Below are 113959 nucleotides of genomic sequence, written 5' to 3' on the forward strand. Positions count from 1 at the left end.
GATGTGTATAAGAGACAGCGACACACCCTCCCACATCGTCGGGCCGGCGATGCATCTGAGCCAGCCGGAGATCGCCGAACTGTTCACCGAGCGCTTCGATCCCGACGAGCCGTTCGAGACGGCCGAAGAACTCACCCAGTTCGCCCGCGACTATCTGGGCGAGCGCATCCGCGAGGCCGATGTCGGAATCACGGGCGCGAACTTCGTCGTCGCCGAAACGGGGACGATGGCGCTCGTCACGAACGAGGGCAACGCCCGCAAGTGTGCCGTCACGCCAGATACACACGTCGCCATCGCTGGCGTCGAAAAACTGATCCCATCGGTTCGGGACCTCAAGCCGTTCGTCGATCTGATCGCCAAGAGCGCGACGGGCCAGCCCATTTCTCAGTACGTGACGATGCTGACGCCGCCGACCGCGTCGCCAACATTGGCGTTCGACGACCCCGACAGCCCCGTCGCGGGCGCGGACGCGAGTGCGTCGTCCGCAGGCGCTGAACCCGACCGCGACTTTCACCTCGTCTTGCTCGACAACGGCCGCATGGACATGCGCGAGGACGACCAGCTCCGCGAGACGCTGTACTGTATTCGGTGTGGGGCCTGTTCAAACTCGTGTGCGAACTTTCAGGCCGTCGGCGGCCACGCCTTCGGTGGCGAGACGTATTCGGGCGGCATCGCCACCGGCTGGGAGGCCGGCGTCCACGGCCAAGACAGCGCCGCCGAGTTCAACGACCTCTGTACGGGCTGTTCACAGTGTGTCAACGCCTGTCCAGTGAAAATCGACATCCCATGGATCAACACCGTCGTCAGGGACCGCGTCAACCACAGCGACGACCCTGCGTCGTATGACTTCCTCGTCGATGGGCTGACGCCCGACGCCGAGGCCGATGCCGGCGGTCTCGACCCCGGCAAGCGGTTCTTCGGCAACATCGACACGGTCGCGAAACTCGGCTCCGCGACGGCACCCGTCTCGAACTGGCTCGCCGAGACTGGCCCTGTCCGTACGCTGCTCGAGTCCGCCCTCGGTATCGACCGGCGGCGCGAGTTGCCGACCTTCCAGCGCGAGTCGCTCGTCGACTGGTTCGAGGCTCGAGGCGGCGTGGCGGCCTCGAGACGCCGCGCAGAACGCGCCGCGGCCGAAGCCAGTGAAGCCGACAGCGACCGCGAAGCCGTCCTCTACCCCGACGTCTACACGAACTACGTCGACACCGACCGTGGGAAAGCCGCGGTCAGGACGCTCGAGGCACTCGGCGTCCCGGTCAGCGTTCCCGATCTCCCCGAAAGCGGCCGCGCGCCACTGTCACAGGGGATGGTCGCCACGGCGGACCGACAGGCCAGCCGCCTCTACGGGGCCGTCGTCGAGGACCTCGATGCCGGCCGCGACCTCGTCGTCATCGAACCCTCCGATCTGGCAGCGTTTCACCGCGAATACGAGCGGTTGTTGCCGGAGCGGTCGTTCGAGCGCCTCCGGGACAACAGCTACGAGGTCTGTCACTACGTCTACGGCCTCCTCGAGCACGGGGCCGACGTGGATGTGCTTGCAACCGCCGAGGGTGGTGGTGACGCCACCGACGGCCGTGGAGAGCCGATCGCCTACCACTCCCACTGCCAACAGCGCACGCTCGGTCTCGAGGCCCCGACGACGGCGCTGCTCGAGCGCTGTGGCTACGACCCGCAGACCTCGAGCGTGGAGTGCTGTGGCATGGCCGGCAGCTTCGGCTACAAACAGGAGTACTACGAACTGAGTATGGACGTCGGCGATCGACTGGCTCAGGAGTTCGAGACGGCGGCGACCGTCGTCGCTTCGGGCACCTCGTGTGGCGACCAACTCGAGACACTACTCGAGCGCGACGTTCCCCACCCGATCGAGCTACTGGCGCCACGCTGAGTGGACACCGTACTCGCCGACCCCGGCTGGAGCACGGTTCGACCGGCCGGTCGAACTGGCGAGCGGCGCGCTCATGGATCGTGGCGTCACGAAAATGAAACGGACGGCCGTCGGTCGGCCGGACCGCTTACTCGCCGAAGAGGTCGTCGACTGCGTTTCGCGCAGCGAGCGCGGCGTCGTCGGCGACCTGCTCGGCGTCGGGCGTTTCCTCGCTGCCGGGCGCGTTGAGATAGACGTCGACCTCGAGGACGCCGTCTTCGAACGTTACGGTAACGTCGAGATCGCGAACCGCCGACTGTTTGTACTGCGAGAAGACGTAGCCTTCCGCAGCATCCGACGCCGTCTGGACGACGTCGTCGGCCGTCGGCTCGTCAGTCGACATTTATGCGCCGCCAGCGCCGGGGCCGCCTGCCGGGCTTGGGCCGCCGCCCATGCCGCCACCGAGGAGCTCTTCGAGCTCGCCCTGCAGGCTCTCGAACTGCTCCTGCACGCGCTCTTCCTGTTTCTCGAGCGTCTCGACGCGGATCTCGAGGGAGTCGACCTTGTCCTCGAGGTCGTCTTCGGCCTCGTCGTACTCGGTCTCGACGAGCAGTTCGCCGACCTTGCGGTACATCGGCGTCTCCTCGTCGATGTTCTCGAGTTCGTCGAGCGCGTTTTTGGCGTCGGTGAGGCTCGATTCGGCTTCCTGTTTCTGGACGGCGACCGTCTGAGCCGTCTCCTGAAGGTCCTGCAGCTGTTCGATTTTCTCCTGTGCTTCCGGCGGTAGATTACCTTGCATATCTCGACCGTCGCCCTCCGGACGGATAAAGCCAAGCTTTGTCGTCGATCAGCGACCCCCAACGACGACGGGGATAGAGAGGGGGCCGGGCCAACCCGAGATGCTGGCGACGCATACGGATTGCTGTCCCTGTGTCCCGCCGATCGCCAGCATGGGTCAGCGATCGGCGGGAATCGACTCCAGTAAACCGTATCAGTCGTGACTCGCCGATGACTCGAGGATGCGCTCGCCGATGGTAGCCGTTCGTTCGGCGACATCGACGAGTGTGAACCAGGTGTTGATCGCCGCTCGAAGGGCGATCACGTCCGCGGCCGCGATGTCGATGCAGACGACCGTCTGTCGGTGTTCGATCGTCGTCTGGGAGCGGTCGTCGTCGATCTCGCCGATCTCGCGGCGGACGCTGTCGGCGATGAGTCGTGCACGAGACGGCGTCTCGTACTCGAACTCGAGGGTCGCGTCGTGAGAAAACACGCGCGGTTACTGAACGTCGACTTCCTTGACGTCGCGGCTGCGCTCTTTTAAGAGCACGCGGTGACCACAGTACGGACAGCGAACGCCGCCGTACTCGTCGATCTGGACGTCGCGTTTACAGCGGGAGCATTTGTAACTCATACTGAATCAGTGTCTGTGGTCGTTATTCGTCTTCTGCCAGTGCAGCGCGGATCGAGCGCTTGACGGTGCGGCCGGCGGGCGTCTCCGGGCGGTAGGCACCGCCGGTGAAGACTTCGCCGGTCTCTTCGTTCTTCCAGATACCGGTACCGACGCGGGTGACGGAGTCCCCGTCGACTTCGGCGTTTTGCATGTCGTCTTCGATCTCACTGACGCGACGTCGGGCGACGCGACCGTATCGTGCGCCAAAGCGGCCCGCGCTACCGACTGTTCCTTTCTCGGCCATAGTAGGACTAGCTATCCCCAGCGGATTCTTAAACCTGTTGAGTCGCGCCGGCGTGGGTGGCGAGTGCGTCTCGGGGACAGTCGCATGGATCACGTCTCGGCAGTTGCCCTCGCCACCGGCCCGACGAGCAACTCGCGGAAGACGAATCCGAGGGCGGCGAGGTAGCCAGCCGGCGCAAGCGGCGCGGCAAGCAGCCCGGTTGCGACGCCCGTTACCGCGATGACTGATCGAACGACGAGTCCACTCACCGCAAGCAGCGGAATCGCAGCCAAGACAGCGTCCGGTCGCTCGAGCATGGCTAATCATATCTCATTACTGCCGCTCGGATAAGGGTCTGACAACCAGCAGACAGTGTCACTTCCATCGGGTACTGACAGTATTTGGACACGGTCCGTGTTTGTGGTGGTTCGATACGCACTGTGGGTCGACTGGCTGCCCGTCGGTTTCGCCGCGATCGTATGACGAATACTGATTGTCTGGTAAACAGTGACAATGTATTATGCGTTTTGTCGTGGGAATTCTACACATGCGGCGACGACGCTATCTCGCCGCCGGGGGCGGTCTGGCGGCAACGCTTGCGGGGAGTGTGGAAGCGATCGAACGGGGACTCACGGGAGGAAGGCGTGCCATCCAAGACGGTCTCATCGAGGTCCGTATCCTCGAGACGAACGCACCCGTCGAGGGTGGGTCGCTGCTCGAGGTAACCGTCGAAGTGGAGAACACAGACACTACGCCGGTGAATGCGGCCGTCGAGAGTATTTATGAGGGAGATCATCGATCAACCACCGAACTGACGGTCGGTCCCGGCGAGACCGAGACGCTCGACTACATCAGTTACCGAACCGCTCCAGTCGACCAAGACGACACGGTCACGATTCGGTTCGAGACCGCCGACGATGCGGCCGAACGGACGGTCGACGTGCTCGCTGTCGAGGAACTGGACAGCTCACAGCGGTCTCCGGCCCCGGAGCTGACGGTGCAGCCAGGGACGACGGTGCTGTTCGAGGTCGAATCCGATGCGCTGGGTGAGTACGGCGGCCAAACACAGTGGTTCATCGACGGGGAGTACGTCGGCTGGTCGATGGGGCCCTGGTTCAGCACGTATTATGACCATCAGGGGGCCGACTACTGGCAGACGACGTTCGACGATGCTGGCACCTACGAGGTCGCTGCCGCCGTCGGCGACGACGACCACACTCGAGCGATGTGGACGGTCACCGTGGCGGAAACCGGCACCGCAGCGCCGACCATCGAGGGGCAACGGCCGGCCGACGACTCGCTCGCGGTCGACCCCGACGACCCAATCGACCTCGAACTGGATGTCGCTCACCCCGACGGCGCGCTCGAGCGCGTCGTCTGGTGGCTCGGGCACGCAGACGTCATTCTCGGCGAAACGGCGGTAAGCGGCAGCGAAGACACCGCGACGCTCACCCTCGAGAGCAGCTGTCACGGCTGTCCGATCATTGTCTGGGTGATCGACGAACATGGGTCCAACACGTCCGAGAGCCCGTGGGTGATCGACGATGTCGGTGACCCCGACGCGGAGCTGGCCGTGACGATCACCGAGACGAACGATCCCGTCGACGCTGGCGATGTTCTCGAGGTCACGGCGACACTCGAGAACACGACCGGCTCCGAACTGACACAGGATGTCGAACTCATCGTCGGCCACGACCCCGAACTCGTCGACAGCCAGTCGGTGACTGTCGGCGCTGGCGAGACCGAAACGATCGATCTCGAGTTCGAAACGGCGGCCGTCAGACGAACCCAGTCGTTCCCTGTGCGGGTCGAAACCGAAGATAGCACCGACGAGCGAACCGTCGAGGTGATCGGCACCGACGACGTCGGGCTGGACGTGACGATCACCGAGACGAACGCGCCGGTCCGGACGGGCGAGTTTCTCGAGGTGACTGCCGAGGTCGAGAACACGCACGGCACAGGGCTAACCCGAGAGGTACAGCTGACTGTCGGCCACGACCCGACGGTGGTCGAGACGGTCGACGTCTCACTCGAGCCGGGCGACAGCGAGACGATCACGATGGGCTACGAGACCGCCGTCGTCGAGACCGCCCAGCGGTTTCCAGTTCGAATCGAAACCGAGGGCGATTCGGACGAGGTCCCGGTCTTCGTCTACGTCGACGAGCCGCCGCTTGCGGTGACGGGCCTCGAGACGAACGATCCGGTTGCGACCGGCGACGTTCTCGAGGTGACGGCCACGCTCGAGAACACCGCCGAGTCGGAGACGACCCAAGAGATCGAACTGATCGTTGGCCACGACCCCGAACTCGTCGATTCTCAGTCGGTGACGGTCGCCGGTGGCGACACCGAGACGGTCGATCTCGAGTTCGAAACGGCACTCGTTCGGCGGACCCAAACGTTCCCCATCCGGGTCGAAAGCGACGACGACGCAGCCGTCCGTGACGTCGAGGTGATCGGCACGGACGACGTCGAGGTGAGCATAACGATCACCGAGACGAACGATCCCGTTGACGCCGGTGACGTCCTCGAAGTGACCGCCGAGATCGAAAACGCGAGCGCGGTCGCCGTCACGCAGGATCTCGAGTTCGTCGTCGGCCACGATCCGACCGTTGTGGACACCGCCTCGGTGCAACTCGAGCCAGGCGACAGCGAGACGGTTACGATGTCGTTCGAGACGGCGCTCGTCGAGGACGACCAGGAGTTCCCGGTTCGCGTCGAGAGCCCCGTCGCCGCGGACGAGCGCACGGTTCTCGTCTACGGCACCGATGACGAAGATGACGACGAACTCGAGATCGAGTTCGCCGACTGTACACAGGCCACCGTCTCCGGCGCGTTCGACGACGGCGACGATCTGACCGTCGAAACGCTGTTCATCGACTCGGCGGGTGTCGGGAACGCTCATCACGGGATCACGGTCGGCGACGAAATCGACGCCCCGTTTTCGGGAACGATCCGATTCGAGATCGGTGAGGGTGACGGAGTCGTCGACGAAACCAACGACGAAGTCGTCGTCGGACTCCCGGATGACGGCTTCGGGTCGACCATCGGAACGATCATCGTCAACTGGTTTGGCCCGGACGAAATCCGCGAGAGCAACCCGAACGACTGCGTCGACGAACGACGGCCCGAGCAGCCGACGATCGACCTCGAGGACGTCACGCCCGAGGAAGACGACAGCCTGGTGGTGACGTTCGGCTACGAGAACCCAAACGACCTCGACCTCTTCGGCGGCGCGTTCGTCGCCGGGACGACCCCGGACGAACCGCCCACGCTCGAGCCTGGGTCCCACACGTTCACCGTTGAGTGGACGCCCGAGACCGACGACGAGCGACTCGTCTGGGAAGTCGACCTCTCGTCGTATCTCTACGACGAGACGCTTCGGGCCGAAACGGAGCCCGCCGGGGACTATCTCGATCTGGAGCCGGAATTTTCGGTCTCCATCCTCGAGGCAACCGACCCCGTAACGGCAGGTGAGATGCTCGAGGTAACGGTCACCGTCGACAACGTCGGCGGTGCGGCGGGGTCTCAGGAACTCTCACTCGAGATCGGTGGGCAAGTCGTGGACACGACACAGGTCGACCTCGAGAGTGGCGCGAGTGAAACCGTGACGCTGTCGTACCAGACTCAGCCCGAAGACGTCGGCGACCTCGAGGTGACGGTCCGCAGCGAGGACGACGAGGCGACGACACAGGTGACCGTCGAGGAACCCCTCGAGCCGGCGACGATCGAGATATCGAGCGTCAGCGCACCCGACTCGGTCGAAGCTGGGGACACACTCGAGGTAGCTGCCGAACTGACGAACGTCGGCGACGAAGCTGGCGAGACGGGTGTGGAGTTGGATCTCGACCAGCAACAGAGTGTTGACAGCCAGCCGGTGTCGATCGGTCCGGACGAAACAGGGTCGGTTTCGCTGACCTATCAGACGACCCCGGCGGATGTCGGCGACCGAACCGCGACCGTGCGAACCGACGACGACACGGCATCGGTTCAGGTCACGGTGACCGAACCCGAAGTGGATACCGAACCGCCTGAGGACCCACCCGAAGAACCAGGGCCGCCTGAAGACACACCAGGAGAGCCACCAGAAGAGCCAGGGCCGCCTGAAGACACGCCAGGAGAGCCACCAGAAGAGCCAGGGCCGCCTGAAGACACGCCCGAGGAGCCACCTGAGGAACCACCGGCTGATCCCCCAGCAGAGCCGCCCACAGAACCACCTGCCGAACCAGCCGACGAACCACCAGACCAAGATCCTGACGAAGCTCCCGACGACGAGTCGCCGTAACCGACGACACTTCCTCGAGCGAGTGGGCCGTTCTCGAGACGGCCGTCAACTACTGAAACTCAGCGTCGGTCAGGACCTCGTTCAAATCGTCCCGAATCATCTCGCCCATCTCCCGGTCGCGGGCGGTCGTCACGACGCGGTTTTCCTGCACGCTCGAGCCATCTCGTAAAAGCATCCGAACGTTGCCGCCGTCGTCGGCGCGGGTTACCTTCGCTCGAAGCCCTGATTGGGACCCCTTCCCACCGGCGTCGATCGGCCCCGGAATGACCTTCTTGACGTGGGGGTGGTCCGCGACGGTGTGGATCGCCCGCATCCCCGTGCGGCCGCCGATAAGGGTGGTGTGGCTGCCGCCGATTTTTTCGGCTGGCGGCGTCTGGACGACATCGAGGGCGCGATTGCCACGGCGCTCGAGGACCGCCTCGACTGGGTTGGCGTCGTCGACGCGATAGCACGGGAAGTGGATGTCCTCACGGACGGCCCGGATCACGTCTCGTTCGCCGCCCGCGTACACCTCTTCGGGTCGTTTACGCCGGATTTCGTCACCGATTCGGCCCGCGAAGTTCCGCAGTTCAACGATCTCGTTCTCGCCGTCTTCGGGCGTCGTCGTGATCGTCGTCTCACCAAGCACCGGATCGTCGAGTGTGGCCGTCGTCGGATCGTCGTCATCGTCGCCCGCGAGCATCGTCATCGTCGCCCGCTCGCGCCCCGCCTCGAGGACGACCGCCTCGGTGTTTTGCTCCCGACAGACCAGACAGTAGTCGCCGGGTTTCTCGAGCGGCGAGGCACAGTGGCGACACTCCATACCGCCAGTTCGGGCGGGGCGTGTAAAATTGACGTGTTTTCGATCGTCTCTGGACGGGTGTTAGAGTACGCGCTCGAGGATGGTCCGGACTGCATCGGTCTTGACGACCTCGTAGGGGACTCGCATCGGGGAGACGGATACCGCACCCGCAAGCAGCGCGTGGCGGTCGGTGTCCTCGGGATCGGGGATGTCCCGGTTTGCCATCTGCTGCCAGAGCCGGTTGGTCAACTGGAAGCCACCCTCTTCGAACGTGGCGTCCATCTCGTAGACCTCCGTGGGGCGTGTCAACTCGAACTCACCCGTGTCTAGATCCGGCCGTGGCACGTTGACGTTCAGGTAGTCGATCCGGTCGAACAGGCCCGTCTCGTGTGTGTCCCGCGCCAGCGTTGCGGCAGTCTCACCAGCTCGTTCGAAATCCGCGGGCTCGAGGTCGCTTTCCATGCCGAGTGTGTCCATCGAAACCGCGATCGACGGGGTGCCGAGAAACGCGGCCTCCATCGCGGCGCTAACCGTCCCTGACCGCGAGAAGACGTAGGTCCCGAGGTTCGCCCCGGCGTTACAGCCCGAAACGACGAGATCGGGATCGGACTCGAGGGCGTTGACACCCACGATGGCACAGTCACAGGGGGTGCCGTTGACGGCGTAGCCCAGTTCGTGGTCGGTGTGGGGAACTGGCGAGGTAAAGGAACTCTCCTCGAGATCGAGCGTGAACCCGTCCGGATCGTCGGTTTCGTCGCTCGTGCGGCCGTAGGATAACGACCGGCCGACGGCGCTTTGGTTTCGGTCCGGGGCGACGACGGTGACTGAGCCGACCTCGGTGAGCGCGTCATACAGCGCGCGAATGCCCGGCGCGTCGATCCCGTCGTCGTTCGTCAGGAGAATGTCCGGCTGCTCGTCCATACAGTCCGTGTTAGGGATGGGGCTGGATACGAGTATCTATTCAATACTGATGACGCCAGCCGACACCCCAGTTTAATTCCCTGTGGCGAGTTGTCGGAAACGATGATCGCACTCGTACAGGCTGCGGTGACAACGCTACTGGTCGCACAGGCCGATCCCGGTATCGATATCAACATCGGAACGGCCGACAACCTCGCCGGGGGTGCCGTCGGCGCGTTCCTCACGACGCTGATCGTCGGCGTGATCATGATCGCGGTCGTCCCCGAGTACACCGAGCGGATGATGGGTGACGTGCTTGACGAACCCGTCGGCTCGTTCATCTACGGCATTATCGCGCTGGTGGCCGTGCTGATTCTGGCGTTCGTCTTCTTTATCACCATCATCGGGATCCTCGTGGCCCTCCCGCTGTTGCTCGTCGTGTACCTGTTGTGGGCGGTCGGATCAGTCATTGCGTATCTCGCCATCGCCGAGCGACTTATCGGCCGCGGCGACAGTTGGCTGAAACCCCTGCTCGTCGCTGCGGGACTCAACGGCGTGCTCACGCTGACGGGGATTGGCGGCCTCATCGCGTTCTGTATCGGGGCTGCCGGCTTCGGTACCGTGCTCCGATCAGTGCTGCGCTGAATCCGGCATCGACTGGCCCCGTTCGACGGAGCCGCTCACGCTCGAGTCCACCACGGAAGCGCTCGCCGGAGTCGGGCCAGCAGTGACGGCTCTTCGAGCCGAATCCGCAGTGTGGTTCCCTCGGCTTCGAACGTCACGTCGGTCGCGGGAATCCGCTCGCCGTCGGGCAACTGCACGGACTGCTCGGCAGCCGGGACCGTGCCACCGCTGGTGGCCCCGAACAGCGTCCGCGGGCGGCCCGTCGGTTCCGAGACGGGCGCACTGTACTCGAGTTCGTACACCGTCGTTCCGTCGACCGTCGTTTTCCGCCAGTCGACGAGGTCGGTTTCCTGATCCGTTCCAATCATGATCTGTTGTCGGCGTTAGTGTGCATCCGTCCGTTCTGTTCCATTCGATCCCGTCTCGAGCGATCAGCCCAGATCGACCGGGTCGACCTTCAGGTACTCTCGCAGGACGACCGTCGCGTACGATCCCTTCGGCAGCGAAAACTCGAGTGTCAACGGATCGGACTCGTACTCGAGCGGTGTCCGGACGAGGATCGCTCGACGGGTGCCACTCGAGTAGAACTCGCCGGGGAGGTCGAAATCGGAGGGCTCGAGGCCGAGATCATCGAGCACGGCGCGTTCGATCTCGCCCTGTTCGCCGTCTGCGAGGTCGGTGTCGGTGCCCACGAGCGGCGCGGTGACGAACGCGCGACCGCGCTCACAGTGGCGGGTTACGGACCGGACACGACGCTCGTCGACGCGCTGGAGGCGGTCCGTGTCGGGTAACTCGAGCCCGTCGGGTGCGTCGGTGTCGGCGAAACAGGCGACGTCACCCTCGACTGGCTCGTCGAACGGCAGCCCGCGCTCGAGGCGCTTTGAGAGCATCAGATTGAACGCGTACGACTGGGCGGCGTGGACGAACAGCCGCTGGAGATTCGAGGGGACGCGCTCAAGGGCAGCGCGGAAGTCTTCGGGACCCGGCTCGCCGTCGCACTCGGTGATCCCGTGGAGCATCGAACGCTCGTATCGCAGCCGGTTGGGAAAGCGCTCGAGGGCTTCCTGCCAGTCGCGGGTTTCTTGCACGAACGCGCGGGCGTCTTGGGTCCCTTCCGGCTCCGCGTCGGTTGGGTTGCCGAGATACGCCATCACCGCCCCCTCCCAGTCACCACGAGCGATCTCGAGGCCGACTTTGTGGGTGACCGGGCGACGGCTGCCAAAGCGCTGCTGGCCGAAGAAGTTGGGGACGCCGACGACGGTGCCCTCAGTGTCCGCGTCCTCGAGGCCGCCGAAGGCGTGGAGTTCGTCCGTGATTTGGGCCACGTTTGCGGGCTGATCGGGGTCGCTGACGACGAGTTCGAAGGCGTTACCCGCCAGATCACCGAACTCGAGCGAGCGGCCGGCCCGGCCGAGGATGTCGATTTCGGCCCCGTCGACATCGGGGAGGTCGTCAGGATCGGCTCCGTACACCGAAAAGAGCTGGGTCGTCACCGCGTACTTGTCTTTCGTCCCGGCCCAATCAACTCGCTCTCGAGAGATGCCGAGCGCGTCCGACAGCCGGCTCGCGAAGTCGTTGGTGTCCCATCCCGACAGCGTCACCCGGAAGACGAGATGCGGGTAGGCGTCGAGGCTCGCGTCGACCGGCTCGGTGGAAAAGCGCTCGAGTTCGCGCACGCGGAAGTGCTCGTCGTCCTCGCGCAGGTGACCACCGACGCCGTCGGTGTCGCTGACGTAGTGCTCCATACCGACGGCCTGCTCTGTGGGATGTGCCGGGCGCATATGCTTGGCGGCGCTTTGGCCGCCGGGGATAAATCGGTTCGTTCTCGAGACGGCGCTACTCGAGTCCCACCCCCCCCCACATGAACGAGTCGGTCCGAAATTAGGCTTCGCTGCTGAGGTCTGCGTCGACGCGAATCTCCGAGTCGGTGATCGTCTCGATGTTTTCGGCAGGGATCTCGAGGTCGTCCTCGCCGGCATCGCCGTGGCCGAGACTCTGAAGCCACGCGTTCGTGAGACTCGGATCAGGATCGACGTAGGCGACCTGTTCAATGGGGTCGATTTCGGTGACGATGCCGATCTGTTCGCCGCGAACGTCCATCAGGAACTTGCCTTCATCTTCTGTCGAGAGGACTGACATTGTGACCATAAATTGTTGTGTCGATGAGAAGTATCTGGTGGTTGTGACAGCGTGTTAACACGCGATAGCGTCGTCCGGCAGCGCCGTCACCTCCGTTCAGAACAGCGAGAGGTTGCCGGTGACGCTGTCGACACGGCCGTCAGCCGCCGGGCCGACGGCCAGCGTGGTGACGGTACCGGGCTCGAGTTGGGTGTGGCCGGCGTCTCTGACGATGGCGTGTGGAATCCCGTTGCTGTCGGCGATTGCGGCGAGTTCGTGCAGTTGGCGCTCACTCTCGCCTTTCAACACGACCTTCTTCTGGCCGCCGCTTTTCCACTGGCTCTGGAGTTGGCTGTCTGCTTTCTCGTAGGCCGACAGCGACGCGTGGGCGACCTGTGCGGCGAGCTTTCCCTGTCCCATGCCGATGTCGGTGCGAGCGACGATGGCCTGTTTCATACCGAATCGGAGAACGTCGTCCCCTATAGCCACAGCGAAAGCGATAGCGCAGCCCAAATATAGTTTACTACTGCTCTGTTAGATATGAATATAGAAGGTACGCCGCTCGTCGATCCTGACGCGTACGTCGCTCGAGGCAGAGACCGAGTGGCTATCAGTGACGCTATCGACGCGGTCGGTCACCAGTCGCTGACCGGACGATAACCGAGTGGATGGCGGTACGTATTTCTACGCCGAATCGATAGTTTGGGACATGAAACTCACGCGACGGACGGTTCTCGGCACGGCTGCGGCTGTCAGCGTCGGAACCGGAATTGCGGGCTGTCTCGGTAGTGAAGACCCGCCGGAGCCACCCGTGCTTGGCGATCCGGACGCCGACGTGACAGTGACCGTCTACGAGGATTTCTCCTGTCCGAGCTGTCAGTACTTCAAAGAAGAGGTCTTCCCGGACATAGAGGAGGCCTACATCGAACCAGAACAAATCAGATACGAACACCGGAACTACCCAATCCCGGTCGACGACACCTGGTCGTGGGCGATCGCCTGCGCGGCACGCGAGGTCTACGAGACCGAGGGCAACGACGCGTTCTGGGCGTTCGCAACCGATATCTACGACCACTTGGGCTCGTACTCCTACGATGCGATCGAAACGGTCGCCAACGACCTGGATCTTGACGGTTCCACGGCCCGCGAGGCAGCCGAGGAGGAGACCCACCGATCGCTGATCGAAGACGACAAGTCCTACGGCAGTTCCAACGGCGTCGAGGGAACACCAGCCGTCTTCATCGACGGCGACCAGATCGACCTCACCGAGACGAACCCGATGGCCGAGATCAACGCCGCACTCGAGTAAGCTGGATCGAACGGTTTACACGCCCACCGTTCGACTCGTCGGATATGATCCTCTCCGATGCAGACATCCTGCGACGGCTCGAGGAGGGCGACCTCGTCGTCGACCCTCTCGACGATCCCGAACTCCAGATCCAGCCCGCAAGCGTCGACCTCCGGCTTGGCCGGGAGTTCCTCGAGTTCCAGCGGACGAACATCCCCTGTATCCACCCTACCTCCGAGCGCGAGGTCGGCGAGTACGTGACCGAGACGATCGTCGAAGACGGCGACGACTTCATTCTCCACCCCGGCGATTTCGTACTGGGGACAACCCACGAACGCGTCGAGATCCCGGCGGATCTGATCGCCCACGTCGAAGGACGCTCGTCGCTTGGCCGACTCGCCATCGTCGTCCACGCCACGGCCGGCCTCTGTGATCCGGGCTATCGTGGCCAGATCACGCTCGAACTCTCGAATCTCGGCAGCGCCCCCGTCGCACTCACGCCCGGTATGCGCATCTCCCAGCTGACGTTCACCGAGCTGAAGACTGAAGCCGAACGCCCGTACGGGAGCGACCGCGGCTCGAAGTATCAGGATCAAGATGGCCCGCAGGCCTCCCGTATCCAGAGCGACGACGAGTTCGGCGGCGACCAACTCGAGCGAAACGGGTAATACTGTCGGACAGAACTATTCGACGATCGATCGCGCTACTGCGACCGTCACCCTCGGAGACGTCCGCAGAACGGATGCGTTCTGCTGGGCATCGCAACCCACGGGGTTGCTCAACGGCCGCGAATTCGCGACCGACGTCTCACTGACTGCTGTCCGATAGTATAAGCGCCGACCACTGTCAGCGCGAACGAATTAGTAGCTCTGCTGACGTACAGCCGGTATGGGTACTTCGAATCAGCAACTCGAACAGCCTCGAGGGCGGCACGAATCCGTCTCCGTTCGTGCACTCGGGGCGTTTTTCCTTCTGACGTTTGCGTTCTCGTGGCTGCTGTGGCTCCCGAAGGTCGCGATCGCATCCGACATCGCTCTCGGCGGCGGAACGATGGAGACCGTGCTCCGTTCCGTGAGCGCGCTCCCGGAGGTGGGGGCGTTCGGGCCCTCCGTCGCAGCGTTCGTGCTCGTCTACGCCACCCACGGCCGCGCTGGCGTCAGCCGACTGGTGGGACGGGCACTCGACCGATCGTTCGACCGGCGGTGGCTTGTCCCGATGCTGTTCCTCTTTCCGCTGCTTGCGGCCGTCGCGCTCGGTGTCGCCGTTGCGACCGGATTCGAACCGTCGCTCCCGTGGGCTGGACAGCCGGTCGCGCTGCCGGTTGCGTTCGTCTGGATTCTGCTGCTCGGTGGCCCGCTCCAGGAAGAGTTCGGCTGGCGTGGCTACGCCCTCGAGCCGCTGCAGGCGCGGCTGGGCTCGCTCGGAGCAGGCCTCGGGCTCGGTCTCGTCTGGGGCGTCTGGCATCTGCCGTGGTTCTACATGCCCTCGATGACGATGTACTACAATCGCCCGATCTGGGGGTTTCTCGTCACGATCACGCTGCTGTCGGTCGTGATGACGTGGCTGTTCGACAACACCGGCGGGAGTCTCCTCGGGATGGTCCTAGTCCACACGACGTTCAACTGGTCACAGTGGGCGTTTCCGGCGATCGACTCGGATACCGGCGGCCTCGTCGTGATCGGACTCATGGCCGCGCTGGTGGTCGCGATCGTCGCCCGCCACGGAACGCAGACGTTCGCGTCACGGCCCCGCAGCTAACGCCGGGACGCGGTTCGTGTGTAACGAACGATTCCGAACGGCACACAGCAGCCGCTGATCGGCAACGAGGGCCACAGTTATCCGGTGGGCGACCATACCGACACCAAACAGATGCAATTCGTCGAAGAAATCGTCGTCGACGAGTTCCTGCCGACGGTTCGGTCGCTGCTGGCAGGAGCCCTCCGCGAGCGTGGCCTGACCCAGAGTGAAGTCGCCGGAATGCTTGGAATCAGTCAGAGCGCCGTCTCGAAGTACGCCCACGGCGACGTCACCACGAACGACCGCATCGCCGACGACGAGCGTGTCAAAGCCCTCGTCACGGAACTCGCCGATGGGCTCGCAGACGGCGATATCACCCCTGTGCAGGCACTGATCGAGATCGAAGTCCTGATTCGGGACCTCGAGGCCGGCGGGGACCTGCTGGCACAACTCCACGAAGAGGCCGTCCCGGAACTCGCCGAGTACGGCTCGAGTTTCCGCGTCCACGATCCCGAAAGCGATCTGCGAACCAGCGAGCGCGTGCTTTCGTCGCTCCGGCGGGGACTGCGCGTCCTCGAGAACGCGAGTGGCTTTACGCGGCTGATTCCCGCGGTCGGCTCGAATCTGGTCGCCTGCACGCCCGACGCCGACGACGTCGACGACGTTGCCGGCGTGCCGGGCCGGATCTTCGACGTGAAAGGTCAGGCGACGGTGCCGTCCAGCCCCGAGTTCGGGGTCTCCGAACACGTTGCGACGGTGTTACTCGCCGCCCGCCGCCACGGTGCAGATGCGTCGGCAGCGATCAACATCACGTACGATCCCGAACTGCTCGACCGACTCGCCGAACGCGGCCACGTCACCGCGGAGTTCGACGAGGACGGCGATGTCGCCTCGAGCGTCGGGGCGGCGATCGAAGACGAACCGGACGCGACCGTGCTCTACCAGACCGGCGGGATGGGGATCGAGCCCCTGATCTACGTGCTCGGGCCGGATGCGGAGTCGGTCGCGGAGACGATTCGTGCGCTGATCTGAGATGGATTCGATTCGCTCGACACTCGAGGCACGCATGGAGCCCGAGGACGCACAGGCGTTTTACGGCCGCTGGGCGCGCCTCTACGACGTCATTGCGCGTCGAACGCCCGGTATTCCGGCGCTGCGGCGGCGAGCGGCAGCCGCCTGCCGGCTCGAGGCCGGCGACACCGTCGTCGAGATGGGCTGTGGAACGGGCGCGAACCTGCCCTATTTACGCGAGCAGGTCGGCCCCGAGGGGACCGTCATCGGGATCGATTTCACAGGACCAGTGCTCGAGCGAGCGCACGAGTTGACGAGCGAGTACGACAACGTCCACGTCGTCCGGGGTGACGCCACGCGACCGCCGCTTGCTCGTCTCGACGACGAGACAGCCGTCGACGCCGTTCTCGCGACGTTCGTCGTCGGGATGCTCGCCGATTCCGCGGGGGCGGTCGACGACTGGTGTGATCTCGTCGGGCCCGGTGGGCACGTCGTCCTCGCCAACGCCGCTCGCAGCGAAGAATGGTACGCGCCGCCGGTCAACGCCGTCTTCCGAGCAATCGTCGTCCTTTCGACGCCACCGACGACGAAACTCCGATACGAGAACGACCCGCATGTGCGACTCGACGAGAAGATCGACGCTGCTCATACGCGTCTCCGCGAGCGATCTGTGGCCATTGCCGATGAAACACACGTCTTCGGCGTCGTTCGGTTGACAGGTGGCCGACTCGAGACGTCGTAATCGACAACCAACCGTTCAGGACTGTGTCGACGCCTGCTCCTCGAGGCCCTCGTACTCACAGACCGGCGCTCGAACCTCGGGCGGAAGCGACGACGGCCGTTTGGTTTCGGGGTCGATGTGCACCATCGTCGTCTCGGCCGTCGCGGCAACGTCGCCGTCGACACGGATCTCGTATGTCATCGTGCAACTCGAGTCGCCGAGTCCGGACACCCAGAGCGCGACGGTGGGGTCGTCACCCGCGACGATCGGCCGTTCGTACTCGATCTCGAGATTTGCGACGACGAACGAGAAGTCATCGTCGGGTATGCCGACGACGTCCTCGAGGTAGTCGACGCGGGCGGTCTCGAGGTAGCTCGCGTAAACGGCGTGATTGACGTGGTTCAGAGGGTCGAGGTCGCGAAACCGGACGGGAACGTCGACGGTAAACGGTTCACTCATTGTGTGTTGTTTCACTCGAGTCGACGAAAAGAGGGCTCCGGTTTCGATTTCGAACGGCCGCGTTCAGACCACCACAATCACGAGTCACCGTACAGACGCGCGTGGGCCGCACAGAACGGCGGGTCGCGCAACTGGGCCTCGATCAGGTCCTCGTGGTAGTGGGCGTTAAAGAGGCGACACCCCGCTTGGTCACAAAACGCCTCGCCCGTCTCGAGGTAGTGGACGGCCTGCAACGCGTAGCCCTTCAGCGCGTCCGTCGATCGGGGGTCGTTCTCGACGAGGAAGTCGCCTTCGACCTGATTCTCGAGCACTTCCCGCGGCGGCGCATCGCCGGATAGCAGGGCGTGGCGCTGCTTTGCTTTGTAGTAGGCCTCGGGCTTGGCGGGTGCTTCGTACAGTCCCGGTACCGAGACGAGCGCGGGCTGGCCGAGGACGATCACGCGCTTGTGCCAGCGGCCGTCGTGGTCGCCCCACGTGCCGAGCGCCCGGTCGAGGATCGGGACGTGCAGCGTCTCGAGGCCGCGCTCTGTGGCGGGGAGAGCGCTGTTCAACGCTCGCTGAATCTGCATACCGTCGTAGAGCACTCCGCCCTCGCGCTCGGGCTGTTCGAGGGCGCGTTCCTCATAGCGGATCGTCCCGAGCATCGTGTTGCCGGTCTCGCGCTCGTACGGCGAGGTGACCCGCGCCTCGGCGAACCGTTCGGCGAGGTCGTCGGTGCGATGGCTCTCGAGGAATCGGTCTCGGACCGTGACTGAGGCATCGATCCGGGCCTCGAGCCACGCGCCGAGTTCGTCGACGTCGACGACGTTTGTCGGGGCGCGATACAGGACGACGCTGTCGACCATTGGCTTCTAGTCGTCAGCGGGCGCTGCACGCGAGGTTAGTTCGACCGGGTCGGCGTCGACCTCGAGTTCGTCCAGCGCAACCTGCGCGGCACGCTTTCCGGAGACGAGCATGGCACCGAACGTCGGCCCCATCCGCGGCAGCCCGTAGGTCGTCGCGGTGGCCATCCCGGTCGCGATCAGGCCCTCGTGGACGAGGCCGGTGTGTTCGACGACGGCGTCTTCGCTTTTGCCGACCCACATCGAGTCGTGGCCGGGGGAATCGTGGCCGGGTGCGCCGTAGGTGTCGTCTTCGGTCTGATCCATTACTTGGCCGCGCTCGCGGGCGTCCTGAATGCCGGGGGCGTCGAGGACGCCGCGCTCGTCGAGTTTCGTGACTGCCATCGCGTCGTGGCCCGTCGCGTCGATCACCAGATCCGCCTCGACGGCGATCGGGTCGACGCAGGTGATCTCGCGGGGCAGCGCGTGGACCGGCGTCCAGTTCATCACGATCCCCGAGACCTTGTGGTCCTCGCGGATGACGATGTCAGTGAACTCCGTCATGTTCTGCATTTTCGCACCGGCGTCACAGGCTGCCTTAATCAGTCCCGAACAGGCCTCCGGGCCATTGGCGACGTACAATCCCTCACTGTCTTGGGCCTGCTTGTAATCCACCTCGAGGTCCTCGAGGATCTGCTGGGCGGGGTCGCGTACCGTCACCTTGTTCATCAGAAAGCCGCCGAGCCAGAAGCCACCGCCGAGATAGTTGTTCTTCTCGACGACCATCGTCTGGACGCCGCGTTCTGCGAGTTCTTTCGCCGCCGTCAGCCCCGACGGGCCGCCGCCGACGATGATCACGTCCGAGTCCGAGAAGTCCATGAACTCCTCGGTCCACTCCTGTCCGATTGCGCGCGTTACATCCGCTTCACCGACCTGACTGAACTGTTCGAAGTCGCTCATACAACTAGGTGGTACGACTGGGTAGTGAAAAGTCTGTCGAGGCGATGGGCTGATATGAACGCGGCCTCGACGACGGGCGAGCACGGCGAGCCGACAGACGACGTGGGAGCCACGACGACCCGAACGCTGAAGGCTTGTCCTCGTCTACAGTAGCCAGATGCATCGTCGTGCGTTTCTCGCGTGTGCCGCCCTCGCCCCGGTCTCCGGCTGTCTCGACTTCCTCGAGAACAATGGCGAGGAGATCACCGAACCGGGCGATGTCGAAATCGTCTGGGACGACCTCACGCGAGAGGACCCCGGAACCGAGGACGAACGCGTCGTCGTCTGGGGTGTCGTCAGGAACGTCGGCGAGCGAACGCTGTCATACATCGAGATTCGGGCGACGTTTTTCGACGCCGATGGCGAGGAACTCGAGAGCGTTATCGAGAGCGTCGATGTCGACGACGACGCACGCGAGGAGTGGGCCTTCGCCGTCGAGTTCCCTCGCTTTGGTGAGGACGCAGCCGCCGTCGTAACCTACGAACTCGAGCCGGTAACGGGGGTCTAATGGCGGCGATTATGGCCACGAACAGGAGCGAACGATGACTGATCCGGACTCGACCGCCACTGGCGGCACCCAGCCTGAATCCGGTCCCGATTCGGACCCGGATCACGACGAAGGCGTGTCGACGCTCGCAAAACAGGGGAGCATCACGTTCGTTGGGAACGTCGTCAAAGGGGTGCTCGGGTTTGCGATCGTCATGTTGATGACCCGGTTTGTCAGCCCGTCGGTGTACGGCCTGTTCGTGCTGGCGACGTCTGTGATCCTGTTCATGCAGGTGTTTGCGAACCTCGGCCTGCCGCTGGCGATCGACTACTTCGTCCCACAGTATCTGGCCGACGACGAGCGCGGGAAGGCAAAGGGCGTCATCGTGCAGGTGACGGCGACCGTGTTGATCACGTCGTCGCTGGTTGCGTTCGTACTCGCACTCAGTGCGGCGTCGATCGGCGAGTTCTTTCAGGAGCCGTCGATGCGTGTCGCACTGCTGTTTCTCTCGGTCACGATCCCGATGCTCGCGATCTACAACGTCCTGTTGACATCCTACTACAGCATCAAGAAACTCCAGTACCGGGTGCTGATGCGCGATCTGGTTCGACCGATCGTCCGGTTTGCCGTCACCGCAGGGCTGCTGTTGGTCGGCTTCGGGCTGCTCGGTCTGATCGGCGGTTACGTCGTCGGCCTGTTCGTTGCGATTACGGTCGGTGCAGCCGTCTTCACCTACAAGGCGTGGGACCTGCTATCGGCCGAACTCGAACTCGTTGCCCCGGGGCCGCTGGTCAGATACTCGCTCCCGCTGGCGATGACCAGCGTCGTCTTCGTGTTGATGGGCCACGTCGACTACTTCATTCTCGGCTTTTTCCTCGAGTCAGATAACGTCGGTATCTACCGCGTCGGCTACATGCTCGGCTCAGGGCTGATGATCATCTTCAACTCGCTGTCGCCCGTGTTCAAGCCGTTGATCGCCGAAACGAGAGACGATATCGACCTCGTCGAACAGCGCTTCCGGATCATGGCCCGCTGGATCGCCGCGATTACACTCCCAGTTGCGATTTTCCTCTCGCTCGGTGCGAGTTCCTACCTCGCCGTCCTCTATACGCCCCAGTACGCCGAAGCGAGCGCCGTCGTCGTCCTGCTTGCGGGAGCGTTCCTCTTCAACGTCACCTTCGGCGGCCCCGACGGCTCGCTGTTACAGGGGATGGGCTACTCGCGGATCGTCTTCGCCAACACGCTGGTGCTCTTCGGCTCGAATCTCGTCGTCTCGTTCGCACTCGTCCCGATCATCGGTATCGAGGGCGCTGCGATCGGCTCGGCGACGGCGCTCTTTCTCGTTGGCGGCCTGACCCTCGTCGAGATCTACTATCTCGACGGCATCCATCCGTTTACACGGGATTTCGCCAAAGTCGTCGGTGCCGGCGTCCCGGCGACCATCGCCGGCGTGCCCGTTGTCTACTTCCTCGAGTCGGATACGATCACGGCCGGCGTGCTTCCGGTCGTCGTCGTCGGCACCTACCTGCTGACGCTGATCGCGACGGACGCCTTCACCGACGCCGACGCGCAGATGGCCGCAGAGTTCAGCCCGACGCTTCGAAAGTGGCTCCCCAGTCGCTGATCAGTCGTCGATCGGTTCCACGTCGCCGTCGTCCGTCGCCTGCTCGTCTCGAGGGCGAGGTGGCGACCCGTCCTTCGACTCGCGGTCCTCGTCGATGACGCCCTCCGTCCACGTCCCCAGCCGGAACCAGCCGACGGCGACGAGAAAAGAAGCCGCCATTCCGAACGCGTAGGCCCACCAGATCCCCTCGATGCCCCAGTCGAGACCCCCAACCTCGAGGCCGATGATCGGGACCGTCACCGTCCAGGCAAACGCGAGCACGAGCGCGACGGGAACGCGGAAGATCCACCGCGAGAGAAACGAGAGGACCATCGCCTCTTTCGTGTTGCCAGCGCCGCGAAACGCCCCCTGAATAACCATCACACCGGCAAACAGCGCCCAGAAGGGGGCCATAATTCGAAGGAAGACGACGCCCTCGGCAATCACGTCGGGATCGTCGACGAAGATTCGAATCGCCTGTGCGGGAAACGCGAGGAGCACGACGACGACGGCACCGATCAGGACCATCGTCCCCGCAGTCGCCGTTCGCGTGACGGCAGCGGCACGGTCGGGCGTCTTCGCGCCGAGGTTCTGGCCGACGCCGGTCGCCGTCGCGTTTCCGACGGCACCCGAGACGGCCCACGTGACCGACATCAGGCGAACGCCGATCCCGTACGCCGCTGTGGGTGCCGCACCGAACCGAGCCACAAAGCCGGCCATCGCGACCGACGCGAAACTGCGCGCCCAGCCGTCGATCGTCGAGGGGTAGCCGACGTCCACCAGCCGTCTCAGAATCGCGACATCGGGCGCGAGGTCCTCGAGTCGCAGGCGAACGCCGAAGCGGCCGTCGAGCAGGATGTAGATTCCGGCGACGGTGGCGAACGCGCGGGCGACGAACGTCGCGACGGCGGCGCCGCGAGTCCCCATCTCGGGGAACGGCCCCCAGCCGAGGATGAAGAAGGGGTCGAGGACGACGTTGATGCCCGCGGAGACGAAGACGAGCCACATCGCCGTCTTCGTGTCGCCGGCGCCCTGCAGCGACGAGCGGAAGGCGAAGAAGAGAAAGGTCAGCGGCAGGGCGAGAAAGATGACCTCGATGTAGGCGAGCGCCTCGACGAACACCTGATCGCGCGCGCCGATCAGGGTGAGAAGCGGCCGTCGAAAGGCGAGCCCGACCGCTGCGAGGACCGTTGAGACGGCGAGCGTGAGCAGAACGGTCTGTGCGACGACCCTGTCGGCCATTCGGTCGTCGCCCGAACCGACGTACTGGGAGACCAGCGCGATGGTCGCCGCGGTGATCCCCATCGCCGTCGAGACGAACATCCACGAGAGCGGAAACATCAAGGAGACGGCAGCGACAGCCTCGCTGCTCACGCGACCGACCCAGAACATATCCGCGAGGTTGTAGAACGTCTGGAGCAGGTTCCCGAGCACCAGCGGCCACGCGAGATGCAACAGCTTCGGGGGGATCGCCCCCGTCGTCATATCGACGCGCTTGCGGTCCGTCTCTGCCACGTTGTGTCTGCTACGAGTGAGTCCCGGTTCCGTCAAAAGCGCTTGGCTCCCCGGGTCCGTTGCCGGCACTCCGACGCCCACAGCTACACCCACCTCGCACACGCGCGACCGCTTGAGTACGCGCATACCCGCGCTGTCGGCGGGTTTTGGCGAAAGCGTTATCAGATTCTCAGGCGTAGCGCCCGACGATGCAGACCACTCGCCCGCAACTGGGGGGACCGATCGCTCGAGGAGGTGACCCGCCGTGGAACTGATTATCACGGAGAAAGACAACGCCGCACGGCGGATCGCTGACATTTTGAGCGGCGGCACGTACGACTCGAGTCGCGAGAACGGCGTCAACGTCTACGAGTGGGGTGGCAAGCGCTGCGTGGGGCTGTCGGGCCACGTCGTCGGCGTCGACTTCCCCTCGGAGTACTCCGACTGGCGAGACGTCGAACCCGCCGAACTCATCGACGCGGACGTCGAGAAGACGGCGACGAAAGAGAACATCGTCGCAACGTTGCGAATCCTCGCGCGGAAGGCCACACAAGTCACGATCGCGACGGACTACGACCGCGAGGGTGAACTCATCGGCAAGGAGGCCTACGAGATCGTCCGCGACGTCAACGAGGACGTCCCGATCCAGCGCGTTCGGTTCTCCTCGATTACGGAAAACGAGGTCAAAAGCGCCTTCGACGAACCAGACGAACTCGACTTCGACCTCGCGGCCGCGGGCGAGGCACGCCAGATCATCGACCTCATCTGGGGGGCATCGCTCACGCGATTCCTCTCGCTGTCTGCCGGCCAGCTCGGTAACGACTTCATCTCCGTCGGTCGCGTCCAGTCGCCGACGCTCAAGCTGATCGTCGACCGCGAACGCGAGATCGAGGCGTTCGATCCCGAATCCTACTGGGAGCTGTTTGCCGACCTCGAGAAAGACGACGACACTGACGCCTTCGAAGCCCAGTACTTCTACCGCGACGAGGACGACAACGAGGCCGAGCGCGTCTGGGAGGAAGCCGTCGCCGACGAGGTCTACGAGACGCTCTCGAGTCGCGACAGCGCGACGGTCGTCGACGTCACCCGCCGAACTCGAACCGACACGCCGCCGACGCCGTTCAACACGACCCAGTTCATCCGCGCGGCGAGTGCCATCGGCTACACGGCAAAACGGGCGATGTCGATCGCCGAGGAGCTCTACACCGCCGGCTACATCACGTATCCGCGGACGGACAACACTGTCTATCCCGACGATCTCGACCCCGAAGACCTGCTCGACGACTTCGTCGGCCACTCGACGCTTGGCGAGTCAGCCGAGTCGCTGCTCGAGGCCGACGAGATCAGCCCCACCGAGGGCGACGAGGAGACGACCGACCACCCGCCGATCCATCCGACCGGCGAGATTCCGACCCGCGGCGACGTTTCAGACGACGAGTGGGAGATCTTCGAACTCGTCGTCCGGCGCTTTTTCGCGACGGTCGCCGACGCGGCTGTCTGGGAACACCTCAAAGTCGTCGCCGAGGTCGCCGACTACCGGCTCAAGGCAAACGGCAAGCGCCTCGTCGAACCGGGCTATCACGACGTCTACCCCTACTTCAGTACGACCGAGAACTTCGTGCCCGACGTCGACGAGGGCGAGAAACTGTCACTGTCGGACGTCGAACTCGAGGAGAAAGAGACCCAGCCACCCCGAAGATATGGCCAGTCGCGGCTCATCGAGACGATGGAGGATCTCGGCGTGGGGACGAAGTCGACCCGCCACGACATCCTCGAGAAACTGTACGACCGTGGCTACGTCGAGAGCGATCCACCACGGCCCACCCGGCTGGCGATGGCCGTCGTCGAGGCCGCCGAGGAGTACGCCGACCGGGTCGTCAGCGAGGGGATGACCGCCCAACTCGAGGCCGACATGGACGCCATCGCACACGGCGACGCGACCCTCGAGGACGTTACCGACGAGTCCCGTGAGATGCTCGAGGAGATCTTCGCCAACCTCGCGGACTCCCGGGAGGATATCGGCGACCACCTCCGCAAGTCGCTCAAAGACGACAAGCGACTGGGGCCGTGTCCCGAGTGTGGCGAGGACCTGCTGGTCAGACGCAGCCGCCACGGCTCCCACTTCATCGGCTGTGATGGCTACCCCGACTGTGAGTACACGCTCCCGCTGCCGTCGACGGGCAAGCCGTTGATTATGGAATCGGCGTGTGACGACCACGGCTTAAACGAGATCAAAATGCTCGCCGGCCGGCAGACGTTCGTCCACGGCTGTCCGCTCTGTAAGGCCGAAGACGCCGGCGAGGGGCCGATTCTCGGTGACTGTCCCGAGTGCAACGACGAACACGGCGGCGAACTCGCCGTCAAGACCCTCCAGAGCGGGTCGCGACTCGTCGGCTGTACGCGCTACCCCGACTGTGAGTACTCGCTACCGCTGCCACGGCGTGGCGACATCGAGGTCACCGACGAGTACTGCGAGGACCACGACCTGCCCGAACTCGTCATCCACAGCGGCGACGAGCCGTGGGAGCTGGGCTGTCCGGTCTGTAACTATCAGGAGTTTCAGGCCCGCGAATCGGAGAGCGGCTCCGAACTCGAGGCCCTCGAGGGAATCGGGGCCAAAACGGTCGAGAAACTCGCCGACGTGGGCATCGAGAGCATCGACGACCTGACCGAGGCCGACCCCGACGCCGTCGCTGACGATGTCGACGGCGTCAGCGCCGACCGGGTTCGGACGTGGCAGGCGAAGGCCTGATCGAGCGCCGTCGATTCCCACTCCCGTTTTCTCAGGATAACAGCCACAAAGCCCACCCTATGGGCGGTAAGGGCCGCATACAGGAGGTAGAGTTAACTGCGTGTCACAGGTGCCTCGAGTATCTACACGACCGCGCGTGACTCGAGCGCGTCGTGCGACTCGCTATGACGCACCCGGACACCAAAGCAACCGACCACCAGTTCGACGAACAGGACGACGGAATCGAAGTCACCGTCGGGAGTACGGAACTCGAGACTTTCCTGATGGCCGACGATCCCGAGATCCGAGCGTACGCGGCCAGTACGCTCGCGAACGAGGCGGCCCGGCGGCCGGGCGACGTTCGGTCCACTGTTGACGCGTTGACCGACCGGCTTGCCGACGAACCGGCCGTCAGCGCACACGCCGCGACCGCGCTCGCGGCCGTCGCGACCGAACACCCCGACGCAGTACGGGCGTCGATCCCCGACCTGCTCGACTGTCTCGAGGGACCAACGGCGGTGCGGACGGCTGCGGCCGATGCGGTTGCAGCCGTTGCAGTCGCCGAGCCGGACACCGTTCGCGGCGCAGTCGGCTCACTCCGGCTGTACGTAACGGACGAAAACGAACGCGTTCGCCGCCAGACGACTGCGGCACTCATGGCCCTCGCTGACGCCGATGCCGAGGCGGCCATCACCGTCGTCGACGAAGTGGTCAGCGCCGCCGACGACGAGTCGGCCGCCGTCCGCGAGAACGCAACTGCGATCCTCGAGGCGGTCGCGATGGTCTGCCCCGACGACGTCCTCGAGCACGTGTCGCTGTTCGTCGATCGGCTGGATGACGAGCCAGCCGTCACCGCACCTGCGATGGGCGCGCTCAGAGCGCTCGCACTCGAGGAGCCGTCTGCGCTCGAATCAGCGGTCGCCCCCATCGCAGACAAGCTCACGGCCGGCGGCGAGGGAGTCCGGCGGGACGCCGCTGTCGCGCTCGCCGCCATCGCGGCGGCTCGACCCGAGGCGGTCCACGGGGTCGTCGAGCCGCTCGCTGCTCGACTCGATGACGTCGCCGACGTTCGCCGCGAGAGCGTTCGGGCGCTGCGTGCCGTCGCCGACAGTGAGCTGGCGGCCGTCGTCCCGGCTGTCTCCCCGCTCGTCGACCGCCTCGACGACCCGTTCGAGGAGGTTCGGACGGACGCTGCCCGCGTGCTGTCGGCCGTTGCGGCGGACCGTCCGGTCGATGTTGTCGACGCCGTGTCGTCGGTGGCCAACCGGCTCGACGAGAGCGAGCCGACGTTTCGATACTACGGCGGGTCGATCATCGCCGCCGTCGCGGACGCGCGGCCGGCGGCCGTTGCACCCGTCGTGGAAGCCCTTGCCAGCGTGTTCGCCGTCGATGACGAGCGCGTCCGTCTCGATGCCGTCCGCGCCACTGCTGCCGTCGCGGACTCGTCACCCGAGTCGGTCCAGCCGGTCGTTCCCGACCTCGCCGACCGGCTCGACGATCCACACGAGCCGGTTCGTCACCACGCCGCCGATGCACTTGCTGCTGTCGCGCTCGAGGCCGCCGGGGACGAATCCGCCGTCCCTGCCCTCGTCGACCGGCTCGCCGACGGCGACGAGTGGGAACAGGGGTACGCCGCCCACGCGCTCGCCGATGTCGCCGAGTCACGGCTCGCCGCCACCCATCCGTCGGTTCTGGCGGCGTGTCGTCGCCTCGAGGCCGACGCAGTCGCCGTTCGACGAGCAGCGACACGCAATCTCGTGACCGTCGCGAGCGAACAGCCACGGGACGCTCGAGACGCAGCCACCCCGCTCGGAAGGCGACTGGCCGACGAGGATGCGACTGTGCGGAACAACGCAGCGATTGCCCTCTCGCGGCTCGCCGACGCCTCTCCAGCGGTCGTCCGCGACGACGACGTGCTGGTGGCGCTGTTGCGGGCGCTCGACGATTCCGATCGGACCGTCCGGGCGACCGTCCGCCGAACGCTCGCGGCGGTCGCCTCGGACACCGACGACTGCCGTCCCGCGCTGTCGGTCGCGCTCGAGGCGACGACGACGTCCGACGAACGGGTCCGTGTCGCTGCCTGTGAGGCGCTTGCCGTGCTCGGTCCTGAGACCGGGGCGGAAACGAACGCCGTCCTCGAGGCCGTCTGTGACCTCCTGATCGACCCGACGCCGGCGGTCCGGGTTGCGGCGCTGAACACGCTCGAGGCCGTACTCGACGCCGAGACGGAGCCAACGCCGATCGCAGCCATGATCGACGGTCTGTCGGCCGATGACGCGCGCGGGCCCGCGATCGCGTCGGCGCTTGCGGACATCGCTCGCAGCGAGCCAGCCCGTCTCGCGGACGCTGTGTCGACACTCCTCGAGTGCCTCGAGTCGGCAGCCGGCGTCGAACGACGGGCGATCCTGCGCGGGCTGGTGTCGGTCGTCGATGCAACCGGCCGAGAGGCGGTGACGACATCGCTGCTCGAGCGACTCGACGACGAGCCGCGGCCGGTCGCCCGCGACATCGCACGGCTTGCGGTCATCGCGCCCGACGACGTCGCGGCCGAACGGGATCGACTGGTCGCGTTGCTCGGCGAGGAGACGAGCGACCGGTTCCACGCCGCCGACGAGGCCGTTCGTGGCTACGTTACGCTCGCGCTTGCGGCGCTTGGGGCAACTGGCCGCGGCGGGCGGTCACTGGAGAGAGCACTCGAGCAGGTCGACGAGCGGCTGTCAGAAGCGGCCATGCTCGCGACCGGCCTCGACACGCCGACACACACCGACGAAATCACCACCCAGCTATCGGCAATGGATCGGCTGCTGGACGACGACGCCGACCCCTGGACGGCGGGGCTTGCCGCACTGGCCCTTGCCACGCTGGCCGACGACACCGAGACGCTTCGCTCGTCGGGGCTTTCGAAACTCGCCCCCGGCATCGGCGGTGACAGCGGCCTCGGTCGACTCGTCGCGGCCGACGCCCTCGAGCGGCTTGCAACGACGGACCCGGAGGGGTTCGAGGACGTGATTCCGGCGCTGCTCACTGCGCTTGCCGATCCCGACGCCGACGTCCGGGCGAGCGCCGCGAGCGTGCTGGCAACGTGTGCCCAACGCGACGCCGGCCCGTCCGTCGCCGACACCGAACAGGACCACGTCGCGGCGCTACAGGCGTGTCTCGCCGATCCCGACGCTCGTGTTCGTGCTCGAGTGAGTCGAACGCTCGCCGCACTCGAGGCGACGGACGCGCTGGCGTCGATCCGGCCGCTGACCGATGATCCCGTCTCGACCGTCTCGACGGCAGCGTCGACCGCGACGAGTCGGCTCGAGTACACACGAACCGACGCCGAGCAGCCGGGCAAAGCGGCCACTTGGGCGATGGCTCGTGCAGGACCGACACGCGCCGGGGCCGTCTCAGACGGCGACACACCCACTGGTCGGCCCAGCGAGCGCTGGCGGATCGACCCGCAGGGTGATACCACACTCGAGGCCGCGCCAGCGATCGTCGACGGAACGATGTATCTCGGCCGCGGTGACGGGAGCGTCGTTGCACTGGCGCTCGAGGACGGCAGCAAGCGCTGGCGAGCCGAACTCGACGGCGCGATCGAGACGACGCCAGCGGTTCACGACGGCGTCGTCTCCGTCACCACTCGTGACGGCGACGTCTACGCCCTCGAGACCGATACCGGCGAGCGTGTCTGGCGGCATCAGACGGCTGGCTGCGATCCAACGGCACCGGTCGTCGTCGATGGCACGGTGTACGTCGGTGGTGACACGCTGTCCGCGATCGACGCCGGGACCGGGCAGGCCGTGTGGACGGCGGACCTCGGTGCCGAGACGACGGCCCCCGCAGTCGCCGACGGGATGGTGTACGTTGCTGCCGACGAGCGACTGATCGGCGTCGAGTCGACGGACGGGAGCCAGCGCTGGGTCACCGATCTCGAGGGTGCGGTCGGTGCGCCACCGACGGTCGCTGACGGGACGGTGTACGTCGGCGTCGACGAGACGCTGCTGGCATACTCGAGTGTGGATGGCGCTCGAGACGGCCGGTTCGAGACCGGCGGGCTGATCGAACTGTCGCCCGCGGTCGCCGACGGGACGGTGTACGTCGCCAGCTCGGACGAAAGCGTGTATGCCCTCGAGACTGCGACGTGGACCGAGCGCTGGCGCGCCGTCGTCGGAGCGCCGGCGGCGGCGCCGGTGCTCGTCGGTGGGCAACTTTGTCTCGCGAACACCGACGGCTGCGTCCACGCGATAGCCACCGCCGACGGGGCGAAACGGTGGCGAGACGAGCGTACAGCCCCCATCACGACACTCGCCGCTGCCAGTGGCCACCTCTCTCTCGTCGGCGACGGCCTCACCGTGCTCGGTGACGAGCACTCGTCGGTGACGGACTCGATTTCAGGACTGCTCACTCGAATCGGCGACTGATCGGTTCCTGTCGTCACTGATCGCCGGCCCGTGCTGGCGATCGACGGGACATCGGGACAGCACCCCGTATGAACGTAACCGAGCTACGCCTCCTGCTCGGGACTCGAGGTGTCGTCGGCTGCGTCGTCGAACGTCTCCGTTTCGAGGACGGATTCGACGGCCCCGACGATCCGGTCGGCGCTCTGGACGCCGGTTTCCTCCCAGTGTTTCTCGCCGTCGGTGTCGACGACGATCGTCACGGGAAAGCCAACGACGCTGTAGGTGCTGGCAAGCCCCGAGTCGTAGCCGACGTGCCAGTTTCCGCTGTGGGTGGTCCACCACTCGTGCAGGTCGGCTTCGGGCAACGTTTCCGGGGTCTGGTACGTGGCGGAGAGAAACTGCACCCGGTCGCCATGGTCGTCGACGAGTTCCTCGCGAGCGTCCGCCAGCCGTGGCATCTGCGCCTGACAGTTGCCACAGCCGGTGGTGAAAAACATGATGGTCGTCACGCCGTCGGTCGGCACGGTGAACGTGCCGTCCTCGCTGCCCTCGGCATCGATCGTCTCGACCTCGAGCGGATTCCGATCGCTCTCGTCGTGTTCTGTCTCCGGCCCTCCGTCGCCGAACGACGGGAGTCCGCCAGTGAGGACGGCCCCAGCACCGCCGAGGACGCCAACGCTGGCGATGCCGGCGATGAGTTCGCGTCGGTTCATGGGAGACGCACCGCTGCCCACTGACAGCCAGTGTCCGACAACGGAGACGAGCGACACTGCATACGCGATACTATGGCCTGAACGATCAAGAGACCACTGGTTCAATCGTGGAATCGAACGCACACGGTGGCCCAACGGTCGATGCGTACGCTCGAGGGAGCCAACGATCAAATGGGTCTCGCCCGTCTGTTGGATCATGACCGACGAGCGTGACCGATGGAACGAGAAGTACAACGGCGTTGACTTTACCCTCCCCGACGATCCCATCCCGGAACTCGAGCGTCGACTCTCGACGCTGCCGGACGGCCGCGCCTTGGACATCGCAACCGGCACCGGGCGCAACGCCCTCTTTCTCGCCACCGCAGGTTACGACGTCGACGCGATCGATATCTCCGACGTCGCCCTCGAGGAGGCTCGCCGCCGCGCCGACGACCACGGCGTCGACGTCACCTGGACGCGCGCAGATCTGGCCGCGTTCGACTGGCCCGTCGGCGAGTACGACGTAATTACGGTGAGCTTTTTCGCCGCCCTCGAGCATCTGCCCGCGATCAAGGAGGCGCTCGCGCCGGGTGGCGTGCTCGTCTACGAACACCACCTCCGCTCGAGCGACACCCTCGAGATCGGTCCCTCGAACGAGCGTTATCGGTACCGATCGAACGACCTCCTCCGGGCGTGTCTCGATCTGACGATTCTCTCCTACGAGGAGTGTCGTCGGCCGGTCGTCGGCGGGACCGCGGCGGTCGCAACGCTCGTCGCGCGCAACTCGAGTGGCGGCACGCAGTCGTATCCGAAGTTGGCGGCGCGGACGCGACCACCATCGCAGGAGTAGGCGTAGGCCACGGCTGTGGCTCACTCGGCCCGTGACTGGGCCTCGAGCGCCGCCTCGACGCCGGCGACGATGTTGTGTGCCGTCGTCGAGCCATCCTTTCGCCAGTGAGTCTCGCCGGTGCCGTCGATCGCGATGGCGACCGGGAAGCCGCTGATGCCGTAGTGGTCGTTGAGAAGCCCGTTTTCGTCCATCCCGATCGGCCAGTTGCCGTCGTGTTCGCGCCACCAGTCGGCCAGTTCGTCCGGCGACGGCTGTGGGCCGGAACTCCGGTCGATAACGGAGAGAACGCCGACATCTCGCCGGCGAAGGCGCACGACCGCCTCACCGACCTCGGAGAGAAACCCCTGACTGGTCGGACAGAACAGACGGGTGAAGTTGATGAGCATCACTCGCCCCGCCTGTGGAACCCGAACCGTTCCCGCGTCGCTTCCTGGCGCATCGACGGTCCGGATGTCGAACGGCGGGGAACTGTCGACGGCGTCGATGCGCTCTTCGGTTGCATCCGTGTCGTCGTCCGATCCCATGTCGTCCAGACAGCCGACCACCGTCAGCGTCGTCACTGCCGTCGTCGCAGCGAGCAGCGCACGCCGGTTCATCTCGCCCTCGCGCGTCGGTCCCGCCCCATGATAACCATGAGTGTTGAGCACATATGACATGGTAGCTGGTCCAGCGTCACCTCACGCGTTTCCATATCAAGTCCGTCGTGTGGGCCACCGAAAAGCCTATGGTAAATATTGTCGTGTTAAATCCTACCACGATGACCCGCTGCTCGAGCCGAGGACTCCTGTCTCTGCTCGACGAGCGTGGGCCGGCCGCAGCGACGTCGCTGGCGGCGGCGCTCGATGCTCACCCGATGACGGTGCGAACGAAATGCCACGACCTCCAGTCTGCCGGCCACGTCCACCAGATTTCGGGGGATGTCTACACCATCACTGAGGCCGGCAGAGACCATCTTTCGACGCTCACAGAGTAGCTGACCCTCCGAGTTTCGTCTCATCGGGATTGCTGTCGGCAGTGACCGCCGACGCCGATCCGTGGCTGGCGATCGGTCCAACAGTTCGTCTCAGTCTGTCGGACCGTGCCGTCGTCCCCGTTCGATCGTCGTCGCATAAATCCCCGCGAGAACGACGAGGCCGCCGACCACCGTCACCGTATCGGGCACCTCCGCGAGCAAGACGAACGCGAGCACCGTTGCGCCGACGGGTTCGCCCAGCCAGGCGACGCTAACCACGACCGACTCGAGGTGTTTCAACACCCAGTTGACGACGGTGTGGCCGAAGACGCCCGGGCCGACGGCCATCCCGAGAAAGAGCAGCCACTCTCGAGTCGGGTAGTCGACGTACGCGTGGCCCTGCGCGCCGACGAGGACGAACAACGTCAGCGCACAGGCAGTGTAGACGACGGTGACGTACGGAAACAGCGGGACACGCTGGCGAATCGAGCGACCGGCGAGCACGTAGCCCGCGACGGTGACCGCCCCGAGCAGGGCCAGCGCGTTGCCGTAGACGGTCGCATCCGAGAGCGGTGCGTGCCCGGCATCACCGAACGACATCACTGTCGCGCCGACGACTGCGACGGCGATGCCACTCACCGTCCCGCGGCGAATCCGCTCATCGAGAAGGAGTCCGGCACCGAAAGCGACGAAGATGGGCTGGGTCTGGACGATGGTGACACTCGCCGCGACACTGGTGTGATTCAAACTCTCGAACCACGCTGCGAAGTGAACCGCCAGCGCAACGCCGGCGACGGCTGCGAGACCGAAATCGCGACTCGAGAGGCGACGAAACGCCCCGAGATGGCGCACCACCGTGATGGGGGCGACGATCGCCGTCGTGAACAGCACCCGGTAGAAGGCCGCGACCGAACTCGGGGCCTGACTCCAGCGGACCAAGATTGCGCTGGTGCTCGCCGCGAACACCGCGAACGCGAGGGCGACGGCCGGCGTTACCTCGAGGTCGGACGCGTTCACGTCGCCAGCAAACGAAGGAGGAGGCCAAACCGATTGCGAAACGGCGGGGGTCCGACTGGTCGGCTCAAAGCCGATTGCCGCGATAGATCGACGCAACTTCGAAATCGACGTCCTCGAGGCCGATGATGTCGTCCTCAGTGAGGTCCTCTGGGTCCCACTCCTCGAGGTAGGCGACGGCGTCGTCGTGGTCGGCGAACACGCGCGGGTTGATATCCATCGGGTCGTCAGCCGCGTCCGCGTCGGTGATGAGCACGAAGTGTGCCTCGGTGGCGTCGACGAGCGAGGTCGTTCCGTACTCCATCGACCACGCGCCGACGACCGGCGATTCAGAGGACGTGGCGACGAGATAGGCAAAGAGACAGCCGGGTGTATCGAAGACGGCACCCGTCCCGTCCTCGTGGGCGAGTTGGCTCTGCCACTGGGGGTAGTCTGTCGGTGTCATGTTGCAGACGGCACAGGCCTGTGTGTCCGAAAACTCGATCGGGTCGTCGCCCGGATGCTCCTCGACGTTCGGGTCGTAGGCGGTGCCGGCGCGGTCGTCGTCACCGTCCGCTCCATCGGCTCCGTTGCCACCCAAACAGCCCGCGACGCTGGCCGCCGCCCCTGTTCCGAGCAGGCCGAGAAGCCGCCGCCGTCCGATCAAGCGCCCGCCGCGTTCGGTCATGGTCGTCCGTACTGGGCCGAACGGCAAAACGACCGCGGTTCATACTGCCGCACACCAGTGAGTACACGCCCGATCGCGCCTCACGGCCCGTCGACGACTTACTCGAGGCGTGCTTTCGTCAGCCGGTGGCGGGTCCGGAACATGGTGTCGAAGCCGACCTGTGAGGCGGCCGTGATTCCAGTTCCGAGTGCAACGACGCCCTCGAGGCCGCCACAGGGAAGCGTGTAGTCGACGCGGTCGTGGACGACCGTCCGCTCGCCGTCGGCGTAAAACGAGTGCGTGTGTTCCCAGCGCTCGAAGGGGCCGTGGACCATCTCGTCGCGAAAGTACGCGCTCCCGTCGGTGCGCTCGCGCTCCGTGATCAGCGAGGTCCAGTGCTGGCGCGGCCCCACGCCGAACGGGCGCATCGACAGCGAGAGCTCCGAGCCCGGCTCGAGGACGTCCGGGTCCGGCTCGCCGTCAGGGCCGATCACGCGCTCGACCCGTAGCCTCATCCAGTCGGGCGTCACCGCCTCGAGCCCGCCGACTCGCGAGTGAAACTGCCAAACGTCCTCGAGGGGCGCATCGATCGTCGTGCGGCGTTCGTACGATGGCATCGCCCGTCTCTACGGGGGCCACCGTCAAAACGGGACAGCCATACGAGGGCTCCGGAGAGACCGCCTGCCCGACTGGGCACGAAGTTGGTTACTTCAACCGTTCCTGCAGGAACGACGGATGGGCTGCGGTGACGCCGTCGATCTCGAGCAGCGTTTCCGAGATGATCTCGCCCAGTTCGTCGCCGTCTTCGGCACGCACTTCCGCCATCAGCATATGGTCGCCGCTGGAACTGTACAGCGCCTCGACCTCGTCGAGCGCTTTGAGCGCTTTCGTCGCCTCGACGTAGCGTTCGCTCGCGACGTCGAAGCCGACCAGCGCGATCGTCTTGCTCGAGAGCTTTTTCGGGTCGATATCTGCCGAGTAGCCCACGATCACGCCTTCTTCTTCGAGTTGGTTGATATATTTTCGAACCGTCGGTTTCGAGACGTCCGCCCGATCGGCGATCTCGGCGTAGGACGCTTGGGCATCCTCCTCGAGAACCTCGAGGATGCGATCTTCCGTCGCCTGTGTACTCATGCTACTCTGTTTTGCTCCGACGGAAAAATATCTTTTGTATACGAAAACGACCGATAACCCGACGGAAGCGGCGGGATCGCCGGGGATCGAGCGGTCTGTGCATCTGCTCGAGGCCGCGCTTGCGAGACCGTCGGACTTATTCGCTCACTGGCCCCAGTTTCGGGGAACGACATGGTCGATGCGAACATCATCAGCGGGACCGTCTGGTTGCTCTGTGGCCTTGCGATCTTGTATCTCGGCTATCTGATCGCCATCCGTGGGCGAGCCGATCTGCACGCCAACTACGACGAGTCGGTCGATCCGGCGTACGTCTCTCGGTGGGCTGGCGGCACTGCCCTGTTCATGGGCCTGCTCGTCGTGGCGTATGCGATCCGCGAGATGATCTACGGCTTTCAGCCCTACGCCCTCGGTGGGCTGCTCGTTGCGCTGCTCGTCTTGAGCTATCTGACGAAGCTGTTCGCCCGCGGCGTCGGGTATCGCGGCGAGTACGACGGCTGAGCCGCTGGTCGGTGTGGTCGACCCGCCGACCTCGAGCCGGTGAAATAATGGGGTTTGACTGTGCTTGTTACTGATATGCGCGTTTCCGATCTCGATCACATTCCTCTCCGCCTCACCGCTGTCCTGTTCCTCACCGTGGTGCTCGCCGGCTGTGTCGCCGTTCCGGACGCCGGTCCGTCACAGGCCCACCTCGAGGACCGCCTCGCAGAAACCGAGCCACCCGAGGAAATGACGGCAACCGTCGAGATCAGTGAAACGATCGACGGAGAGACGACCCAGCGCACCGAGACCGTCTGGCTCCGTGCGGACGGCACCAGTCGGATCGAAACCACCGCAAACGGCAGCGAGTTGGTCATCGTCAGCGACGGCACCGACCGATACGTCCACGACCTCGAGCGAGACACCATCCACAGCTACGAACGCGACCCGGACGCCTCGTTGCTCGAGGGCCGTTTCGCCCAGCCCGAACGATACCTCGACGCCTACGACGTGACTGCACTCGAGGAGACGCAGTTCGACGGTCAGGACGCCTATCGCGTCGCGTTCGAACCGCCGGCGAACGAGACGATCGAGCGCTCAGCGAGCGTCTTAATCGGCCAGACGGAGTACGTCTTCCCGCTCGAGACCGCCGACGCCGACCCCGACGAGCGCAGCGCCGACCGAGTCGAACTCTGGCTCGAGCAGGAGACGCTGTTCCCCGTCAAACACACCATCGCCGGCGACGGCATCGAACTGACGACGACCTATCGAAATCTCTCGATCGACGGAGGCCTCGAGGACGACTTGTTCGAGCCACCGACGGCCGCGGACGACGACACCGACGAAACCGAGTTCGTCTTCCCCACGATCGACCAGTATGACACGGTCGCCGACGCCGAGGCGGCCGTGCCGGTCGCGGTCGCCGAGCCGTCAGCCGACGCGCTGCCGGACGCCGTTTCCTTCGACGGCGCGAGCAGCTACGAGTTCCACGACGAGGACCGAACGCAGGTGTCGCTCTTTTATCGCAACGAGGCTGGCGAGTCAGTGACGGTCACCACGAGCGACGGCCCTCGAGCGTTCGCGACCGACGGCGACTCGGTCAGCGTCGGTGAGGCGACGGGCACGCTCGAGACCACCGAACAGGGCACGGAACTGCAGTGGTCGTGTGATGGGCTGTACTACTCGGTGTTCGTCAGCGACGCTGTCGGTGACGCGGAGGGTGCGGTTGCAGTTGGTGAATCGTTCGATCTCGAGTGTTGACTGTCGCGGTGGGTTGTTGCCCACAGTATAGTAACAACTGAAACGAGTGACACACAGATCGCAGAGCTGTCATTCGATCTGGTGTGCAGTGACGGTCAGTGGCGACGATAGTTCTCTTGCACCCAGTGATAGAGTCGGATGAGACCGAACGCGCCGGCGACAATCCATGCGAGAGTAGTTAGCGCGGCGATAAGCAGTACACCGAACTCCCGCCCGTGGGACATCCAGCCGACCGAGGGAATCCAGCCAAACAGGTCGATCCAGCGAAAGAGCACGATAAGGACGGCGAACACTCCCAGCAACAACAGCCGATTTCGGATGTATGTCTTGATACGTCGTGGGGAGGACCGCTCCGTCATGGTTCGCTTTGCAACGAGGAGTTACATAAGCAACACCGATCCGTACCGTCGCCTGCATCTGTCGCCGCGGGAAGCACCCGATCAAGGGTGCTGGACACGACTGTCCCAGTTGTCACTCTCTGCTCGCTCGAGCAGTCCACGATCACACAAAAATAAAATCCGTCTAGTGAGGCGATCGACGGCGCTTACTTGTGACGGTCGAGCAGGTCGTAGCTGCGCTCCCACTCGGCGTCGTCGTCGAAGTAGCGCTCGGCCAGCGGCTCGTCGGGCAGTTCGCCGACGGCCTTCTTCTCCTCGGTGTAGGACGGGCGGTCCTCGTCGACGTAGTAGCGACCGGTCAGGACGGTGCCCTCGTTGAGGACGTCCTCGGTCTCGTGCATCATCTCGGCGGCCTCACGACGGTCCGTGACGTCGAAGTCGTAGTCGTCGGACTCCTGAACGTCGATGTAGGGGACGTACTGTCGGGCGTCCTTGTTCCAGGTTGGACACTGGGTCAGGAAGTCGACGTGGGCGAAGCCGTCGTGTTCGATGGCTTCCTTGATGATCTCTTTGGCCTGATTCGGGTTGACCGCGGCGGTGCGGGCGACGTAGCTCGCACCGGCGTTCAGCGACATCGACAGCGGACGCAGTGGCGTCTTCGCGCTGCCGGATGGCTGGGTCTTCGATTTGTGGCCTTTGGGACTCGTCGGCGAGGTCTGGCCTTTCGTCAGGCCGAAGATCTCGTTGTTGAAGACGATGTAGGTGATGTCGTGGTTCTCCCGGGCCGTGTGGATCCAGTGGTTGCCACCGATGCCGTACCCGTCACCGTCACCGCCAGCGGCGATGACCTCGAGTTCGGGGTTGGCGAGTTTGGCGGCACGGGCCACGGGCAGCGATCGGCCGTGGATCGTGTGGAAGCCGTACGTGTCGAGGTAGCTGTTCAGCTTGCCCGAACAGCCGATCCCGGTCACCGTCAGCACTTCCTCTGGCGTCTTGCCGACTTCCGGGAGGGCCTGCTTCAGCGACTTCAGGACGCCGAAGTCACCACAGCCCGGACACCAGGTCGGCTGTGGTTCGACACCGGGGGTGAACTCGTCCCGGTCGATCTCTCGCTCCTCTCCGATTGCGTTGAATGCACTCATGGTTAGTCACCTGCTGCGGGTTCGATTCGGACCTGTGCAGTCGGTTCACGCTCCTCTTCGGCGACGTTGACCTCGTAGCCCTCGACGACCTCGGCAGGTTCGAACGGGTTGCCGTTGTACTTGAGGAGGCTGGTCAGTTTCTCACCGAAGCGGCCGAGTTCCTTCTGGATGAGGCCGCGGAACTGGGCCGTGGCGTTCATCTCGACGACCATGGCCTCGTCGACGCTCTCTATGAACTCGGTCATCTCTTTCTCGGGGAACGGCATCATGTCGGAGACGGTGATGCCTTTGACCGAGTGGCCGTCATCGTTCAGGCGCTCGACAGCCTCGGCGACGGCACCGTGGCTCGAGCCCCACGTGATGATGCCGTAGTCGGCCGTCTCGTCGCCGTAGTAGGTCTGGTTCGAGGGGTGTTCCTCGTCGAGTTCCTCGCGGATGGAGTCGAGTTTCTCGATACGGCGCGTCATCTGGTAGACCCGGTTGTCCGCATCTTCGCTGATGTGGCCAACGGGCGAGTGTTCGTTCCCGGTCGCGAGGTAGCGCCCGCCCTTCTGGCCGGGCAGCGACCGTTTGCTCACGTTCTTCTCGTTGTCGTCGTAGCCGAAGCGTTCGAACTTGCCCGAAGCGTCGTGGGCGGCCTCGAGGAGTTCGTCCTCGGTCAGCGTCGTGCCCAGTCCGGGTTCGGGCTCGCGGTCGAAGAACTCGACGTCGACGTTCGTGTTCTCGCCGGAGAGCTTCTGGTCGTAGATGATGATCGTCGGGATCTGGTACTCCCAGGCGATGTCGAAGGCGAGTCGCGTCTGCTCGTAGGCTTCCTCGATGGTGCCCGGCGCGAAGACGACGCGCGAGGAGTCGCCCTGACTCGTGTAGAGCACGAACTCGAGGTCGCCCTGTTCGGGCTTGGTCGGCATCCCGGTCGAGGGACCGGCACGCATCGACTCAACGAGCACGAGCGGCGTCTCGGTCATCTCGGCGAGGCCGAGCGGCTCGGACATCAGCGCGAAGCCACCGCCGGAGGAGCCGGACATGGCCTTGACACCAGCGTGGCTGGCACCGACGGCCAGTGCGGCGGCCGCGATCTCGTCTTCGACCTGTTCGGAGATTCCTCCCATGTCGGGGAAGTTCTGACTGAGGATGGTGAAGACGTCCGTCCACGGCGTCATCGGGTAGCCGGAGATGAACCGACAGCCACCGTCGATCGCACCGTAGGCGATCGCGTTCGAGCCCGACAGCAGCGCCTGTTCGGTCTCGTGGGAGCCTTCGGGGGCACGCAGCTCGTGCTCGAAGTCGTACTCCTCGATGGTCATCTCGTAGGCCTCGTGGAGGATCTCGAGATTCGACTCGAGGATGTCCTCGCTCATCGCATCGGACATCAGGTTCTCGATGTGCTCGAGTTCCATGTCGAGCAGCGCGGCCGTGACACCGACACCGGCGGTGTTTCGCATGACCTCGCGGCCGTGTTCTTTAGCGAGGCTTCGAAGGTCGATCGGGAAGACGTGCCAGTTGTTTTCCTCGGCACGCTCCTCTAAGTTGATCGCCTCGACGTCGTCCTCACTGATGAGGCCCTCGTCGTAGACGATGATCCCGCCCTCTCGGAGTTCGTCGAGGTTCTCCGAGAGCGGCTTGATCTCTTCGTTGCCGTAGAAGGCCTCTTCCTGCGGGTTGCGGGCGAAGGAGTCGCCCAGCGAGAGCAGGAAGTTGTAGCCGTCCCCGCGTGACTGTACCTCGTGGTCTGCGGCCCGAATCTCGACGTAGGTGTGGCCGCCGCGGATCCGTGACGGATAGTGGCGGTGGGTAAAGATGTCGAGCCCCGAGCGCATCAGCGCTTTCGCGAAGTTCTGGCTCGTCGAGTCGATTCCGTCTCCGGAACCGCCTGCGATTCGCCAGATGAGTTCGTCGTCGCTCATAGGTAAATCAGTGGCCTGTGGGCCAACCGTACCGGGATTTTGCCCTACTGAACCTAAAGCCTTTGCTATACATTGCCATACATCTATCGTGAAGAATGAACAACCATCCAAATATGATGTCTGCCGATGCACGTACTGCACATTGATAATGGATAACAATGAACGATCCAACATCTCCGCTCGTCTCTCCCGACTGTGACGGTGGCTATCCGATTCGCCGACGGTTCGGTTCGTTGACTCCGTCGCGTCGGCGGTGAGCTGTCGGTCCGGCGTGACGCCGAACCGACCGCCCCTCACGAGCGCAAAGCCACCAGCACACTTTATGTGATTGTTATGGTATGGTCTCCCATGGGTTATATCGTCAGGATGCCGAAGCTGGGATTAGAGATGGAACGCGGCGAACTGCTCGAGTGGCGGATCGACGCGGGTGCGACCGTCGAGGAGGGCGAGGTGATCGCGGAGGTCGAGTCCGAAAAAAGCATCGCCGAAGTCGACGCTCGAGAGGATGGCGTCCTCAGAGAGACGTACCTCGAGGAAGGCGGGACGGTTCCGCCGGGCACACCGATCGGAATCGTCGCGCCCGAAGACGCCGACATCGGCGACCTCGAGGCCGAGGCGTCGGCCGACATCGAGGAGGCGACGGGCGAGACGGCGGCTGAAGAGCCAGCAGCCGAGGAGTCGGCGGCTGCAAGCGCCGACAGCGGCGCGACGAGCGACACGGCAGCCGCGACGGACACGACCGACGACGAGGTCAGAGCCTCGCCGCGGGCTCGCGAGCGCGCCGCCGACCTCGAGGTCGACCTCTCGAGCGTCGAGGGGACGGGGTATCAGGGCTCGATCACCGAAGACGACGTCGAAGCGGCCGCCGAATCGGGCGGGGCCGCCGAAGCGGACGTCAACGCCTCGCCACGCGCACGCAAACGCGCCGAAGAGCTCGGCGTGGACCTCACAACCGTTGAGGGGACGGGCTATCAGGGGTCGATCACCGAAGACGACGTGGAAGATGCGGCCGGCAGCGGCGGGCGAACGCCAGTCGAGACGCGGCCGTTCAGCGGGATGCGCCAGACCATCGCCGCCCGCCTCGGTGAGAGCTACCGGGAAGCCGTGCACGTCACAGTCCACCGCAAGGCCGACGCCGAGGCGCTGTTCGACGCCACCGACGCCGCGGACGACGCCCTCGAGACCGATGTCTCGATTCAGGATCTGCTCGTGCTCGCCATCTCGGCGACGCTCGAGGACCATCCCGAATTCAACGCGACGTTCGAGGACGAGGTCCACACGCTCTGGGCGGAACACAACGTCGGTCTCGCCGTCGACGTCGAACACGGGCTGATCGCACCCGTGTTGCGTGACGTGGGGAGCAAGTCACTCGCAACGATCGCCGACGAACGGCGCGACCTCGTTGGATCGGCCCTCGAGGGCGAGTACACGATGGACGACCTCCAGGGTGGGACGTTTACCGTGACGAACCTCGGCGTCCTCGGCGTCGAGTCGTTCGACCCGGTCATCAACCCGCCGCAGGTCGCCATCCTCGGTGTCAACGCGATTTCGGAGGCCCCCACACGCGGCCCGAACGACGAGGTGGAGTGGCGACGGCAGCTCCCGCTCGATCTCTCTTTCGACCACCGCATCGTCGACGGGGCCGACGCCGCTCGCTTCCTCGAGACGCTCGTCGACCACCTCGAGGAGCCGTGGGCGCTGCTGCCCGATGAAATCAGCGCCGGAGCCGGCGCGGGAGCGGGCGCGCCGACGGAGATGCCCGAGCGCACGGTCACGGCACACAACCCCGACGGCATGGCCGGCACGATCGAAGCCGGCTCGTTCGAGTGGGGCTACGACGAGCCCGAGGAGGCCGGCGGCACCGAAACGGGGCCGACGCCGGTCGACGTCTTCCTCGGCTCACTCGCCGCCTGTCTCTCACTGAGCATCCGCTTCCAGGCTGGCAAGCGCGACACCCCAGTCGACGGGATCGACGTCACGACCACGGCCGAACCCGAACACGGTTCGGTCGAACAGCTCGAGGCGACGGTCAAACTCGAATCCGACACCGACGACGACACGCTCGAGCGACTCGTCGATATCGGCGAACGGGGCTGTCACGTCTCACAGCTGGTCCGAGACGACCTCGAGGTCGAAATCAGCTGGGAACGGGTCTGACGCCGTCGTCCGCTCACTCGGGATAGGTCATCTCCGGTTCGGGAATCGAGTCGACGTTCGCCGCCGTCTCGAAGATCGTCCCGTTGAGTTCGTCGGCGGTGTCGAAGTACCAGTACTCGACGCCGTCGAAGTTTCCGCTCTGGATCACGGGCATCCCGGCCTCCTCGAAGGATTCGATGACCGCGTGTGGATCGTCGAACGCGAAACAGGCGACGTGATGCAGGCCTTCGCCATGCTCATCGAGGTGTTCGGTGTAGATGCTCGGCCCCTCGAGCGGCTCAATTAGCTCGAACATCGTCTCGCCGAGCTGGGCCAGCGCCAACCGCATCGAGTACTCGTGGGATTCCCCGCGGAAGGTGCGGTCGGTCAACGCCGGGGGCTCGAACCGATACACCTGCCACGGCCCGACTCCGAGCAGCCCCTCGAAGCGATCCATCCCGTCCTCGAGATCTTCGACGACAAACGCGACCTGTGAGAGCTCCGGGATCTCGACGTCTAACTGTGGTATGGAATTGCCAACCATAGTCTGCTGTCCACACCGGGTAAAATAGTGTTTTCAGTACTCTCGAGCGAGTGAACCGTTCGCTCAGCGATCAGTCCTCGGTCGACTGTAGCCGGCCGGCGTGCTCGAGCGCGCCTGCCTCGACACCGGCCGAAAGCGTTGCGTCGATGTCGACGAGTCGGGGCCCGTCAGGAACGGGCGTGAGTTCGACCGTCGTTTCGGTGAGCTCGAGTTCGCGCTCGCCGTCGGCTCCGACGACGCCGTCGGGCACGTCGAATTCGGCGGGTTCGTTCCACTCGAGGCGCTCGAGCGACTCGATGCCGACGGTCGCGGTGACGCCCGGAGCGAGCACTGCACGGACGGTCCGCGCGGCGTCGTCCGCCTCAGTTAATCGAACGGCGACGCCGCCGGGCTCGGTCGGCTCGAGACACTCGACGGCCCCCGCGATGGCGGCGAGCCCGATATCGCCCGGGTGGGCCCGCGAGACGACGCCACCGCGGAGATCACTGGGATCGAGCAGCGCCCGCGTCCCGATGAACGACTGCGCAGAGACCTCGGCGGCCGCGAGCGCCGAGAGCCGTTGTGTGCCGCCTGCGGTCTCCGCGCGGGCTTCGATCATCCCGTGGCGCGTGGTCGCGTCGGCCGCCGGAACCGCACCCGTCGCGAGGAGCGCCGCAGCGACGCCCGCGACGGTGCCATCGACGGCCGTCGGCACGACGTTGTTCGTCCCGGTCGAGACGGCGACGACAGGCACGTCACCGATCTCGCAGGCGACATCGCGGGTCGTCCCGTCACCCCCGAGGGCGACGACGACGTCGACATCGTCCTCGCGAGACCGGCTCGCCGCCCGGCGCGTGTCGGCCGCGGTGCTCTCGACCGTCATCTCGAGTGTCTCGACAGTGAGGTCGTCGGGAGCCTCCTCGAGGACGTGATCGGAGATGCCCCGTCTGTCGGGCATGACTGCCACGTTCGGGGGCTCGGAAACCGCCGTCAGCCCGTCTAAGACGCAGGTCGCAACCCGACGCTTCGCGTAGTTGTCGACGACGCTCGCGCCACCCGTGAGCCGCCGGATATCGCGGCCCGCAGCGGGGTTGACGATCAGTCCGACGCGGCTCACGATGGCTATGTCACCCGCTGGATCGCTTCACGGACGTCGTCGCCGCTGGGCAGGACTTCCTGCTCGAGTGGTGGACTGAACGGGATGTGCGTGTCGGGCGTGCCGACGCGCTGAATCGGCGCATCGAGGCTGAAGAAGGCCTCCTCCTGGACGCGGGCGACGATTTCGGCGTGAGTGCCGTAGGACAGCGGGCTCTCGTCGGCAACGATGAGCCGGCCGGTCTTCTTGACGCTCTCGACGATGGTGTCGATATCGAGCGGGTACAGCGATCGCGGGTCGATCACTTCGACGCTCGTGTCGTCGGCCATGTTTTCGGCCGTCTCGAGCGACTCGCCGACGAGCCGTTGGGTCGCGACGACGGTGACGTCCTCACCCTCGCGTTCGACGGCAGCCTCGCCGATCGGGATGGTGAAGTCCTCGTCGGTCGGCACCGCGCCTCGTTGCTCGTAGATCATCTTGTTCTCGAAGACGAAGACGGGATCGTTCGAGCGGATAGCCGCTTTTGTCAGCCCCTTCGCCGACGCTGCGGTGCCGGGGGCGACGGCTTTCAGCCCGGGGAAGTGAGCGATCCAGGAGTGGACCGTCCCCGAGTGCTGGCTCGCCGCACCCATGCCGCCGCCTTCGGTGGTGCGGACGGTGACCGGCATCTCCGCTTTGCCGCCGAACATATACCGCATCTTCGCCATCTGGTTCATAATCTGTTCCATCGCGACGCCGGTGAAATCGGAGAACATGAGTTCGACGACCGGCCGCGTGCCGGTTGCCGCCGCGCCCGTCGCTGCGCCCATGAACCCGGCTTCGCTGATCGGCGTGTCCTTGATCCGCTCCGGGCCGAAATCCTCGTAGAGATCGCCCGTTACCTCGAGGACGCCGCCGAAGACGCCGATGTCCTCGCCGATGAGGAAGACGTCCTCGTCGCGCTCGAGTTCCTCGCGCATCGCCTGTCGGATCGCTTCTCTGACGGTCAGTTCCTCGGTTTCGGTCTCGAGTTCGGATTCTACCTGTGCAGTCATTATCGGTCACCTCCCGGGCGGCCGCCGTCGGTGCGAGCGGCGCTGGCGAAGCGTTCGATCTCCGGTGGCATCTCCGCGAACATGTCCTCGTAGGCCTCGTGGGCGTCCGGCGCTGGGGCGTCTTGAGCGTACTCGACCGCCGCATCGATGTCGGCCTCGATGTCGGCCTGTAACTCGTCGAACTCCTCGACGGTGAGTTCGCCGCGGTCGATCAGCCGATCTCTGAACGACTCGATCGGGTCGCGCTCCTGCCAGCGCTCGATCTCCGCGTCGTCGCGGTACGGTTCCTCGTCGCCCTCGTAGTGGCCGCGGTAGCGGTAGGTCTCGGCCTCGACGATCGTCGGCCCGTCGCCGGCTCTGGCACGGTCTCGAGCCTCCGAGACGGCTTCGGCGACGGCAGTAATATCCATCCCGTCGATGGTCAGGCCGGGGATGTCGTAGGCCTGTGCCGTGTCGCTCAGGTTGTCGAGGTTGTGCTGGTTTTCGACCGGCGTCCCCTCGCCGTAGTGGTTGTTCTCGATGACGAAGACGGCGGGCAGGTCCCACGTCGCCGCGATATTGATCGCCTCGTGGACCTGTCCCTGGGCGACGGCCCCGTCGCCGAGGAAGCCGACCGCGATCTGGTCGCGGTCCTGATAATCGATCGACAGCGCCGCGCCGGTCGCCATCGGCGGCCCCGCACCGACGATGCCGTTCGCGCCGAGCATTCCGGCGTCGACGTCCGCGATGTGCATCGAGCCCCCCTTCCCGTTACAGTAGCCGTCGGCCTTGCCGTAGAGTTCGGCCATCATGTACTTCGGGTCGAGTCCTTTCGCGATACAGTGGCCGTGGCCGCGATGGGTGCTCGCGATGTAGTCGTCCGGCTTGAGCGCGGCGCAGGTGCCGACCCCGACCGCCTCCTCCCCGATATAGAGGTGGACGAACCCCGGTATCTCGCCGTCTGCGAATCGATCCCCCGCCTCCTCGTCGAACGCCCGGATGGTTACCATCCGACGCAGCGCCTCGAGACGTCCGTCTTGACTCTCTAAGTCGAAATCAGCCATGGTGCATAATACCGTACCACAATCCCTAATATAAATGCTAGCGATTAACACACCGTGGTACAACGGGATTGTATCTCTGCCCGAAACGTTCGGCGTGAAAATGAGCGACCGGGTGAGAAGAACTGAAACACGTCGTCGCTCGAGAAGCCCACTAGCGCCGCGACACGGATGCGATACGACTGCTGTCAGGTCATCGACCCGTGCTGTGTGTCGTGTTGGTGCGGCCGTTTACTCGTTTCGCGGGTTGCTCGGGTGGTAGTCCGTGTCGTACTTCCCGGGCTGGCCGTCGACGCGGTCGGGGTTGAGCCGACCCGACAGGAGCATGAAGTCGACGAGAGTGAGCGCGAGCATCGCCTCGACGACGGGGACGCCACGTGGCGGGAGGACAGGATCGTGGCGACCGATGACTTTCTCCTCTTTGAGTTCGCCCGTCTCCCAGTCTGCCGTCTGCTGGGATTTGGGGATCGACGTGGGGGCATGGAGCGTCACTTCGCCGTAGATCGGCTCGCCGCTCGAGATGCCGCCCTGGATGCCGCCGTGGTCGTTCTCGACAGGGGTCGGATTGCCCTCGTCGTCGAACGCCCAATCGTCGTTTCGTTCCTTGCCGGTCCACTCGGCGGCCTCGGTGCCGAGGCCGAACTCGAACGCCGTCGTCGCCGGCACCGCCATCATGGCCTGTCCGAGTCGCGCGGAAAGCGAGTCGAAACGCGGCGCGCCGAGTCCCACAGGAACGCCTCGAGCCTCGAACTCGATGCTGCCGCCGATGGAGTCGCCTTCCTCCTGATAGTCGGCGATCAGGTTCTGCATCTTCTCGGCCGATTCGGGATGGCCACACCGGACGTCGTTTTCTTCGCTGTGCTCGAGCATCTCCTCGAAGCTCACGTCGGGGGCCTCGACGTCGCCGATCTGGTTGACGTGGGCCTTGAGTTCGATCCCCTCTCGCTCGAGGAGCTTCTTCGCGATCGCGCCCGCGGCGACCCAGTTTACGGTCTCACGCGCCGACGAGCGGCCGCCGCCACCCCAGTTTCGCGTGCCGAACTTCGCCGAGTAGGTAAAGTCGCCGTGGCTCGGTCGTGGTGCGGTGATGAAAGGCTCGTACTTGCCCGAGCGGGCGTCTTTGTTCTGGATGACCAGTCCGATCGGCGTCCCCGTCGTGTAGCCGTCCTGAACGCCCGATTTGATCGAGACGTCGTCGGGTTCGCCACGGCTGGTCGTGATCATCGACTGGCCCGGCTTGCGCCGATCTAAGTCTTTCTGGATGTCTTCTTCAGTCAGCTCGAGGCCGGCAGGACAGCCCGAGATGGTACAGCCCATCGCCTCCCCGTGGCTCTCGCCGAACGTGGTCACCTGAAAGAGGCGACCGAAGCGGTTGCCGTTCATTACGACCCCCTCAGTGACGGGGACACTTAGCGGTGCATGATTCATACTGTCGGACACCACGACACACTCGAGCGCCCACGGACACTTCCCATACCGGCACTGGCCTGCCCAACGTCCTTTAGGCTGACTCCTGTCTGAGGTGACACATCATGAACCGTCGATCGTTGCTCGCCACCGTCGGTGTCTCGAGTGTCGCTGTCGGGTTCGCTGGTTGTGTCTCCCTCGACGAGTCGTCGGACGAACAGGACGCCGAGAACGACGCCGACGGAGCGGGTGACGATCGAACCGACGACGAACAGGACGCCGAGACCACTGGTGGCGAAACCGACGAAACGACCGTCGAACCGCCCGCCGACCCGGACGACCCGGTCGGGCGCTCGGTCATCGGCTCGCAGTCGAGCGACGACCCACCCTATCGCGTCCGACTCTGGAACCTCGACGACGAACGCCACGCCGTCAGCCTCGAGATCGACTCCACTGACGGCTCGATCTCCTCGAGTGGCTCGTATGACCTCGATCCCGAAGCCCACGTCGCCGTCTTCCTCCATGGGCGACACGACTTCGACGTGTCCGTCACCGTCGACGGCGAACCGGTCGACGCGCCCGGTATCGAGGCCGAATCGTTCGATGACCCCTGTCCGGCGATGGATCTGTTCGTCCTCGAGGACGCCTTTGAGGCGACGACCGAGTCCGAGGCTGACCACTGTTAACGGCCGTTGGTAATACGGTTTCTTTATTCAGATTGGAGAATGAAACTCACGGTGAGTACAGATATGAGATGAATCAGGTGGAAGAATTATACCAGACCAATAAATTCGAGTGACTCAAAAGCTATCAAAACGATAAGTACATAATTCAGAATTGTTGAAGAGAGCGCATACAAAACTGTCTGAAAAATTGAATATGAAGTCATTCCGGCAGGAATCATGATGAAGGACCCGACAAACGGGACGAGATTTGTAACGAAGATACCGATACCGCTATATCGTTGAAACAGGTTTTCAGCCCGTATTACCTGCTCATTCGAAACAGAGACAGCAGGAAGGGAGTCAACGGCGCTAATTCCATAATTGCTCGATATCCAGTAGATTAGTAACTGACCTGTAACATATCCAAATGAAGCAACGGTAATACCGATAACAACCTGTTCTGAGGACGCTTTGATAGCAAGAAGATAGCCTGGCAAAAAAAGNACATATCCAAATGAAGCAACGGTAATACCGATAACAACCTGTTCTGAGGACGCTTTGATAGCAAGAAGATAGCCTGGCAAAAAAAGAGAGGTTGGGAATACTTTTCCGATTATTGCCCCTTTTAAGAGGAATAGGAGAAATAACGCTGGCTCGTCAAAAACCAATAAAAGCGAAAAGATTTCCTCAATTAACTGTTCAGTTACGGACACGCGCTGTAAGTGATTATATGAAATCAAACGTATTGTCTTTTACTATCTATGTGTCAACCGATCTTCATACGTTTGACTGAATCCGAAATCGAGCTGCTATCTACTGTGGGGATTCGCCGTTTACATCACAAAAATCGAACTGCGACTCGAGCGAACGGACAGGTTAGGACTGGCGTTCAAGCGAACACCCGAGTTCCTCGAGCAGGCCGAAGAAGCCGGGGAACGAGACGTCGACGTGGTCGGTCCCTTCGACGGTCGTCTCGCCGTCGGCGACCAGCCCCGCGAGCGCGAGCGCCATGATGATCCGGTGGTCGGCTCGACCGGAGACGGTCGCGCCCTCGAGGGTCGACTCGCTGCCGTGGATCGTCAGCGAGTCGTGTTCCTCCGTACTCTCGACGCCCATCGTGCCCAACTCCTCGGCCATCGCGCTCACGCGGTCGGTCTCCTTGTAGCGGACGTGCTCGGCGTTCGTGATGTGGGTGTCGCCGTCGGCGACGGCCCCGAGGGTTGCGATCGTCGGCAGCAAGTCCGGCGTGTCCTCCACCGAAACTTCGATCCCCGACAGTGGGGCGCTCGAGACGTCGATCGTCCCCGCCTCGCGGTCCCAGTCGACGTCGGCCCCCATCCGGTCGACGATGTCGACGATGGCCGTGTCGCCCTGCGCGCTCGGGTTGGCTCCCTCGATACGGACGCCGTCCTCGCTGGCGATCGCCCCCGCGGCGAGCGGGTAGGAAATCGACGAGAAGTCACCGGGGACGGCGTACTCGCCACCGACGGGATCGTATGACTGGCCGCCCTCGACCGAGAACCCGTCGGCCGTCTGGCGCGCCTCGACGCCGAAGTCCTCGAGCACCTCGAGCGTGATATCGACGTACGGTGCAGACTTGAGTTCGGTCTCGAGGACGACGTCGATCCCTTCGTCGGTGACGGCACCGGCCATCAACAGGGCAGTGATGTACTGCGAGGAGACGTCGCCTGGAATCGCGACCTCGCCGCCGGCGATAGGGCCGGTGACGACCAGCGGGGCCTGGCCGTTCCCGCGCGTGCTTTTCGCCTCGCCAGCGAGGTCGGCGATCGCCCCGAGCAGCGGGCCCTGTGGCCGCGAGCGCAGCGACTCATCGCCCGTGAGGACGCTGGTGCCGTCGGCGAGGGCGGCGGCAGCCGTGACCAGTCGCATCGTCGTCCCGCTGTTGTCACAGTTGATGACATCCGCGGGGACGTCGGGTCGGCCGTCGAAGCCGTCGATCTCGAGTGTGCCGTCGTCGGCCCGCGAAACGGCCCCACCGAAGCAATCGACGGCCCGCGCGGTCGCCTGCGTGTCGGCGCTCCAGAGCGCGTCGCGGACCGTCGTCTGGCTCGCGTACCCCGCAGCAAGGATCGCTCGATGGGTGTAGCTCTTCGACGGCGGTGCCTGTGCCGTGCCCTGCAGGCTCGAGGGCGTGATCGTGACGTTCATGCTCTGTCTGTGGGATGGGCCTGCCTTACCGGTACCGATCCGCACACTCGTTGGGGCCGATAGAGTGCTTACGGACAGCCGATCGAGGCCGCGATCTCGAGCAACGGTGTGTCGTCGGTCAGACTCGAGACCTCGTAATTGAGGTCCTCGCAGGTCCAGAAGACGCTCTGGATGCGGCCGTCGCGACGGTAGGCCGTCCGACCGTCGATCGTAATTTCCTCGAGGGCATCGGGATTGAACCGCTGGACGTTGCGGACGACGACGAACAGTTCGCGGGCGATCACGGTCGGATCGTTGTACCACAGCGTCGTAGTCGTCCCGAACCCCTCGCCTTTCTCGACGACGGTGATGCGATCGAGGACGTACGTGTTCGGGACGGGGGGCTCCGGTAGGCGATAGGGAAGGATCTCCTCGGCAGCCGCGCGGGTCTCGAAGACGCCCTCGGGTTCGGGGCCGTCGGTGACGACGGTTGCGTCCGCCGGCGGCTCGAAGGAGAACGTTTCCGGCTCGAGTCCCGTATCGATCTCGAGATCCTCGTAGGTGACGGCGACGCGGTGGCGCGTCTCGCCGTCGTCGCTGATCGTGTTTTCCTCCTTGATCGGATATCGGTACTCGTCGTCGATCCAGACGGTTCGAGAGACGTCCAGTTTCTCGAGGTCGCCCGTCGCTCGCAGCGGGACGACGAATGTCGTGTCTCCAACGACGAGGTCGATCGTCGGCCCGATGTCGTCGACCGGCGGTTTCGTCTCGATGACGTGGGCCTCGCGGCCGTCGACGGTCGTCGTCCCCTCGTAGCGCAGTCGGTGCTCGTCGAGCAAACGCTCGAGGACGCGTCGTGTCCGATCGGCGTCGACCTTGTTCGGGTGGGACTGCTTGTCGACGATCTCCGTCCGGGGGTTGTACTCCCACGTGGTCGCACGGTTCGTCACCGTGATCGAGCCGACCGGGACGCTCGAGTCGGTCGACTCGAGCACCTCGATCCGTTGGCTGGCCGGCGGGCGTCGAACGACGGCTTCGGTTCGCTCGCGGGTGTCGGTGTCGGTTTCGACCGCCATCGTCCGGCGAGCCGTGAGGTCGGTCATCCCGCGGCGTGTCTCGATCGCATCCCGGACGAGACTCTCGGCAGTGGGCGACTCCTCGTCGTCGGCGGTGTAGCTCACACAGCCGGCGAGTGCGGCTACTGCCCCCGCCGCCAGAAGCCGTCGACGGTTCATACACGCCAGATACTCGCGTTTATTGATAAGAATGTGGATTTGAAATAGAGTCACAGACAGCGGGGAAACGGGTCTCGTTCATAGAGATGGGCTGTGGTCCCGACCACGGGTGGCAGCGTCGGTGATCGGCGGGCCGTGCCGACAGCAGCCCGTCTGACCTGTCCGACAGTATATATGTGATCGTCTGCTACGTCTCCGGCATGAACGTAGACGTCGACCTGTCGCCACTGCGCGAGTCTCTCGAGGCCGAAGGCATCGACGGGTACTGCATCGACGCCGACGGATCGGATTCAGACCAGCGATACGTCTCCGGCTTCACCGCGCCGGACCCCTACCAGACACTCGTGACGGCTGACGGCGTTCACCTGCTCGTCTCCGGCCTCGAGTACGGCCGCGCGAAGGCGGAGTCGAGCGCCGACTCGGTGACGCGCCGATCCGCGTACGACTATCGGGACCTCGTCGCCGAACACGGCCCCTACGAGGCCAAGCATCGACTGCTCGCGGCGTTTCTCGAGGATCACGGCGTCGACTCGGTCGCCGTCCCGCGGAGCTTCCCGACGGGAACGGCGGACGGGCTGCGAGCTCGGGGCCTCGAGATCACGGTCGAACCCGAGGGGATCATCGAGGGGATTCGAGCGACGAAAACCGAGTGGGAAATCGAGCAGATCCGAGCGAGCCAGCGCGCCAACGAGGCCGCGATGGCGACCGCCGAGTCGCTGCTCGCGACCGCCGACGTCGAAGACGGCGTGCTCGTCTCCGACGGCGAACCGCTCACCAGTGAGCGCGTCAAGACCGAAATCGAAATCACGCTCTTGCGACACGGCTGCGGCCTCGACGACACCATCGTCGCCTGCGGGGCCGACGGCGCGGACCCGCACGATCGGGGGAGTGGGCCGCTCGAGGCCGACGAACTGATCGTGATCGACATCTTCCCGCGGGACAAGGAGACGGGCTACTTCGCGGACATGACTCGCACCTTCGCCCGCGGCGAGCCGAGCGAAGAGGCTCGACGGCGCTACGAGGTGACCAGAGAGGCGTACGAAGCCGCCCTCGAGGCCGTCGAGGCGGGCGTCACTGGCGCGGACGTCCACGACGCGGCCTGCGATGTACTCGAGACGGCCGGCTACGAGACCCTACGGAGCGATCCCAGTACGGAAACCGGCTTCATCCACAGCACGGGCCACGGCGTCGGCCTCGACATCCACGAGGCACCGAGCGTCTCGCCCTCCGGCGGCGAGCTCGAGGCCGGCCACGTCATCTCGATCGAACCCGGTCTCTACGACCCCGCGGTCGGCGGCGTTCGGATCGAGGATCTGATCGTCGTCACCGAGGACGGCTACGAGAACCTGACCGATTATCGAGTCGGACTCGAGCCAACTACCGAGTAGCACGGGCCTCGAGCTGACTGCCGAGTACGAAGCGAATTCGACGTCGACTGCTGCGGTGGCGCGCGCTGGACCACGATGAGCGACAAGCGAATCGTGGTCCGATACTGCGCGAGGGATGAGCGAGCGACAGCGGCGCGAGCGAATCGGCTGGGGAGGACGTGGGAATCAGTGGTGGCAGTGTGAGCGGATCAGTGGCTCGTCGTCACCCAACGTGACAGTCCACGTTCGACTCCTCACTCACAACGCGATCGCCGACCTCGAGTCCGTTCCGTACCGCAGCGTGCACCCGCGCCTCGCCGGCGACCCAGTCGCCGAGACAGTACAGCCCCTCGGCTTCGGCTTGCCGGAGCGGCTCCCGATCGACTGCAGCCTCGGGCTGAGCGTAGCGCCAGCCCTGATGATCCGTCCAGTCGGGCTCGAGCAGGCGCTCGTCGCCCAGTACGTCCGCCGTCAGCGAGGCCAGTTCCTCGAGGTTCGCGTCGGGGTCGGCGTCGTAGTGGTCGACCGACCACTCGTGGTTGGCCTGCACGATCAGTAGCGACTCACCGTCGGGGACGTGGCCCGGCTTGCACTCCTCGCGGGAGATCCAGCCGATCTCGTGGGCTTTGTCCGTGTTGACCAGCCCGTAGTAGGGCACCTCGAGGTCGAACGGGTAGTGCAAGACGCCGGTCCAGATCGTCCGATAGGGAACGGCGTCGACGGCCTCGAGCAGCGGCTCGCGCCGGTCGCTGTCCCACTCGGCCGTCCGTACCAACTCGGCGGTCTGTGGCGCTGGCGGGTTCAGGAGAACGACGTCGAAGGGACCCCATACTGTGCCAGCAGTATCCTCGAGATGCCACGTCTCGCCATCCCGTCGAAGCGTCTGGACGCGCGTCTCGCGGTGGATCGTCGCGTCGGTGCGGGCGAAGAGGCGTTTGGCGAGTTGGGTCAGCCCGTCGCGGTAGGTCATCTTCTGTTCGTCCGTCTTCCGGCCCTCGGAGACGGTGCCCTCGCCGTCGAACGTCCAGATCGGCTCCGTGATGTCGACGAGGCCGTCGGTCTCGAGCGTCTCCGTGAGCAACTCCACGACGCGGTCGTCGGCGTCTTTGACGTAGTTCGCGCCGTAGTCGTACCTGCTGCCGTCACGGCGTCGGGTTGCGGCCCGCCCACAGAGTCCGCGGGATTTCTCGAGGACCGTCACCGAGATGTCTTCGTGTGCAGTGTCGATCCGAGAGGCCGCGGCTGCGGCTGCAGCGCCGGCACCGACGATGGCGATCCGTGTCATGGCTGATACTCCGGGGTGCTCGCAGAAATAGTCCGAGCCAACCAGTGTCAGTTGCCGGTGACGATACTGGCGGCAAACTGCGAGTCCACGGCGCTACAGCTCGCGGGCCATCATCACCTCGTCGACGAGGTCGCCGTCGATCGCGTAGTGGTCCCGGCGGATCGCCTCGGTGTCCCAGCCGTGGTTCGTCAAGAACTCGAGGGCGTGATCGTTGGTGATCGGCACGCTGTTGTACAGCTTTCGGTAGCCGTTGGCTTCGGCCCACTCGATGCCGCGCTCGAGGAGTTTGCTCCCGATGCCGTGGCCGCGGAAGTCCTCGCGGACGCCGACGGTCTGTTGGGCGGTGCCCTGCATCTGTTCGATCTGCGGGAGGTCGAGATGCGTCCAGCCGACGACCTCGCCGTCGACCGTCGCGACGAAGAACATCCGAGATTTGACGGTGTTGTGTCTGGTGACGGTATCGTCGTACAGCAGTTGCTCGGCGATGGTTTCGGCGACGACGTACGTCTCCTCCGCTGTCACGTCCCGAATCGTGTCGATGAGGCTCTCGAAATCGGACTGGCGGCCCGGGCGGATCACGAACTCGGTGTCGTCTCGCTCGTGTTCGGTCACCGCGCCGAACTCGAGGGCGATTCGGAGCGTTCCCCCCTCCTCTTGCAGATAGCCGTCTGTTGTCAGTGACTCGAGGTTCGACTGGAACTCCTCGGCCGAGAGCGACACGACCTCCAACAGCTTGTGTCGCTTGACGGTTCCGTTGCGTTCGACGTACTCGTAGAGACGCCGTTTGGTGTCGGATGTAAACGTTGGCCGTTCGGTCGCTCCCATAGGAGTCGTACGTAGAGTGGTGACTTAGATATTGGGTGATGATATCACGGTGCAAGGGTGTTGTCCGAACGTGGTCTGAAACGGCACTCGCGTGGTCCGTTCGAGCGAGGTGACGGTCTTGCGAACCGATCGATCGAACGCCTTTTGCAACGTCGGGGGGTAGGTGGCGTCGATGGACGTACTGATCGTCGGCGCGGGCGCGATGGGGACGTGGTTCGGCCGGGCCACGGACGCCACCGTCACGTTCGCCGACGTGGACGAAGACGCCGCCGCCAGGGCTGCCGCTGCAGTCGGGGCCGACGCCGGAACCACCGGCCTCGAGGAGATAGACAGCTACGACGTCGTCTGTCTCGCCGTCCCGATGGGCCACGTCGTCGACGCGATCGCCGACCACGCCGACCGGGCCGAGCGCGCGATCGTCGACGTCTCGGGCGTGATGGGACCTCCGCTCGAGGCGATGGCCACCCACGCACCCGACCTCGAGCGGGCCAGTTTTCACCCGCTGTTCGCCCCCGAGCGGGCCCCCGGCTCGATCGCCGTCGCCAGCGACAACCCCGGCCCGACGATCGACGCGCTCCTCGAGCGGCTCGTCGCGCGCGGTAACGACCCACTCGAGACGACGGCGACCGAACACGACGAGGCGATGGAGACGGTACAGGCGGCGACCCACGCCGCCGTGCTCTCGTTTGCCCTCGCCGCGGACTCTGTTCCTGACGGGTTCGAGACACCGATTTACGACGGGCTCAGTCAGCTCGCCGAGCAGGTGACCGAGGGCACGCCGCGTGTCTACGCCGATATTCAACAGACCTTTGCTGGTGCCGAGAAGGTCGCCACCGCTGCCGAACGGATCGCCGACGCCGACCCGACGACACTCGAGTCGCTGTACCGGCAGGCGGCCGAGCAGTGGCACGGCGACGACGCTGATGGCTCCGCAACCGAGCAAACGACCGACGAGACTGATGGAGGACATACGGAATGAGTGACCAGCGAGACGCCGTCCGATCGAACGCCAAATACCTGCGCAACGTCAGGCCGATCGACCCCGACGAGATCTGTGAGTACGTCGACGGCTCGCCCCACCCTGCCGTTGTGCGCCAGCATCTCCGAGAGTTGGCCGTCGACCTCGGCTTGCTCGAGCGCGAGGACGGTACGTTCGTCCCCGTCTCCGAGGAGCCGGTGTCGCCACGGCGCGGCCCCGTCGAGCGGTTCCCCGCGGCGTACGAACGCCGCCTCGACGACCTGCTGGCCGATCGCTACGGCGTCAACTGGCACGAAGACGCCACGGGCGACCTCCTGCGCTCGACGATCCGCCGATTCAAAACACAGTATCTCGAGGGCCGGTCGGTCGAGTACGACGACGACGTCGCCGCCGGCTACGCGATCTATCACCTGCCGGGGTACTACGCCGCCGTCCAGTACGCGCTGGACGACCTCGCCGATCGTGGACTGTTAGACCGCAGTATGCGCGTCCTCGACATCGGGGCTGGCGTCGGCGGGCCAGCGCTTGGGCTCTGTGACTATCTGCCCGACGACTCACTGCTCGAGTACCACGCGGTCGAGCCGAGCGCAGCCGCGGACGTCCTCGAGGAGTTGCTCGACGAGACTGGACAGAACGTCCACTCGACGATCCACCGAACGACCGCGGAAGCGTTCGACCCGGCCGCCGTCACAGACGACGACAGCGACGGCTTCGATCCGACGGCTCCCGACGACGGCTTCGACCTCATCCTCGCCTGTAACGTGTTAAGCGAGGTCGACGACCCGACGGCCGTGCTTCGCTCGGCGCTCGAACTCCTCGCGCCGGACGGGACGGCCCTCGCGATGGCTCCCGCCGACAAAAACACCAGCGTTGGACTTCGCGCGGTCGAACGCGACCTCGAGGACGAGCGGTTGTGGGAGCCCGACGAACTGGGGCTCGCCGACGGCGACGACGCCGACGGCCGGCACGGACGGGTAACCGTCTACGGCCCCACGGTTCGGCTCTGGTCCGGCAAGCGACCCACCGACCGTGGCTGGTCGTTCGACGTCCGCCCCGACCTCGAGGTGCCCCGATTCCAGCGCAAACTCGACGAAGCGACGCCGGAAGGCGACGACGAGCACGCCTCCGGCGAGTTCGTCAACGTCGACGTCCAGTTTTCCTACTCGCAACTGCGTCTCGACGGCCGACGACGCCACGAACTCGCTCTCGAGACCAACGACTGGGCGACGATGGCCGAGATGGATCGCCACGTCACCAACCGGATCGACCTCGTCGCGGCGAAACTCAGCCGCTCGCTGAGCGAGAGCGATGACGACTACCACGGGCGCTCCGGCCGGTCGAATCCCCTGTTCAAGATCAGCGACGGCAGCGAGTCGATCGACCAGTACGCCGTCCTCACGAACGAAACCGAACTCAATCGGCCGCTGCTCGAGGCCGACTACGGCGACCTCTGTTCGTTCGAGCAGATTCTCGCCCTCTGGAACGACGACGAGGGGGCGTACAATCTGGTCGTCGACGAGAACACGATCGTCGACCACCTCGGATAGCGCCGGATTCGAAAAAGCGGTGGCCTTTTCGCGCCCCCCTCCAACGTGAGTCATATGAGCGACCCCCTCGAGATCCTGCTGACGAACGACGACGGGATCGACAGCACCGGCATTCGGGCACTCCACGATGCACTCACCGAACACGGCAACGTGACCGTCGTCGCTCCAGCAAACGATCACAGCGCCTGCGGGCGCGCACTGTCACACGAGGTCGACGTCAGCGACCACGAGCTGGGGTACGCCGTCCACGGAACGCCCGCCGACTGTGTCGTCGCCGGGCTGGCCGAACTCGGGCCGTTCCCCGACATTGTCGTTGCGGGCTGTAACAAGGGGGCGAATCTAGGCGAGTACGTCCTCGGCCGCTCGGGGACGATCAGCGCCGCGGTCGAGGCTGCCTTCTTCGACGTCCCTGCCATCGCGACCTCGATGTACGTCCCGGCTTCCGGGTCGTCGCTCAGCGAGATCGATCTCACTGCCGACGACTACGCCGAAGCGACGCGGGTGACGAGCTATCTGGTCGATCACGCCCTCGAGGCCGGCGTCTTCGATCACGCTGCGTATCTCAACGTCAACGTCCCACTGGCTGACGGCGAACCAGCCCCCTTCGAGGTCACGCGCCCCTCCAAACGGTACGAGATGGACGCCGAACGCGACGGGGATCGGGTGCATCTCAAGGATCGCGTCTGGGAACGGATGGACCCCGAGACGCTGCCCGATCCCGAGGGAACGGACCGTCGAGCCGTCGTCGAGGGTCGGATCAGCGTCTCTCCGCTGACCGCACCTCACTCGACGAACCACCACGAGGCGCTCACCGCACTCGCGGAGACGTATCCGGCGGCGGTCGATCAGCAGTCGCCGTAACTCACAGCAATCGTTCAGGACTATTCGTGACTGTCCGCACGGCCGACCGCCGTGCGACCGAACTGATTTGTATTGGGATGGTGAATCCCAGAGTATGACGAGCGTCGAGATCGAATACGGCGTGCCGTGTGGGTTCCTCGAGGCTGCTGAAGACCGCCAGCATGCCCACCAGTCGACGGTTGGTGACTGCCTGTGACGGCCGCTGTCGATCGGCGCGCGTGTCGAGTCGGTGACGTGATAACTGACTTGCGGGTCGCAAGGCCGTCGCTATTCGCCGGCGGTAGCGTTAGCAAACTCAGACGACGACTATCAGCGACAGGGATCGATATCGAATGAAACACAACAACAAGGTAGCTGCGTGTTCGGCGAACGGCAGTTTCCACGGAACGTGATCACTAATGGTATTCAATGCACTCTGGACCCGGCTTTCGTCTCTCTGGTCGACGGATTCGGCGGACGAACAGACAGGCGGCGAGTCGACAACCGAAGACGCGGACGACGGCACTGACGACGAAACGTTGAGTTATGCAGAGGAGATCGAGTACGGTGTCGACGAGCGGGAACTTCCCGATGAGGACAAAATTCTCCGGCTACTGGTCAAACGTGGCGGGCGCGTCGACCACGCAACTGTCCAAGAAGAAACCGGCTGGTCTGACGATCATCTGGCCGAAGTTATCACCAGTATGGAAGACGACGGGCAGGTCAGTGCGATCACCGTCGGCCGGAAACAGGTGATCTGCCGGCGCGGATTCGAACCCAAGGGCTATCGCTCCCATCTCAACGAATGAGCGTCCGGTAGGGTAGCCCGTCATCCAACGAACGCCGTGAACGGCCCCCATCGCTGTTTGAGGGAACTGTGGCACTGTCGAGACGACGCTGGTGGACGAACTCGAGCCCCAACTGAAGGACACACCCATCACACTGTCCACGGCTCTCGCCAAGACTGTTCTCGAGACAGTATCATCTCTTCCTGACCACCTGTTCGGCGTATTCAGGCCGAATCGACTTCCGTCGACCGGCCGTTGGTCCATCTATGCTTGAACTTGCACTGCTGTTTTTCGTGATCGCACTCATCGCCGGGGCACTCGGCGCAACCGGCGTTGCAGGGCTCACCATGGCGATCGCGAAGTGGCTGGTCGCGATCTTTCTCGTCCTCGCAGTCATCTCGCTGCTGCTGTAGCCGTCGCCGCCATCCCCGGCGCGTCTGTCGACCGAAAGGCGGGAGTCTTAGGGATCCAGTCACAACCTCCGTGTACAGATGCGTACTAACACCGACGACGCGGGGTGGCGTCGATGATCCTCGACGATTCGGCGGGAACCGCAGCCGAGTACGAGGCGCTCGCCGACGCGCTCGAGGACCTCCGCGATGAAGTGGCGGACGAACCGATCAAAGCGTCACGACTCGAGGGGCTGTTCGACGAAGCCACCACGAGCGACCCGAAGATCTGGAACACCGTCACCGCCTTCATCGACCTCGAGGACGGCGAGGCGGTGATCACCGAGGAGTCGAAACTCGCCCGTGGAAAGTGGGCTCCCGAGATCGTCGACGACTGTGATGCGATGCTCACCGTCGACATCGAGTACGGGCAGATGCCCGACGCGTTCGCATACAGCGTCGTAAAGAAGCTAGATGCACAGATTGAGGACGCACGGGAACGGGCGGCTGCCGCTCGAGACGACGAGTAACGGACTCGAGTGTCGGTCCTGCGCCGTTCGGTCGCTTGGCGGCCGCCAGCGCTCCCGAAGACAGAGTTAGCGTGTGTTGCAGATCTCGAGGAAGTTCTCGAAGATCGCGTCGCCCTCTTCGGTGTGGGCGACTTCCGGGTGCCACTGGACGCCGTAGAGGTCGCGGTCGGTGTCGCTCATCGCCTCGACGCCACAGACGTCGCTTTTGGCGGTCAGCTCGAACCCGTCGGGGAGCTCTTTGACCTCGTCGGCGTGGCTCGCCCAGACGCGGGTTTCGGGGTGAAGCGAGCCCGTCAGTGGGTCGTCTGCGTCGAGAATGTCGACGTTGACATCGGCGTAGCCGCCGTACTCGCCGCTGCCGACGCGGCCGCCCAGTTCCTCGGCGATCAGTTGCATTCCCAGACAGATGCCGAGCACTGGCACGTCTGCCTCGAGGTAGTCTGCGGAGTTGCCGATCCGGTCCATATCCGGCCCGCCCGAGAGGACGACGCCGTCGGCGTCGACGTCTTCGGGTGGCGTCTCGTTGTCGATTAGCTCCGTGTCGACGCCGAGGTCGCGAAGCGCCCGGCGCTCGAGATGAGTGAACTGTCCGTGGTTGTCCACCACGACGATCTTCGTCATTGAGTGGCCATAGCCAGTCACTCGGTAAAAACGGTCCGGAACACGTTCTATGCCCGAAACGACGCGACCCGATATCCGTTTTAGTCGTGTCCAACACCACTCACAGCTGAATACGTCTCTGTCCAACTATCGGGCGTATTTGTGTGGTTTTTGATCCATCTTGGGTATCCGCTCGAGTTTTCCAACCGCTTTTGTGTGCTATACCAAAACACTCATACATCCGTCTGGAGTATCCACGGGTATGACACTCGAGGGCGAGTCCGTGGGTAGTCAGTCGGAAGCCGACAGCAGTGTCGTCGCTGCGATCGACGAGATCGATGGCCGTTCACACCTCGTTATCGCGGATATCACTCGAGATGACGTCTGGCTCTCGATGCCGGAGCGAAACGCCGTCTCGCTCGAGATGTGGCAGTAGCGTGGCTGTCGCGGGAGTGGTGTCACGATCGTCCCCGGTTCCGGTACGTTTATGCGTGTTTCGCCGGAGAATACACGTATGGCAGTCGATCTCAGTGAGTTCGAGCATCCTTCGTGGGTTACCGCCGGCGGGACAGCGATCGGGTATCTACTGATACTCGCCGTCTTAACGGTCGCATTGTTTGTCGTTCCGTGGCTGATTTTCGCGGCGCTGTAGCGGGCCGGGTGACGGTGGCCGACTCGACCCGAACACCCTAGTCTCTTGTGTCGACGTCGACGCCAAATCACCGCCCTCTTGTGCCGGAAACCGAGCGTCCTCGCCAGTTACCGACGGCGACGCTCTCGAGCGGTGTGCAGAGAAAAGAACCGACGATCAGGCGAACGTCTTGGAGACGTCTTCGGTCTCGTCCGAGTCGGCCTGGACTTTCTCCCAAGCGTTGCGGAAGTCCTCCATACGGATTTCGGTCCGGTCGTCGCGGATGGCGAACATCCCGGCTTCCGTACAGACGGCCTTGACGTCGGCACCAGAGGCCGATTCGGCTTCTTCGGCCAGTTCCGCGAAGTCGACGTCGTCAGCGACGTTCATTCCACGGGTGTGGATCTCGAAGATGATCTCACGACCGTCCTGATTGGGTTTTGGCACCTCGATGAGACGGTCGAATCGACCGGGGCGGAGGATCGCGCGGTCGAGCATATCGAACCGGTTCGTGGCGGCGATGATGCGGATCTCACCGCGTTCCTCGAAGCCGTCCATCTCACTGAGAAGTTGCATCATCGTCCGCTGCACCTCGGCGTCGCCCGACGTTTTGGACTCCGTTCGCTTGGCGGCGATGGCGTCGATCTCGTCGATGAAGATCACGGCGGGTTCGTGCTCGCGGGCGACCTTGAACAGGTCACGGACGAGCTTTGCTCCCTCACCGATGAACTTATGCACCAGTTCCGAGCCGGCCATCTTGATGAAGGTGGCGTCGGTCTGGTTGGCGACGGCTTTCGCGAGCATCGTCTTTCCGGTACCCGGTGGCCCATAGAGCAAGACGCCACTCGGGGGGTCGATCCCGACATCGTCGAACATCTCGGGTTTCTCGAGGGGCATCTCGACGGTCTCGCGGACCTCCTGCATCTGTTCTTCGAGCCCGCCGATGTCCTCGTAGCTGACGTCGGGACTTTCGGTGACTTCCATCACGCGGGCACGCACGTCAGTCTCGCTCGAGAGACTCTTCACGATAGACAGCGAGTTGTTGACGGCGACCCGGTCGTCGGGGTTGATCTCTTCGCGAAGCTCGTCGGTAACCTCCGTCAGCGCCTCCTGGTTGTTGCCGTGCTGTTTGATAATGACGCCTTCGTCCGTGATCTCTTGGACGGTGGCGACGAACAGCGGGGACTGCTTGAGCTTCTTGTTTTCGTGTGTGAGTCGCTCGAGTTTCTGCTGGTACTTGTTGTTCTCGGCGTTGGCATCGAGGAGCTTGTCTCTCATCTCCTCGTTTTGCGCCTCGAGGATCTCCAGCCGTTCCTCGAGCGCCTGGATCTTCTCCTGTTGGGACGCCTCGTCCTCGTCGTATGGGAGGTCGACGTCGTCCACAGTGTCGCTCATCACCCGTCCTTTGGGTGTTGCTTCATAAGAGGCTTCGGGTAGGGGGGCACTTACTCACGAAATATAACCAATGCGCATTTATCGAAACAGAAAATATTATCACCCTGTATTCGAAACAGTGAGGTGATGAGTGCTTCAGAGTCGTTGCGACACGAGGCCGAACCGCGGGGGACGTGGGATGACGTCAGAGAGCTGCCGCCGAGTGCGAAACTCGTCGCGAAGGTCCTCGAGTACAACGACACGATGACCCAACAGCAGATCGCCGACGAGACGCTTCTTCCGTCCCGAACCGTTCGATACGCACTGAACCGTCTCGACGAAGAAAACGTCATCGACTCGCGATTTTCGTTCTCGGACGCCCGCAAGCGACTCTACAGCCTCGACATCGACGAGTAACGTCCGCCGGTCTCCTCGATTTGACGCTCGAGCGGTTTCGCTTCACTTTCACTTCGGTCACGGAACCCCTTTAGGACACGCTTGCCAATCACGTGGCAATGACACGGGTACTCCATACGGGCGATACACATCTCGGGTATCAGCAGTACAACTCGCCCGAGCGACGCCAGGATTTCCTCGAGGCGTTCCGTTCCGTCGTCGAGGACGCCGTCGCCGACGACGTCGACGCCGTGATCCACGCCGGCGACCTCTTTCACGACCGTCGGCCGAGTTTGGTCGACCTCCAGGGCACCGTCGAAATCCTTCGGACCCTCGCCGACGCCGATATTCCCTTTCTCGCCGTCGTCGGCAACCACGAGGGTAAACGCGACGCCCAGTGGCTCGATCTTTTCGCCGATCTCGGACTGGCGACGCGACTCGGTGCCGACCCCGAACTGGTCGACGACGTGGCCGTCTACGGACTCGACTTCGTCCCCCGATCACGACGGGACGACCTCGAGTACGAGTTCGCTCCCGTCCCCGAGGCAGCCGACCACGCAACGCTCGTGAGCCACGGCCTGTTCGAGCCCTTTGCCCACGCCGACTGGGACACCGAGCGACTCCTGACCGAATCGACAGTCGAGTTCGACGCCGTGTTACTCGGCGACAACCACAAACCCGACACCGCGGAACTGCTCGACACGTGGGTCACCTACTGTGGCTCGACCGAGCGCGCGAGCGCGAGCGAACGCGAGGACCGGGGCTATAACCTCGTCGAGTTCACCGACGATGCCATCTCGATCAGTCGCCGTGGTCTCACCGAGACCCGCGAGTTCGTCTTCGTCGACGTCGACCTCGCCGAGGACGAAGGGGTCGACCGCGTCCAAGAGCGCGTTCGTGAGTACGACCTCGAGGACGCCGTCGTCATCGTGACGATCGAAGGAGACGGGCGACCGATTACGCCGGCGACGGTCGAGGAAGCAGCCATCGACCGCGGCGCACTCGTTGCCCGCGTCAACGACCGCCGAGAGCTGCCCGACGATGACGAGGAGCTGTCGGTCCGCTTTGCCGATCCCGACGCGGCCGTTCGCGACCGCGTCCGCGAACTGGGCCTCAGCGATGCCGCTCTCGAGATCGACGAAACCGTTCGGAACGACGATCTGGTCGACTCGAACGTCCGCGAGACCGTCGAACGGCGTGTCCGGGATATCCTCGAGGACGACGTTGCTGCGTTCGATCCGGCTCCGGACCGCGAGCCCGACGACGAGGACGTGACGACGGTCGCAGACCAGCTCGCCGACGGCGCTGCGACCACGACCGACGCTGCCACTGCTTCCGAGTCCGATGGTGACGCCGCTTCGACTGGCGGCGACGAACAAACCGAAGGCACGGCCGCGGACGGCGAGCGCGGGGCCGAGGACTCGACCTCGCTGGGTGATTTCGCATGAGAGTCGACCGTCTCCGGCTGCTGAACTTCAAGTGCTACGAGGAAGCCGAACTCGGACTCGAGCGGGGTGTCACCGTCGTCCACGGCGTCAACGGCAGCGGGAAATCGACGCTGCTCGAGGCCGTGTTCTTCGCGCTGTACGGCTCGAAGGCGCTGGATGATCGCACCTTAGACGACGTGATCACGACCGGCGAGGACGAAACGGAGGTCGAACTCTGGTTTACCCACGACGGTCGCGAGTACCACATCGAACGCCACCTCAAACTCCGGGGCGATCGGGCGTCGACAGCGAAATGCGTCCTCGAAACGCCCACCGAGACGATCGAGGGGGCTCGTGACGTCCGCCGCGAGGTAACCGAACTGCTCCGGATGGACGCCGAGGCGTTCGTCAACTGCGCGTACGTCCGGCAGGGCGAGGTCAACAAGCTGATTCACGCCTCACCGAGCGATCGACAGGACATGATCGACGACCTGCTTCAGCTTGGGGCCCTCGAGGCCTACCGCGAGCGGGCCAGCGACGCCCGACTGGGCGTCAAGACGGTTCTCGACGGCCAGCAGGAAGTCCTCGAGGACCTGCACAAACAGGTCGAGCAGAAAGAAGGGAAGGAGCTTCACGAGCGCCTGAACGGCCTCGAATCCCGCCACAACGACGTTCGCGAGGAGATCGACCGCTTCGAGACACAACGTGAACAGGCCCGAACCACCCTCGAGAACGCCGACGACGTCCTCGAGCGCCACGCGGAGACCCGCGAGGAGATCGCAACCCTCGAGGACGAGATCGACTCGTTGCGATCGAAGATTTCAGAGACCGAGCGCAAACGCGAGGATGCCACAGCCGAGATCCGTGAACTCGAGGACCGACGCGAGGAACTCGCCGCGGAACGCGACGACCTGCTGGCCGAGACCGATCTCGAGCCCGACGCCGACGACGCAGTCGAGGCACATCTCGAGACCCTCGAGGCACGCGACGATGAACTCCGGGACGAACTCGAGGACGTCCGCGTTTCGATTACGGAGACGAACAGCGAGATCGAACGCTGTCGTGAGCAGGCCGAGACCCTCGAGACGGAAGCCGAGGCTGCCCGCGAGCGGGCCGCGGACCTCGAGGCGAAACTCGAAGCCGACGAAACGGCTATCGTGGAGCGCGAACGCAAACTCGAGGACCTCGAGGCCGACATCGATGCCGAACGCGAGCAGTTCGCCGACGCACCGGTCGACTTCGGCGAGGCCGAAACCCACCTCGCAGCACTCGAGACAGAGCGCGAGGCGCTAACCGACGAGATCGGCGACGTTACCGCCGACATTCGGACCGTCGAGAACGCGATCGAGGAGGGCGAACGACTGCTCGAGGAAGGGAAGTGTCCCGAGTGTGGCCAACCCGTCGGGGACTCGCCACACGTCGACGTGCTGGATGAAAAACGCGAGGAACTCGCAGAACTCGATGATCGACTCGAGGCCCTCGAGGCCGACCGCGACGAGCTCGACGATCGGTTGGAGCGCGCCGAGACCCTTCGTGAGGCCGAGCGGACGGTCGAGCAACTCGAACAAAACCGGGACAACATCGAGCAGTTGCTCGCAGAGAAACGCGACACGCTCGCGGAACGCCGTGAGCAACGCGAACAACTCCGCGAGGAGGCCGAGACGAACGAGGCCGACGCCGAATCGAAACGCGCCACTGTCGCCACCCTCGAGGACGAAGTCGCCGACTACCGAGCCGAACTCGGCGCGATCAACACCGAACGCGGTGAGATCAAAGACACCCTCGAGTCGCTTCAGCGTCTCGCCGAGATCAGCGACGACCGCGACGACCTCGCGAACGAAATCGACACGCTGCGCGAGCGCCGTCAGGACTGGCAGACGATGAACGACGAGCGCCGCGAGACGCTCTCGAGCAAACGCGACCGCAAGCGAGACCTCGAGTCGGCGTTCGACGAGGACCGTCTCGAAACCGCCCGCACGGACAAACAGAACGCCGAGCAATACATCGAACAAGTCGATTCGAAACTCGAGGAGCTCGAGTCCAACCACGACAATCTACAGAACGCGATCGGGGCTGCCGAACGGGAACTCGAGGAACTCGAGGAGCTTCGTGAGCGTCTCGAGGGCGTCAAAGAGCGGTGTGAGCGCCTCGAGTCGCTGTACGACGAAGCCGAGACGCTGCAGGCGACGTATGGCGACCTGCGCGCGGAGTTGCGCCAGCAAAACGTCGAGACGTTAGAGCGGCTGCTCAACGAGACGTTCGAGTTGGTCTACCAGAACGACTCCTACGCCGCGATCGACCTCGACGGCGAGTATCGATTGACCGTCTACCAGAAAGACGGCGAAACGCTCGAGCCCGAACAGCTCTCGGGCGGCGAGCGGGCGCTGTTCAACCTCAGCCTGCGGTGTGCGATCTATCGGCTGCTCGCCGAAGGGGTCGAGGGAACGGCCCCGTTGCCGCCGTTGATTCTCGACGAGCCGACCGTCTTCCTCGATTCGGGTCACGTCACCCAACTCGTTTCGCTGATCGAATCGATGCGCGAACTCGGCGTCGAACAGATCGTCGTCGTCAGTCACGACGAGGAACTCGTCGGGGCGGCGGACTCGCTCGTCCGCATCGAGAAAGATGCCACGTCGAACCGCTCGCGACTCGAGCGTGGTGAGCCGCCCGAAGCGGAACTGCTCACCTCGGACTGATCGGGACAGTGGTTGGCTGTGGCGCTGAGACGGATTGCTGTCCCGATGTCTCACCGATCGCCAGCACGGGTCGGCGATCGGCGGTCAGTGACGGCAGTACCGTATGAACCACACTCGAGGCGGCGCTTATGAACCGGTGTCAGCGGCTTCGTCCGCCGGCCCGGTGGCTGCGTGGACCTGTTCCGCGTCCGTCGAGAGCTGTTCGAGTGCGATCGCCCCGCTCTCGGTCAGCCGGTAGCCACGCTCCCCGGCGACCTCGACTTCCTCGAGCAGGTCAGCAGCTGACAACACCGTGAGCCGACCGTGGAGGTCGCGCTCACAGAAGTCGTACTCCCCGAGCAGTGTGCGGATACCGAGTGGACCGCGGTTCTCGAGTTCGACCAACAGGCCAAGCGTCGCCTCGTCGTGGACGTTCGTCAGGAGCGTCCGGACCGGGTCTGAGATGGTTCGAGCCGCGATCTCGAGGGCCGATTCGTCGGTGTCGTCCTCGAGGCGGTCGTTCTGGATGTAACACTCGTTGCCGTTCTGTGGATTTCGAACGAGGCTGGCATGTTCGGAGCGTTTGAGAAGCAGATACCGTTTGCCGGTGTCATCGTGGACGGTTTTCATGATCGGTGTGCTCGTCCGGTGATTGATGTACGGAGACCGCTATTGAAGTAGTTTCGCCTGCATCCCGCTACGTTGAGTTGGGGGGCCGTTCGTCGTCGGTACTGGCCTCCTCGGCGGTCTCGAGACTGGAGTCGGACGGTGTCTCGAGGTCGTCGTCGGCGTCGTCTGCCGTGGGGTCGTCGTCGGCGTCGTCTGCCGTGGCATCGTTCGTCCGCTTGAACGTTCGGTAGCGACGAACGGCGAAGCCGGTGAGGGCGAGCCCGACGGCCCCAAGAGAGGCGCTGTAGGTGAGTTCGCCGTCGAAGATTAGAAAGAGGAGAGCGAGTGCAAACGCCAGGACAACAGCGTTGACGACGAGGACGAGCGCCCAGAACTGTGTGAGTAACTCGCTGTCGACGTCGCTGTCCGCTGTCGAGAACTCGGGGTCGACGTCGTCCTCGAGTTCCGATTTGAGATCCGACCGCAGATCGGAGCCCGCATCTTCGGTCGCCACTCGAGGAATGGTAATGGAGTCACTGTCGGGGTCTCTGAACTCCGCTTCGGGATCGTACTCGTCGGGTTCGTGCTCGGATCGGTCGGCTCCCACACTCGAACGGTGGACAACGACTCAAAAAAGCGTTCGTGTTCGATCGTTGCTCGTGTCGAGAACAGTCGAACAGCAGCGCTGATCGGTCGCCGGGACTATCAGGCGACTTCTGAAAGCGAAAAGATCTGCGAGGTTTCGACCCACGCAAGCGGGTTCTCGGCGTCATAGAAGACGACACCGTCGTCCGTTTCGTAGGACTCGACCGTCGCGGTGCCCGCTGGTTCACTACGTGGCTCGCTACGATCCGTCGTGTCGTCGTTGACGTGGGTGGACACTTCAATCACCTATCTCCATGGTATGTGTTACCACGTTATATGTCTTGCTGCACCTGCAATACTCGGACAGCCCGGATGCAGCAGTCGAATTGAGGGGGTTTTTACCCGGTCACTGCCAACTTCGGAACCATGACTAAGGCGGGCCAGACCGGACTCTCGGAGTTTTCTCAAGAGCCCGACGAGCGACCGGACGCAGAGGCAGTCGCCGTCGCGGGCAACGGTGGATCGAACGCTGGCGAGGTGATCGACGTCGTCGAGGAAACGCTCCCCGAAACCGACGGCGACCTCGAACTGGCCGTGATGCAAGTCGACTACACCATTGCCGGCTACGGCGACGAGGAACGACCGATCATGCACGTCTTCGGCCGGACCCCCGACGGCGAACTCGAACACGTGCAGGTCGTCGGTTTCAAGCCGTATTTCTACGCGCCGACGGACTCACTCGAGCGCCCACCCGAAGAGCAGTACGATCGCCTCACTGGCAGCCGCGAGGTCGATGCGGACGGCAAGCCGTACGAAAGTATTCGTGGCGAGAAACTGACCAAAATCTTCGGGCAGACGCCCCGAGACGTCGGGCAGGTGCGTGATGAGTTCCAGCACTTCGAAGCCGACATTCTCTTTCCGAACCGGTTTCTGATCGACAAAGACGTTCGTAGCGGCATCCGCGTGCCCGAACGCCGGGCCGACGACGGCTCGCTGGTGGTTCCCCACGACGAGGTCGAATCCACGGCCGTCGACGCCGACCCGCGCGTCTGTACGTTCGACATCGAGGTCGACGACCGCTCGGGCTTTCCCGAAGACGGCGAGGAGCCGATCGTCTGTCTCACCAGCCACGACTCCTACCGCGACGAGTACATCATGTGGCTCTACGAGGCCCCGATCGGCGACGGCCCGATTCCCGATGCGATCACCGACTACGAGCCAATCGAGGGCGAGATCGAACACGAGGTCCGGAGCTTCGCGGAGGAGGAAGCGATGCTCGAGGCCTTCGTCGACTACATCCGAGACACAGACCCCGACGTCCTGACGGGTTGGAACTTCGAGGATTTCGACGCCCCCTATTTCCTCGACCGCCTTGAGGAACTACAGGGTCCCCACCACGACTACGATCTCGAGATCGACCGCCTCTCTCGAGTCGACGAGGTCTGGCGCAGCAACTGGGGTGGCCCCGACATCAAGGGCCGGGTCGTCTTCGACCTGCTGTATGGCTACCAGCGGATGGTCTTCTCCGAACTCGATTCCTACCGCCTCGACGCCGTCGGCGAGGCCGAATTAGGAGTCGGAAAAGAACGCTACACCGGCGACATCGGCGACCTCTGGGAGGACGACCCCACCCAACTGCTCGCGTACAACCTTCGGGACGTCGAACTCTGTGTCGAACTCGATCGCCAACAGGAGATCATCCCGTTCTGGGACGAAGTGCGCGCCTTTGTCGGCTGTAAACTCGAGGACGCCCCTACACCCGGTGACGCGGTCGACATGTACGTCCTCCACGAGGCCCACGGCCGCTTTGCCTTACCGTCGAAGGGCCAACAGGAGGCCGGCGAGGAGTACGAAGGTGGCGCGGTGTTCGACCCGATCACGGGCGTCAAAGAGAACGTCACCGTCCTCGACCTGAAGTCGCTGTACCCGATGTGTATGACGACGGTCAACGCCTCGCCGGAGACGAAAGTCAACCCCGACGAGTACGACGGGGAGACCTACGTCGCCCCCACCACCCCCGAGCCGATTCACTTCCGCAAGGAACCCGACGGCGTCATGCGCGAAATGATCACCGAGTTGCTCGCCGAGCGCGAGGAAAAGAAGTCGCTGCGAAACGAGTACGAACCGGGTTCACTCGAGTACGAGCAGTACGACCGCCAGCAGGGTGCGGTAAAGGTTATCATGAACTGCTTTACGCCGGACACGGACGTCTTGACTCCCGACGGCGTGCGCAATATCACTGACCTCGAGATCGGCGACGAGGTGTATTCACTCGATCCGGAGACGGAGCAACTGGAGATCAAGCCAGTCGTCGAAACCCACGCCTATCCCGACTACGACGGCGAGTTGATCGACATCGAGACGAGCAAGATCGACTTCCGTGTCACGCCGAATCACCGAATGCTCGTCCGAAAGAACGAGACGAACGGGATCACCGAAGACGAATACGACTTCGTCGAGGCCGGCAATCTCGATCGGGCGACGAACTACGAACTGCCCCACGACTGGGACGGGCCGGATGGTGAGGAACTCGAGCACGTCGATCTCACGGAACTGATCGACGGCGAGTACGAAGTCTGGGTTCGACCGTCCGTCCACGGCCACACGTTCACCGCCGAGCTCGGGTGGACACCGCGTCGCGTGCCGAAGGCTGATGTCGGGAAGACGGGCTACGTCTTCACCGCCGAGGAGTTCGAGGAACACCGCGAATACATCGAAGAGGTCTGTGAGATGAGCTACATCCACCGTGAATCCGGCCGAAAATGGATCCCACGGACCTACGATGGCGACGACTTCCTCGACCTGCTCGCGTGGTTCGTCACGGAAGGGAATATCTACACCTCCGAAGACAAACAGTTCGGCGAGAACTTCCGCGGGTCGGCGACGACGATACAACTCGCACAAGACAAACTGCCTGTCACTGACGGTGGTGTCGACCACCACACGACGATCGGCACCCTGCTCGACGAGATGGGATTCGATTACTACGTCGACGACCGCTCGTATTCGGTGACGTCGAAACTCCTCGGAAACCTCCTGACATCGCTCTGTGGCGATGGCAGCTTCGAGAAACAACTCCCCGGCTTCGTGTTCGAGTGCAGCCGTCGGCAGAAACGACGATTCCTCGAGGTCCTGATCGACGGTGACGGCGATCGACAGACGAACGCGTGGCGATACACGACCTCGAGTGAGCGGCTTCGCGACGACGTGCTTCGGCTCTGTGCACATCTCGGGCTGACGGCCAACTACAACCGCGATAGCGGCTCGTGGCGAATCTACGTGACCGAAGGTTCGAAGAACACACTTCGAATGCACCGCAGTTCCGCCCAAAGCACGGCCGAAAACGGCGTCTACTGCGTCACCGTTGCGGACAACCACACGCTGCTTGCAGGCCGGAACGGCACGTTCCAGTTCGTCGGCCAATCGTTGTACGGCGTGTCCGGGTGGGAACGATTCCGTCTCTACGACAAAGAGGCGGCAGCCGCGATTACAGCCACCGGACGCGAGGTCATCGAATTTACCGAGACTGCCGCAACCGAACTGGAGTATCAGGTTGCATACGGTGACACCGACTCGGTCATGCTCGAGCTCGGCCCCGACGTCCCAAAAGACGACGCCCTCGAGCAATCGTTCGAAATCGAGGAGTACATCAACGAACGCTATGATGACTTCGCACGCGACGAGCTCAATGCGGAGTTCCACCGCTTCCAGATCGAGTTCGAGAAACTCTACCGACGGTTCTTCCAGGCAGGCAAGAAGAAACGCTACGCCGGCCACATCACGTGGAAGGAGGGCAAAGACGTCGACACGATCGACATCGTCGGCTTCGAGTACCAGCGCTCGGACATCGCCCCGATCACCAAGGAGGTCCAGCACAAGGTCATCGAGATGATCGTCAAAGATGGCGACGTCGAGGGGGCAAAGGAGTACGTCAACGGCGTCATCGAGGACGTCCGTGCGGGCGACATCTCGCTCGAGGAGATCGCCATCCCGGGCGGAATCGGCAAACGACTCGACAACTACGACACCGACACGGCACAGGTTCGCGGCGCGAAGTACGCCAACCTGTTGCTCGGCACGAACTTCCAGCGTGGCAGCAAGCCCAAACGACTGTATCTGGATCGCGTTGATCCGCGCTTTTTCGAGCGACTCGAGGCCGAGGAAGGGTTCGACGCCCGCACTGATCCGCTCTACGGCGCGTTCAAGCGCGATCCGGACGTGATCTGCTTCGAGTACGACGACCAGATCCCCGAAGCGTTTGAGGTCGATTACGACACGATGCTCGAGAAAACGCTGAAAGGGCCGATCGAACGCATTCTCGAGGCACTCGGCGTCTCGTGGGAGGAAGTCAAAAGCGGGCAGGAGCAGAAGGGACTGGACAGCTTTATGTGACCGCCTCGGAGTTCGAGGCGAACACCACCGTGAGCAGCCGTCTTTTGGGCTGAAACTGAGGTCGTCGTAGAACCCTCAGTATGACGGGGATTTGCTGGTCAGGTCGGTCCGAACACGTCAAACAGAACCTTCCGTTTTCGTTTTATGAAATAATCTTCTCCGATTGGAATCGTATGCAATCAGATACGAAACCGTTATCAGTCATACGACCTACGGTTTAGGTGACAGAGTACTATGGCACGTCTCGAACTAAACAACCTGCACGCGGAAGTAGCAGAGGGCGACGAGAAGATTCTCGAGGGCGTTAACCTCGAGGTCGAGTCGGGCGAGATTCACGCGCTGATGGGTCCAAACGGCTCCGGGAAGTCGACGACCGCGAAGGTCATCGCTGGCCACCCGGCCTACGAGGTCACCGACGGCGAAGTCCTGCTCCATCTCGAAGAGGACGAGTTCGGCGAGGAGATCGAGATCGACGAGGACCAGCGAACCTGGAACCTGCTCGACCTCGAGCCAAACGAGCGTGCCGCGCTCGGCATCTTCCTCGGCTTCCAGTATCCAGCCGAGATCGACGGCGTCACGATGACGAACTTCCTTCGCACGGCGCTCAACGCCAAGATCGAAGAGCGCGAAGAGCTCTTCGAGGGCGAGGAAGGCGACGACGAGGACGAAGCAGACGAAGGCTTCGAGACCTCGCCGATGGAAGGCCCCGCAGACGAGGGCGAAGTCGGCGTCGCCGAGTTCCAAGAGATCCTTCAGGAGAAGATGGAAGCGCTCGACATGGACGAGCGCTTCGCCCAGCGCTATCTCAACGCTGGCTTCTCCGGCGGTGAGAAAAAACAGAACGAGGTCCTGCAGGCAGCTATCCTCGAGCCGTCGATCGCCGTCTTAGACGAGATCGACTCCGGGCTCGACATCGACCGCCTCCAGGACGTCTCCGCCGGCATCAACGCCCTTCGCGACGAGCAGGGCACCGGCATCCTCCAGATCACCCACTACCAGCGCATCCTCGACTACGTCGAGCCAGATCACGTCCACGTGATGCTCGACGGCCAGATCGCCAAAAGCGGCGACGCCTCGCTCGCAGCGGAACTCGAGGACAAGGGCTACGACTGGGTCCGCGAAGAGGTCTACGGCACCGCGTAACCGAATCCGGCTAGAACAACGGTAATAACCCTACAGCCGTAACCATAGACACAATCAAATTATGAGTTCCGAACAAGATCACCTCAAAGAAACTGACACTGAAGCGCGGTTCGAGTTCAAGAAAGAAGAGCGCTCGGCCGTCAAATCGGACAAGGGCCTCACCGAAGAGGTCGTTCGACTAATCAGTGAAGACAAAGACGAGCCAGAGTGGATGCTCGAGCGCCGTCTGCGTGCGCTCAAGCAGTACCAGAACATGCCGATGCCGACGGACTGGCCCGGCCAGCCGGACCTGACCGAACTGGACATCGAAGAGATCGTCCCGTATATCCGCCCGGACGTCGACAAGCGCGAAGGCGTCGACGACTGGACGGAGCTGCCGGACGAGATCAAAGACACCTTCGACAAATTGGGCATTCCGGAAGCCGAGAAGAACGCCCTCTCGGGCGTCGGTGCCCAGTACGAGTCGGAGGTCGTCTACCAGAACATGCAAGAACAGTGGGAAGAGAAAGGCGTCATCTTCATGAACATGGACCGGGCGGTCCAGGAACACCCTGAGATCGTCAAGGAACACTTCATGACGACGTGTGTCCCCCCAAGCGACAACAAGTTCGCCGCACTCCACGGTGCCGTCTGGTCCGGCGGCTCGTTCGTCTACGTCCCCGAGGGCGTCACCGTCAACATGCCCGTCCAGGCGTACTTCCGGATGAACTCGGAAGGGATGGGCCAGTTCGAGCACACACTCATCGTCGCCGAGGAAGGCTCCGAAGTCCACTACATCGAGGGTTGTTCCGCGCCGAAATACGGCACGCACAATCTGCACTCGGGTGGTGTCGAAGTCTTTGTCGGCGAGGACGCACACGTTCAGTACTCGACCGTCCAGAACTGGTCGAAGAACACGTTCAACCTCAACACCAAACGCGCCATCGTCGAAGCGAACGGCACGATGGAGTGGGTTTCGGGCTCGATGGGCTCGAAAGCGACCATGCTCTACCCATGTTCGATCCTCAAGGGCCGCGGCGCGACCGACACCCACATCACCATCGCCTTCGCTGGCGAGGGCCAGGACATCGACACCGGCGCGAAGGTCTACCACAACGCGCCCGAGACGAGTTCGACCATCGAATCCAAGTCGATCTCGAAAGACGGCGGCCGCACCAACTACCGTGGCCTCGTCCACATCGCCGACGGTGCCGAGAACTCCTCGACCGCCGTCGAGTGTGACGCGCTGATGTTCGACAACGAATCGACCTCGGACACCATGCCGTACATGGAGATCGAGGAGTCGAAAGTCGACGTCGCTCACGAGGCGACCGTCGGCAAGATCGGCGACGAGGACATCTTCTACCTCCAGTCGCGCGGACTGGACGACGACGACGCCAAGAAGATGATCGTCGCCGGCTTCATCGAGCCGATCACGGAGGAACTGCCGATCGAGTACGCGGTCGAACTGAATCGCTTGATCGAACTCGAGATGGAGGGAAGCCTCGGATAATATGAGCACGACGCAGGTACACGCCAATCTGACCGACGAACAGGTACGCGAAATCAGCGGGAACTTAGACGAGCCCGAGTGGCTCCTAGAGACCCGTCTCGAGGCACTCGAGGCGCTCGAGGAGCTCGACATGCCCGACGTCATCCGCACGCCGGGTCGAGACTGGACGAACCTCCACGAACTCGACTTCGAGTCGCTCGTGGACCCGCTAAACGCGGCCGAAAACAAGGATCAGGTCGGGCCCGACGAAGTCGACGTCCTGCCGTGGGCCGAGGCCGTCGACGAGCACGAGGAACTCCTCAAAGAGCACTTCGGCTCGATTGTCGATCCTCAGGAGAACTACCTGACGGCGCTGTCGACGGCGCTGTTTAGCACCGGGACGGTCGTCTACGTCCCCGAGGGCGTCGACGCCGAGGACGTCACCATCCGCACCGAGCAGAACTCCCGCTCGCTGTTCAACTACACGCTCGTCGTCACCGAGGAGTCGTCTTCGGTCACGATCCTCGAGCGCCAGTCCACCGGCGAGGAACAGGCCGAACAGTACTACAGCGGTATCGTCGAAATCGCCGCCGGCGAGAACAGCTACGTCCAGTACGGCAGCCTCCAGAACCTCTCTGAGGACGCCTACAACTTCACCGTCAAGCGTGGTGTGACGGACACGTACGCGACGATCGACTGGATCGAGGGCAACCTCGGCACCCAGTTGACGAAGACCGAAGTCTCGACGGAGCTCAACGGCGACTCCTCGGAAACCCAGATCGTCGGTGCCTTCTACGGCCACAACGACCAGCACTTCGACCTCGATGTCAAGGTTTGGCACCGTGCCGAGCACACGACGGCCGACCTCGTCACCCGTGGCGTCACCGACGACGTCGCCCGCTCGGTCTACGAAGGTGTTCAGGACGTCGGCCGCGACGCCTGGGACACCAGCTCCTACCAGCGCGAGAACACGCTGATGCTCTCCGACGAGAGTGAGGCCGACGCCTCACCGAAGCTGATCATCAACAACCACGACACCGAGGCCAGCCACTCCGCGACGGTTGGTCAGATCGATGCGGAGGACCTGTTGTACATGACCTCCCGTGGCGTCGATCCACGCTCCGCACGCAACATGCTCGTCGAGGGCTTCTTCGTGCCCGTCCTCGAGGAAGTCGACGTCGACGAACTGCGCGAGGACTTAGAAGACCTCGTCGCCGCGCGACTTCGCCAGCGAACCTAAGCGGGTCTCCCCGGACACCCGTTCTCGAGCGAGGACACGCGTCCGAAGCGAGTTTTTTCGCACGCGCCACCGGATCGAACTGTCTCCGAACGCACGGCACTGCTCTCGAGAGCCATCGGTGTCCCGACATCCACGGTGTCTGACGACGACTTTTGTACGATGATCCGGTACCCTCTGACGATGCGGGCCCTTTCCGTCGAACTCGAGGACGAACTCGTCGACGTACTCGAGGCCGAGCGAGAGCTGTTCGGCTTCGAGAGTCGCCAAGCGTACGTCCGCTGGATCATCGACCACCGCGGGTCGATCACTGCCGAACCCGAGCCCACGACGACAGCACTCGAGGCTGCTCACGAGCGGCTCGCGACGCTCGAGCAGCGGCTGGCGGCAGTGACCGACCGAGAAGCGACACCAGCGCCAACACACGCCCGGTCGGCCGGAGATGACTGTTCGATCGTGGGTGACGACTCGACCGATTCGACCGGCTCGACCGGCGAGTCGCCACCGACCGCGGTAGACTCACACCACACTGATGACGGGTGGACGCGCCCGAAAAGCGATCCGTCGGTCGAGGTTCGAGGCTCACCCCGGACAACCGTTTCCCGTGAGTCGCCCGCCATCACGTCGACCGACTCGCCTGACGGCCGGGAACGCGACCGCGCCGACTCGTCTGTCACCGACGCCATGCGTGCGTCGGATCAGGACCGATCACCGGCGTGTGGTCGTCGGTCGGAATCGGAACACGACGCGACGCCGGAGACGAACACACAACCACTCTCTCCGGAACGCGTCGTCCGTATTCCGGGCGACCCCATCTCGGAGGACGCCGACGTACTCGAGACGGTGGAGTTCGACCGACTCGATGAACTCTCCCGGCGAGCGATCGCAACGACACGCAAGCGCCTGAACAGGGAGGTCCAGACCGGCCTCGAGTACACTTCATCGACGCGACTTGCGAGCGACGGGATCAGACCCGGCGAAGAACTCGCCGATCTCGAGGCGCTTTCGCTTCCGGGACGGTCGTCCGAGACGCTCGAGCAACGTCGTCGTGCCGTCGGTCGCGCGCTCGCATACGTGCGAGACGAGGGACGCGCACGTCGTTCGGACTTCATCAAGGCGCTCTATACGGAATGTCCGGCCGAATACGAGACCGCAGACGGCTGGTGGCGATGTATCAAGGCAGGGCTGAAGCAGGTCGACTGCGTCGACGGGGGCGAGGGGACCCGTGTCTGGCGGTATCGACGCTGAACCTCGTGCCGGTGGCCGAACCGAACGTATCGAGTAGGGACGGTTAAGTATCAGGGGCCCGGACACCGTCGTATGAGTTTGGGACAGCGTGTCTCGAGCGACAACCAGCTGACCCGACTCCTTCAGATCGGGGTTGTGTTGGAAGAGCTCGTCGAGTCACGTGCCGCCCACCACCTCGAGTCGCTGCCACCGACCGAACGGACTGCAGTCGACGAGGCGGTGCGCGAGTTGCTTGCCGAAGCTGCCACGGAGTCGGCCGACCACCGAGAACGACTCGAGGCCCTGATCGAGGATCTCGAGGCCGAGACGGTCCCGTACGAAGAGATCAACGCGTTGGTCGACGCACAGTACGGGCCGCCGGAGGATACCGACGGCGTCCTCTACGATCAGCTGGCAAACGAGGAGACCGCATACAAGTTCTACGACGATCTGATCGAGGCGATCGAAGCCTCCGACGCCGAGTTCGCGATCGACCGCGACCGACTGCTCGAGACGCTGACCGAGATTCGCGAAGACGAACGCGAAGGCGTCGAAGACGTGACCGAGATCATGGAGCAACGAGCATGATCGGACACGCGGCCGCTGTTCCCACCACACCGTGTCGAATCGGATACTGTATGGACGCCCGGGGGCTGTTACGCCGGCGAGAAACCACTGCAACAGACGGTCACGACCGAGGGATGCAATGAATACCGCAGATCAGTATCTCAAAGCGATCTATCTCGCACAACGAATCGAAGAGGGGCCTGCATCGACCGGCACGCTCGCTGACTTACTCGAGGTCAGTCCAGCAAGTGTCAACGAGATGGTCGGGAAACTCGAGGACCGAGGGTTCGTCGACCACGAGAAGTACAAGGGGGCAAGCCTCACCGACGAGGGACTCGAACGTGCACACAACGCCCTCCAAACCTACTGCATCATCGAACGGTTCCTCGCGAACGTCCTCGAGGTCGATGAGTTCCGTGATGAGGCACGTGCCTTAGAGAGCGTCATCGACGACACCGTCGCCGAGCGCCTCGACACCATTATCGACCGACCCAGTGACTGTCCGGACTGTTTCGATCCCGAACGGGATTACTGTGAGCGACTCGAGGTCGGGCCTGACGGCTGTGCGGACTGAGCCGCGGCGCTCTGTGCTATGACTTCGCGTGTGATTCTGTCTCGCCGAAACGCAGATATCTGTACCCGACGAGCGCTGCGACCGCGAGTGCAGCGACGATGGTGGCACTGATTCCGAACGGCAGCGTCCACTGGCTTCGGCCGCCGGCCCAGTCGTCGTCGAAGACGGCTGCGTAGTAGGCCGCGATCTCAGTCCCGTGGACCGCAAGGAGCACCTCACGGTTGTTCTCGAACGCATTGTCGTTCCAGTTGGCGCTGCCGACGACGGCAACCTCTCGGTCGATCACCACACCCTTGGCATGGATCTTTTCGAACCGGTCGGTCTCCTCGACGAGTCTGGCCTCGAGCGGGAGCGATTCGTCGGCAGCCAACTGCTGTAGCTCCTGTGCAAGCGCCTCGTTCTCGGCTTCGTGATACCACGTCGAATCGAGCAGGAGCCTGACGTCGACGCCACGGCGGGCGGCGTCGATCGTCGCCTCGAGGACGGCCACATCGTCGGCGACACTGGCCTGTTTGACGAGGATTTCGTCGTCTGCCTCGGCCAAAAGCTCCACCAGTCGTCGCTCGGCGTTGTCCGGGGCTACAAGCAGTTCGGCGTCGTCGATGGGGACCGTCGTCGGTTCGTACTCGCTGGGTTGGGTGTGTGTCGCCGCCCCGACGCCGTCATCGTCGACGAACGTGGTCGTGTCTCGGTGGGTCGAACTCGACTCGGTGTCCCACCCCTCGTAATCGGCCCGAAACACCGTTGCGAGATCGGCCGCGAGGCGCTCGCTCTCGAGGCGAACACCCCAGCCACGGCTCGAGGCCCCACCGATACCTGACGGCTTCCAGTTCTCGCTCGTAACGAGGACCGTGTCGTCGGCGACGGCGTACTTCGGATGGTGATACCGATATCGGGCCCCCTCACCACCGATGACACGCACGTCGACGCCGCCAGCCTCGAGTGTCTCGAGAACCGGCTCGGTCGCCTGTGGCGTGCCACCGACGGGGCCGGACTCGAGCAGGACCGCGACGTCGACGCCGCGGTCGGCGGCCGCGACGAGTTCGTCCGCGATCTCACTCGAGGTGAACGTATAGCCCGCAAGCAACAGTCGATCGTCGGCTTTCTCAAGCGTCTCACGTGGGAGGTCGGGGGCGTCGGGCAGGACGAACGCCGTCGCCTCGTCGATATCGTGACTCGAGACAGGGAGACAGGTCGCGTCTCGAGGGTGCCAGCTCCCGTCGGCTGGGTCGGTCGGCTGTGAACCGGCAGCGACCGCGCCGCCGTCGGTTCGGTACCATCGTTCGGCTGTCGGCGCGCGGTCGTAGGAAACCGTATCGATGACGGTCGTTCCGTTTCGCATCTCGAGTGTGTCGCCGTCGACGGCGAGGCGGAGCGTGCCGTCGAACTCGAGCACAGGGTGGTCAGTCAGCCCATCGGTCGCGTCCGGATCGCTGCTCAGCGCGACGGGGCCGGAGACGGTGCGGTTGGGAAGGGCAGCGGTCGTGTGTCCATCGGTGATCGTCCAGTTCTCGAGTGACGTCGCTTCCGGCGTCTCGAGGACGAGATACTCGCCGACGTTACCATAGGTGGTTGGATTGGGATAGAGTTCGACGATTCGGGGACCGGTGTCGGTTGTATTCCCTGCTGTCGCCGTCGCGTTCGTCGTGCTCGTCGCCCCAGTCACACCGGGGGGACAAGGTGGGCCGTTTTCCGAATCGTGTTGTGGGTCGATCGACGGGGGCGCGTTCGTCGTGGCGTCGGCTGTCGTGAACCCGAACCCTGCCGTCACAGTCGCGACGAACCCGACGGTACCGACCACGACGAGCACGACGTACGCGAGCCGTCGGCGCTCCATCGGGCCGTCTGGCCGCCCCTTCTACTATAAACCCTCGGCTCCAGCGCCGGATGAGAGACGGCGTCCGTCAGACGGACACGTGAAAAATCGAGTCGACGCCGACCGTTAGGCTGCCGGCTCGAGGGAGACCTTCTCGGCTTCGACCTGCACGAGATACGCGCGGTCGTCACCGTAGTCGGCGACGACCTCGAGGGCGTCGGCCGTGCCGATCTGGTTGAGCGCCCAGGCGGCGCTGGCGCGGACGCGGTCTTCGTCGTCGTCGGCCAGCACCTCTGCGAGCGGTTCGATGGCGCGCGTGTCACCGATCAGACCGAGTGCACGGGCGGCCCAGCTTCGGACGTCCGGATTCTCCTCGACCAGTTGGTTGGCGATCGGCTGGACGGCCTGCTCGGCCCCGACTTCGCCGAGCGCGCGGAACGCTGGCTGTTGGAGCGTTGGGTTCGAATCGACGTAATCGAGCAGCGTCTCGACGACGTCGTCGCTGTCGACGCCGATCTTCCCGAGGATGCTCATCGCGGCCGTATCTCGACGGTTGGCCTTCTGGAGCATCGGCTCGATCGCTTCTTCGGGACCCATTCGCTCGAGCGCCTCGAGACAGTGTTCCTCCATGAAGTCCGAATCGAACGTCTCGAGGGCGAGCAGGATCATCTCGACGTTACCACGTTTCTCGTGGACTTTGAGGGCGTGCCACTCCGGCGGGAAGTCCTTGACGTGGTCGAGCACGTCGTAAAAGCCCTCCCGGCGCATCTGTTCGCGAACCTTGAGATCGGTCCACTCAGTGGCGTCGTCGATATCGGACTGAAAGTCGTCACAGCACTCGAGCAGGCCGGCAATCGTCTCGGCGTCGTCGTCAGCATCGAGCGCGGCGGCCTCGACGGCGTCGACCGCGTCCTCGAGCGTCGCCTCGAGTTGGGCGGGTACGTCCTCACCCTCGGCGGTGCGTGTTACGTCGCTGCCGAGCAGATCGGTGAACGTCTCGAGGAAGTCGTCGACAGCCACGAGCAGTTCCTCGTCGCCTTCCTCGGTCCAGCGGGTGCCGGTGATCGTGCCGCTGGCGCTTTCGATTTCGCTGACGACGTCCTCGCCGTAAGGGCCGCGCTGGTCCTCGAGGTCGGACTCGAGGTCCGAAACGTCGCTGTCGATGTCGTCGTAGCGCTCCTGCAGTTGTTCTTCGGGCGCTGGCTCCTCGTCTTCGTCGTCTTCGTCCTCGTCGTCGGTTTCGGGTGGCTCCGGGATCTCGACCTCGCCGAACGCGTCGCGAAACGCCTCGAGGTCGGCTTCGACGACGTCCAGATCGTCCTCGGTGTCGGCGGCCTCGAGGTCGGCCTCGAGGGCTTCGACGTCCGATTCGAAGGACTCGAGGTCGTCGCGGATGGCCTCGAGGTCGACTGGCTCCTGTTCTTCTTCGGCGTCCGCTCCGTTGTCATCGGCTGACTCGTCGTCGCTCATGGCATCACCCGGGTGCTGAAACGACGTCGACGCGTAGCGGTGTGCATACACTACGGTCGTGTCAGGACCGTCCTAAGCGTTTCCATGCAGTTCGGACGCTGTCGACTGTGTATCCTCCCGCCAGTAGAGCCACGGGCTGAGTGTCATGTAGGCGATCCCGAGCGTCAACAGGGCGTACGGGAACGTTCGGCCGGCAAACGAGGGGATCAGAATCGCGAGCGCGTGGACGATGCCCATGATCGCGGCGTCGCGGGCGAGCAAGTCGGGATACCGAATGCGCGAGACCATCAGATAACAGAACGCGCCCGTGACCGCGAGGACGAGCCACGGCTGGGTCTCGCCCGCGAGGATCGCCGCCCCGAGGATCGTCGCCGCGAGCGTCGTCTGGACCCCCTCCGTGCAGCTGCCGCTGACATCGTACGCCGTGTACATCCCGAGTCGGGTGACAGCCATGGCGACGAACAGTGCACAGATCGCGGTGACGAACAACAGCTCGGCCGTTACGACGCCGAATCCGATGTCGAACCCATCGGTAATGACGACGAAAGCGAGGACAGCGGGGGCAACGGCGAAGGACGCGACGTCAGCCAGCGAGTCGAGATAGGGGCCAGCGTCGGTGCCGCCGTACCGGCGGGCGAGAATCCCGTCCAGTCCGTCTGCGATCGCTGCGAGCAAAATAAGGCGAGCAGCGAGGTCGATATCGACAAAGGCGATGACGACGGCGACGAATCCCAGCGCTGCGTTGGCGACCGTCACCGCATCGGCGACACCGAGTCGCCCGACGAACCGGGGGAGCATACTCGCGGATTCGACGGGGAGCTACCTTACGTGTTTTCGTTTTCGAACGCCCCTGCTCGAGTCGATCCGGCGTTCGACGATCGAACCGGGGCCGTTATGTCGCGACTCTCCTAACGCGTTCGTATGAACAGGCGCGTTTATCTCGCCGCCGTCGGAACCGCCGTCTCCGCCGGACTGGCTGGCTGTTCGGCCGTTCGCAGCGCCTTCGAAGACGAACCCTGTAGCGGCGACGAATGTACGATCGGCATGAGCCGAAACGAGTTCCTCCCCGACGAATACGAAACGCAGGTCGGCGAAACCGTCGTCTGGAAGAACACGAGCGGCGCAGACCACACCGTGACCGCCCTCGAGAACAACATGCCGGACGGTGCGGAGTACTTCGCAAGCGGCGGCTTCGACGACGAAGAGACGGCTCGAAACGCGTGGCACGAGGAGACCGGCGGTCGGCTCGGTCCCCGCGATACGTTCGAGCACACGTTCGAAGTCCCCGGCTCGTACACCTACATCTGTGAACCACACATCAAAGGAGGGATGATCGGGACGGTCATCGTCTCCGAGTAATCGAGTGCTTCGTCGATAGTCTCCGCGTACACGGATGCGAGACAGTGGTCCGGACCGTCATCGGACCGACGATGTCTCGGTCACGGAACGATGAGTGGGTTGGCCGTCTCTCCCCCACGCTGCGCTGCCGTCGGCCCTTTAGAATTATTCCTAACTCGAGTACATTTCTACATTTGTATGTTTCCAGACAACTAGTCAATGGATAACGAATCGGGCGCTCACGACCGGCTACAGGGGAAAAATGGCACATGTCATCTGGTCACTGGGTAGGATATGACATACTCTGAGCAGAATCCTCCATGTTTATACATCGGGCTAACGGTGGTCTATGTATATGTCCGAAACCGGGGCTGAGACCCGTCCGCTGGTCCGGCAGCTTCCCGATCCGACAACAGCGTCGAACGTCCGGTACAATCCATCGCTTGCTGAACTCCGTGAACTCGCAGCCGACGACGAGACGACCACCGAGTTTGGGTCGCCGTCGTACGTCAGCGAGTATCGGTCACGGAGTTCCGATCGGACGAAAAACACCGTCGATGCCGACTTCTTCGAGCACGATCACGAACTCGTCACCGAAGCAATCGACCTCGCGGGCGAGCGCGAACTTGTCTGTGTCGACCGTCTGATGGGACGCCACCCCGAGGCGACCTTCTGTTGCCGTCTTTTCGTTCCCGTCGAGCACGCACGCATTGCGCTGGCGTGGGCGAACCTGTTCGAGCCGACCGACGGCCGCGAGCCCGACCTCTACACCGTCCAGCTTCCCGACCACGACGAAACGGCGATCCGTGTCATGCCGGATGAAAGCTTCACTGCGGTGTTAGGCAGCGACTACACCGGTGAGGCCAAGAAGTCGTTCCTTCGGATGTTCATGTTCCGAATCAAAGAGCAGGGCGGACTCGGCCTCCACGCCGGCAGCAAGCGCGTTCGCGTCCGCGACGAGGACGACGAACTGCGCACCGTTGGACAGGTGTTCATGGGCCTCTCGGCGACCGGCAAATCGACGCTGACCTCTCACGGCTGCTGGCTCGAGGACCCCGAAGACGCCACCATGCTACAGGACGACGTCTGTGGGCTCCTGCCCGACGGCTCGGTCCCCGGCAGCGAGGGGAAAGGCCTGTTCATCAAGACGATCGGCCTCGGCGAAGACGAACAGCCGGAACTGTACGAAGCGGCAACCGACGAGTCGGCGATCTTAGAGAACGTCGCCGTCGACGACGACGGCACGGTTCACTTCGACGAGGATCGCTACACCGCAAACTCCCGTGCGATCATCCAGCGCGATCAACTCGAGAGCGCCGACGACGAGATCGATCTCGAGCGGATGGATCAGGTCTTTTTCATCACGCGGAACCCGCTGATGCCGCCGGTCGCAAAGCTCAACGACGAGCAGGCCGCCGTCGCGTTCATGCTCGGTGAGTCGATCGAGACCAGCGCCGGCGATCCGTCACGCGCGGGCGAGTCGATCCGTGTCGTCGGCACGAACCCCTTCATCATGGGTCCAGAGGGCGAGGAAGGAAACATCTTCCAAGACCTCATCGACGAACTCGACGCCGAATGTTTCGTCATCAACACGGGCTATCTCGGTGCGAAATCCAAAGACATCGGCGTCACCGAATCCGTCACGGTGCTAACCGAAACCGCACGCGGGACGATCGAGTGGACCGACGACGACCGAACCGGACTGACGATTCCCGAATCTGTCCCCGGACTGGACATCGAGGAGTACTACGTCCCCGACCACGTCGAGGACTACGACGACGCTGTCGCGGACCTGCGAGCCGAGCGACGAGCGTACCTCGAGCAGTTCGACGAACTCCGCGACGAGATCAAAGACGCCGTCTACTGATTCAGACGGTCCGTTCACGCTGTCCTCGATCCCCGTTTTGCCCTGTTGAGCGTCTCTCAGCCGTGAGCGGTAGCGTTGCCGAACAGGAATACTGTTATATGAGTCCAGTTCTCACCTCCAGTAATGAGTCCACAGGTACGAACGCCGACGGCCCGCGTATGCGAACGGTGTGGTCGAGCAGAACGATGGGATAGCGACCTCGAGGCATGGCAACTCGCCCGCGAAGACGGCGACAAGCAGGTCGGGAACCCACATTGTCTTCACGAGTGGGACATCAACGGGACGTTCAACCCGGTCGCCGAACCCGACGAGTAACCGGACGTGTGACCGCGACGGCAGGTCATCGCGACGTGTCACGAGCGGTGCGCGGACCTTTTTGCGGTCTCGTCCGTATGTGACGGTATGCCGACCGTCTACATCACAGTGCCGCCGGACGACGCCGACGAGATCGCCGAGACGCTGGTCGAGGAGCGACTCGCAGCCTGTGTCAACCGGCTGTCGACGACCTCGACGTATCGCTGGGAGGGTGAGATTCACCGCGACTACGAGGCCGTCTTGCTCGCGAAGACGACGGACAGCGCATACGACGACCTCCTCGAGCGCGTGCAGACGTTGCATCCACACGACGTGCCGTGTATCGAGCGCTTCGACGAAGCGGACGTCCTCGAGTCGTTCGCGACGTGGCGTGCCGAGAGCGTCGACTGACCGTCAGCCGCTCGCCAACACCGGTACGGTACGCCGTCACAGGCGGTGACTGCCCGAAAAAGCAACCCTTAAAACTCGCGCACGGGTTATCACGGGTATGGCTGGAACCATCGAAGTGCTCGTTCCGGGTGGCCAGGCCAACCCTGGCCCACCGCTCGGTCCCGAGCTCGGACCGACGCCCGTCGACGTGCAGGCAGTCGTACAGGAAATCAACGACCAGACGGCCGCGTTCGACGGCACGGAAGTGCCCGTCACCGTCGAATACGACGACGACGGCTCGTTTGACATCGACGTCGGTGTCCCACCGACGGCCGCACTCGTCAAAGACGAGGCCGGTTTCGAGACCGGCAGCGGCGAACCGCAGAAAGACTTCGTCGCTGACCTCTCGGTCGACCAGGTCAAGAAAATCGCCGAGCAGAAACACCCTGACCTGCTCGCCTACGACACGATCAACGCGGCAAAGGAAGTCGTCGGCACCTGCGCCTCGATGGGCGTCACCATCGAAGGCGACGACGCTCGAGACTTCAAGGAAAAAGTCGACAGCGGCGAGTACGACGACGTGCTCGCGGCAGACGCGTAATCGGTTCGGACGTCGACGCCGGACGAGACCGTTTTTTCGACATCACGACGCGCGCAGAGACATCCGTCACGATGCACGTGGGCGACAAGTGCTGTCTCGATTACGGCCCGCTGTGTGAGCAACTCTCGGTCGCTCGAGTGAGGTGCTGACAGAACGGAAAGCAACCGAACTCAAAAACGGATCGCAGCCGGACTCAAATTTTGTTCGCGGGTGGAACGGTCCGCTCGTCGGGACTGGTCGTGCCGGACGAGCCAAACAGCACGCGAACACCGGCACCGACGCCGAGTCCACCGGCGAGAACGGCGACGGCGACGGTCGCCACGACCGACAGGCCAGCGAGGCCGGCCAGAACGCTTCCAGTGAGAACGCCGGCCCACAACCGATCGGCACCAACTCGTGTTGCAATCGAGTGGCCGATTGCGACCAGTCCGAGCACTGTCAGTATCGGGAGCAGCGTCAGGCCGATGATAACCAGTACGACACCGAAGAACGTCCCGAGACTCGTTCCAATGATGAGATAGCCCGTCCCCGTGACGCCGGCGAGGACGAGTAGGCTCGGGAGTCCGATACAGAGCGAAATGACCGGGCTTCGACGTGCTTTCGCGACCGTCCGAGGACCGTGTCCCTGACTCAATCCGAGAACGACCAACGCGATGACGAGCGTTGCCGCGAACTGAACGCCAACTCGCTCGAGTCCGCTTAGTGCGCGATACGTTTCGAGGTCGATCCCGCCGATAGCGAGTGGACCGAGCGATTGGAGTGTCGTTGGATCAACGACAGTATATAAATCTAATGGCCACATGGAAGAAAGTTACAGCATCATATTAAATAGTATTTTCGGTCGTTGATATTAGTATCACACATAACTGAGTCACAGATAGTCTTCTCCGCGAAAACCGGTGGTGTGTGTGTCGCTGTCAGGTGCCATCGGGCTCGAGGCCAGATCTCGTGGCCGGTTTCGACGGGGTTCGTGAGGACAGTTCGACGGGTTTAAGTTCAACATGGCACTTCGTTCAACAGAGACAGGCGTAGCCTGTTTCACTGACCCGTAGGAGCACTCCTGCGTACTACGGAGGTGAACGATGGCAGATTCGGATATCAAAACCGCAGTGGCTCGCGCACTCGAGGAGTCGCCCGATCGGAACTTCACCGAAACGGTAGACCTCGCGATTAACTTGCGCGACCTTGACCTAAACGAACCGTCGAACCGTGTTGATGAGTCTATCGTCCTGCCGTCCGGAACCGGCCAAGAGACGATCATCGTCGTTATCGCCGAAGGCGAAACCGCTGTCCGCGCCGAAGAGGCCGCGGACAACGTGCTTTCGGTAGACGACGTGGCCGATCTGGACGACGACGAAGCAAAAGATATGGCTGACGAGACGGACTTCTTCATCGCCGAAGAGGCGATGATGCAAGACATCGCCCGGCACCTGGGTACCATTCTTGGTCCTCGAGGGAAGATGCCGGACCCGCTCGCGCCCGACGACGACGTCGTCGAGACCGTCAACCGGCTCAAGAACACCGTGCAGCTTCGCTCCGGCGACCGACGAACGTTCCACACGCTCGTTGGTGCCGAAGATATGGATGCCGAAGCGATTTCGGACAACATCGACGTCATCCTGCGTCGCCTGCACGCCGACCTCGAGAAGGGGCCCCAGAACATCGACGCCGTCTACGTGAAGACGACAATGGGCCCGTCTGTGGAGGTGGCCTAGAATGAGCGCACAGGCTGAACGCAAAACCGAGAACCTTCCCCAGTGGAAGAAAGAGGAAGTCGATGAGCTCATATCGCTCATCGACAACTACGAGAGCGTCGGTATCGTCGGCATCGCTGGCATTCCGAGCAAGCAGCTCCAGGACATGCGCCGTGACCTCCACGGGACTGCCGAGTTGCGCGTCAGCCGCAACACCCTGCAGGTCCGTTCGCTGGAGGAGACCGGGCTCGACGACCTCGTCACTCATATCGAGGGACAGGTCGGCCTGATCGCAACGGACGACAATCCGTTCGCGCTCTACAAAGAGCTCGAGGCGTCGAAGACGCCCGCGCCGATCAACGAGGGCGAAGTCGCCCCGAACGATATCGTCATCCCCGAGGGTGACACCGGTGTCGATCCGGGGCCGTTCGTCGGTGAACTCCAGAGCATCGGTGCGAACGCACGCATCGAAGAGGGCTCGATTCAGGTCATGGAGGACTCGACGGTCTTGGAGGCCGGCGAGGAAGTCTCTGCGGACCTGTCGAACGTCCTCAGCGAACTTGGGATCGAACCCAAGGAAGTCGGGCTCGACCTCAAGGCAGTCGTTGCCGAGGGCGTGCTCTTCGACCCAGAAGACCTCGACATCGACATCGAGGCCTACGAGAGCGACGTGGCGACGGCCGCCGCTCGTGCTCGGAACCTCTCGGTCAACGCGAGCTACCCGACGGAAGCGACCGCACCAACACTCATCGCCAAAGCCACGGGCGAGGCCAAGAGCCTCGGCCTGCAGGCGGCGATCGAGGACGAAGCCCTGATGCCCGACCTCGTCTCCAAGGCCGACGCACAGCTGCGTGCGCTTGCGGCCCAGATCGACGACGAGGACGCCCTGCCTGAGGAACTGCAAGGCGTCGAGGCCCCTGCCGCACCGGCAGCGGCTGACGAGGGCGAGGACGAATCGGCAGACGACCACGACGACGCTGAGGCCGACGACGCCGACACCGACGACGACGATGACGACGAAGACGGTGGCGGTGGCGAAGGACTCGGCGCAATGTTCGGCTAATCAACGGAGGATTTACCAATGGAATACGTATACGCTGCACTCATCCTGAACGAAACGGACGAAGAGCTCAACGAAGACAACATCACTGGCGTGCTCGACGCTGCTGGCGTCGACGTCGAAGAATCCCGAGTCAAGGCGCTTGTCGCCGCACTCGAGGACGTCGACATCGACGAGGCAGTCTCGGAAGCCGCTGCCGTCCCCGCCGCAGGTGCCGCCGCAGGCGGCGCAGCCGCAGGGGCTGCAGACGACGAGGAAGCCGAAGAAACTAGCGACGTCCCGGACACGACGGACGAAGACGAAGACGACGACGAAGACGACGACGCCGGTGGCGAGGGCCTCGGCGAACTCTTCGGCTAAGTCGCGACGCGACGATACTTCGAAACCCCGATTTTTATCGACGCAACAGTCGACCAGCAGCGGCTGTGTGCTGCCGATGGGCGACGCGGTCGGTGATCGACTCGAGTGAGCCGACGACGAATCGACCGCAGGTTTAAGACCGAACGGGCGGCCAAACGAGTCGATGGCCACCGTTCCGGTCGAGTTCGTCACCGAGCCCTCGTTGACCCTGCAGTTGCTCGGCTGGGTGCTGGCCGGTGTGGCACTCGGATGCTGTAGCGGCCTCGTTCCCGGCCTTCACGCGAACAATTTCGCGCTGTTGCTCGCCGGCATCGCGCCGTCGGTGCCCGGCCCGCCCCTGTTCGTCGGCTGTGCGATGCTCGCGGCCGGCGTCGTCCACACCTTTCTGAACGCCGTCCCCGCGATGGCACTCGGCGTTCCCGACGCCGAGATGGCCGTCACTGCGCTACCAGCCCACCGAATGGTCCTCGAGGGGCGTGGCTACGAAGCGATTCGTCTCTCCGCACTCGGGAGCGTGCTCGCCGTCCTCGTGGCAGTGCCGCTGGCCGTCCCGGTCACGTGGGGCGTAACGGCTGCGTATCCGACGATCCGGGACAATCTGGCGCTCGTGTTGGCGATGGTCGTCGTCGCACTGGTCGCCTCCGAACGGACGTGGCACGGCCGTGTCGGCGCTGGCGTTTCGTTTGCGCTGGCCGCTGCGCTGGGGCTGGCCACGCTCGATCTCTCCCCGGACGCGCCACTCGAGGCCGGCGGGATGCTCGCCCCGCTGTTTGCCGGCCTCTTCGGCGCGCCGGTGTTGATCGATGCGATCCGCGGACGCGGAATCCCGCCACAACACGACGATGCCATCGCGATGTCCCACCCGCTTGTCGGGGTGACGGCGATCGCCGGTGCGATCGCGGGTGCCGTCGTCGGCTACATTCCCGGGATTTCGGCGGCGATCGCCGCCGTCGCGGTGCTGGTGTTCGTGCCCGGTCGCTCCGGTGATCGCGGCTACATCGTTGCGACCAGCGGCGTCGATACGGCGAATACGATCTTCGCACTCTTCGCGTTGGTCGCCATCGGACAGCCCCGAACCGGCGTGATGGTCGCCTTCGAGCGCGTCGGCGCACCGCTCGAGCTTCCGATCTTGCTCGGCGGCGTCGTCCTCGCGGGACTGTTCGGGTTCGTGCTCGTGATTCTCGTCGGAGATGCGTATCTCGAGGCCGTCGGCCGGATCGCCTACTGGAAGATTTCGGCTGCTGTCCTCGCACTCCTCCTCTGTCTCTCGTATCTATTCACTGGCGTTGTCGGGATCGGCGTCTTCTGTCTCGCAGCTGCGATCGGGATGGTGCCAGTCCGATTTCGGGCGCGACGAGTTCATCTGATGGGCGTGTTGATCGGGCCGTTGCTGATCGGCTTCTAACACGTTCGAGGCCTGTTAGCGGCGTATACCAACACGCCAGCGCTGGCTGCACGAGAGTTCGGCTCGACAGTGTGCGTTCACGGCTGTCTCGAGTCCCGTGCGGCTGCCACGAGAGTCTCGACGCGCTCGCGTGAGACTTGGTTCGTGGTTTCCCCGCCCGCTTTGAGCGCCGTGCCGACGATAACGCCGTCAGCACCCGCCTCGAGGCAGTCGCCGACCGTTTCGTTCGTGACGCCGCTGCCGACGAAGACAGGGATGCGCTTTGGCGTCGATGCTCGGTCCGCCAGCACGTCCGCGACTCGCTCGACGTCCTCGAGTGCGGTCTCGGCTCCAGTGCCAGGCCCGGAGACGATCACGCCGTCAGCCAGGCCGCGCTCGACCGTCTCGAGTGCGGCCTGCTCGAGGCGCTGTTCGCCGACCGGCGTCGCGTGTTTGACGTGAACGTCCGCGAGGACGGCGACATCGGCCTCGAGCCGGTCGCGAAGCCGGAGCGTCTCGTGAGCCCGTCCCTCGAGGATGCCCTGATCGGTCGCCGCGGTGCCGACGTGGACGTTCACCCGAACGAAGTCGGCGTCGGTGGCCGCAGCGATCGACAGCGCCGCGTCGGCGTCGTTTCTGAGCACGTTGATGCCGAGCGGGATGTCCACGGTTCGCTGCAGCGCCGACGCCAGTGCAGTCATGTCTGCGACGACGTGGGTCGGAACGTCTTCGGGGTAAAACGGCGCGTCGCCGAAGTTCTCGAGCACGATGCCGTCGACCCCGCCAGCCTCGAGTCGGCGGGCGTCCTCGAGCGCGCGAGTGCGGACGGCCTCGCGGTCGCCGTCGAATCCCGGCGCGCCGGGAAGGGGTGGGAGGTGAACCATCCCGAGAACGGGTCGATCGGCGTCGAATCGATCGCGGAGGGGTGTCGGTGTGGGCATAGCGGTGGTGTGGGCTCGAGCGGGATAAGTCCGCACGACAAGCGGCCGGGCGATACCGGGTTCGAGACTGTACCTCAGCCAGTCGACGGCTCAGTCGACGACTGGCTGGCGTAAAACCGGGTTCGTGCGACCAACAGATACGCAAGGACGACGAGCGAGACGGCGACGAGTGGCACGTGGCTGAGACCGAAGACAGTCGCCCCGAGTGCCAGATTGAGCAGCAATACCGCGTACAGTACGACGGCTGCGATCCACCCCATCAACGACCCTCGCCAGAGCAGGTAGGCGACAGCGAGCCCCGCGATGCCCGTGTAAAACGCGAGTGACGTCTCAGAGAGACTCGCTACGACTCGCTCGAGGCTGTACAATACTGTCAGAAAAACGACAGCGAGCACGCCGAGAGGGCGGGTGAGCGCGGATTCTCCGTCCATGGTGAGAGATACGACCGAGCACGGATAAGTATGTATTCCAATGTGAAAGCGGTTGATCTCTAGAACAAATCTATAGAAACAACCTTAATCGTCGTGGACCAAGTCTATGGCGATGCCAGAACCGTCCCGGCGTTCGGTCCTCCAAGCACTCGGCGGCGTGGGTCTCGGTGTCGCAGCCTCGAGACAGCCACACTGGCCAGGCTTTTTCGGCGGATATATCGAGGCAGCGCCGCTCGAACCGCTGCTCGACGCCGACGCACACGACGATCAGCTTCCGCCGGATGCGTTCGTGACTCCCCACGATGATGACCTGCTCGTCGACCTCGACCCGCTCCACGCAGCACTGGAACGACCCGACGAGCAGGTCACGCTCTCACGGCGGGAGTTTGGTGCCACGTTCACTGCCCTCGAGGAACTCCCAGTCTTCTACCCCCACCGCCACGAGGGACACGATCATCCGGCAGTCGCTCGTGGACTCTACATCCGTGATCTCGAGTATACGTACCGGGTCCAACTCGTTCCCTGGTGTAGTGACGCGTGGTGGATTCGGACGCGAGGAACGCCCGAGGGATGGGCCAGCTGTCGCGAGCGATACTCGAGCCCGTGACATTCCCCACGGGTAGTCAGCACCACGAACAGCTCCGATCGAGCCTCGAGGCGGCAAGGCCGTCGCCGTCCACGACCGTTTTCCCTCCGCCGTCGAAACACCACGTGATGACTGACTTGTTTACGCCACTCGAGTTGCGCGACCTCGAGGTTCCCAACCGGATCGCCGTCTCGCCGATGTGCCAGTACTCCTGTGAGCCCGACGGGCTCCCGACGGAGTGGCATCGCGTCCACCTCGGCAGCCGCGCCGTCGGCGGGGCCGGCATCGTCATGACCGAAGCGACTGCCGTGGAACCGCGCGGGCGGATCACGCCCCACGATCTGGGTATCTGGAGCGACGAACACGCCGACGCGCTCGAGCCGATCACCGCGTTCATCCGCGAGCAGGGTGGCGTGCCGGGGATTCAACTGGCTCACGCGGGTCACAAGGCGAGCAAGTGCCGCCCATGGGATGGCAACCTCCCGATTCAGCCCGGCGAGACCGACCCCGACGGCGCGTCGGGCTGGGAGGTGCTCTCGCCGTCGCCCGACGCGTATCCACCGTTCGACGGCGACCGACCCGCAATGAAACGGGCCGACGCGGACGACATTCAGGGTGTCATCGACGCCTACCGGGCCGCAGCCGAGCGATCGCTCGCGGCCGGCTTCGAGATCGCCGAGGTCCACGCGGCCCACGGCTACCTGCTCCACGAGTTCCTCTCACCCGTGACGAACCACCGGGCGGACGAGTACGGCGGGAGCTTCGAGAACCGCACGCGCCTGCTCCGGGAGGTCGTCGACGCCGTCCGAGACGTCTGGCCCGAGGACAAGCCCGTCTTCGTTCGCATTTCGGGTACCGACTGGCTCGAGGGGAGAGACGCGTGGGATATCGACCAGTCCGTTCGACTGGCCGACGACCTCGCCGACCGCGGCGTCGATCTGATCGACGTCAGTTCGGGCGGACTCCATCCCGAACAGGACGTTCCCGGTGGGCCCAACTTCCAGGTGCCACTCGCCGAAGCGGTCCGGGAGGGTGCAGACGTCGCCGTCGGTGCAGTCGGCGGCGTCACCGAGCCCGAACAGGCCGACGCCCTCGTTCGCAACGGCCGCGCCGACGTCGTCCTCGTCGGCCGGGAGTTCCTCCGCGATCCGTACTTCGGGCTCCGAGCGTCCGACGACCTCGAGGACGATCCGACGGCGTGGCCGGAGCAGTACCGACGGGCGGTTCAGTAAATCGCTGTTCGATTCACCAGAGCCCCGGGAACAGCCGATGCGGCGTCTGATCGGTATATTCGTCGTAGGACTCGCCCAACGTCTCCCGAAGGGCTCGTTCCTCGACGCGGATTCGGTAGCCGTACGCGAGCAGGCCAGCACCAGTCACGACTCCGACCCCCATCCACGTCCCACTGGCGACGCCGAGTCCGACCAGCGAAAGGAACCCGCCCGTATACGATGGGTGTCTGACCCATCGATAGGGACCCGCAGTGACAACATCGTCCGCCTCGTCGACGTCGACCTCGAGCGAAAAGTACTCGCCGAGCGTCCAGACCGCATACTGGCGGATGGCGATGCCGACGAACACGAGCCCGATCCCGAGCCAGAACGTGCCAACAGGACGTGGGAGAGCAGGCACGGACAGCAGTTCGGGACCCAACGCGGCCGCCAGCACGCCGCCACTAACGGTCCCACCAATGACGTGCTTCGACCACTGATCCTGCGTGGTATCCGACTGGTCGCCGTGTCGAACGCCGATGCTGAGGTCCGAGACGACCCACAGTCCGATCGAACCGAGGAACACGTACAGATACGGGGGCTGTGAGTACAGCGGGAGCTCCATAGCGACTATTCAGTCATGTCACCATATAGTTGTTAATTAACTGTCTGTTCCCACAGTCAAAACGGAGAGGCGACGAGACAGTCGGCAGGGGAATCCGTTTCGACAGCCTTACTCGTCGGTCCACTTGATCGAACAGCCCTGCGACGGCTGCCACTCGAGGTCGACCGACTCGCCTGCGAGCACGGCCTCGATCGCCTCGCGGATGTGGAAGCGCGTCGGTTCGTCGTTGGGACTGAGCGCGTCGTCGAGGCGGCCCTGGTACACGAGTTGGAACTCACCGTCTGCGTTTTCGAACAGGAACGGGTCCGGCGTACAGACCGCGCCGTACGCTCGAGCGACTTCCTGACTGGCGTCGCGCAGGTAGGCGTCGTACTGGATCGTGCCGTCGTCGACGTACTCACGCATTGCCTCGAGGGAGTCGTCGGGGTACTCCTCGGCGTCGTTGGGGTTGATCCCGACGACGGCGACGTCGTCGTACTCGGCGGCCAACTCGTTGAGGAGGTCGAACTTCGCTTTCGCGTACGGGCAGTGGTTGCATGTGAAGACGACCAGCAGTGCCTCGGCGTCGGCGAACGACTCGAGGGTGTAGGTCTCGCCGTCTGCCCCCTCGAGTTCGAACGCGGGGGCCGCGTCGCCGGCCGCGAGTTCGGAGTCGGATTCTTTGAGTACCATGGTCGTCGGTTCCGGACCTGCGGTCTTAAGCACCTCGCTGGGCTGTGGATTCGAGCAACAGGCTGTGCCAGCGGACGGTCAACACGACCTACATATTTGTACCCGCCGTGAGATCGATATCATATGCAAACGCTCGAGGTCACGGACGACCAGTACGCTGCCATCCAGTCGCTTCGCGAAGCGATCTCCGAGGACGTCGTCGGCGAGTACGGCTTCGTCCGCGAACGCGATGCTGTCCAGTTCCTGCTCGACAATCTCGACGACGATGCGGCCGTGTCTGTCGAGACGACAGTCGAGTCCTCGGCGACCGACGACGTCGCCGCCTCAGTCGGAGCCGCAATCGAAGGGGAAACTGATCCACACGCCCTCGAGGAAGTCTCCTACGTCGAAGACGAGTCCGTCACGGACGACGAAGCCGACCGCGACGCCGGGGCTGACAGCGATTCGACGGGCGAGACGGTGGACGACTCGAGTGATGACGAAGCCGACGCCGAAGAGCGTGGCGACGACAGCGATGCTGGGAACGAACTCGAGTCCGGTTCCGACAGCGATGAGATCGGGGCCGATTCGTCCGGGGGTGCCAGCGGCGATGCCGACGACGACGATATGTTAGACGAGATGATGAGCCTCCTCGAGACCCACGACGACAAGTGGGGCGAGGCCACGTCGGCAGACTACCGCTACAGCGTCGAGTTGCCCGACGGCACGACGGAACAGGTCCAGACGAAAGACGACGTGCGGGCACTGTTGTTCAAGAATTACCGATAGGTCGGGACTGGGTCGTGGCTCGGCCACGATCGGTCATGCGTCCGGTCGTTCTGGACGAACGAACAACGGTAGAACTTTACTCGCGCTTGCGTTTCTGAGAGATATGAGCGAACGCGAGGTACTCGAGTTGCTTCGTGAGAACGCGCGCTATTCGACGGCGGATATCGCGCGAATGACCGGCCTCGACGAGTCCGAGGTCGAGACCACGATCGAGGAACTCGAGGCAGCAGGTGTGGTTCGTGGGTATCAGGCGGTCGTCGACTGGGACAAACTGGAAGACGAGCGCGTCCGCGCCGAAGTCGAGTTGAACGTCACGCTCGACCGCGAGACGGGCTACGACGACATCGCAGAGCGCCTCGCACGGTTCCCCCAGGTCACGGCCTTACGGCTGGTCAGCGGCGACTACGACTTCGATATGGAAGTCGAAGGCGACTCCATCCGCGAGGTCTCTCAGTTTATCAGTGAGAAAGTCGCGCCCGTCCCCGAGATCACTCAGACGGTCACCCACTACGTGATGACGTCCTACAAGGAACACGGGATCGAACTCGGTGACGGCGAAGACGACGAACGACTGTCGTTCTCACCCTAACCATGACGTTCGAACTGTCCGAACGCGTCCAGACGGTGCCGCCGTCAGGGATCCGACGGTTCTTCGAGATCGCCGAGGAGCGCGACGACGTCATCTCACTGGGTGTGGGCGAACCCGACTTCTCGACGCCGTGGGCGGCCCGCGACGCCGCGATCACCTCCTTAGAGCAGGGCAAGACGTCCTACACAGCAAACCGTGGGAAGCGCGAACTCCGCGAGGCGATCGCCGACTACGTCGCCGACCGCTTCGAGTTGGGGTACGACCCCGAAGAGGAGATCATCGTCACCGCAGGCGCAAGCGAGGCCGTCGACCTCGCCTTCCGGGCGTTCGTCGACCCCGGCGACACGGTCGCCATCGCCCAGCCGTCGTACATCTCGTATGAGCCCGGCGTCATCTTCGCCGGCGGCGAGGTGCTGCCGGTCCCGACGAAAGAGGAGGACGACTTCCGACTCACCGTCGAGGGCCTCGAGCAAGCGGGCGCGGACGAAGCTGACATGCTCGTGCTCTGTTATCCCAACAACCCGACGGGTGCGATTATGACGGCCGAGGACCTCGAGCCGATCGCGGAGTTCGCCCGTGAGCACGATCTGACGGTGCTTTCCGACGAGATTTACGCCGAACTCACCTACGATGGAAACGAGCACACCTCGATCGCGAGTTTCGAGGGGATGCGCGAACGGACCATCGTCTTCAACGGCTTCTCGAAAGCCCACGCGATGACCGGGCTACGACTGGGGTATGCACTCGGCCCCGCCGAGGCCATCAATGCGATGAACAAGATCCACCAGTATACGATGCTGTCGGCCCCGACGACGGCCCAACACGCTGCCCTCGAGGCGCTTGACTCCTGTGACAACGACGTCCGGGACATGATCAATGAGTACGACCGCCGTCGTCAGTTCGTTCTCTCACGATTCCGCGAGATTGGCATGGACGTCTTCGAAGCGAAAGGGGCGTTCTACTGTTTCCCCGAAGTGCCCGACGGCTTCACCGCAGAGGAGTTCGCTGAAGGCGTCCTCCGCGAACAGGGCGTCGCAGTCGTCCCCGGCGACGTCTTCGGTGAGGGTGGCGAGGGCCACCTGCGGATCTCCTATGCGACCGGGCTCGACGACCTCCGGAAGGCCTTAGCTCGGATCGAAGCGTTCGTCGAGGACCACGCGTAGTCCAGCGCCCTCGAGACAGTTACTGCGATTTTCACTTCGACCTACGCATCCGGATAGTGCTGCGCCCAAGGTCGGGCGCGCTCGAGTGCCCTCGTCGCAGCGAGCACGTCCGACTCGGCGTAGCGGCGGCCAACGATCTGTAGTCCGACCGGCAGGCCATCGTCGGTGAGGCCGGCGGGAACCGACGCAGCCGGATGGCCAGTCAGATTGAACACCCACGTCAGCATCGCGTCGGTCGGAATGCCTGCGACCTCGTGGCCGTCGATCTCCGTCGGGTAGCGATCGCGCAGGTGTTTGCCGTACGGTGGGACGGTCAGTGTCGGCGTCATGAGGACATCCGCGCCCTCGAGTGCCGCCTCGATCGCGTCGTAGGCCTCGACTCGCGGCCCGTTTGCGAGTCGTTCCTCGAGCGGCTCCGTATCCGACCCCAGCGCAATCGTCGAACGGACCGTCTCCTCGACGTCGGCCGTCTCGAAGTCGATGCCGTACTCCTCTTCGACCCGACTCGCAATCGACGCGAAGTAGCCGCCGACCTGCGTGTAGTAGGCCCGGCGAAGCACGTCGACACCGGGAAGGGAGACGTCGACGGTGTCGACCGTCGCGCCGGCAGCCGCGAGGTCGTCGACGGCCGCCCCGACGGTCTCGCGGACGACGGGCGAAACGGGCTGGAGATCCAGATTCGGACTGTACGCGACCGAGAGCTCCGCTGTCGGTCGCTCGAGCGCCTCGAGGGCGTCGTCGTCACCACGGGGGACGCTCAGTGGATCGCGATGATCCGGCCCGGCCATGATCTCGAAGCCGAGTGCAACGTCCGCAGCGCTGCGGGCGATGGGGCCGCCGACCATAAACGGCGAGTGGCTGTCGAACGACTCGAGCCGTGAGTTCGAGGGGATGCGTCCGAACGAGGGTTTGAGTCCGATGACGTTACAACACGACGCCGGAACCCGCAGCGAGCCACCGATATCCGAGCCGGTCGCGAGTCTGGCCAGTCCGGCGGCGACTGCCGCCGCCGACCCGCCGGAAGAGCCACCCGCCGACCGCTCCGTATCGAACGGGGTCGCCGTCGCACCGACGAGCCGGTTGTCGGTCTTGATCGTGTGGGCGAGCGCCGGCGTGTTGGTCGTGCCGACGATCACCGCGCCGGCGGCCTCGAGGCGTTCGACGGTGATCGAATCCTCCGTCGCGACGTTTTCGGACAGGGCCTTGAGGCCGAGCGTGTTCCGAACGCCGGCCTTGCGATCCCGGAGGTCTTTGATCGCGACCGGGACGCCGTGAAGCGGGCCGAGGTCCTCGCCGGCGGCGGCCGCACGGTCGGCCTCGCGGGCCCGTTCTCGGGCCGACTCCTCGAGAACGGTGACGTAGGCGTTCAGCTCTTGGGTGGCCTCGATTCGCTCGAGGACGTCGCCGACGACGGCTTCCGACGACGTCTCGCCGGTGCGGATTGCCGTCGCCAGTTCGTCGATAGTCGTGAGAGTATCAGTCATAGATAACGTGACTGGAGCTGATACAATAAAGCCGGGGGCACTCACGAGTCACTCGCCAATCACACGACGGTTCGGAACAAGCAGACCGGCGCGCCGGCGGGTCAGGCAACTGAAGTAGTCGACCGCCGATGTGCGCGTATGGTTCGCGTGCTCTCCGACGAGGATATCGCGTCGGTACTCGACCTCGAGGCGCTGCTTCCGATCGTTGCCGACGCCTTCGAGAAACAACGGGTAGGCGCGGTTGAACGGCCCGACCGACCCCACTACCCGATCGGGACAGGTCTCGACCCCGACACACCCGACGAGCCGACTGGCACCGGGCTCTGTATGCCAGCCTATATCCATGGCAACGCCTACACCGCGACGAAGCTCGTCACCGTCTGCGAGGACAACCCCGAACGCGGGCTGCCGACGGTGACGTCACAGCTGACGCTCGCCGACGCCGAAACCGGCCAGCCGATCGGCTACCTCGCGGGCAATCGGATCACCAGCGCCCGAACGGGCTGTATCGGCGGGCTCGCCGCCCGTGAACTCGCCGTCGACGGCGACCTCGAGGTGGCAGTGATCGGCGCGGGCACGCAGGCGCGCTGGCAGACGCGAGCGATCGCTGCCGCCGTCGGCGTCGACCGACTCGACTCGATCCGCGTCTACTCGCCCAGCGACTCCCGACTCGAGTGTGCTCGTGACCTCGAGTCGGACCTCGACGTCGACGTGACGCCAGTCTCGAGTCCGCGCGAGGCCGTGACGAACGCCTCGGTCGTCGTCACGACGACGACGAGCACGGAACCCGTCTTCTCTGGTTCGGCCCTCGCTGACGGGGCGCTCGTGGTTGCCGTCGGCGCATACACGGCCACAATGCGCGAACTGGACGACACGACGATCGAACGCGCATCCCGCATCATCGCCGACGTTCCAGAGGAAGCCAGCGAGACCGGTGATCTCCGAGGTCACGACGACCTCGAGGTTCGCTCGTTCGGTGACGTGTTGGCTGCCGGCGACGGCCGTCAGTCGTCGGACGAGATCGTCGTCCTCGCAAGTGTCGGGAGTGCGGTCTTAGACGCTGCAACCGCCGAGTTCGTCTTCACTCGAGCCGAAGACGCCGACCTCGGCACGACGGTTCCGATCTGAAGGGCAGGCCCAAACACTGTCGTGAGCTGATGCGTGGTGGTGCATACCACAGCGGCTCGCGGCCACGACACTGAAATAGCCACTCCCCAAAGTGGGTGCCGAGTAGCTGCCGATGAGTCATCAGACAGTGCGACCCCACAGCCACCGTCTCGGATGGGGTATCAAACGGGTGTCGAACGGCGATGGAGGGCACGACCGATGACGATTCGCTCAATTCCTGTTGCCGACCGTGTCACCGACGCCTTCTTCGCACTCGATACGGACTTTCGCTTTACCTATCTTAACGAGCGCGCCGAAACCCTGCTGAAACGCTCCCGTGAGGAGCTGATCGGTCGGGTGATGTGGGATGAGTTCCCTCAGACTGTCGAAACCCAGTTCCCCGACGGCTTCCACCGCGCGATGGACGAGCAAGTCCCCGTTTCGTTCGAGGTGTACCATGCCCAACTCGAGACGTGGTTCGAAGCCCGTGCGTATCCGTCCGAGACCGGCCTCTCGGTCTACATGCGCGACGTCACCGAGCGCAAGTCACAGGAGACGACGCTCGCCCAGCACGCCGCCGTCGTCGAGGCCGTCTACGACGCGATCCTCACGCTCGACCGCAACCGCGAACTCGTCACCGTCAACAGCGCCATCGAGGAACTCCTCGGCACCGATCGCTCGGACCTCATCGGCGAACACGTCGAGACGCTGACCCAGCAAGCGGGGATTTCGGACACCGATGCCGTCGAGATCGGTCGGGCGATCACCGACGTCGACGTCGGCAACGCCGACAGACGCCAACTCGAGGTGTCGTTTACCGCCGCCGACGGGAGCGATCGGGTCGGCGAGTTCCGGTTCGTGCCGATCGAAGACGACCACGCGACCGTCGCCGCCGTCATCCGGGACGTCACCGACCGCCATGAGTACGAACGCGTCGTCACGTCGCTGCACGAAGTCACCCGGTGGCTCCTCGAGTCGGACGACCCCGAGGAGATCTGTGCGGTTGCCGTCCACGCCGGCGGCGATCTGCTCGATCTCCCGATCAGCGGCGTCTGGTTGCTCGACGACGAACAGGGGTATCTCGATCCCGTCGCCGGAACGGCCGGTGCACACGAGGAGTTCGGCGGGCTCCCACGCTTTTCCCCCGGCGAGGGACTCGTCTGGGATGTCTTTGAAGACGGCTCTGTGACACGGTTCGACGATCTCGAGGAGAGATCGGGCCTCTACAATCCCGACACCCCGATCCGATCGGAGATCATCGCGCCCATCGGCACCCATGGGGTGCTCATGACGGGGTCGTTGGCCGTCGACCACTTCGACGAGACCGACGTCGACCTCGTCTCGATCCTCGTCGAGAACACTCGTGCAGCGCTCGATCGAGCGACCCGCGAACGCGTGCTTCGGGAGCGAACAGCCGAACTCGAACACCGGAGCGAGCGCCTCGAGTCGGTCGCCGAAATCCTCTCGAACGATCTGCAACAGCAGCTGTCGGCCGTCGCCGACGCACTCGACGACGGCGACGACGCGACCGACGAGTGGGAGTTTCCGCTGGCGGAGGACTCGGTCGACGCCACGCTCGACCGGGCCGAAGGACTCGTCGACGATATCCGCGAGTTCGCCCGAAACGCCTCGGCCGTCGGCCCGCGCTGTCGGATCGACCTCGAGACGGCGATCGACGACGCACTCGAGCGATCACGCCTCGATGGCGACCGCGATCACGTCATCGTCGAGCAGTCGGCGACGCTTCGAGCCGACGCGGAGCGATTCGGCCGCCTGCTCGAGACGGTGTACAACGACGTTGCGGCCCGCGCCGACGGCCCAGTGACGATTCAGGTCGGCGTCGTCGGCCTCGATGACACGGATCGCTCTCGAGGGCTGTTTATCCGAGACGATGCCACGACCCGTCCACCAGCGATACGGTCTCACGAGGTCGACTCGTCGACCGGTGTCGTCGCCGAGAGAGCGGCCGATGGGCTGGGACTGACACTCGTCAAAGCGATCGCCGAAGCCCACGACTGGACGTTCACGGTCGATCCCGGCGACACGGGTGGGACGAGACTCGAGATTCGCGATCTGACGACGCTCGAAAAACGCCCGCAAACAGGCTACAAAAGCGGCTCGGACTCGAGGTCCTGATAGAGCCGCCGATAACTCCCTTGATCGAGGAATTCCGTCATCGTCTCTTCGATGCGGACACGAGACAGTGCGAGTTGATCCTCTAGCCGTGCGTACTCCGCGCTCGATTTGCGCTCGGCTTCGGTTTTCTCGGCATCGAGCAGGGCTTTCGTCGAGGCGAGCGAGAAAAACTCCTGTAGCTGTTCGTCGTAGCTCGAGCGCAACACCAGTTGCTCGACGATTCGGGTCAGTTCGTCTCTCGAGACCGGTTTGACGAGATAGTCGTCGAACCCCATTCCGATGACGTCGAACGCCGGTTCGACAGCGGTAACCATCGCCACCCGACACGCCAGCTCGCGCTCCCGGAGCGTCGCCAGCAGCGTCTCACCCGACAGCCCGGGCATTCGTCGATCGAGAAGAACGATATCGACCGTCTCGTCGATGGCAGTGAGTGCCGTGTCGCCATCGGACACGGTCTCGACGGCGTACGTCTCCTCGAGCCAGGTGGCATAGAGGTCTGCGATGTCGGGCTCGTCGTCGACGATCAGGACGGATGGCGTCTCAGTGGTCATAGCTCTCTCCGAGAGTGGTTCATCTCCCGAATTGTCTCGAGACTATATCAAAATATCGGGTAGTCGGACGATTCCGACGCGAGCGACGCTTATACTGTCGGACAGAACGACGTGAAGATCGGTCGCTCTACTGCGGCCGTCTCCGACGGTGACGGCCGCGAATTCGCGACCGACTTCGCATTGACTTCTGTCCGACAGTATTACTCGAGGCCGTCTTCGATGGTCGAGCGGTGGTCGTCGATCGCCGCGGCGTCCGTCGTGATCGTCTCCGAGCCGACGTCGATCGTCAACTCACCGTCGTCGGTCGCCGTCCCGAGTTCGACCACCGGGGCGACGCCGTCGAACGCCGCTGCAACGGCGTCGGGCGAGTCGGTCTGAATCAGGACCCGACCCGGCTGTTCGTGGAAGAGGACAGCCGATTCGTCTCCACTGTCGGGGACGGGAAGCGAGACCTCGAGACCAGCATCTTCGGTGACCATCTCAGCGAGCGAGACAGCGAGCCCACCGTGACTGATGTCGTGAACCGCAAGCGTCGACTCGTCGTTGGCCACGTCGGCCAGCGTTTCGATGACGGCGGCGGGGTCGGCCGGCAGTTCGGGGAACCCGTCACTGCCATCGAACTGGGCGAGATACTCCGAGCCACCGAGTCGGAGGTCGCCGGCCTCGAGGCCGACGTCGCCGACGAGCAACAGCGTGCCTTCCGATTCGACCGACAGCGGCGGGGCGTCGTAGCCGTCTTTGGTCCCGACCATCGCCAGCGTCGGCGTCGGCGGGATCGGGCCGGCGACGGAGTCGTTGTACAGCGAGACGTTCCCGCCAACGACCGGCGTCGACAGTGTCGAGCACATGTCCGCAAGCCCGTCGACGGCACCCTTGAAGCCGCCGTACACATCTGGTTTCTCGGGGTTGCCGCCGTTGAGACAGTCGACGGCGGCAAGCGGCGTCGCGCCTTTGGCTGCGATGTTCGTCGCGTTCTCGAGGGCGATCGCTTTCGCCCCGACGTACGGGGCAACGGCAGTCCAGTTCGGTGCCGCACCGGAGGAAATAGCCAGCCCTTGCCCGATCTCGCGGCTATCGCCGCTCGATTTATCCGCGGAGTGTGGCTCCGCGCTCGCTTCTCGGACAGCGATAATCGCCGCGTCGTCGCCCGGCCCAACGCTCGTGCGGACGCCGACCTCGTGGTCGTACTGTCGGTAGACCCACCGTTTCGAGGCCGTGTTCGGACTCGAGACGACCGTCTCGAACGCCGCCTCGAGGTCGACGTCGGGCAGGTCGGTCTCGGGTTGGTCGACGGGTTCGCTCTCGAGGTCGTTCATCGGCGCGCCTTCGCCGAGGAAATAAGCGTCGACGTCGACGACCGTTTCGCCTTCGAACGTGCAGGTGTAGTTCTTCTCGGTGACGTCGCCGATGACCGAACAGCCGAGATCGAAGCGCTCGGCGATCTCACGGACGCGGTCGACGTTCTCGGGTTCGACTTCGTAACACATCCGCTCCTGGGATTCGGCCAGCAGGATCTCCAAGGCGTTCATGTTCGGCTCGCGCTGGTGGACGCGCTCGAGTTCGATGTGTGCGCCGAGACCGCCTTTGGCGACCAGTTCGCTCGAGGCACCGCCGAGGCCGGCGGCACCGAGGTCGCGGGCGGATTCGATCAGCTGCTCTTCGACGAGCTGTTCGTTGGCCTCGATCAGCAGCTTCTCGGCGTAGGGGTCGCCGACCTGAACGGCCGGTCGATCCTCGGTTTCGGCGTCCTCCGCGAGGTCCTCGCTGGCGAAACTCGCACCGCCAAGCCCGTCGCGGCCGGTGCCGTTACCGACGAGCACCAGCTTGTTGCCGGGCTCTTGGGCGACGGCGGTGACGAGCCGTTCCTCGTTCGTGAGGCCGACGCAAGCAACGTTCACCAGCGGATTACCCTCGTAGTCGGGGTGGAAGTCGACGCTGCCCGCGACCGTGGGCACGCCGATACAGTTGCCGTAGTGGCTGATCCCTTCGACGACGCCCTCGAAGAGGTATTTCGAGTGTTCGTCGTCGAACTCGCCGAAGTACAGCGAGTCCGCAAGCGCGATCGGGTAGGCACCCATCGAGAGGGTGTCCCGGACGATCCCGCCGACGCCCGTCGCGGCCCCGTCGAACGGGTCGACGTAGGAAGGGTGGTTGTGGCTCTCGATTCCCATCGTGATGTAGGTGCTCGAGCCGTCCTCGTCCTCGTTTCCGGGCAGCGCGACGACTGCTGCGTCATCACCCGGCCCGATGACGACCTGCTCGCCCTCGCTGTCGAACGCGGAGAGCAGCGGTCTCGAGGAGCGGTACGCGCAGTGTTCACTCCAGAGGTTCTCGAACAGCGCGACCTCTGCCGGCGTCGGCTCTCGCCCCAGCTCAGAAACGACGAGCTTGTGGTCCGAATCGGCAAGACTCATTCATGTCGGTGATGGAAGTCGGGTAGTAAAGGGGTTTCTATATACACGTTCGTGCATCGATTCGGTGAGGGCCCGTGTGGCTCCGCTCAGTGTGTGAGCGTCTCCTCATCGAGCCACGAGCCAGCCCAGCACTCGATTTCGTCGAACACCGGCTCTAAGGATTCGCCCTTCGAGGTCAGGCTATAATAGGTCGCGATCGGGGCGTCTTCCTCGATGCGGCGTTCGACGAAGCCCATCTCGCCGAGATCATCGAGCACACGGGAGAGCGTCCGGGCGTTCGCGCCGGTCGAGCGCTTGAGTTCGTTAAAGCGCTGTTCGCCGGCCAGCAGTTCGTGGAGGACAGCCAGACGCCACTGCGAACCGATCTGCTCGAGCGACTGGATGACGGGACAGGCAGCGTTCTGGTCGCGGGGTTCGGTCTGTGGAGAGGACATTGTTTCGCTCCGTTGTGGGTACGCTGTAGACGACTTTAGCAGTTCGGGTCTGAACCAGCTAACATCGCGTTAGTCATGTCAACCACCGAATTAGTGCGCCGATGGCGCAGTCAGTCGCCCTCGAGCATCGACTCGAGGGACTCGAGGGCCCGAAGCGAGATCGGCGCGGAGCCGACAGCGAAGAACGGGAGTTCGAAGCTGATCCGACACCGAGTCTCATCGAGGGCTTCGACTCGGTGGGTCGCGATTGGCACGCCAGTCACACGCCAGCTCCATCGTCGATCCGACCGCGAGTAGTCCGTGACGCGAAACGGAATCCAGACACCGGACACCCGCACGTGGCCGGTCGTGTCGGCCCGAATCCGGCGATCAGTGGCTTCGACACCGTTTACGAGCGCCATCCACTCCGGCCACTGGGTCGTGTCGACGAGCAGGTCCCACGCGTCGTCTGCAGGGACCGAACAGACCTGTGAGGCCTCGAGGCGGCGACCATCCGGCGTGTGTGCAGTCTGCAGTCGCGTCATGTGTACCGACTGGTACGTCGGCCGTGGGCATGGAGGTTTGGACCGCCACGACTACTGTCTCGTCCAGCGGCTCGGAGCAGTCGGTGGACACATACTGTTTTTTGACCGGCACGCATCGGTCCAGTATGGAGTATACGACACTCGGATCGACCGGGATGGAAGTCAGTCGGCTCTGTCTGGGCTGTATGAGCTTTGGCTCGAGCGACTGGCGCGAGTGGGTCTTAGAAGACGACGAGAGCAAGGCGATCATCGATCGGGCGATCGACCTCGGGATCAACTTCTTCGATACGGCGAACCTGTACTCGAACGGCGAGTCCGAACGGATCGTAGGCGACGCACTCGAGGGCCACCGCGAGTCGTCGGTCGTCGCGACGAAAGGCTACTTCCAGATGCGCGAGGACGACCCGAACTCGGGGGGCCTGTCGCGAAAGGCGATCGAACAGGAACTCGCCGCCAGCCGCGAGCGGCTGGGCATGGACACCATCGACCTCTATCAGATCCACCGCTGGGACGACGAGACGCCGATCGAGACGACGCTTCGGGCACTCGATGACGCCGTCCGACGGGGCCACGTTCGTTACATCGGCGCGTCGTCGATGTGGGCCCACCAGTTCGCCGAGTCGCTCTATACGAGCGATCGGCTGGGACTCGAGCGATTCGTCACGATGCAAAACCACTACAATCTCGTCTACCGGGAGGAAGAACGCGAGATGCTGCCGCTCTGTGACAAGGAGGGTATCGGCGTCATGCCGTGGTCGCCGCTGGCCCGGGGCTATCTCACGCGCCCGCACGCGGAGATCGACGCGACAAAACGCGGCGAGACGGAAGAACACATGTACGACCACCCCTACCGCGATGGCGGCGGCCAAGAGATCAACGACCGTGTCGCCGAAATCGCCGCCGATAAGGGTGTAACGATGGCCCAGCTCTCGCTTGCGTGGCTGTTGCACAAAGAGTGGGTCGACGCACCCATCATCGGTACGACGAGCGTCGAACACTTAGAGCAGGCTGTCGAGGCGCTCGAGCTCTCGCTGTCGGCGTCGGAGCTCGCCTATCTCGAGGAGCCATACGAGCCGGTGTCGGTTTCTGGCCACGACTGAGACGGACTACTGTCGTCAGTGACCACCGATCACCGACTTTGCCGCTGGTGATCGGCGGTACATCGTTACAGCACACCGTATGACTGAGCCGCTTCTCGAGGACTTGATCTCCGTTGGAAACGGAAATCAGAGGCGCGTGGTCGAGTGACGACGCCGCGTCGGAATTTCTGAGATACTATTCGTCATTAGTAAACCGATTTCAGTTACTCGACACCAGAATTTGGGGAAAGAGTAATTAGAGTTCGTTACAACAGGTCGACCAGCGACGACCGGAACCGCCGTGTCCACACAGCCGAGATGTCGGGCGTCCGGTCAGCGAAGCCACCCCAGCATAATGCCACACACGAAATTCGATTCGACATCGTCGACCGCAGAGGGAACGAAAGCGCAGTCTGCGAGCGAGCGAACTGACCAGTCCCCCGACGGCAGGACGACCACGACCTGTCCCGAGTGCGACGGCAGACTGATCGTTCGGAACGACCAGACACACTGTGAGGACTGTGGCCTCGTCGTCGACGAGGACCGCATCGACCACGGCCCGGAGTGGCGTGCGTTCAACGCCACTGAAAAGAACGAAAAGTCTCGGGTCGGTGCGCCGACGACGAACATGCTGCACGATCGCGGTCTGTCGACGACGATCGATTGGCAGAACAAAGACGGCTACGGGAGTACCCTCTCCGCCCGAAAACGACAGCAGTTTCAGCGACTCCGAACCTGGGACGAACGGTTCCGTACGCGTGATGCCACCGAACGGAACCTGAAACACGCCCTCGGGGAGATCGACCGGATGGGCTCGGCACTCGGGATTCCGGATGCCACCTTAGAAACCGCGAGCGTCATCTATCGCCGCGCACTCGAGGAAAACCTGTTACCCGGCCGATCGATCGAAGGGATGGCGACAGCCGCGCTGAACGCTGCCGTTCGACAGACGGGCGTCCCGCGGTCGATCGACGAACTCGCAACCGTCAGCCGGATCGACTACCTCGAGGCGGCCCGCGCGTACCGATATCTCGTCAGGGAGCTCGAACTCCCAATGGCACCGCCGGACCCACTCGAGTATCTCCCACGGTACGCGTCGGCGCTCGAGATCACGGCCGAGACGGAACGGCGTGCCCATGATCTCCTCGAAGGCGGAATGGAGGCAGGGCTTCACAGTGGGAAACATCCCGTTGGTCTCGCCGCTGCTGCGATCTATGCGGGGAGCCGACTGACAGGCGAAGCGCTCACACAAGCGGACGTCTCGGATGCAATCGACGTCAGCAAGGTGACGATCCGGAACCGGTATCAGGAACTGCTCGAACACGAGATCGCGACGGCCGACTCCACCGCTGCGGACTGATGTGACCGCAGGCACAACCGTGTCACACGCAGGTTACGGCGTCGTTTGGTTCGGCAATCGCGGCCGCACACGCGCTTGCGCCGATCAAGAAAAGCGAGAGGCGATATCCGCTTCGGTGATGATGCCGACCGTCTCGCCGGCTTCGGTAATCATCACGGCCTTGTAGTGCTCGAGCAAGTTGCTGATTTCGTCTAGGGTCGCATCTTTCGACACCGTCGGGAAGCTCTCACTCATGTGTTCTTCGATGGGTTCGTCTCGAGCCTCGGCGTCGAGATGCACGAGGTCGCTCTGACTGATCGACCCCACGGGGATTCCGTCCTGGATAACTGCCAGCTGGGAGTAGGCCTCCTCTTCCATCTTTCGAGCCGCTTCTTTGACGGGGTCGTCGGGCGAGACGTTGACGACGGCCTCGTTCATCAGGTCCTCGGCGCGGACGACGTCGCTTTCGGCCTTCTCGAGCGCGTTGACGATCCGACGGAGCGTCGAGAGCCGTGGGTCGACGTCGCCGCCCTCGATCCGGGCGATCAGTGGCTGAGAGACATCGGCCGTATCGGCGAGTTCGCTTTGGGTGAGCCCGAGTTCGGTTCGGCGTTGGCGGAGATCCGCGGGCGTCGGGAGTTCCATACGCTACAATAACTAAGGGTTATAGAAAATGCTTTGGGTCGTCCCCTGTTTCGCCGTCACCGCCGACGCGGTGGCGGACGCGGAGTGGGGTATCGTTAGTCTTCGTCGGGCACTTCGATGACTTCGACGACCGACAGCGGGACGTCCCGCAGCGCGCCGCCGACTTCGCTTTTTGCGATTCGGGAGGCGTGTTCTTCGCCGTCGGCGTTGAACACTTCCATCTCGAGGCCGAGGCCGACGAGTGCAGTGTCAGCCGCGATAAAGGCGGAGTCGAAGGGCTCGCCACAGGCCGGACAGCCCGTCGCACCGACTTCGACTTCGACGTAGTCCATGTTTTCGCTGTTGAGTCGTTTCCCGGCTTCGCTGACGGCGACACCGATCGCGTCGTCGATCGCTTCGACGTCACGAACGAGCCATGCCGCTTCCATTGCGACGAGATAGTTGGTCATATGTCGTGGTCGGGCCGAGGGGTCTCTTGTCTTGCGGTTCGTCGCCAGCACCGCATCGGGCTCGAGTGACCCGACTGACGCGCCCGCGGTGCGCACGTGAGTTGGATAATCCCCATAAGTTACGAGAATTGTGCGGATCGATTGCCGTCTGGATAGCCGGATCCGGCCTCGAGTTCAGCTTAACTTGTAACAAAATCAACCAGCGTTTAATCGCATGACTGCGGCGACCTCGTCCGGCCCTAACGATCGTTATGATTTCGACGACTCAGTAATGTTTATATACACCCTCGGTCTGCTCCAGAGTGAACGCTGATGATATCCCGCGTGTACCACGCGACCCTGTTCGCACTGTACCAACTGTGCATTGTGATCGGTATCGCCGCAATGCCACTTGCAATCGCCGCTCGCCAGGCTGGGTTTACCCTGCCAATCCACCGCATCCTCGAAACTCTCGAAACGGCCGCCGAGGCCAGCCACAACTAATGGGCTAACATACGCCGGGATCGAACCACACTGTTTCTGTCGCCGATCGTGCTGACGAATAGTCGGCGGTCCAATCGTCGACTCGAAAACCGGAAACCGCCGTGGTGACCGCCGGTGTTTTATACCGTGCCGGTCGTAACGTTCGGTCAATGCGAGCACCTCAACATAACTCGGACTTCTCCCGTACCGTCGACCAGTTGGCCGACGACCCGAACCCCTACGAGCCCGAAATCGGTTCGATGCCGAAAAACGATCTCTCGCGTGCTGATCTGGACAACGTGAACAAGACCGGAACGACGACGATCGGCATCTCGACGGCCGACGGCGTCGTCATCGCGACGGACATGCGCGCCAGCCTCGGCGGCCGCTTCGTCTCGAACAAGAACGTTCAGAAGGTCGAACAGATCCACCCAACCGGCGCGCTCACGCTCGTCGGCAGCGTCGGTGGCGCACAGTCGTTCATCTCGAGTCTCCGTGCCGAGGTCAACCTCTATGAAGCCCGTCGTGGCGAGACCATGAGCATCGACGCACTGGCGACGCTCGCGGGCAACTTCGCCCGCGGCGGCCCGTTCTTCGCCATCCACCCGATTCTTGGCGGTGTCGACGACGACGGCAGCCACGTCTACAGCATCGACCCCGCCGGCGGCGTCATGGAAGACGACTACACCGTCACCGGCTCCGGGATGCAACTCGCCTACGGTCACTTAGAGCAGGCCTACGAAGACGACATGTCCAACGAGGAAGCGAAGACGGTCGCCGCTCGCGGCATCAAATCGGCCGTCGAGCGTGACACCGGCTCCGGAAACGGTGTCTTCCTCTGTGAGATCACCGACGAGGGCGTCGACATTCACGGCCACCACGACTTCGACGAAGTCCTGTAACTCGGCCACCCGTTCTTTCGAGCCGCAATTCCGTGCCCAGCGAACGCTCTCTGGGTCCGTCGACAACCAACGTTGCGGATTGAAATCGTTTTACGACGGTCCCCCTATTGACCGGTAATGGCGCTGCTACTGGAGGACGGTGTGCGATATCCGTTCCGTGGCGATCGGCCGACCGACCGCCTCGCCGTCGGTGGACTACTGGGAATCGTCACCGCCATCCTGATCCAGTTCGGAGCGGCTGCGTACCCGTCACTGCTCTCGGCGCTTTTCGTCGGGCTCGCAGCTGTCTCGAGTGTCGCGTTACTCGGCTATCTGCTCCGGGTGTTCGAAACGACCATCGACGGCGACGACGCCCCGCCACGGTTTCGACCGGTCGGACCGTTGCTTCGTGATGGGAGTCGGTTGGGGCTGCTCTCGCTTGGCTACGTGATCCTGCCACTGGCCATCATCGCCATCACCATCGGCGGGCTGTTACAGGCCCCGTTTGCCCCCGAGTCGGCGGGCTTCATGGGCTCGCTGCTGTTTTTCGGGGCGTCGACGATCGTGTTGCTCGTCGTGCTCACGTTCGGCTACGTCTATCCGGCAGCAGTCGGCCGACTCGCCGACGGCGGACGCCTCCGTTCGGCCGCCGATCTTCGGCGTACGCGTCCCGTACTCGGCGACAGCGGCTACGCTACCGGCTGGCTGTTCGCCTCACTGGTCGCCGTCCCGGGCTCGGCGTTTCTCCTGACGGCGCTCTCGAGTGCAACGCCGTTCGGCGTCGTCGCCGTCTTCGTGACGTTTTACGCCCACGTCGTCGCCACCCGACTCGTTGCCCGTGGCTATCGAAACGCGGTGACAGGACTCGAGTAAGGACGGACGACACGGCGGCGAAAATTGGGGGCGACGACTACAGCTGTGGTTCGGGCATCGCCTGCGTATCGAGGGTCCGGTTTCGAAGCGCGGAGCCACTGGCACGGTCGAAGATATGGATGGCGTCTTCCGGCACGTGAGCGATCACGGACTGGCCGTCTTCGACGTGGTTGAGGCCGTCGATCGTCGCGACGAACGTCTCCGTCGAGTCGGCATCGAACGTGAGGTAGACGTTGTTCTCGTTGCCCATCGGTTCGACGACATCGACGAACGTCTCGTAGCTGTGCGTGTCGTCTTGGGTCGAGCGGAGTTCGATATCCTCGGGCCGGATGCCGAGGACGAGTTCATCGTGGTCGCCCAACTCGCTTGCGACCGCCGATGTGAGCTCGTACGTGAAATCGTCGTGAACGAGCGTCTCCCCGTCACGGCTCACGTCGAAGAAGTTCATCGAGGGCTCCCCGATGAAGCTCGCGACGAACAGGTTCGCGGGCTCGTGATAACACTCGAGCGGTGTGCCGACCTGCTGGAGTTGGCCGTCGTTCAGGATGGCGATCTTGTCGGCCATCGTCATCGCCTCGGTCTGGTCGTGGGTGACGTAGATCGTCGCGACGCCGAGGTCCTCTTGCAGCCGCTGGAGTTCCGTTCGCATCTGCGCGCGAAGCTTCGCGTCCAGATTCGAGAGCGGTTCGTCGAGCAGGAAGACCTCCGGATCGCGGACGATCGCTCGGCCGAGCGCGACTCGCTGCTGTTGGCCACCCGAGAGATCGTCGGGTTTGCGCTCGAGTAAGTCGTCGATGCCGAGCATCGTTGCAGCGTCTTCGACTGTTGACGCGATTTCGTCATCTGGCATCGAGGTCGACTCCTCGAGGCCGAACGACATGTTCTCGCGGACGGTCATATGTGGGTACAGCGCGTACGACTGGAACACCATCGCGATGTCCCGCTCGGCGGGTTTCGCGTCGTTGATCACCGAGCCACCGAGGCGAATCGCCCCGTCGCTGACGGTTTCCAGTCCTGCGACCATTCGGAGCGTCGTCGATTTGCCACAGCCGGATGGGCCGACGAGAACCAGAAACTCCCCGTCGTCGATTGCTAGCGATACCTCGTCGACGGCGGTGATCTCGTTTCCGTCGTCTTCTACGAATACTTTGGTTACGTCGTCGAGTTGTAGGTCAGCCATTGTATC

112 protein-coding genes are annotated in these 113959 nt (G+C 63.8%); 57 read left to right on the top strand and 55 right to left on the bottom strand.

Annotation, left to right across the window (positions count from 1 at the left end; translation table 11 throughout):
* Window positions 1-1885: LUD domain-containing protein (locus C495_RS12950; protein WP_008163627.1), on the top strand; the 1885-nt coding region annotated here is incomplete at its 5' end.
* Between the two features lie 127 nt (window positions 1886-2012).
* On the opposite strand, the gene C495_RS12955 is transcribed toward C495_RS12950, so the two are convergent.
* The 6 genes from C495_RS12955 to C495_RS12980 all read right to left on the bottom strand — a co-directional run bounded on the left by C495_RS12955 (window position 2013) and on the right by C495_RS12980 (window position 3854).
* Window positions 2013-2267: a DUF3194 domain-containing protein gene (locus C495_RS12955; RefSeq protein WP_008163628.1), complete on the bottom strand. Its 255-nt coding sequence runs from the start codon at window positions 2265-2267 to the stop codon at window positions 2013-2015.
* Window positions 2268-2663 (bottom strand): prefoldin subunit beta, encoded by a 396-nt coding sequence (locus C495_RS12960; RefSeq protein WP_008163631.1) that lies wholly within the window; start codon window positions 2661-2663, stop codon window positions 2268-2270.
* Window positions 2664-2855: 192 nt separating this feature from the next.
* Window positions 2856-3134 carry a KEOPS complex subunit Pcc1 gene (locus tag C495_RS12965; protein WP_008163633.1) on the bottom strand — a complete coding sequence of 93 codons (279 nt, stop codon included), beginning with the start codon at window positions 3132-3134 and terminating at the stop codon, window positions 2856-2858.
* Window positions 3135-3140: 6 nt separating this feature from the next.
* On the bottom strand, window positions 3141-3275 hold the full coding sequence (locus tag C495_RS12970; RefSeq protein WP_008163634.1) for a DNA-directed RNA polymerase subunit P: 135 nt from the start codon (window positions 3273-3275) through the stop codon (window positions 3141-3143).
* A 22-nt stretch (window positions 3276-3297) separates the two neighbouring features.
* Window positions 3298-3558 carry an eL43 family ribosomal protein gene (locus C495_RS12975; protein ID WP_008163636.1) on the bottom strand — a complete coding sequence of 87 codons (261 nt, stop codon included), beginning with the start codon at window positions 3556-3558 and terminating at the stop codon, window positions 3298-3300.
* Window positions 3559-3647: 89 nt separating this feature from the next.
* Window positions 3648-3854, bottom strand: coding sequence for a hypothetical protein (locus C495_RS12980; RefSeq protein WP_008163639.1), 207 nt, complete (start codon window positions 3852-3854; stop codon window positions 3648-3650).
* Between the two features lie 230 nt (window positions 3855-4084).
* On the opposite strand from C495_RS12980, the gene C495_RS12985 reads away from it, so the two are divergent.
* Window positions 4085-7819 (top strand): CARDB domain-containing protein, encoded by a 3735-nt coding sequence (locus C495_RS12985; protein WP_008163641.1) that lies wholly within the window; start codon window positions 4085-4087, stop codon window positions 7817-7819.
* Window positions 7820-7868: 49 nt separating this feature from the next.
* Here the strand turns inward: C495_RS12985 and C495_RS12990 are convergent, their stop codons facing one another.
* Together C495_RS12990 and surE (C495_RS12995) are read right to left on the bottom strand one after the other, a co-directional pair.
* Complete coding sequence (locus C495_RS12990) at window positions 7869-8621, bottom strand: DUF2103 domain-containing protein (protein ID WP_008163643.1); 753 nt, start codon at window positions 8619-8621, stop codon at window positions 7869-7871.
* 60 nt (window positions 8622-8681) lie between these two features.
* Window positions 8682-9521 carry a 5'/3'-nucleotidase SurE gene (gene surE, locus C495_RS12995; RefSeq protein WP_008163646.1) on the bottom strand — a complete coding sequence of 280 codons (840 nt, stop codon included), beginning with the start codon at window positions 9519-9521 and terminating at the stop codon, window positions 8682-8684.
* A 102-nt stretch (window positions 9522-9623) separates the two neighbouring features.
* Here surE (C495_RS12995) and C495_RS13000 point away from each other — a divergent pair, with 102 nt between their 5' ends.
* On the top strand, window positions 9624-10145 hold the full coding sequence (locus C495_RS13000) for a hypothetical protein (RefSeq protein WP_008163647.1): 522 nt from the start codon (window positions 9624-9626) through the stop codon (window positions 10143-10145).
* A gap of 35 nt (window positions 10146-10180) precedes the next feature.
* Here C495_RS13000 and C495_RS13005 read toward each other — a convergent pair whose 3' ends face one another.
* The 4 genes from C495_RS13005 to pth2 all read right to left on the bottom strand — a co-directional run bounded on the left by C495_RS13005 (window position 10181) and on the right by pth2 (window position 12698).
* Window positions 10181-10492: a hypothetical protein gene (locus C495_RS13005; RefSeq protein WP_008163649.1), complete on the bottom strand. Its 312-nt coding sequence runs from the start codon at window positions 10490-10492 to the stop codon at window positions 10181-10183.
* A 63-nt stretch (window positions 10493-10555) separates the two neighbouring features.
* Complete coding sequence (gene truD / locus C495_RS13010) at window positions 10556-11905, bottom strand: tRNA pseudouridine(13) synthase TruD (RefSeq protein WP_008163650.1); 1350 nt, start codon at window positions 11903-11905, stop codon at window positions 10556-10558.
* A 100-nt stretch (window positions 11906-12005) separates the two neighbouring features.
* Window positions 12006-12263 carry a hypothetical protein gene (locus tag C495_RS13015; protein ID WP_008163654.1) on the bottom strand — a complete coding sequence of 86 codons (258 nt, stop codon included), beginning with the start codon at window positions 12261-12263 and terminating at the stop codon, window positions 12006-12008.
* A gap of 96 nt (window positions 12264-12359) precedes the next feature.
* Window positions 12360-12698, bottom strand: coding sequence for a peptidyl-tRNA hydrolase Pth2 (gene pth2 / locus C495_RS13020; protein WP_008163655.1), 339 nt, complete (start codon window positions 12696-12698; stop codon window positions 12360-12362).
* A gap of 253 nt (window positions 12699-12951) precedes the next feature.
* On the opposite strand from pth2, the gene C495_RS13025 reads away from it, so the two are divergent.
* The 5 genes from C495_RS13025 to C495_RS13045 all read left to right on the top strand — a co-directional run bounded on the left by C495_RS13025 (window position 12952) and on the right by C495_RS13045 (window position 17020).
* The gene (locus C495_RS13025) at window positions 12952-13551 is read left to right on the top strand and encodes a DsbA family protein (RefSeq protein ID WP_008163657.1); all 600 of its coding nucleotides are present in this window, start codon (window positions 12952-12954) and stop codon (window positions 13549-13551) included.
* Window positions 13552-13595: 44 nt separating this feature from the next.
* Entirely contained in the window at window positions 13596-14198 is a 603-nt protein-coding gene (gene dcd, locus C495_RS13030; RefSeq protein WP_008163658.1) for a dCTP deaminase, read from the top strand.
* Window positions 14199-14418: 220 nt separating this feature from the next.
* Complete coding sequence (locus tag C495_RS13035; protein WP_008163661.1) at window positions 14419-15288, top strand: CPBP family intramembrane glutamic endopeptidase; 870 nt, start codon at window positions 14419-14421, stop codon at window positions 15286-15288.
* 111 nt (window positions 15289-15399) lie between these two features.
* A complete protein-coding gene (locus tag C495_RS13040; protein WP_008163664.1) occupies window positions 15400-16299 on the top strand; it encodes a thiamine-phosphate synthase family protein in 900 nt (299 codons plus the stop codon).
* 1 nt (window position 16300) lies between these two features.
* On the top strand, window positions 16301-17020 hold the full coding sequence (locus C495_RS13045; protein ID WP_008163666.1) for a class I SAM-dependent methyltransferase: 720 nt from the start codon (window positions 16301-16303) through the stop codon (window positions 17018-17020).
* Window positions 17021-17035: 15 nt separating this feature from the next.
* Here the strand turns inward: C495_RS13045 and C495_RS13050 are convergent, their stop codons facing one another.
* From C495_RS13050 to C495_RS13060, 3 genes are all read right to left on the bottom strand, one after another.
* Window positions 17036-17458 carry an acyl-CoA thioesterase gene (locus C495_RS13050; protein ID WP_008163668.1) on the bottom strand — a complete coding sequence of 141 codons (423 nt, stop codon included), beginning with the start codon at window positions 17456-17458 and terminating at the stop codon, window positions 17036-17038.
* Window positions 17459-17535: 77 nt separating this feature from the next.
* The gene (locus C495_RS13055; protein ID WP_008163669.1) at window positions 17536-18303 is read right to left on the bottom strand and encodes a DUF7001 family protein; all 768 of its coding nucleotides are present in this window, start codon (window positions 18301-18303) and stop codon (window positions 17536-17538) included.
* A 6-nt stretch (window positions 18304-18309) separates the two neighbouring features.
* Window positions 18310-19239, bottom strand: coding sequence for a sulfide-dependent adenosine diphosphate thiazole synthase (locus tag C495_RS13060; RefSeq protein WP_008163671.1), 930 nt, complete (start codon window positions 19237-19239; stop codon window positions 18310-18312).
* Window positions 19240-19396: 157 nt separating this feature from the next.
* Between C495_RS13060 and C495_RS13065 the strand changes: the two genes are divergently transcribed.
* Window positions 19397-19786, top strand: coding sequence for an FxLYD domain-containing protein (locus tag C495_RS13065; protein WP_008163674.1), 390 nt, complete (start codon window positions 19397-19399; stop codon window positions 19784-19786).
* 34 nt (window positions 19787-19820) lie between these two features.
* Window positions 19821-21389, top strand: coding sequence for a flippase (locus C495_RS13070; protein ID WP_008163676.1), 1569 nt, complete (start codon window positions 19821-19823; stop codon window positions 21387-21389).
* On the opposite strand, the gene C495_RS13075 is transcribed toward C495_RS13070, so the two are convergent.
* Window positions 21390-22853: an MATE family efflux transporter gene (locus tag C495_RS13075; RefSeq protein ID WP_049890354.1), complete on the bottom strand. Its 1464-nt coding sequence runs from the start codon at window positions 22851-22853 to the stop codon at window positions 21390-21392.
* A gap of 274 nt (window positions 22854-23127) precedes the next feature.
* Between C495_RS13075 and C495_RS13080 the strand changes: the two genes are divergently transcribed.
* Together C495_RS13080 and C495_RS13085 are read left to right on the top strand one after the other, a co-directional pair.
* On the top strand, window positions 23128-25614 hold the full coding sequence (locus tag C495_RS13080) for a DNA topoisomerase I (protein ID WP_008163680.1): 2487 nt from the start codon (window positions 23128-23130) through the stop codon (window positions 25612-25614).
* A gap of 164 nt (window positions 25615-25778) precedes the next feature.
* Window positions 25779-30002, top strand: a complete 4224-nt coding sequence (locus C495_RS13085; RefSeq protein ID WP_008163683.1) for an outer membrane protein assembly factor BamB family protein — start codon at window positions 25779-25781, stop codon at window positions 30000-30002.
* A gap of 83 nt (window positions 30003-30085) precedes the next feature.
* Here C495_RS13085 and C495_RS13090 read toward each other — a convergent pair whose 3' ends face one another.
* Window positions 30086-30694, bottom strand: coding sequence for a TlpA family protein disulfide reductase (locus C495_RS13090; protein WP_008163685.1), 609 nt, complete (start codon window positions 30692-30694; stop codon window positions 30086-30088).
* 196 nt (window positions 30695-30890) lie between these two features.
* Here C495_RS13090 and C495_RS13095 point away from each other — a divergent pair, with 196 nt between their 5' ends.
* Entirely contained in the window at window positions 30891-31523 is a 633-nt protein-coding gene (locus C495_RS13095) for a class I SAM-dependent methyltransferase (RefSeq protein ID WP_008163687.1), read from the top strand.
* Window positions 31524-31543: 20 nt separating this feature from the next.
* On the opposite strand, the gene C495_RS13100 is transcribed toward C495_RS13095, so the two are convergent.
* Complete coding sequence (locus tag C495_RS13100; RefSeq protein ID WP_008163689.1) at window positions 31544-32119, bottom strand: TlpA family protein disulfide reductase; 576 nt, start codon at window positions 32117-32119, stop codon at window positions 31544-31546.
* A 161-nt stretch (window positions 32120-32280) separates the two neighbouring features.
* On the opposite strand from C495_RS13100, the gene C495_RS13105 reads away from it, so the two are divergent.
* On the top strand, window positions 32281-32496 hold the full coding sequence (locus C495_RS13105; RefSeq protein WP_008163690.1) for a hypothetical protein: 216 nt from the start codon (window positions 32281-32283) through the stop codon (window positions 32494-32496).
* Between the two features lie 90 nt (window positions 32497-32586).
* On the opposite strand, the gene C495_RS13110 is transcribed toward C495_RS13105, so the two are convergent.
* The 4 genes from C495_RS13110 to lrpA1 all read right to left on the bottom strand — a co-directional run bounded on the left by C495_RS13110 (window position 32587) and on the right by lrpA1 (window position 35269).
* A complete protein-coding gene (locus tag C495_RS13110) occupies window positions 32587-33492 on the bottom strand; it encodes a DMT family transporter (RefSeq protein WP_008163692.1) in 906 nt (301 codons plus the stop codon).
* 64 nt (window positions 33493-33556) lie between these two features.
* Window positions 33557-34156: a nitrous oxide reductase accessory protein NosL gene (locus C495_RS13115; protein WP_008163693.1), complete on the bottom strand. Its 600-nt coding sequence runs from the start codon at window positions 34154-34156 to the stop codon at window positions 33557-33559.
* Between the two features lie 98 nt (window positions 34157-34254).
* The gene (locus tag C495_RS13120) at window positions 34255-34752 is read right to left on the bottom strand and encodes an SRPBCC family protein (protein ID WP_008163695.1); all 498 of its coding nucleotides are present in this window, start codon (window positions 34750-34752) and stop codon (window positions 34255-34257) included.
* Window positions 34753-34840: 88 nt separating this feature from the next.
* A complete protein-coding gene (lrpA1, locus tag C495_RS13125) occupies window positions 34841-35269 on the bottom strand; it encodes an HTH-type transcriptional regulator LrpA1 (protein WP_008163696.1) in 429 nt (142 codons plus the stop codon).
* Between the two features lie 171 nt (window positions 35270-35440).
* Between lrpA1 and C495_RS13130 the strand changes: the two genes are divergently transcribed.
* Window positions 35441-35767 carry a hypothetical protein gene (locus tag C495_RS13130; protein WP_008163697.1) on the top strand — a complete coding sequence of 109 codons (327 nt, stop codon included), beginning with the start codon at window positions 35441-35443 and terminating at the stop codon, window positions 35765-35767.
* Between the two features lie 75 nt (window positions 35768-35842).
* On the top strand, window positions 35843-37006 hold the full coding sequence (locus C495_RS13135) for a LolA family protein (RefSeq protein WP_008163699.1): 1164 nt from the start codon (window positions 35843-35845) through the stop codon (window positions 37004-37006).
* A gap of 95 nt (window positions 37007-37101) precedes the next feature.
* Here C495_RS13135 and C495_RS17960 read toward each other — a convergent pair whose 3' ends face one another.
* The 3 genes from C495_RS17960 to C495_RS13150 form a co-directional block, all read right to left on the bottom strand.
* Window positions 37102-37365, bottom strand: coding sequence for a hypothetical protein (locus C495_RS17960; RefSeq protein WP_152418911.1), 264 nt, complete (start codon window positions 37363-37365; stop codon window positions 37102-37104).
* 185 nt (window positions 37366-37550) lie between these two features.
* Window positions 37551-38486 carry a thiamine pyrophosphate-dependent enzyme gene (locus C495_RS13145; RefSeq protein WP_008163702.1) on the bottom strand — a complete coding sequence of 312 codons (936 nt, stop codon included), beginning with the start codon at window positions 38484-38486 and terminating at the stop codon, window positions 37551-37553.
* Between the two features lie 2 nt (window positions 38487-38488).
* The gene (locus C495_RS13150; RefSeq protein ID WP_008163704.1) at window positions 38489-40393 is read right to left on the bottom strand and encodes a 2-oxoacid:acceptor oxidoreductase subunit alpha; all 1905 of its coding nucleotides are present in this window, start codon (window positions 40391-40393) and stop codon (window positions 38489-38491) included.
* Window positions 40394-40741: 348 nt separating this feature from the next.
* Between C495_RS13150 and C495_RS13155 the strand changes: the two genes are divergently transcribed.
* Window positions 40742-42550 carry a 2-oxo acid dehydrogenase subunit E2 gene (locus C495_RS13155; protein ID WP_083902485.1) on the top strand — a complete coding sequence of 603 codons (1809 nt, stop codon included), beginning with the start codon at window positions 40742-40744 and terminating at the stop codon, window positions 42548-42550.
* 13 nt (window positions 42551-42563) lie between these two features.
* Here C495_RS13155 and C495_RS13160 read toward each other — a convergent pair whose 3' ends face one another.
* The 5 genes from C495_RS13160 to aroC form a co-directional block, all read right to left on the bottom strand.
* Window positions 42564-43073 (bottom strand): VOC family protein, encoded by a 510-nt coding sequence (locus C495_RS13160; RefSeq protein WP_008163707.1) that lies wholly within the window; start codon window positions 43071-43073, stop codon window positions 42564-42566.
* 70 nt (window positions 43074-43143) lie between these two features.
* Window positions 43144-44169, bottom strand: a complete 1026-nt coding sequence (locus tag C495_RS13165) for an NAD(+)/NADH kinase (RefSeq protein ID WP_008163710.1) — start codon at window positions 44167-44169, stop codon at window positions 43144-43146.
* Window positions 44170-44174: 5 nt separating this feature from the next.
* The gene (locus C495_RS13170) at window positions 44175-45182 is read right to left on the bottom strand and encodes an alpha-ketoacid dehydrogenase subunit beta (RefSeq protein ID WP_008163712.1); all 1008 of its coding nucleotides are present in this window, start codon (window positions 45180-45182) and stop codon (window positions 44175-44177) included.
* Window positions 45182-46225, bottom strand: a complete 1044-nt coding sequence (locus tag C495_RS13175) for a thiamine pyrophosphate-dependent dehydrogenase E1 component subunit alpha (protein ID WP_049890348.1) — start codon at window positions 46223-46225, stop codon at window positions 45182-45184. Before C495_RS13175 ends, C495_RS13170 begins: the two co-directional genes overlap by 1 nt.
* A gap of 228 nt (window positions 46226-46453) precedes the next feature.
* The gene (aroC, locus tag C495_RS13180; RefSeq protein WP_008163717.1) at window positions 46454-47605 is read right to left on the bottom strand and encodes a chorismate synthase; all 1152 of its coding nucleotides are present in this window, start codon (window positions 47603-47605) and stop codon (window positions 46454-46456) included.
* A 149-nt stretch (window positions 47606-47754) separates the two neighbouring features.
* Here aroC and C495_RS13185 point away from each other — a divergent pair, with 149 nt between their 5' ends.
* The gene (locus C495_RS13185; protein WP_008163719.1) at window positions 47755-48315 is read left to right on the top strand and encodes a hypothetical protein; all 561 of its coding nucleotides are present in this window, start codon (window positions 47755-47757) and stop codon (window positions 48313-48315) included.
* An 855-nt stretch (window positions 48316-49170) separates the two neighbouring features.
* Here the strand turns inward: C495_RS13185 and aroA are convergent.
* Window positions 49171-50463, bottom strand: a complete 1293-nt coding sequence (gene aroA, locus C495_RS13190; RefSeq protein WP_008163721.1) for a 3-phosphoshikimate 1-carboxyvinyltransferase — start codon at window positions 50461-50463, stop codon at window positions 49171-49173.
* A 68-nt stretch (window positions 50464-50531) separates the two neighbouring features.
* On the bottom strand, window positions 50532-51677 hold the full coding sequence (locus tag C495_RS13195) for a LolA family protein (protein WP_008163722.1): 1146 nt from the start codon (window positions 51675-51677) through the stop codon (window positions 50532-50534).
* A gap of 200 nt (window positions 51678-51877) precedes the next feature.
* Between C495_RS13195 and C495_RS13200 the strand changes: the two genes are divergently transcribed.
* Entirely contained in the window at window positions 51878-53065 is a 1188-nt protein-coding gene (locus tag C495_RS13200) for a M24 family metallopeptidase (protein WP_008163724.1), read from the top strand.
* A 202-nt stretch (window positions 53066-53267) separates the two neighbouring features.
* On the opposite strand, the gene C495_RS13205 is transcribed toward C495_RS13200, so the two are convergent.
* Window positions 53268-54329, bottom strand: coding sequence for an NAD(P)/FAD-dependent oxidoreductase (locus C495_RS13205; RefSeq protein WP_008163726.1), 1062 nt, complete (start codon window positions 54327-54329; stop codon window positions 53268-53270).
* 93 nt (window positions 54330-54422) lie between these two features.
* Window positions 54423-55154 (bottom strand): GNAT family N-acetyltransferase, encoded by a 732-nt coding sequence (locus C495_RS13210; RefSeq protein ID WP_008163728.1) that lies wholly within the window; start codon window positions 55152-55154, stop codon window positions 54423-54425.
* Window positions 55155-55326: 172 nt separating this feature from the next.
* Between C495_RS13210 and C495_RS13215 the strand changes: the two genes are divergently transcribed.
* The 6 genes from C495_RS13215 to C495_RS13235 all read left to right on the top strand — a co-directional run bounded on the left by C495_RS13215 (window position 55327) and on the right by C495_RS13235 (window position 60227).
* A complete protein-coding gene (locus tag C495_RS13215; protein WP_008163730.1) occupies window positions 55327-56133 on the top strand; it encodes a prephenate dehydrogenase/arogenate dehydrogenase family protein in 807 nt (268 codons plus the stop codon).
* Window positions 56130-57680, top strand: a complete 1551-nt coding sequence (locus C495_RS13220; protein WP_008163731.1) for a small ribosomal subunit Rsm22 family protein — start codon at window positions 56130-56132, stop codon at window positions 57678-57680. Before C495_RS13215 ends, C495_RS13220 begins: the two co-directional genes overlap by 4 nt.
* Before the next feature lie 54 nt (window positions 57681-57734).
* Window positions 57735-58541 carry a 5'/3'-nucleotidase SurE gene (gene surE, locus C495_RS13225; protein ID WP_008163733.1) on the top strand — a complete coding sequence of 269 codons (807 nt, stop codon included), beginning with the start codon at window positions 57735-57737 and terminating at the stop codon, window positions 58539-58541.
* A 398-nt stretch (window positions 58542-58939) separates the two neighbouring features.
* Window positions 58940-59329: a helix-turn-helix transcriptional regulator gene (locus tag C495_RS13230; protein WP_008163735.1), complete on the top strand. Its 390-nt coding sequence runs from the start codon at window positions 58940-58942 to the stop codon at window positions 59327-59329.
* A 245-nt stretch (window positions 59330-59574) separates the two neighbouring features.
* A complete protein-coding gene (locus C495_RS17330; protein ID WP_008163736.1) occupies window positions 59575-59721 on the top strand; it encodes a DUF1328 domain-containing protein in 147 nt (48 codons plus the stop codon).
* Between the two features lie 113 nt (window positions 59722-59834).
* Entirely contained in the window at window positions 59835-60227 is a 393-nt protein-coding gene (locus C495_RS13235) for a hypothetical protein (protein ID WP_008163739.1), read from the top strand.
* Window positions 60228-60293: 66 nt separating this feature from the next.
* Here the strand turns inward: C495_RS13235 and C495_RS13240 are convergent, their stop codons facing one another.
* Entirely contained in the window at window positions 60294-60848 is a 555-nt protein-coding gene (locus C495_RS13240) for a GMP synthase subunit A (RefSeq protein WP_008163741.1), read from the bottom strand.
* 241 nt (window positions 60849-61089) lie between these two features.
* On the opposite strand from C495_RS13240, the gene C495_RS18130 reads away from it, so the two are divergent.
* Together C495_RS18130 and C495_RS18135 are read left to right on the top strand one after the other, a co-directional pair.
* Window positions 61090-61263 carry a DUF7556 family protein gene (locus C495_RS18130; protein ID WP_008163743.1) on the top strand — a complete coding sequence of 58 codons (174 nt, stop codon included), beginning with the start codon at window positions 61090-61092 and terminating at the stop codon, window positions 61261-61263.
* A 78-nt stretch (window positions 61264-61341) separates the two neighbouring features.
* Window positions 61342-61479, top strand: coding sequence for a hypothetical protein (locus tag C495_RS18135; RefSeq protein WP_008163745.1), 138 nt, complete (start codon window positions 61342-61344; stop codon window positions 61477-61479).
* A gap of 156 nt (window positions 61480-61635) precedes the next feature.
* On the opposite strand, the gene pan1 is transcribed toward C495_RS18135, so the two are convergent.
* The gene (pan1, locus tag C495_RS13245; RefSeq protein ID WP_008163747.1) at window positions 61636-62853 is read right to left on the bottom strand and encodes a proteasome-activating nucleotidase Pan1; all 1218 of its coding nucleotides are present in this window, start codon (window positions 62851-62853) and stop codon (window positions 61636-61638) included.
* 126 nt (window positions 62854-62979) lie between these two features.
* On the opposite strand from pan1, the gene C495_RS13250 reads away from it, so the two are divergent.
* The 3 genes from C495_RS13250 (at window position 62980) to rad50 (ending at window position 67351) form a co-directional block, all read left to right on the top strand.
* On the top strand, window positions 62980-63249 hold the full coding sequence (locus tag C495_RS13250; RefSeq protein WP_008163749.1) for a MarR family transcriptional regulator: 270 nt from the start codon (window positions 62980-62982) through the stop codon (window positions 63247-63249).
* A 98-nt stretch (window positions 63250-63347) separates the two neighbouring features.
* The gene (gene mre11, locus C495_RS13255; protein WP_008163751.1) at window positions 63348-64676 is read left to right on the top strand and encodes a DNA double-strand break repair protein Mre11; all 1329 of its coding nucleotides are present in this window, start codon (window positions 63348-63350) and stop codon (window positions 64674-64676) included.
* Entirely contained in the window at window positions 64673-67351 is a 2679-nt protein-coding gene (gene rad50, locus C495_RS13260; protein ID WP_008163753.1) for a DNA double-strand break repair ATPase Rad50, read from the top strand. Before mre11 ends, rad50 begins: the two co-directional genes overlap by 4 nt.
* Window positions 67352-67477: 126 nt before the next feature.
* Here the strand turns inward: rad50 and C495_RS13265 are convergent, their stop codons facing one another.
* The 3 genes from C495_RS13265 to C495_RS13275 all read right to left on the bottom strand — a co-directional run bounded on the left by C495_RS13265 (window position 67478) and on the right by C495_RS13275 (window position 68830).
* A complete protein-coding gene (locus tag C495_RS13265; RefSeq protein WP_008163754.1) occupies window positions 67478-67960 on the bottom strand; it encodes a DUF7346 family protein in 483 nt (160 codons plus the stop codon).
* Window positions 67961-68027: 67 nt separating this feature from the next.
* Entirely contained in the window at window positions 68028-68546 is a 519-nt protein-coding gene (locus C495_RS13270) for a DUF7322 domain-containing protein (RefSeq protein ID WP_008163757.1), read from the bottom strand.
* A gap of 98 nt (window positions 68547-68644) precedes the next feature.
* The gene (locus C495_RS13275) at window positions 68645-68830 is read right to left on the bottom strand and encodes a DUF7331 family protein (protein ID WP_193788014.1); all 186 of its coding nucleotides are present in this window, start codon (window positions 68828-68830) and stop codon (window positions 68645-68647) included.
* 120 nt (window positions 68831-68950) lie between these two features.
* Here C495_RS13275 and C495_RS13280 point away from each other — a divergent pair, with 120 nt between their 5' ends.
* From C495_RS13280 to C495_RS13310, 7 genes are all read left to right on the top strand, one after another.
* Window positions 68951-72916, top strand: a complete 3966-nt coding sequence (locus tag C495_RS13280; protein WP_008163760.1) for a DNA polymerase domain-containing protein — start codon at window positions 68951-68953, stop codon at window positions 72914-72916.
* Between the two features lie 234 nt (window positions 72917-73150).
* Window positions 73151-74059, top strand: a complete 909-nt coding sequence (locus tag C495_RS13285; protein ID WP_008163762.1) for an ABC transporter ATP-binding protein — start codon at window positions 73151-73153, stop codon at window positions 74057-74059.
* A 61-nt stretch (window positions 74060-74120) separates the two neighbouring features.
* Window positions 74121-75551, top strand: coding sequence for a Fe-S cluster assembly protein SufB (gene sufB / locus C495_RS13290; RefSeq protein WP_008163763.1), 1431 nt, complete (start codon window positions 74121-74123; stop codon window positions 75549-75551).
* A 1-nt stretch (window position 75552) separates the two neighbouring features.
* Window positions 75553-76770, top strand: coding sequence for a Fe-S cluster assembly protein SufD (gene sufD / locus C495_RS13295; RefSeq protein WP_008163765.1), 1218 nt, complete (start codon window positions 75553-75555; stop codon window positions 76768-76770).
* Window positions 76771-76929: 159 nt separating this feature from the next.
* A complete protein-coding gene (locus C495_RS13300) occupies window positions 76930-78015 on the top strand; it encodes a hypothetical protein (protein WP_008163768.1) in 1086 nt (361 codons plus the stop codon).
* Between the two features lie 72 nt (window positions 78016-78087).
* Window positions 78088-78582: a ferritin family protein gene (locus tag C495_RS13305; RefSeq protein WP_008163771.1), complete on the top strand. Its 495-nt coding sequence runs from the start codon at window positions 78088-78090 to the stop codon at window positions 78580-78582.
* Between the two features lie 118 nt (window positions 78583-78700).
* Window positions 78701-79135, top strand: a complete 435-nt coding sequence (locus C495_RS13310; protein ID WP_008163773.1) for a metal-dependent transcriptional regulator — start codon at window positions 78701-78703, stop codon at window positions 79133-79135.
* A gap of 16 nt (window positions 79136-79151) precedes the next feature.
* Here the strand turns inward: C495_RS13310 and C495_RS13315 are convergent, their stop codons facing one another.
* The 3 genes from C495_RS13315 to C495_RS13325 all read right to left on the bottom strand — a co-directional run bounded on the left by C495_RS13315 (window position 79152) and on the right by C495_RS13325 (window position 83219).
* The gene (locus C495_RS13315) at window positions 79152-80972 is read right to left on the bottom strand and encodes a phospholipase D-like domain-containing protein (protein WP_008163776.1); all 1821 of its coding nucleotides are present in this window, start codon (window positions 80970-80972) and stop codon (window positions 79152-79154) included.
* 105 nt (window positions 80973-81077) lie between these two features.
* Window positions 81078-82421, bottom strand: a complete 1344-nt coding sequence (locus C495_RS13320; RefSeq protein ID WP_049890349.1) for a HEAT repeat domain-containing protein — start codon at window positions 82419-82421, stop codon at window positions 81078-81080.
* Window positions 82422-82493: 72 nt separating this feature from the next.
* The gene (locus C495_RS13325) at window positions 82494-83219 is read right to left on the bottom strand and encodes a protein sorting system archaetidylserine synthase (RefSeq protein ID WP_008163780.1); all 726 of its coding nucleotides are present in this window, start codon (window positions 83217-83219) and stop codon (window positions 82494-82496) included.
* Window positions 83220-83342: 123 nt separating this feature from the next.
* Between C495_RS13325 and C495_RS13330 the strand changes: the two genes are divergently transcribed.
* The 5 genes from C495_RS13330 (at window position 83343) to C495_RS13350 (ending at window position 86911) form a co-directional block, all read left to right on the top strand.
* Entirely contained in the window at window positions 83343-83780 is a 438-nt protein-coding gene (locus C495_RS13330) for a cupredoxin domain-containing protein (RefSeq protein ID WP_008163781.1), read from the top strand.
* Window positions 83781-84114: 334 nt separating this feature from the next.
* Window positions 84115-85626 carry a phosphoenolpyruvate carboxykinase (ATP) gene (locus C495_RS13335; protein ID WP_049890357.1) on the top strand — a complete coding sequence of 504 codons (1512 nt, stop codon included), beginning with the start codon at window positions 84115-84117 and terminating at the stop codon, window positions 85624-85626.
* Window positions 85627-85749: 123 nt separating this feature from the next.
* Window positions 85750-85941 (top strand): HEWD family protein, encoded by a 192-nt coding sequence (locus tag C495_RS13340; RefSeq protein WP_008163784.1) that lies wholly within the window; start codon window positions 85750-85752, stop codon window positions 85939-85941.
* Window positions 85942-86028: 87 nt separating this feature from the next.
* Window positions 86029-86331: a divalent-cation tolerance protein CutA gene (gene cutA / locus C495_RS13345; protein WP_008163785.1), complete on the top strand. Its 303-nt coding sequence runs from the start codon at window positions 86029-86031 to the stop codon at window positions 86329-86331.
* 97 nt (window positions 86332-86428) lie between these two features.
* Window positions 86429-86911 carry a 50S ribosomal protein L11 gene (locus C495_RS13350; protein WP_008163786.1) on the top strand — a complete coding sequence of 161 codons (483 nt, stop codon included), beginning with the start codon at window positions 86429-86431 and terminating at the stop codon, window positions 86909-86911.
* 193 nt (window positions 86912-87104) lie between these two features.
* Here C495_RS13350 and C495_RS13355 read toward each other — a convergent pair whose 3' ends face one another.
* Window positions 87105-87713: a hypothetical protein gene (locus C495_RS13355; protein ID WP_008163787.1), complete on the bottom strand. Its 609-nt coding sequence runs from the start codon at window positions 87711-87713 to the stop codon at window positions 87105-87107.
* Between the two features lie 280 nt (window positions 87714-87993).
* On the opposite strand from C495_RS13355, the gene C495_RS13360 reads away from it, so the two are divergent.
* From C495_RS13360 to C495_RS13375, 4 genes are all read left to right on the top strand, one after another.
* The gene (locus tag C495_RS13360; RefSeq protein WP_008163788.1) at window positions 87994-88626 is read left to right on the top strand and encodes a 50S ribosomal protein L1; all 633 of its coding nucleotides are present in this window, start codon (window positions 87994-87996) and stop codon (window positions 88624-88626) included.
* Between the two features lies 1 nt (window position 88627).
* A complete protein-coding gene (locus C495_RS13365; protein WP_008163789.1) occupies window positions 88628-89668 on the top strand; it encodes a 50S ribosomal protein L10 in 1041 nt (346 codons plus the stop codon).
* A gap of 18 nt (window positions 89669-89686) precedes the next feature.
* Complete coding sequence (gene rpl12p, locus C495_RS13370) at window positions 89687-90025, top strand: 50S ribosomal protein P1 (protein ID WP_008163790.1); 339 nt, start codon at window positions 89687-89689, stop codon at window positions 90023-90025.
* Window positions 90026-90188: 163 nt separating this feature from the next.
* The gene (locus C495_RS13375; RefSeq protein ID WP_008163791.1) at window positions 90189-91430 is read left to right on the top strand and encodes a tripartite tricarboxylate transporter permease; all 1242 of its coding nucleotides are present in this window, start codon (window positions 90189-90191) and stop codon (window positions 91428-91430) included.
* A 77-nt stretch (window positions 91431-91507) separates the two neighbouring features.
* On the opposite strand, the gene C495_RS13380 is transcribed toward C495_RS13375, so the two are convergent.
* Complete coding sequence (locus tag C495_RS13380) at window positions 91508-92350, bottom strand: BtpA/SgcQ family protein (RefSeq protein WP_008163792.1); 843 nt, start codon at window positions 92348-92350, stop codon at window positions 91508-91510.
* Window positions 92351-92424: 74 nt separating this feature from the next.
* Window positions 92425-92781: a hypothetical protein gene (locus C495_RS13385; RefSeq protein WP_008163793.1), complete on the bottom strand. Its 357-nt coding sequence runs from the start codon at window positions 92779-92781 to the stop codon at window positions 92425-92427.
* A gap of 106 nt (window positions 92782-92887) precedes the next feature.
* On the opposite strand from C495_RS13385, the gene C495_RS13390 reads away from it, so the two are divergent.
* Window positions 92888-93388 carry a hypothetical protein gene (locus C495_RS13390; RefSeq protein ID WP_008163795.1) on the top strand — a complete coding sequence of 167 codons (501 nt, stop codon included), beginning with the start codon at window positions 92888-92890 and terminating at the stop codon, window positions 93386-93388.
* Window positions 93389-93495: 107 nt separating this feature from the next.
* Window positions 93496-94599 (top strand): NADH:flavin oxidoreductase/NADH oxidase, encoded by a 1104-nt coding sequence (locus C495_RS13395; protein ID WP_008163796.1) that lies wholly within the window; start codon window positions 93496-93498, stop codon window positions 94597-94599.
* 13 nt (window positions 94600-94612) lie between these two features.
* On the opposite strand, the gene C495_RS13400 is transcribed toward C495_RS13395, so the two are convergent.
* Both C495_RS13400 and C495_RS13405 read right to left on the bottom strand, forming a co-directional pair.
* Window positions 94613-95203, bottom strand: a complete 591-nt coding sequence (locus tag C495_RS13400; protein ID WP_008163798.1) for a methyltransferase family protein — start codon at window positions 95201-95203, stop codon at window positions 94613-94615.
* 108 nt (window positions 95204-95311) lie between these two features.
* Entirely contained in the window at window positions 95312-95875 is a 564-nt protein-coding gene (locus C495_RS13405) for a thioredoxin family protein (protein WP_008163801.1), read from the bottom strand.
* A gap of 123 nt (window positions 95876-95998) precedes the next feature.
* Here C495_RS13405 and C495_RS13410 point away from each other — a divergent pair, with 123 nt between their 5' ends.
* From C495_RS13410 to C495_RS13420, 3 genes are all read left to right on the top strand, one after another.
* Complete coding sequence (locus C495_RS13410; RefSeq protein WP_008163803.1) at window positions 95999-96643, top strand: hypothetical protein; 645 nt, start codon at window positions 95999-96001, stop codon at window positions 96641-96643.
* Window positions 96644-96746: 103 nt separating this feature from the next.
* Entirely contained in the window at window positions 96747-97232 is a 486-nt protein-coding gene (locus C495_RS13415) for an Lrp/AsnC family transcriptional regulator (RefSeq protein ID WP_008163806.1), read from the top strand.
* A gap of 2 nt (window positions 97233-97234) precedes the next feature.
* On the top strand, window positions 97235-98395 hold the full coding sequence (locus tag C495_RS13420) for a pyridoxal phosphate-dependent aminotransferase (protein WP_008163808.1): 1161 nt from the start codon (window positions 97235-97237) through the stop codon (window positions 98393-98395).
* A gap of 41 nt (window positions 98396-98436) precedes the next feature.
* On the opposite strand, the gene C495_RS13425 is transcribed toward C495_RS13420, so the two are convergent.
* On the bottom strand, window positions 98437-99879 hold the full coding sequence (locus C495_RS13425; RefSeq protein WP_008163810.1) for an amidase: 1443 nt from the start codon (window positions 99877-99879) through the stop codon (window positions 98437-98439).
* Window positions 99880-100017: 138 nt separating this feature from the next.
* On the opposite strand from C495_RS13425, the gene C495_RS13430 reads away from it, so the two are divergent.
* Both C495_RS13430 and C495_RS13435 read left to right on the top strand, forming a co-directional pair.
* The gene (locus tag C495_RS13430; protein ID WP_008163812.1) at window positions 100018-101007 is read left to right on the top strand and encodes an ornithine cyclodeaminase family protein; all 990 of its coding nucleotides are present in this window, start codon (window positions 100018-100020) and stop codon (window positions 101005-101007) included.
* 198 nt (window positions 101008-101205) lie between these two features.
* Entirely contained in the window at window positions 101206-103122 is a 1917-nt protein-coding gene (locus C495_RS13435; RefSeq protein ID WP_008163814.1) for a sensor histidine kinase, read from the top strand.
* Here C495_RS13435 and C495_RS13440 read toward each other — a convergent pair.
* The 4 genes from C495_RS13440 to C495_RS13455 form a co-directional block, all read right to left on the bottom strand.
* The gene (locus C495_RS13440; RefSeq protein WP_008163816.1) at window positions 103092-103673 is read right to left on the bottom strand and encodes a response regulator transcription factor; all 582 of its coding nucleotides are present in this window, start codon (window positions 103671-103673) and stop codon (window positions 103092-103094) included. The two genes, C495_RS13435 and C495_RS13440, sit on opposite strands and share 31 nt — an antisense overlap.
* A gap of 200 nt (window positions 103674-103873) precedes the next feature.
* Entirely contained in the window at window positions 103874-106087 is a 2214-nt protein-coding gene (gene purL / locus C495_RS13445; protein WP_008163818.1) for a phosphoribosylformylglycinamidine synthase subunit PurL, read from the bottom strand.
* A gap of 86 nt (window positions 106088-106173) precedes the next feature.
* Window positions 106174-106521: a winged helix-turn-helix transcriptional regulator gene (locus tag C495_RS13450; RefSeq protein ID WP_008163822.1), complete on the bottom strand. Its 348-nt coding sequence runs from the start codon at window positions 106519-106521 to the stop codon at window positions 106174-106176.
* 110 nt (window positions 106522-106631) lie between these two features.
* Entirely contained in the window at window positions 106632-107045 is a 414-nt protein-coding gene (locus C495_RS13455) for an SRPBCC family protein (protein ID WP_008163823.1), read from the bottom strand.
* A gap of 125 nt (window positions 107046-107170) precedes the next feature.
* On the opposite strand from C495_RS13455, the gene C495_RS13460 reads away from it, so the two are divergent.
* A complete protein-coding gene (locus C495_RS13460; protein ID WP_008163825.1) occupies window positions 107171-108145 on the top strand; it encodes an aldo/keto reductase in 975 nt (324 codons plus the stop codon).
* Between the two features lie 334 nt (window positions 108146-108479).
* A complete protein-coding gene (locus C495_RS13465) occupies window positions 108480-109484 on the top strand; it encodes a transcription initiation factor IIB (protein ID WP_008163827.1) in 1005 nt (334 codons plus the stop codon).
* An 84-nt stretch (window positions 109485-109568) separates the two neighbouring features.
* Here the strand turns inward: C495_RS13465 and C495_RS13470 are convergent, their stop codons facing one another.
* Together C495_RS13470 and C495_RS13475 are read right to left on the bottom strand one after the other, a co-directional pair.
* Window positions 109569-110108 carry a CBS domain-containing protein gene (locus C495_RS13470; protein ID WP_008163828.1) on the bottom strand — a complete coding sequence of 180 codons (540 nt, stop codon included), beginning with the start codon at window positions 110106-110108 and terminating at the stop codon, window positions 109569-109571.
* Between the two features lie 95 nt (window positions 110109-110203).
* Window positions 110204-110557, bottom strand: coding sequence for a DUF555 domain-containing protein (locus C495_RS13475; protein ID WP_008163830.1), 354 nt, complete (start codon window positions 110555-110557; stop codon window positions 110204-110206).
* Window positions 110558-111189: 632 nt separating this feature from the next.
* Between C495_RS13475 and psmB the strand changes: the two genes are divergently transcribed.
* Window positions 111190-111921: an archaeal proteasome endopeptidase complex subunit beta gene (gene psmB, locus C495_RS13480; protein WP_008163833.1), complete on the top strand. Its 732-nt coding sequence runs from the start codon at window positions 111190-111192 to the stop codon at window positions 111919-111921.
* 117 nt (window positions 111922-112038) lie between these two features.
* Entirely contained in the window at window positions 112039-112773 is a 735-nt protein-coding gene (locus tag C495_RS13485; RefSeq protein ID WP_008163835.1) for a DUF4013 domain-containing protein, read from the top strand.
* Between the two features lie 37 nt (window positions 112774-112810).
* On the opposite strand, the gene C495_RS13490 is transcribed toward C495_RS13485, so the two are convergent.
* Window positions 112811-113953, bottom strand: coding sequence for an ABC transporter ATP-binding protein (locus C495_RS13490; RefSeq protein WP_008163837.1), 1143 nt, complete (start codon window positions 113951-113953; stop codon window positions 112811-112813).
* Window positions 113954-113959 lie beyond the last annotated feature (6 nt).

Origin of the sequence: Natronorubrum sulfidifaciens JCM 14089, from assembly GCF_000337735.1 — an archaeon.
Classification (GTDB): domain Archaea; phylum Halobacteriota; class Halobacteria; order Halobacteriales; family Natrialbaceae; genus Natronorubrum; species Natronorubrum sulfidifaciens.

Bases quoted from the DNA above. Each gene is read 5' to 3' on its own strand.
- C495_RS13135 (WP_008163699.1), top strand. From the start codon at position 35,843: ATGCGCGTTTCCGATCTCGATCACATTCCTCTCCGCCTCACCGCTGTC.
- dcd (WP_008163658.1), top strand. From the start codon at position 13,596: ATGATCCTCTCCGATGCAGACATCCTGCGACGGCTCGAGGAGGGCGAC.
- C495_RS13105 (WP_008163690.1), top strand. From the start codon at position 32,281: ATGACCCGCTGCTCGAGCCGAGGACTCCTGTCTCTGCTCGACGAGCGT.
- C495_RS13200 (WP_008163724.1), top strand. From the start codon at position 51,878: ATGAACGTAGACGTCGACCTGTCGCCACTGCGCGAGTCTCTCGAGGCC.
- C495_RS13305 (WP_008163771.1), top strand. From the start codon at position 78,088: ATGAGTTTGGGACAGCGTGTCTCGAGCGACAACCAGCTGACCCGACTC.
- C495_RS13215 (WP_008163730.1), top strand. From the start codon at position 55,327: ATGGACGTACTGATCGTCGGCGCGGGCGCGATGGGGACGTGGTTCGGC.
- C495_RS13365 (WP_008163789.1), top strand. From the start codon at position 88,628: ATGAGCGCACAGGCTGAACGCAAAACCGAGAACCTTCCCCAGTGGAAG.
- C495_RS13090 (WP_008163685.1), bottom strand. From the start codon at position 30,694: ATGAACCGACGCGAACTCATCGCCGGCATCGCCAGCGTTGGCGTCCTC.
- C495_RS13315 (WP_008163776.1), bottom strand. From the start codon at position 80,972: ATGGAGCGCCGACGGCTCGCGTACGTCGTGCTCGTCGTGGTCGGTACC.
- C495_RS13340 (WP_008163784.1), top strand. From the start codon at position 85,750: ATGAGTCCACAGGTACGAACGCCGACGGCCCGCGTATGCGAACGGTGT.
- C495_RS13120 (WP_008163695.1), bottom strand. From the start codon at position 34,752: ATGCCATCGTACGAACGCCGCACGACGATCGATGCGCCCCTCGAGGAC.
- C495_RS13015 (WP_008163654.1), bottom strand. From the start codon at position 12,263: ATGTCAGTCCTCTCGACAGAAGATGAAGGCAAGTTCCTGATGGACGTT.
- C495_RS12990 (WP_008163643.1), bottom strand. From the start codon at position 8,621: ATGGAGTGTCGCCACTGTGCCTCGCCGCTCGAGAAACCCGGCGACTAC.
- aroC (WP_008163717.1), bottom strand. From the start codon at position 47,605: ATGAACGGCAACCGCTTCGGTCGCCTCTTTCAGGTGACCACGTTCGGC.
- purL (WP_008163818.1), bottom strand. From the start codon at position 106,087: ATGAGTCTTGCCGATTCGGACCACAAGCTCGTCGTTTCTGAGCTGGGG.
- C495_RS12980 (WP_008163639.1), bottom strand. From the start codon at position 3,854: ATGCTCGAGCGACCGGACGCTGTCTTGGCTGCGATTCCGCTGCTTGCG.
- C495_RS13240 (WP_008163741.1), bottom strand. From the start codon at position 60,848: ATGACGAAGATCGTCGTGGTGGACAACCACGGACAGTTCACTCATCTC.
- cutA (WP_008163785.1), top strand. From the start codon at position 86,029: ATGCCGACCGTCTACATCACAGTGCCGCCGGACGACGCCGACGAGATC.
- C495_RS13470 (WP_008163828.1), bottom strand. From the start codon at position 110,108: ATGGAACTCCCGACGCCCGCGGATCTCCGCCAACGCCGAACCGAACTC.
- C495_RS13390 (WP_008163795.1), top strand. From the start codon at position 92,888: ATGGCGATGCCAGAACCGTCCCGGCGTTCGGTCCTCCAAGCACTCGGC.
- C495_RS13235 (WP_008163739.1), top strand. From the start codon at position 59,835: ATGATCCTCGACGATTCGGCGGGAACCGCAGCCGAGTACGAGGCGCTC.
- C495_RS13210 (WP_008163728.1), bottom strand. From the start codon at position 55,154: ATGGGAGCGACCGAACGGCCAACGTTTACATCCGACACCAAACGGCGT.
- C495_RS13145 (WP_008163702.1), bottom strand. From the start codon at position 38,486: ATGAGTGCATTCAACGCAATCGGAGAGGAGCGAGAGATCGACCGGGAC.
- aroA (WP_008163721.1), bottom strand. From the start codon at position 50,463: ATGAACGTCACGATCACGCCCTCGAGCCTGCAGGGCACGGCACAGGCA.
- C495_RS13065 (WP_008163674.1), top strand. From the start codon at position 19,397: ATGCATCGTCGTGCGTTTCTCGCGTGTGCCGCCCTCGCCCCGGTCTCC.
- psmB (WP_008163833.1), top strand. From the start codon at position 111,190: ATGCGAGCACCTCAACATAACTCGGACTTCTCCCGTACCGTCGACCAG.
- C495_RS13050 (WP_008163668.1), bottom strand. From the start codon at position 17,458: ATGAGTGAACCGTTTACCGTCGACGTTCCCGTCCGGTTTCGCGACCTC.
- C495_RS13025 (WP_008163657.1), top strand. From the start codon at position 12,952: ATGAAACTCACGCGACGGACGGTTCTCGGCACGGCTGCGGCTGTCAGC.
- C495_RS13465 (WP_008163827.1), top strand. From the start codon at position 108,480: ATGCCACACACGAAATTCGATTCGACATCGTCGACCGCAGAGGGAACG.
- C495_RS13435 (WP_008163814.1), top strand. From the start codon at position 101,206: ATGACGATTCGCTCAATTCCTGTTGCCGACCGTGTCACCGACGCCTTC.
- sufD (WP_008163765.1), top strand. From the start codon at position 75,553: ATGAGCACGACGCAGGTACACGCCAATCTGACCGACGAACAGGTACGC.
- surE (WP_008163733.1), top strand. From the start codon at position 57,735: ATGAGCGACCCCCTCGAGATCCTGCTGACGAACGACGACGGGATCGAC.
- C495_RS13170 (WP_008163712.1), bottom strand. From the start codon at position 45,182: ATGACTGCACAGGTAGAATCCGAACTCGAGACCGAAACCGAGGAACTG.
- lrpA1 (WP_008163696.1), bottom strand. From the start codon at position 35,269: ATGAGTACACAGGCGACGGAAGATCGCATCCTCGAGGTTCTCGAGGAG.
- C495_RS13460 (WP_008163825.1), top strand. From the start codon at position 107,171: ATGGAGTATACGACACTCGGATCGACCGGGATGGAAGTCAGTCGGCTC.
- C495_RS13355 (WP_008163787.1), bottom strand. From the start codon at position 87,713: ATGTGGCCATTAGATTTATATACTGTCGTTGATCCAACGACACTCCAA.
- C495_RS13250 (WP_008163749.1), top strand. From the start codon at position 62,980: ATGAGTGCTTCAGAGTCGTTGCGACACGAGGCCGAACCGCGGGGGACG.
- C495_RS13130 (WP_008163697.1), top strand. From the start codon at position 35,441: ATGGTCGATGCGAACATCATCAGCGGGACCGTCTGGTTGCTCTGTGGC.
- C495_RS13150 (WP_008163704.1), bottom strand. From the start codon at position 40,393: ATGAGCGACGACGAACTCATCTGGCGAATCGCAGGCGGTTCCGGAGAC.
- C495_RS13155 (WP_083902485.1), top strand. From the start codon at position 40,742: ATGGGTTATATCGTCAGGATGCCGAAGCTGGGATTAGAGATGGAACGC.
- C495_RS13035 (WP_008163661.1), top strand. From the start codon at position 14,419: ATGGGTACTTCGAATCAGCAACTCGAACAGCCTCGAGGGCGGCACGAA.
- C495_RS13440 (WP_008163816.1), bottom strand. From the start codon at position 103,673: ATGACCACTGAGACGCCATCCGTCCTGATCGTCGACGACGAGCCCGAC.
- C495_RS12955 (WP_008163628.1), bottom strand. From the start codon at position 2,267: ATGTCGACTGACGAGCCGACGGCCGACGACGTCGTCCAGACGGCGTCG.
- C495_RS13075 (WP_049890354.1), bottom strand. From the start codon at position 22,853: ATGACGACGGGGGCGATCCCCCCGAAGCTGTTGCATCTCGCGTGGCCG.
- C495_RS13410 (WP_008163803.1), top strand. From the start codon at position 95,999: ATGCAAACGCTCGAGGTCACGGACGACCAGTACGCTGCCATCCAGTCG.
- C495_RS13265 (WP_008163754.1), bottom strand. From the start codon at position 67,960: ATGAAAACCGTCCACGATGACACCGGCAAACGGTATCTGCTTCTCAAA.
- C495_RS13475 (WP_008163830.1), bottom strand. From the start codon at position 110,557: ATGACCAACTATCTCGTCGCAATGGAAGCGGCATGGCTCGTTCGTGAC.
- C495_RS17330 (WP_008163736.1), top strand. From the start codon at position 59,575: ATGCTTGAACTTGCACTGCTGTTTTTCGTGATCGCACTCATCGCCGGG.
- C495_RS13000 (WP_008163647.1), top strand. From the start codon at position 9,624: ATGATCGCACTCGTACAGGCTGCGGTGACAACGCTACTGGTCGCACAG.
- C495_RS12975 (WP_008163636.1), bottom strand. From the start codon at position 3,558: ATGGCCGAGAAAGGAACAGTCGGTAGCGCGGGCCGCTTTGGCGCACGA.
- rpl12p (WP_008163790.1), top strand. From the start codon at position 89,687: ATGGAATACGTATACGCTGCACTCATCCTGAACGAAACGGACGAAGAG.
- C495_RS13220 (WP_008163731.1), top strand. From the start codon at position 56,130: ATGAGTGACCAGCGAGACGCCGTCCGATCGAACGCCAAATACCTGCGC.
- C495_RS13310 (WP_008163773.1), top strand. From the start codon at position 78,701: ATGAATACCGCAGATCAGTATCTCAAAGCGATCTATCTCGCACAACGA.
- C495_RS13425 (WP_008163810.1), bottom strand. From the start codon at position 99,879: ATGACTGATACTCTCACGACTATCGACGAACTGGCGACGGCAATCCGC.
- C495_RS13395 (WP_008163796.1), top strand. From the start codon at position 93,496: ATGACTGACTTGTTTACGCCACTCGAGTTGCGCGACCTCGAGGTTCCC.
- C495_RS13055 (WP_008163669.1), bottom strand. From the start codon at position 18,303: ATGGTCGACAGCGTCGTCCTGTATCGCGCCCCGACAAACGTCGTCGAC.
- C495_RS13070 (WP_008163676.1), top strand. From the start codon at position 19,821: ATGACTGATCCGGACTCGACCGCCACTGGCGGCACCCAGCCTGAATCC.
- C495_RS18130 (WP_008163743.1), top strand. From the start codon at position 61,090: ATGACACTCGAGGGCGAGTCCGTGGGTAGTCAGTCGGAAGCCGACAGC.
- C495_RS13300 (WP_008163768.1), top strand. From the start codon at position 76,930: ATGATCCGGTACCCTCTGACGATGCGGGCCCTTTCCGTCGAACTCGAG.
- C495_RS13400 (WP_008163798.1), bottom strand. From the start codon at position 95,203: ATGGAGCTCCCGCTGTACTCACAGCCCCCGTATCTGTACGTGTTCCTC.
- C495_RS13450 (WP_008163822.1), bottom strand. From the start codon at position 106,521: ATGTCCTCTCCACAGACCGAACCCCGCGACCAGAACGCTGCCTGTCCC.
- rad50 (WP_008163753.1), top strand. From the start codon at position 64,673: ATGAGAGTCGACCGTCTCCGGCTGCTGAACTTCAAGTGCTACGAGGAA.
- sufB (WP_008163763.1), top strand. From the start codon at position 74,121: ATGAGTTCCGAACAAGATCACCTCAAAGAAACTGACACTGAAGCGCGG.
- pan1 (WP_008163747.1), bottom strand. From the start codon at position 62,853: ATGAGCGACACTGTGGACGACGTCGACCTCCCATACGACGAGGACGAG.
- C495_RS13335 (WP_049890357.1), top strand. From the start codon at position 84,115: ATGTCCGAAACCGGGGCTGAGACCCGTCCGCTGGTCCGGCAGCTTCCC.
- C495_RS13040 (WP_008163664.1), top strand. From the start codon at position 15,400: ATGCAATTCGTCGAAGAAATCGTCGTCGACGAGTTCCTGCCGACGGTT.
- C495_RS13320 (WP_049890349.1), bottom strand. From the start codon at position 82,421: ATGAGCGACGACGAGTCAGCCGATGACAACGGAGCGGACGCCGAAGAA.
- truD (WP_008163650.1), bottom strand. From the start codon at position 11,905: ATGCGCCCGGCACATCCCACAGAGCAGGCCGTCGGTATGGAGCACTAC.
- C495_RS13350 (WP_008163786.1), top strand. From the start codon at position 86,429: ATGGCTGGAACCATCGAAGTGCTCGTTCCGGGTGGCCAGGCCAACCCT.
- surE (WP_008163646.1), bottom strand. From the start codon at position 9,521: ATGGACGAGCAGCCGGACATTCTCCTGACGAACGACGACGGGATCGAC.
- C495_RS13115 (WP_008163693.1), bottom strand. From the start codon at position 34,156: ATGACCGAACGCGGCGGGCGCTTGATCGGACGGCGGCGGCTTCTCGGC.
- C495_RS13095 (WP_008163687.1), top strand. From the start codon at position 30,891: ATGACCGACGAGCGTGACCGATGGAACGAGAAGTACAACGGCGTTGAC.
- C495_RS13485 (WP_008163835.1), top strand. From the start codon at position 112,039: ATGGCGCTGCTACTGGAGGACGGTGTGCGATATCCGTTCCGTGGCGAT.
- pth2 (WP_008163655.1), bottom strand. From the start codon at position 12,698: ATGAAACAGGCCATCGTCGCTCGCACCGACATCGGCATGGGACAGGGA.
- C495_RS13100 (WP_008163689.1), bottom strand. From the start codon at position 32,119: ATGAACCGGCGTGCGCTGCTCGCTGCGACGACGGCAGTGACGACGCTG.
- C495_RS13085 (WP_008163683.1), top strand. From the start codon at position 25,779: ATGACGCACCCGGACACCAAAGCAACCGACCACCAGTTCGACGAACAG.
- C495_RS13380 (WP_008163792.1), bottom strand. From the start codon at position 92,350: ATGCCCACACCGACACCCCTCCGCGATCGATTCGACGCCGATCGACCC.
- C495_RS13420 (WP_008163808.1), top strand. From the start codon at position 97,235: ATGACGTTCGAACTGTCCGAACGCGTCCAGACGGTGCCGCCGTCAGGG.
- C495_RS13490 (WP_008163837.1), bottom strand. From the start codon at position 113,953: ATGGCTGACCTACAACTCGACGACGTAACCAAAGTATTCGTAGAAGAC.
- C495_RS13385 (WP_008163793.1), bottom strand. From the start codon at position 92,781: ATGGACGGAGAATCCGCGCTCACCCGCCCTCTCGGCGTGCTCGCTGTC.
- C495_RS13195 (WP_008163722.1), bottom strand. From the start codon at position 51,677: ATGAACCGTCGACGGCTTCTGGCGGCGGGGGCAGTAGCCGCACTCGCC.
- C495_RS13185 (WP_008163719.1), top strand. From the start codon at position 47,755: ATGAACCGTCGATCGTTGCTCGCCACCGTCGGTGTCTCGAGTGTCGCT.
- C495_RS13060 (WP_008163671.1), bottom strand. From the start codon at position 19,239: ATGAGCGACTTCGAACAGTTCAGTCAGGTCGGTGAAGCGGATGTAACG.
- C495_RS13285 (WP_008163762.1), top strand. From the start codon at position 73,151: ATGGCACGTCTCGAACTAAACAACCTGCACGCGGAAGTAGCAGAGGGC.
- mre11 (WP_008163751.1), top strand. From the start codon at position 63,348: ATGACACGGGTACTCCATACGGGCGATACACATCTCGGGTATCAGCAG.
- C495_RS13375 (WP_008163791.1), top strand. From the start codon at position 90,189: ATGGCCACCGTTCCGGTCGAGTTCGTCACCGAGCCCTCGTTGACCCTG.
- C495_RS12970 (WP_008163634.1), bottom strand. From the start codon at position 3,275: ATGAGTTACAAATGCTCCCGCTGTAAACGCGACGTCCAGATCGACGAG.
- C495_RS13360 (WP_008163788.1), top strand. From the start codon at position 87,994: ATGGCAGATTCGGATATCAAAACCGCAGTGGCTCGCGCACTCGAGGAG.
- C495_RS13175 (WP_049890348.1), bottom strand. From the start codon at position 46,225: ATGGCTGATTTCGACTTAGAGAGTCAAGACGGACGTCTCGAGGCGCTG.
- C495_RS13330 (WP_008163781.1), top strand. From the start codon at position 83,343: ATGAACAGGCGCGTTTATCTCGCCGCCGTCGGAACCGCCGTCTCCGCC.
- C495_RS12985 (WP_008163641.1), top strand. From the start codon at position 4,085: ATGCGGCGACGACGCTATCTCGCCGCCGGGGGCGGTCTGGCGGCAACG.
- C495_RS13045 (WP_008163666.1), top strand. From the start codon at position 16,301: ATGGATTCGATTCGCTCGACACTCGAGGCACGCATGGAGCCCGAGGAC.
- C495_RS13205 (WP_008163726.1), bottom strand. From the start codon at position 54,329: ATGACACGGATCGCCATCGTCGGTGCCGGCGCTGCAGCCGCAGCCGCG.
- C495_RS13230 (WP_008163735.1), top strand. From the start codon at position 58,940: ATGGTATTCAATGCACTCTGGACCCGGCTTTCGTCTCTCTGGTCGACG.
- C495_RS13160 (WP_008163707.1), bottom strand. From the start codon at position 43,073: ATGGTTGGCAATTCCATACCACAGTTAGACGTCGAGATCCCGGAGCTC.
- C495_RS13005 (WP_008163649.1), bottom strand. From the start codon at position 10,492: ATGATTGGAACGGATCAGGAAACCGACCTCGTCGACTGGCGGAAAACG.
- C495_RS17960 (WP_152418911.1), bottom strand. From the start codon at position 37,365: ATGACGGAGCGGTCCTCCCCACGACGTATCAAGACATACATCCGAAAT.
- C495_RS13455 (WP_008163823.1), bottom strand. From the start codon at position 107,045: ATGACGCGACTGCAGACTGCACACACGCCGGATGGTCGCCGCCTCGAG.
- C495_RS13280 (WP_008163760.1), top strand. From the start codon at position 68,951: ATGACTAAGGCGGGCCAGACCGGACTCTCGGAGTTTTCTCAAGAGCCC.
- C495_RS13325 (WP_008163780.1), bottom strand. From the start codon at position 83,219: ATGCTCCCCCGGTTCGTCGGGCGACTCGGTGTCGCCGATGCGGTGACG.
- C495_RS12960 (WP_008163631.1), bottom strand. From the start codon at position 2,663: ATGCAAGGTAATCTACCGCCGGAAGCACAGGAGAAAATCGAACAGCTG.
- C495_RS13415 (WP_008163806.1), top strand. From the start codon at position 96,747: ATGAGCGAACGCGAGGTACTCGAGTTGCTTCGTGAGAACGCGCGCTAT.
- C495_RS13430 (WP_008163812.1), top strand. From the start codon at position 100,018: ATGGTTCGCGTGCTCTCCGACGAGGATATCGCGTCGGTACTCGACCTC.
- C495_RS13405 (WP_008163801.1), bottom strand. From the start codon at position 95,875: ATGGTACTCAAAGAATCCGACTCCGAACTCGCGGCCGGCGACGCGGCC.
- C495_RS18135 (WP_008163745.1), top strand. From the start codon at position 61,342: ATGGCAGTCGATCTCAGTGAGTTCGAGCATCCTTCGTGGGTTACCGCC.